General features: G+C 47.5%; 120 protein-coding genes and 2 tRNA genes (1 of these 122 running past the window's edge). 86 read left to right on the top strand and 36 right to left on the bottom strand.

Going from position 1 to position 112,622, the window contains the following annotated elements; genetic code table 11:
• Positions 1-448 carry the 3' portion of an MOSC domain-containing protein gene (locus tag Q0882_RS00895; protein WP_299176727.1) on the top strand. Its footprint begins 185 nt before the window's first position, so only the last 448 of its 633 coding nucleotides appear in the window; its start codon lies beyond the left edge, outside the window; it ends in the stop codon at positions 446-448.
• 10 nt (positions 449-458) lie between these two features.
• Here the strand turns inward: Q0882_RS00895 and Q0882_RS00890 are convergent, their stop codons facing one another.
• Positions 459-1,379, bottom strand: a complete 921-nt coding sequence (locus Q0882_RS00890) for a LysR substrate-binding domain-containing protein (protein WP_299176725.1) — start codon at positions 1,377-1,379, stop codon at positions 459-461.
• Positions 1,380-1,596: 217 nt separating this feature from the next.
• Between Q0882_RS00890 and Q0882_RS00885 the strand changes: the two genes are divergently transcribed.
• From Q0882_RS00885 to Q0882_RS00850, 8 genes are all read left to right on the top strand, one after another.
• On the top strand, positions 1,597-2,070 hold the full coding sequence (locus Q0882_RS00885; RefSeq protein ID WP_299176723.1) for a TRAP transporter small permease: 474 nt from the start codon (positions 1,597-1,599) through the stop codon (positions 2,068-2,070).
• Positions 2,067-3,365: a TRAP transporter large permease gene (locus Q0882_RS00880; protein WP_299176720.1), complete on the top strand. Its 1,299-nt coding sequence runs from the start codon at positions 2,067-2,069 to the stop codon at positions 3,363-3,365. Before Q0882_RS00885 ends, Q0882_RS00880 begins: the two co-directional genes overlap by 4 nt.
• A gap of 74 nt (positions 3,366-3,439) precedes the next feature.
• The gene (gene dctP / locus Q0882_RS00875) at positions 3,440-4,444 is read left to right on the top strand and encodes a TRAP transporter substrate-binding protein DctP (RefSeq protein WP_299176717.1); all 1,005 of its coding nucleotides are present in this window, start codon (positions 3,440-3,442) and stop codon (positions 4,442-4,444) included.
• Positions 4,445-4,602: 158 nt separating this feature from the next.
• Positions 4,603-4,998, top strand: coding sequence for a (2Fe-2S)-binding protein (locus Q0882_RS00870; RefSeq protein WP_299176715.1), 396 nt, complete (start codon positions 4,603-4,605; stop codon positions 4,996-4,998).
• On the top strand, positions 4,988-6,397 hold the full coding sequence (locus Q0882_RS00865) for an FAD/NAD(P)-binding oxidoreductase (RefSeq protein ID WP_299176712.1): 1,410 nt from the start codon (positions 4,988-4,990) through the stop codon (positions 6,395-6,397). Before Q0882_RS00870 ends, Q0882_RS00865 begins: the two co-directional genes overlap by 11 nt.
• Positions 6,394-7,509: an FAD-binding oxidoreductase gene (locus Q0882_RS00860; protein WP_299176708.1), complete on the top strand. Its 1,116-nt coding sequence runs from the start codon at positions 6,394-6,396 to the stop codon at positions 7,507-7,509. Before Q0882_RS00865 ends, Q0882_RS00860 begins: the two co-directional genes overlap by 4 nt.
• A 29-nt stretch (positions 7,510-7,538) precedes the next feature.
• Positions 7,539-7,886, top strand: coding sequence for a RidA family protein (locus tag Q0882_RS00855; RefSeq protein WP_299176706.1), 348 nt, complete (start codon positions 7,539-7,541; stop codon positions 7,884-7,886).
• A gap of 139 nt (positions 7,887-8,025) precedes the next feature.
• Positions 8,026-8,676: a Yip1 family protein gene (locus Q0882_RS00850; protein ID WP_299176704.1), complete on the top strand. Its 651-nt coding sequence runs from the start codon at positions 8,026-8,028 to the stop codon at positions 8,674-8,676.
• Position 8,677: 1 nt separating this feature from the next.
• Here the strand turns inward: Q0882_RS00850 and Q0882_RS00845 are convergent, their stop codons facing one another.
• Entirely contained in the window at positions 8,678-8,926 is a 249-nt protein-coding gene (locus Q0882_RS00845; protein WP_299176702.1) for a DUF2164 domain-containing protein, read from the bottom strand.
• A gap of 12 nt (positions 8,927-8,938) precedes the next feature.
• Positions 8,939-9,553 (bottom strand): YceI family protein, encoded by a 615-nt coding sequence (locus Q0882_RS00840; protein WP_299176701.1) that lies wholly within the window; start codon positions 9,551-9,553, stop codon positions 8,939-8,941.
• Positions 9,554-9,578: 25 nt separating this feature from the next.
• On the opposite strand from Q0882_RS00840, the gene Q0882_RS00835 reads away from it, so the two are divergent.
• Positions 9,579-10,121, top strand: a complete 543-nt coding sequence (locus Q0882_RS00835) for a hypothetical protein (protein ID WP_299176699.1) — start codon at positions 9,579-9,581, stop codon at positions 10,119-10,121.
• A gap of 109 nt (positions 10,122-10,230) precedes the next feature.
• On the opposite strand, the gene Q0882_RS00830 is transcribed toward Q0882_RS00835, so the two are convergent.
• The 4 genes from Q0882_RS00830 to Q0882_RS00815 form a co-directional block, all read right to left on the bottom strand.
• On the bottom strand, positions 10,231-10,581 hold the full coding sequence (locus Q0882_RS00830) for a hypothetical protein (protein ID WP_299176697.1): 351 nt from the start codon (positions 10,579-10,581) through the stop codon (positions 10,231-10,233).
• Positions 10,582-10,723: 142 nt separating this feature from the next.
• Positions 10,724-11,029, bottom strand: a complete 306-nt coding sequence (locus Q0882_RS00825) for a hypothetical protein (protein WP_299176696.1) — start codon at positions 11,027-11,029, stop codon at positions 10,724-10,726.
• Between the two features lie 145 nt (positions 11,030-11,174).
• Complete coding sequence (locus Q0882_RS00820) at positions 11,175-11,504, bottom strand: DUF2956 domain-containing protein (protein ID WP_299176694.1); 330 nt, start codon at positions 11,502-11,504, stop codon at positions 11,175-11,177.
• 126 nt (positions 11,505-11,630) lie between these two features.
• Positions 11,631-12,764 carry a GNAT family N-acetyltransferase gene (locus Q0882_RS00815; RefSeq protein WP_299176691.1) on the bottom strand — a complete coding sequence of 378 codons (1,134 nt, stop codon included), beginning with the start codon at positions 12,762-12,764 and terminating at the stop codon, positions 11,631-11,633.
• Between the two features lie 98 nt (positions 12,765-12,862).
• On the opposite strand from Q0882_RS00815, the gene Q0882_RS00810 reads away from it, so the two are divergent.
• The 18 genes from Q0882_RS00810 to nadA all read left to right on the top strand — a co-directional run bounded on the left by Q0882_RS00810 (position 12,863) and on the right by nadA (position 27,504).
• Positions 12,863-13,324, top strand: a complete 462-nt coding sequence (locus tag Q0882_RS00810) for an HIT domain-containing protein (protein WP_299176689.1) — start codon at positions 12,863-12,865, stop codon at positions 13,322-13,324.
• Positions 13,325-13,481: 157 nt separating this feature from the next.
• Entirely contained in the window at positions 13,482-13,715 is a 234-nt protein-coding gene (locus tag Q0882_RS00805; RefSeq protein ID WP_299176686.1) for a zinc ribbon domain-containing protein, read from the top strand.
• A gap of 82 nt (positions 13,716-13,797) precedes the next feature.
• Positions 13,798-15,561: an aspartate--tRNA ligase gene (gene aspS / locus Q0882_RS00800; protein WP_299176683.1), complete on the top strand. Its 1,764-nt coding sequence runs from the start codon at positions 13,798-13,800 to the stop codon at positions 15,559-15,561.
• A gap of 93 nt (positions 15,562-15,654) precedes the next feature.
• On the top strand, positions 15,655-16,395 hold the full coding sequence (locus tag Q0882_RS00795) for a YebC/PmpR family DNA-binding transcriptional regulator (protein ID WP_299176679.1): 741 nt from the start codon (positions 15,655-15,657) through the stop codon (positions 16,393-16,395).
• A 192-nt stretch (positions 16,396-16,587) separates the two neighbouring features.
• Positions 16,588-17,106 carry a crossover junction endodeoxyribonuclease RuvC gene (gene ruvC, locus Q0882_RS00790; protein WP_299176676.1) on the top strand — a complete coding sequence of 173 codons (519 nt, stop codon included), beginning with the start codon at positions 16,588-16,590 and terminating at the stop codon, positions 17,104-17,106.
• Between the two features lie 7 nt (positions 17,107-17,113).
• The gene (locus tag Q0882_RS00785; RefSeq protein ID WP_299176672.1) at positions 17,114-17,782 is read left to right on the top strand and encodes a trimeric intracellular cation channel family protein; all 669 of its coding nucleotides are present in this window, start codon (positions 17,114-17,116) and stop codon (positions 17,780-17,782) included.
• Positions 17,779-18,411, top strand: a complete 633-nt coding sequence (ruvA, locus tag Q0882_RS00780) for a Holliday junction branch migration protein RuvA (protein ID WP_299176669.1) — start codon at positions 17,779-17,781, stop codon at positions 18,409-18,411. The genes Q0882_RS00785 and ruvA overlap by 4 nt, the downstream gene beginning before the upstream one ends.
• Positions 18,412-18,421: 10 nt before the next feature.
• A complete protein-coding gene (ruvB, locus tag Q0882_RS00775) occupies positions 18,422-19,432 on the top strand; it encodes a Holliday junction branch migration DNA helicase RuvB (protein ID WP_299176666.1) in 1,011 nt (336 codons plus the stop codon).
• 139 nt (positions 19,433-19,571) lie between these two features.
• Complete coding sequence (locus tag Q0882_RS00770; protein ID WP_299176663.1) at positions 19,572-19,946, top strand: TraR/DksA family transcriptional regulator; 375 nt, start codon at positions 19,572-19,574, stop codon at positions 19,944-19,946.
• A 210-nt stretch (positions 19,947-20,156) separates the two neighbouring features.
• A complete protein-coding gene (gene tolQ / locus Q0882_RS00765) occupies positions 20,157-20,837 on the top strand; it encodes a protein TolQ (RefSeq protein WP_299176661.1) in 681 nt (226 codons plus the stop codon).
• 15 nt (positions 20,838-20,852) lie between these two features.
• Positions 20,853-21,269, top strand: a complete 417-nt coding sequence (tolR, locus tag Q0882_RS00760) for a protein TolR (protein ID WP_299176659.1) — start codon at positions 20,853-20,855, stop codon at positions 21,267-21,269.
• A gap of 9 nt (positions 21,270-21,278) precedes the next feature.
• Positions 21,279-22,190: a cell envelope integrity protein TolA gene (gene tolA, locus Q0882_RS00755; protein ID WP_299176656.1), complete on the top strand. Its 912-nt coding sequence runs from the start codon at positions 21,279-21,281 to the stop codon at positions 22,188-22,190.
• Between the two features lie 55 nt (positions 22,191-22,245).
• Positions 22,246-23,547, top strand: coding sequence for a Tol-Pal system beta propeller repeat protein TolB (tolB, locus tag Q0882_RS00750; RefSeq protein WP_299177410.1), 1,302 nt, complete (start codon positions 22,246-22,248; stop codon positions 23,545-23,547).
• 96 nt (positions 23,548-23,643) lie between these two features.
• On the top strand, positions 23,644-24,159 hold the full coding sequence (gene pal, locus Q0882_RS00745; protein WP_299176653.1) for a peptidoglycan-associated lipoprotein Pal: 516 nt from the start codon (positions 23,644-23,646) through the stop codon (positions 24,157-24,159).
• 3 nt (positions 24,160-24,162) lie between these two features.
• The gene (ybgF, locus tag Q0882_RS00740; RefSeq protein ID WP_299176649.1) at positions 24,163-24,948 is read left to right on the top strand and encodes a tol-pal system protein YbgF; all 786 of its coding nucleotides are present in this window, start codon (positions 24,163-24,165) and stop codon (positions 24,946-24,948) included.
• A 20-nt stretch (positions 24,949-24,968) separates the two neighbouring features.
• Positions 24,969-25,652: a 7-cyano-7-deazaguanine synthase QueC gene (gene queC, locus Q0882_RS00735; RefSeq protein ID WP_299176646.1), complete on the top strand. Its 684-nt coding sequence runs from the start codon at positions 24,969-24,971 to the stop codon at positions 25,650-25,652.
• Positions 25,653-25,701: 49 nt separating this feature from the next.
• Positions 25,702-25,777, top strand: a tRNA-Lys gene (locus Q0882_RS00730).
• A gap of 674 nt (positions 25,778-26,451) precedes the next feature.
• A complete protein-coding gene (gene nadA / locus Q0882_RS00725) occupies positions 26,452-27,504 on the top strand; it encodes a quinolinate synthase NadA (RefSeq protein WP_299176643.1) in 1,053 nt (350 codons plus the stop codon).
• A 45-nt stretch (positions 27,505-27,549) separates the two neighbouring features.
• Here the strand turns inward: nadA and Q0882_RS00720 are convergent, their stop codons facing one another.
• Complete coding sequence (locus Q0882_RS00720; RefSeq protein WP_299176640.1) at positions 27,550-28,986, bottom strand: M48 family metalloprotease; 1,437 nt, start codon at positions 28,984-28,986, stop codon at positions 27,550-27,552.
• A gap of 99 nt (positions 28,987-29,085) precedes the next feature.
• On the opposite strand from Q0882_RS00720, the gene Q0882_RS00715 reads away from it, so the two are divergent.
• Together Q0882_RS00715 and Q0882_RS00710 are read left to right on the top strand one after the other, a co-directional pair.
• Positions 29,086-29,322, top strand: coding sequence for a sulfurtransferase TusA family protein (locus tag Q0882_RS00715; protein WP_299176637.1), 237 nt, complete (start codon positions 29,086-29,088; stop codon positions 29,320-29,322).
• Between the two features lie 12 nt (positions 29,323-29,334).
• The gene (locus Q0882_RS00710; protein ID WP_299176634.1) at positions 29,335-30,411 is read left to right on the top strand and encodes an AI-2E family transporter; all 1,077 of its coding nucleotides are present in this window, start codon (positions 29,335-29,337) and stop codon (positions 30,409-30,411) included.
• A gap of 14 nt (positions 30,412-30,425) precedes the next feature.
• Here the strand turns inward: Q0882_RS00710 and Q0882_RS00705 are convergent, their stop codons facing one another.
• Positions 30,426-30,893 carry a peroxiredoxin gene (locus Q0882_RS00705; RefSeq protein WP_299176631.1) on the bottom strand — a complete coding sequence of 156 codons (468 nt, stop codon included), beginning with the start codon at positions 30,891-30,893 and terminating at the stop codon, positions 30,426-30,428.
• Positions 30,894-31,193: 300 nt separating this feature from the next.
• On the opposite strand from Q0882_RS00705, the gene dapA reads away from it, so the two are divergent.
• Genes dapA through Q0882_RS00690 form a run of 3 tightly spaced genes read left to right on the top strand, consistent with a single transcriptional unit; the run spans position 31,194 to position 34,476 of the window.
• Positions 31,194-32,069 carry a 4-hydroxy-tetrahydrodipicolinate synthase gene (gene dapA / locus Q0882_RS00700; protein ID WP_299176628.1) on the top strand — a complete coding sequence of 292 codons (876 nt, stop codon included), beginning with the start codon at positions 31,194-31,196 and terminating at the stop codon, positions 32,067-32,069.
• Between the two features lie 12 nt (positions 32,070-32,081).
• Positions 32,082-33,467, top strand: coding sequence for an outer membrane protein assembly factor BamC (gene bamC / locus Q0882_RS00695; RefSeq protein ID WP_299176627.1), 1,386 nt, complete (start codon positions 32,082-32,084; stop codon positions 33,465-33,467).
• Between the two features lie 58 nt (positions 33,468-33,525).
• Positions 33,526-34,476 carry a D-2-hydroxyacid dehydrogenase gene (locus tag Q0882_RS00690; protein ID WP_299176625.1) on the top strand — a complete coding sequence of 317 codons (951 nt, stop codon included), beginning with the start codon at positions 33,526-33,528 and terminating at the stop codon, positions 34,474-34,476.
• Between the two features lie 12 nt (positions 34,477-34,488).
• On the opposite strand, the gene Q0882_RS00685 is transcribed toward Q0882_RS00690, so the two are convergent.
• The 3 genes from Q0882_RS00685 to cobS form a co-directional block, all read right to left on the bottom strand.
• Positions 34,489-35,145 (bottom strand): pseudouridine synthase, encoded by a 657-nt coding sequence (locus tag Q0882_RS00685; RefSeq protein WP_299176623.1) that lies wholly within the window; start codon positions 35,143-35,145, stop codon positions 34,489-34,491.
• Positions 35,111-36,463 carry a 23S rRNA (uracil(1939)-C(5))-methyltransferase RlmD gene (gene rlmD / locus Q0882_RS00680; protein WP_299176620.1) on the bottom strand — a complete coding sequence of 451 codons (1,353 nt, stop codon included), beginning with the start codon at positions 36,461-36,463 and terminating at the stop codon, positions 35,111-35,113. The genes Q0882_RS00685 and rlmD overlap by 35 nt, the downstream gene beginning before the upstream one ends.
• Before the next feature lie 70 nt (positions 36,464-36,533).
• On the bottom strand, positions 36,534-37,304 hold the full coding sequence (gene cobS / locus Q0882_RS00675; RefSeq protein WP_299176618.1) for an adenosylcobinamide-GDP ribazoletransferase: 771 nt from the start codon (positions 37,302-37,304) through the stop codon (positions 36,534-36,536).
• 74 nt (positions 37,305-37,378) lie between these two features.
• Between cobS and Q0882_RS00670 the strand changes: the two genes are divergently transcribed.
• Positions 37,379-38,380, top strand: a complete 1,002-nt coding sequence (locus tag Q0882_RS00670) for a glycosyl transferase family protein (protein WP_299176616.1) — start codon at positions 37,379-37,381, stop codon at positions 38,378-38,380.
• On the opposite strand, the gene Q0882_RS00665 is transcribed toward Q0882_RS00670, so the two are convergent.
• Both Q0882_RS00665 and Q0882_RS00660 read right to left on the bottom strand, forming a co-directional pair.
• Positions 38,366-39,544, bottom strand: a complete 1,179-nt coding sequence (locus Q0882_RS00665; protein ID WP_299176614.1) for a cation:proton antiporter — start codon at positions 39,542-39,544, stop codon at positions 38,366-38,368. The two genes, Q0882_RS00670 and Q0882_RS00665, sit on opposite strands and share 15 nt — an antisense overlap.
• A gap of 80 nt (positions 39,545-39,624) precedes the next feature.
• On the bottom strand, positions 39,625-40,953 hold the full coding sequence (locus Q0882_RS00660; RefSeq protein ID WP_299176611.1) for an MATE family efflux transporter: 1,329 nt from the start codon (positions 40,951-40,953) through the stop codon (positions 39,625-39,627).
• 189 nt (positions 40,954-41,142) lie between these two features.
• Here Q0882_RS00660 and nfuA point away from each other — a divergent pair, with 189 nt between their 5' ends.
• From nfuA to Q0882_RS00630, 6 genes are all read left to right on the top strand, one after another.
• Entirely contained in the window at positions 41,143-41,736 is a 594-nt protein-coding gene (gene nfuA, locus Q0882_RS00655; protein ID WP_299176609.1) for a Fe-S biogenesis protein NfuA, read from the top strand.
• Between the two features lie 240 nt (positions 41,737-41,976).
• On the top strand, positions 41,977-44,403 hold the full coding sequence (lon, locus tag Q0882_RS00650) for an endopeptidase La (RefSeq protein ID WP_299176607.1): 2,427 nt from the start codon (positions 41,977-41,979) through the stop codon (positions 44,401-44,403).
• Between the two features lie 133 nt (positions 44,404-44,536).
• On the top strand, positions 44,537-44,812 hold the full coding sequence (locus Q0882_RS00645) for an HU family DNA-binding protein (RefSeq protein WP_299176604.1): 276 nt from the start codon (positions 44,537-44,539) through the stop codon (positions 44,810-44,812).
• A gap of 105 nt (positions 44,813-44,917) precedes the next feature.
• Positions 44,918-44,994: transfer RNA gene (locus Q0882_RS00640), tRNA-Asp, on the top strand.
• Between the two features lie 148 nt (positions 44,995-45,142).
• Positions 45,143-47,026: a SurA N-terminal domain-containing protein gene (locus Q0882_RS00635; protein ID WP_299176602.1), complete on the top strand. Its 1,884-nt coding sequence runs from the start codon at positions 45,143-45,145 to the stop codon at positions 47,024-47,026.
• A gap of 113 nt (positions 47,027-47,139) precedes the next feature.
• Positions 47,140-47,607, top strand: a complete 468-nt coding sequence (locus Q0882_RS00630) for a DM13 domain-containing protein (protein ID WP_299176600.1) — start codon at positions 47,140-47,142, stop codon at positions 47,605-47,607.
• Here the strand turns inward: Q0882_RS00630 and Q0882_RS00625 are convergent.
• Positions 47,601-48,200, bottom strand: a complete 600-nt coding sequence (locus Q0882_RS00625) for a YiiX/YebB-like N1pC/P60 family cysteine hydrolase (protein WP_299176598.1) — start codon at positions 48,198-48,200, stop codon at positions 47,601-47,603. The two genes, Q0882_RS00630 and Q0882_RS00625, sit on opposite strands and share 7 nt — an antisense overlap.
• A 183-nt stretch (positions 48,201-48,383) precedes the next feature.
• Here Q0882_RS00625 and Q0882_RS00620 point away from each other — a divergent pair, with 183 nt between their 5' ends.
• The gene (locus Q0882_RS00620) at positions 48,384-49,478 is read left to right on the top strand and encodes a DUF3524 domain-containing protein (RefSeq protein WP_299176596.1); all 1,095 of its coding nucleotides are present in this window, start codon (positions 48,384-48,386) and stop codon (positions 49,476-49,478) included.
• On the opposite strand, the gene dbpA is transcribed toward Q0882_RS00620, so the two are convergent.
• Positions 49,475-50,854, bottom strand: a complete 1,380-nt coding sequence (gene dbpA, locus Q0882_RS00615) for an ATP-dependent RNA helicase DbpA (protein ID WP_299176594.1) — start codon at positions 50,852-50,854, stop codon at positions 49,475-49,477. The genes Q0882_RS00620 and dbpA overlap by 4 nt on opposite strands.
• A 116-nt stretch (positions 50,855-50,970) precedes the next feature.
• Between dbpA and Q0882_RS00610 the strand changes: the two genes are divergently transcribed.
• On the top strand, positions 50,971-52,191 hold the full coding sequence (locus tag Q0882_RS00610) for a UbiH/UbiF/VisC/COQ6 family ubiquinone biosynthesis hydroxylase (protein WP_299176592.1): 1,221 nt from the start codon (positions 50,971-50,973) through the stop codon (positions 52,189-52,191).
• A 99-nt stretch (positions 52,192-52,290) separates the two neighbouring features.
• Here Q0882_RS00610 and Q0882_RS00605 read toward each other — a convergent pair whose 3' ends face one another.
• Complete coding sequence (locus Q0882_RS00605) at positions 52,291-52,818, bottom strand: phasin family protein (protein WP_299176590.1); 528 nt, start codon at positions 52,816-52,818, stop codon at positions 52,291-52,293.
• Between the two features lie 392 nt (positions 52,819-53,210).
• On the opposite strand from Q0882_RS00605, the gene Q0882_RS00600 reads away from it, so the two are divergent.
• The 15 genes from Q0882_RS00600 (at position 53,211) to Q0882_RS00530 (ending at position 69,419) form a co-directional block, all read left to right on the top strand.
• A complete protein-coding gene (locus Q0882_RS00600) occupies positions 53,211-56,132 on the top strand; it encodes an insulinase family protein (protein WP_299176588.1) in 2,922 nt (973 codons plus the stop codon).
• A 70-nt stretch (positions 56,133-56,202) separates the two neighbouring features.
• Positions 56,203-57,066 carry a DMT family transporter gene (locus Q0882_RS00595; protein ID WP_299176585.1) on the top strand — a complete coding sequence of 288 codons (864 nt, stop codon included), beginning with the start codon at positions 56,203-56,205 and terminating at the stop codon, positions 57,064-57,066.
• A gap of 172 nt (positions 57,067-57,238) precedes the next feature.
• On the top strand, positions 57,239-57,595 hold the full coding sequence (raiA, locus tag Q0882_RS00590; RefSeq protein ID WP_299176583.1) for a ribosome-associated translation inhibitor RaiA: 357 nt from the start codon (positions 57,239-57,241) through the stop codon (positions 57,593-57,595).
• Between the two features lie 185 nt (positions 57,596-57,780).
• Positions 57,781-58,278 carry a GNAT family N-acetyltransferase gene (locus Q0882_RS00585; RefSeq protein ID WP_299176581.1) on the top strand — a complete coding sequence of 166 codons (498 nt, stop codon included), beginning with the start codon at positions 57,781-57,783 and terminating at the stop codon, positions 58,276-58,278.
• A gap of 14 nt (positions 58,279-58,292) precedes the next feature.
• Positions 58,293-58,874 (top strand): bifunctional 2-polyprenyl-6-hydroxyphenol methylase/3-demethylubiquinol 3-O-methyltransferase UbiG, encoded by a 582-nt coding sequence (locus Q0882_RS00580; protein WP_299176579.1) that lies wholly within the window; start codon positions 58,293-58,295, stop codon positions 58,872-58,874.
• Between the two features lie 234 nt (positions 58,875-59,108).
• Positions 59,109-59,792 carry a TIGR00153 family protein gene (locus Q0882_RS00575; RefSeq protein WP_299176577.1) on the top strand — a complete coding sequence of 228 codons (684 nt, stop codon included), beginning with the start codon at positions 59,109-59,111 and terminating at the stop codon, positions 59,790-59,792.
• Between the two features lie 18 nt (positions 59,793-59,810).
• Positions 59,811-61,076, top strand: a complete 1,266-nt coding sequence (locus Q0882_RS00570) for an inorganic phosphate transporter (RefSeq protein ID WP_299176575.1) — start codon at positions 59,811-59,813, stop codon at positions 61,074-61,076.
• Positions 61,077-61,240: 164 nt separating this feature from the next.
• Entirely contained in the window at positions 61,241-62,677 is a 1,437-nt protein-coding gene (locus Q0882_RS00565; protein ID WP_299176573.1) for an aspartate kinase, read from the top strand.
• 547 nt (positions 62,678-63,224) lie between these two features.
• The gene (locus Q0882_RS00560) at positions 63,225-64,217 is read left to right on the top strand and encodes an ABC transporter substrate-binding protein (protein ID WP_366915904.1); all 993 of its coding nucleotides are present in this window, start codon (positions 63,225-63,227) and stop codon (positions 64,215-64,217) included.
• 79 nt (positions 64,218-64,296) lie between these two features.
• Positions 64,297-65,196 (top strand): proline/glycine betaine ABC transporter permease, encoded by a 900-nt coding sequence (locus Q0882_RS00555; protein ID WP_299176572.1) that lies wholly within the window; start codon positions 64,297-64,299, stop codon positions 65,194-65,196.
• Entirely contained in the window at positions 65,189-66,373 is a 1,185-nt protein-coding gene (locus tag Q0882_RS00550) for a glycine betaine/L-proline ABC transporter ATP-binding protein (RefSeq protein WP_299176570.1), read from the top strand. Before Q0882_RS00555 ends, Q0882_RS00550 begins: the two co-directional genes overlap by 8 nt.
• A 142-nt stretch (positions 66,374-66,515) precedes the next feature.
• Positions 66,516-67,196, top strand: coding sequence for a 5,6-dimethylbenzimidazole synthase (gene bluB / locus Q0882_RS00545; protein WP_299176568.1), 681 nt, complete (start codon positions 66,516-66,518; stop codon positions 67,194-67,196).
• A 102-nt stretch (positions 67,197-67,298) separates the two neighbouring features.
• A complete protein-coding gene (locus tag Q0882_RS00540; RefSeq protein ID WP_299176566.1) occupies positions 67,299-68,444 on the top strand; it encodes a hypothetical protein in 1,146 nt (381 codons plus the stop codon).
• A gap of 49 nt (positions 68,445-68,493) precedes the next feature.
• Positions 68,494-68,775, top strand: a complete 282-nt coding sequence (locus Q0882_RS00535) for a peptidylprolyl isomerase (RefSeq protein WP_299176564.1) — start codon at positions 68,494-68,496, stop codon at positions 68,773-68,775.
• A gap of 227 nt (positions 68,776-69,002) precedes the next feature.
• The gene (locus tag Q0882_RS00530; protein WP_299176562.1) at positions 69,003-69,419 is read left to right on the top strand and encodes a DUF1499 domain-containing protein; all 417 of its coding nucleotides are present in this window, start codon (positions 69,003-69,005) and stop codon (positions 69,417-69,419) included.
• 109 nt (positions 69,420-69,528) lie between these two features.
• Here Q0882_RS00530 and Q0882_RS00525 read toward each other — a convergent pair whose 3' ends face one another.
• The 4 genes from Q0882_RS00525 to Q0882_RS00510 all read right to left on the bottom strand — a co-directional run bounded on the left by Q0882_RS00525 (position 69,529) and on the right by Q0882_RS00510 (position 74,226).
• Positions 69,529-71,478 carry an acetoacetate--CoA ligase gene (locus tag Q0882_RS00525; RefSeq protein WP_299176560.1) on the bottom strand — a complete coding sequence of 650 codons (1,950 nt, stop codon included), beginning with the start codon at positions 71,476-71,478 and terminating at the stop codon, positions 69,529-69,531.
• A gap of 178 nt (positions 71,479-71,656) precedes the next feature.
• Positions 71,657-72,202 carry a hydrolase gene (locus Q0882_RS00520; RefSeq protein ID WP_299176559.1) on the bottom strand — a complete coding sequence of 182 codons (546 nt, stop codon included), beginning with the start codon at positions 72,200-72,202 and terminating at the stop codon, positions 71,657-71,659.
• A gap of 15 nt (positions 72,203-72,217) precedes the next feature.
• Positions 72,218-72,847 carry a DUF2889 domain-containing protein gene (locus tag Q0882_RS00515; protein ID WP_299176557.1) on the bottom strand — a complete coding sequence of 210 codons (630 nt, stop codon included), beginning with the start codon at positions 72,845-72,847 and terminating at the stop codon, positions 72,218-72,220.
• Between the two features lie 161 nt (positions 72,848-73,008).
• On the bottom strand, positions 73,009-74,226 hold the full coding sequence (locus Q0882_RS00510; protein ID WP_299176555.1) for an EAL and HDOD domain-containing protein: 1,218 nt from the start codon (positions 74,224-74,226) through the stop codon (positions 73,009-73,011).
• 183 nt (positions 74,227-74,409) lie between these two features.
• Here Q0882_RS00510 and ylqF point away from each other — a divergent pair, with 183 nt between their 5' ends.
• The 7 genes from ylqF (at position 74,410) to Q0882_RS00475 (ending at position 79,805) form a co-directional block, all read left to right on the top strand.
• Positions 74,410-75,321, top strand: a complete 912-nt coding sequence (ylqF, locus tag Q0882_RS00505) for a ribosome biogenesis GTPase YlqF (protein WP_299176553.1) — start codon at positions 74,410-74,412, stop codon at positions 75,319-75,321.
• Positions 75,322-75,585, top strand: a complete 264-nt coding sequence (locus Q0882_RS00500; protein ID WP_299176551.1) for a hypothetical protein — start codon at positions 75,322-75,324, stop codon at positions 75,583-75,585.
• Between the two features lie 253 nt (positions 75,586-75,838).
• On the top strand, positions 75,839-76,096 hold the full coding sequence (locus Q0882_RS00495) for a CDGSH iron-sulfur domain-containing protein (RefSeq protein ID WP_299176549.1): 258 nt from the start codon (positions 75,839-75,841) through the stop codon (positions 76,094-76,096).
• A 46-nt stretch (positions 76,097-76,142) separates the two neighbouring features.
• On the top strand, positions 76,143-77,321 hold the full coding sequence (locus Q0882_RS00490; protein ID WP_299176547.1) for an NAD(P)/FAD-dependent oxidoreductase: 1,179 nt from the start codon (positions 76,143-76,145) through the stop codon (positions 77,319-77,321).
• A 312-nt stretch (positions 77,322-77,633) separates the two neighbouring features.
• Positions 77,634-78,497, top strand: a complete 864-nt coding sequence (locus tag Q0882_RS00485; RefSeq protein ID WP_299176545.1) for a class I SAM-dependent methyltransferase — start codon at positions 77,634-77,636, stop codon at positions 78,495-78,497.
• A gap of 102 nt (positions 78,498-78,599) precedes the next feature.
• The gene (locus Q0882_RS00480) at positions 78,600-78,992 is read left to right on the top strand and encodes a carboxymuconolactone decarboxylase family protein (RefSeq protein ID WP_299176542.1); all 393 of its coding nucleotides are present in this window, start codon (positions 78,600-78,602) and stop codon (positions 78,990-78,992) included.
• Between the two features lie 165 nt (positions 78,993-79,157).
• Positions 79,158-79,805, top strand: coding sequence for a DUF480 domain-containing protein (locus Q0882_RS00475; RefSeq protein WP_299176540.1), 648 nt, complete (start codon positions 79,158-79,160; stop codon positions 79,803-79,805).
• 21 nt (positions 79,806-79,826) lie between these two features.
• On the opposite strand, the gene Q0882_RS00470 is transcribed toward Q0882_RS00475, so the two are convergent.
• A complete protein-coding gene (locus tag Q0882_RS00470; protein WP_299176537.1) occupies positions 79,827-80,597 on the bottom strand; it encodes a sulfite exporter TauE/SafE family protein in 771 nt (256 codons plus the stop codon).
• 64 nt (positions 80,598-80,661) lie between these two features.
• On the bottom strand, positions 80,662-81,561 hold the full coding sequence (locus Q0882_RS00465) for an EamA family transporter (RefSeq protein ID WP_299176535.1): 900 nt from the start codon (positions 81,559-81,561) through the stop codon (positions 80,662-80,664).
• A gap of 217 nt (positions 81,562-81,778) precedes the next feature.
• Between Q0882_RS00465 and Q0882_RS00460 the strand changes: the two genes are divergently transcribed.
• Positions 81,779-82,729: an aldo/keto reductase gene (locus tag Q0882_RS00460; protein WP_299176533.1), complete on the top strand. Its 951-nt coding sequence runs from the start codon at positions 81,779-81,781 to the stop codon at positions 82,727-82,729.
• 5 nt (positions 82,730-82,734) lie between these two features.
• On the opposite strand, the gene Q0882_RS00455 is transcribed toward Q0882_RS00460, so the two are convergent.
• From Q0882_RS00455 to Q0882_RS00430, 6 genes are all read right to left on the bottom strand, one after another.
• Positions 82,735-82,959 (bottom strand): hypothetical protein, encoded by a 225-nt coding sequence (locus Q0882_RS00455; RefSeq protein WP_299176531.1) that lies wholly within the window; start codon positions 82,957-82,959, stop codon positions 82,735-82,737.
• A gap of 72 nt (positions 82,960-83,031) precedes the next feature.
• A complete protein-coding gene (locus Q0882_RS00450) occupies positions 83,032-83,448 on the bottom strand; it encodes a hypothetical protein (RefSeq protein ID WP_299176529.1) in 417 nt (138 codons plus the stop codon).
• Positions 83,449-83,467: 19 nt separating this feature from the next.
• The gene (locus tag Q0882_RS00445) at positions 83,468-83,854 is read right to left on the bottom strand and encodes a dihydrofolate reductase family protein (protein WP_299176527.1); all 387 of its coding nucleotides are present in this window, start codon (positions 83,852-83,854) and stop codon (positions 83,468-83,470) included.
• Complete coding sequence (locus Q0882_RS00440; protein WP_299176525.1) at positions 83,827-84,030, bottom strand: hypothetical protein; 204 nt, start codon at positions 84,028-84,030, stop codon at positions 83,827-83,829. The genes Q0882_RS00445 and Q0882_RS00440 overlap by 28 nt, the downstream gene beginning before the upstream one ends.
• Positions 84,031-84,061: 31 nt before the next feature.
• Positions 84,062-84,610 (bottom strand): phosphonate metabolism protein/1,5-bisphosphokinase (PRPP-forming) PhnN, encoded by a 549-nt coding sequence (gene phnN / locus Q0882_RS00435; RefSeq protein WP_299176523.1) that lies wholly within the window; start codon positions 84,608-84,610, stop codon positions 84,062-84,064.
• Between the two features lie 87 nt (positions 84,611-84,697).
• A complete protein-coding gene (locus Q0882_RS00430) occupies positions 84,698-84,925 on the bottom strand; it encodes a DUF1127 domain-containing protein (RefSeq protein WP_299176521.1) in 228 nt (75 codons plus the stop codon).
• Between the two features lie 99 nt (positions 84,926-85,024).
• Here Q0882_RS00430 and Q0882_RS00425 point away from each other — a divergent pair, with 99 nt between their 5' ends.
• Positions 85,025-85,966 (top strand): LysR substrate-binding domain-containing protein, encoded by a 942-nt coding sequence (locus Q0882_RS00425; RefSeq protein ID WP_299176519.1) that lies wholly within the window; start codon positions 85,025-85,027, stop codon positions 85,964-85,966.
• A gap of 87 nt (positions 85,967-86,053) precedes the next feature.
• Here Q0882_RS00425 and Q0882_RS00420 read toward each other — a convergent pair whose 3' ends face one another.
• A complete protein-coding gene (locus Q0882_RS00420) occupies positions 86,054-87,544 on the bottom strand; it encodes a diguanylate cyclase (protein ID WP_299176517.1) in 1,491 nt (496 codons plus the stop codon).
• A 523-nt stretch (positions 87,545-88,067) separates the two neighbouring features.
• Between Q0882_RS00420 and Q0882_RS00415 the strand changes: the two genes are divergently transcribed.
• From Q0882_RS00415 to Q0882_RS00400, 4 genes are all read left to right on the top strand, one after another.
• On the top strand, positions 88,068-91,514 hold the full coding sequence (locus Q0882_RS00415) for an ATP-binding protein (RefSeq protein WP_299176515.1): 3,447 nt from the start codon (positions 88,068-88,070) through the stop codon (positions 91,512-91,514).
• The gene (locus Q0882_RS00410) at positions 91,514-92,425 is read left to right on the top strand and encodes a response regulator transcription factor (protein WP_299176514.1); all 912 of its coding nucleotides are present in this window, start codon (positions 91,514-91,516) and stop codon (positions 92,423-92,425) included. Before Q0882_RS00415 ends, Q0882_RS00410 begins: the two co-directional genes overlap by 1 nt.
• A 150-nt stretch (positions 92,426-92,575) precedes the next feature.
• Positions 92,576-93,325, top strand: a complete 750-nt coding sequence (locus Q0882_RS00405; RefSeq protein WP_299176512.1) for an ABC transporter substrate-binding protein — start codon at positions 92,576-92,578, stop codon at positions 93,323-93,325.
• Between the two features lie 15 nt (positions 93,326-93,340).
• Positions 93,341-95,758: an EAL domain-containing protein gene (locus Q0882_RS00400; RefSeq protein WP_299176510.1), complete on the top strand. Its 2,418-nt coding sequence runs from the start codon at positions 93,341-93,343 to the stop codon at positions 95,756-95,758.
• A 17-nt stretch (positions 95,759-95,775) separates the two neighbouring features.
• Here Q0882_RS00400 and Q0882_RS00395 read toward each other — a convergent pair whose 3' ends face one another.
• Complete coding sequence (locus tag Q0882_RS00395; RefSeq protein ID WP_299176508.1) at positions 95,776-96,414, bottom strand: cytochrome b/b6 domain-containing protein; 639 nt, start codon at positions 96,412-96,414, stop codon at positions 95,776-95,778.
• 150 nt (positions 96,415-96,564) lie between these two features.
• Between Q0882_RS00395 and Q0882_RS00390 the strand changes: the two genes are divergently transcribed.
• Entirely contained in the window at positions 96,565-97,056 is a 492-nt protein-coding gene (locus Q0882_RS00390) for a DNA-binding response regulator (RefSeq protein ID WP_299176506.1), read from the top strand.
• A gap of 1 nt (position 97,057) precedes the next feature.
• Here the strand turns inward: Q0882_RS00390 and Q0882_RS00385 are convergent, their stop codons facing one another.
• Positions 97,058-98,341: an MgtC/SapB family protein gene (locus Q0882_RS00385; protein ID WP_299176504.1), complete on the bottom strand. Its 1,284-nt coding sequence runs from the start codon at positions 98,339-98,341 to the stop codon at positions 97,058-97,060.
• 116 nt (positions 98,342-98,457) lie between these two features.
• Here Q0882_RS00385 and Q0882_RS00380 point away from each other — a divergent pair, with 116 nt between their 5' ends.
• The 15 genes from Q0882_RS00380 to Q0882_RS00310 all read left to right on the top strand — a co-directional run bounded on the left by Q0882_RS00380 (position 98,458) and on the right by Q0882_RS00310 (position 110,330).
• Positions 98,458-98,793: a hypothetical protein gene (locus Q0882_RS00380; protein WP_299176501.1), complete on the top strand. Its 336-nt coding sequence runs from the start codon at positions 98,458-98,460 to the stop codon at positions 98,791-98,793.
• Between the two features lie 57 nt (positions 98,794-98,850).
• Positions 98,851-99,093, top strand: coding sequence for a hypothetical protein (locus Q0882_RS00375; RefSeq protein WP_299176499.1), 243 nt, complete (start codon positions 98,851-98,853; stop codon positions 99,091-99,093).
• 235 nt (positions 99,094-99,328) lie between these two features.
• On the top strand, positions 99,329-100,609 hold the full coding sequence (gene urtA, locus Q0882_RS00370) for an urea ABC transporter substrate-binding protein (RefSeq protein ID WP_299176497.1): 1,281 nt from the start codon (positions 99,329-99,331) through the stop codon (positions 100,607-100,609).
• Positions 100,610-100,751: 142 nt separating this feature from the next.
• Entirely contained in the window at positions 100,752-102,386 is a 1,635-nt protein-coding gene (gene urtB / locus Q0882_RS00365; RefSeq protein WP_299176495.1) for an urea ABC transporter permease subunit UrtB, read from the top strand.
• Positions 102,383-103,528 (top strand): urea ABC transporter permease subunit UrtC, encoded by a 1,146-nt coding sequence (gene urtC, locus Q0882_RS00360; protein WP_299176492.1) that lies wholly within the window; start codon positions 102,383-102,385, stop codon positions 103,526-103,528. The genes urtB and urtC overlap by 4 nt, the downstream gene beginning before the upstream one ends.
• A complete protein-coding gene (gene urtD, locus Q0882_RS00355) occupies positions 103,525-104,358 on the top strand; it encodes an urea ABC transporter ATP-binding protein UrtD (RefSeq protein ID WP_299176490.1) in 834 nt (277 codons plus the stop codon). Before urtC ends, urtD begins: the two co-directional genes overlap by 4 nt.
• Complete coding sequence (urtE, locus tag Q0882_RS00350; protein WP_299176488.1) at positions 104,355-105,050, top strand: urea ABC transporter ATP-binding subunit UrtE; 696 nt, start codon at positions 104,355-104,357, stop codon at positions 105,048-105,050. The genes urtD and urtE overlap by 4 nt, the downstream gene beginning before the upstream one ends.
• An 8-nt stretch (positions 105,051-105,058) precedes the next feature.
• On the top strand, positions 105,059-105,940 hold the full coding sequence (locus Q0882_RS00345; protein WP_299176486.1) for an urease accessory protein UreD: 882 nt from the start codon (positions 105,059-105,061) through the stop codon (positions 105,938-105,940).
• Between the two features lie 24 nt (positions 105,941-105,964).
• Positions 105,965-106,267 (top strand): urease subunit gamma, encoded by a 303-nt coding sequence (locus Q0882_RS00340; RefSeq protein WP_299176484.1) that lies wholly within the window; start codon positions 105,965-105,967, stop codon positions 106,265-106,267.
• Between the two features lie 10 nt (positions 106,268-106,277).
• Positions 106,278-106,604, top strand: coding sequence for an urease subunit beta (locus Q0882_RS00335; protein WP_299176482.1), 327 nt, complete (start codon positions 106,278-106,280; stop codon positions 106,602-106,604).
• Positions 106,601-108,307: an urease subunit alpha gene (gene ureC, locus Q0882_RS00330; RefSeq protein ID WP_299176480.1), complete on the top strand. Its 1,707-nt coding sequence runs from the start codon at positions 106,601-106,603 to the stop codon at positions 108,305-108,307. The genes Q0882_RS00335 and ureC overlap by 4 nt, the downstream gene beginning before the upstream one ends.
• A gap of 13 nt (positions 108,308-108,320) precedes the next feature.
• Positions 108,321-108,764 carry an urease accessory protein UreE gene (gene ureE / locus Q0882_RS00325; RefSeq protein WP_299176478.1) on the top strand — a complete coding sequence of 148 codons (444 nt, stop codon included), beginning with the start codon at positions 108,321-108,323 and terminating at the stop codon, positions 108,762-108,764.
• Complete coding sequence (locus Q0882_RS00320) at positions 108,745-109,431, top strand: urease accessory protein UreF (protein WP_299177404.1); 687 nt, start codon at positions 108,745-108,747, stop codon at positions 109,429-109,431. The genes ureE and Q0882_RS00320 overlap by 20 nt, the downstream gene beginning before the upstream one ends.
• 22 nt (positions 109,432-109,453) lie before the next feature.
• Positions 109,454-110,101 carry an urease accessory protein UreG gene (gene ureG, locus Q0882_RS00315; RefSeq protein ID WP_299176475.1) on the top strand — a complete coding sequence of 216 codons (648 nt, stop codon included), beginning with the start codon at positions 109,454-109,456 and terminating at the stop codon, positions 110,099-110,101.
• 19 nt (positions 110,102-110,120) lie between these two features.
• Positions 110,121-110,330, top strand: a complete 210-nt coding sequence (locus tag Q0882_RS00310; RefSeq protein ID WP_299176473.1) for a HupE/UreJ family protein — start codon at positions 110,121-110,123, stop codon at positions 110,328-110,330.
• Between the two features lie 48 nt (positions 110,331-110,378).
• On the opposite strand, the gene Q0882_RS00305 is transcribed toward Q0882_RS00310, so the two are convergent.
• The 4 genes from Q0882_RS00305 to Q0882_RS00290 form a co-directional block, all read right to left on the bottom strand.
• The gene (locus tag Q0882_RS00305) at positions 110,379-110,666 is read right to left on the bottom strand and encodes a hypothetical protein (protein ID WP_299176471.1); all 288 of its coding nucleotides are present in this window, start codon (positions 110,664-110,666) and stop codon (positions 110,379-110,381) included.
• Between the two features lie 3 nt (positions 110,667-110,669).
• Positions 110,670-110,942, bottom strand: coding sequence for a hypothetical protein (locus Q0882_RS00300; protein ID WP_299176469.1), 273 nt, complete (start codon positions 110,940-110,942; stop codon positions 110,670-110,672).
• A gap of 71 nt (positions 110,943-111,013) precedes the next feature.
• Entirely contained in the window at positions 111,014-111,562 is a 549-nt protein-coding gene (locus tag Q0882_RS00295; protein ID WP_299176467.1) for a heme NO-binding domain-containing protein, read from the bottom strand.
• Positions 111,563-111,575: 13 nt separating this feature from the next.
• Positions 111,576-112,445, bottom strand: coding sequence for an ATP-binding protein (locus Q0882_RS00290; RefSeq protein WP_299176464.1), 870 nt, complete (start codon positions 112,443-112,445; stop codon positions 111,576-111,578).
• Between the last annotated feature and the right edge of the window lie 177 nt (positions 112,446-112,622).

Raw genomic sequence — 112,622 nt, 5'->3', positions numbered from 1 at the left:
CCATCTTCCAGCGGAGAACTATGCCGTACTTAGTCAGGCGTTGCCGCACCTTGCGGATGGCTTTGTGCCGGGCAGTGCCGGAGAGAATATCAGTACACACGGTATCACTGATACGGATGCTCATATTGGCGATATTATCCGCATGGGCGAGGCGTTGATACAGATCTCACAACCGCGGCGTCCCTGCTGGAAGGTGAATCACCGCTATGGCAACGGCCATATTGCCCCTCTGCTGATGTCTCAGGGTATTACCGGCTGGTACTACCGCGTGCTGGAGGAGGGGATGATCGGTAGCGGTGACCGATATGAGTTAATCGACAGATTGGAGGGGAGTGCGAGCGTTGCTTCAATCTGGCAGATCTTCCTTGAAAAGCTGCGTTCACGAAAACCGATCGAGGCGTTTAATACGGATATTCCCGGTTTATCTGAAGAGTGGGCGTTTGAGTGAATCGGTCACCTTAAATATGAAACTGCTGATTGATCGTTAACAGATCCTCTCGCAGGAGTTCAATAAATGCAGAGGTCAATTGCGAGGCTGGTCGATGGGCGGGTTGCAGAATGGAGACTGATAGCTGGACCTCTGGAGTGAACGGCCTGAAGCATAGCTTGTGCGATTCCGGTTGATATTCGTAATAGCTGCTAGCTGTAATCGGATCGCAGATGCAGTAGCACAAACCCTCTTCAACCAGTTTGAGTGCTGGTTGAAAGTTACGCAGTTCAAACCGGGTATTGAGCTCTGCACCCACTTTTGCGAAAGCCGCCTGAGTAGATAGCAGGTTGGGATGATCCTCCTGAAGCGTGGCAAGGGGCAGACCCGATAGGTCTTCAGGGGTTATGACCGCTTTCTCTGTTAAAGGGTCATCGTGACGTAGAGCGCAGACACAGGAGAGTTCAAAGGTCTCTAGCGAGATCGCACCATTCGGTGCTGGGGTTTCTGCCAATCCTACATCATACTGTTGCGATGCGATCCACTCTTCGATAATGGCTGATGCGCGCATCATCAAAGCGACTTTTACCTTGGGTTTATCTCGCACAAAATCGGCAAGGAGTCGCGGCATCATAAATTGTGAAGAGGCTGGCATGCAGGCAATCCGCAAACGACCCTCCTGAAGGTCAGCAATCTCTTTCATAGTTTTTGTGCAGTGAGTCAGGCGCTCAAGAATCGCGTCTGCTTCTGTCAGGAAATACTGTGCCTCAGGCTTTTTGATAAGCCGCCCTCGCTGACGCTCAAACAGTTTAAGTCCCAGCTCATCCTCTAGTGTGTTAATCAAAGCGCTAACCGCAGGTTGGGTTCGATTGAGTGTGCGGGCTGCCTCTGAGATTGATCCGGTACGCATCACTTCCCGAAACGCCTGAAGCTGTTTGAAACTGAGGTTCATAGAGATCTCACAACTAATTACCGTTGACGTTACAGACAATAGGCCTGGCTCATCAAAAGCTATATTTATAGGTGATTGATTGTTAAAGAATAATTCAAGCCTATAAAGAAAGTCTATAGATGTATCAAAATAATCGTTTTGAGTTTATGGGTTTTGGTGGCCATTATTAGCGGTAAGCAAATAACAACAATATGTGTGTAAGTGAAGGAAAGTGTTCATGAACAGATTTGTCAGCATTATTCTGACAGGGCTGATCTGCCTGGTAGCACTTGGGCAGTTTGTCCAGGTTATTACCCGGTATGTCCTCGAAATTCCCGTTATGGGACTTGAGGAAAGTCTTCTCTATCCAACCATGTGGCTGTACATCCTTGGTGCTGTTAATGCATCTCGTGAGAATACGCATATCCGCGCAAATGTGTTGGAGATTTTCCTAAAAACCCCACGACAGTTTTGCGTACTGGCGATCATAGCTGAGGTAGTGAGTCTGGTCGTTGGTTGCTGGCTGACATACTGGGCCTGGAGATTCACTAAGTACTCATGGCGAGTCTGGAAAGAGAGCCCCACCCTGTATATCCCTACTTTTTATGTCGATGTGGCACTGATCATCGGTTTGGTCCTGATGATGGTCTATACCGCCTATCACCTCATTCAACATGTCCGTCAGCTGTTTGTTGAGGAGGAGCAGTCATGATTGAAGTTGCATTAATAGCCGTTGCCGTCCTGGTTATCCTGCTGACCCTTGGGGTCCCCCTACCTTACTGTTTTGGTGGTGGCCTGATGGTGATGTATTTCATGGGTGATGTTGTGATGAAAGGCAACATGCTTTGGGGGTTCCAGCAACTCGGTAACCCTGTTCTGCTCGCAATTCCGCTATTTGTGCTTGCGGGCACGATCATGAGTGTCAGTGGAATCGCCGCGAGTTTACTTCGTTTTGTTAACATTTTTGTCGGTCATCTACGCGGCGGGCTGGGTGTTGTTGCAACGATTAGCTGTGCGTTGATTGGGGCGATTTCAGGTTCAGGTTTAACGGGTGTTGCTGCCATTGGCCCCCTTTTGATTCCAGAGATGGAAAAGCAGGGATATCCACGGGAGTATGCAACAGCGCTGATCGCTAATGCCTCTCTTCTGGGGCTGTTGATTCCGCCGAGTGTCACCATGATTGTTTATGGATGGGTGACTGATACCTCTATCTTGGCCTGCTTCCTGGCTACCTTAGGCCCGGGCCTTCTGATCATGGCGAACTTCTCTGTCGTGAATGTCTGGTTGGCGCGTAAGTTCCCACTCGTTTTGGAAGACCGCCCTAAAGGTGAAGAGTTTGTTGCAGAGGTCACTCAGCGTGGTTTCAAAGCGACACCTGCTCTATTAATGCCGGTCATCATTCTTGGGGGAATCTACGGCGGCATTATGACGCCGACTGAAGCGGCTGCGGTGGCGGTGATCTATGCCATTCCGGTTGGCTTTTTGATCTACAAAGGTCTGGATTGGAAAACGTTCCTGGGAGCGGGTAAAGAAGCATCAACCTCGGTAGGCGCCATCATGCTGATGATCCTGTTCTCCATGATCCTGTCTCAGATGTTTGTGCTTGAAAGTATTCCTCAGGCGATTGTGGAGTCAATCTTTGCCATCACCGATAACAAAGTACTGCTGCTTATTTTGATCAATGTACTGCTGTTCCTGGTTGGCATGGTGGTTAACGATGTCACGGCGATCATCTTAATCGCGCCGCTCCTGCTACCTCTGATGGAAGCGATCGGTATTAGCCCGGTGCAGTTTGCCGCAATCATGGGGGTGAATACCGCAATGGGTGGAGTGACGCCACCTTATGCATCGATTCTTTATCTGGGTGCCCGAATTGGCAAAGTCAAAGTGACGAAAGTGATTCGCCCAGCAATGATTCTGATCCTGACGGGCTATCTGCCGGTTGTGTTCCTGACATCATTCTGGGATGACCTGTCGCTCTACCTGCCACGTGTATTCGGATATTGATGAGTTAACTGAAAGTCCTGTACCAGTGGGTGAAAGCACCCCGGGATAACAAAAACAAGTAAAGAGGATAGAAGATGAAACCTTCCCGCTTAAATAAAATGATGAGTACTGCACTGGTTGCTGGTGCATTAGGTTTGACCTCCGTTGCAGAAGCCGCAACGTTAAAAATTAGTCATATCCGTCCGCAGGGAGCGATCGTTGATCAAGAGTTGAAAGCGTTTGCGGGCGATGTTGAGAAGGCTACGGAAGGTGATGTGAAGGTGAAAATCTTTGCTGCGAGTGCGTTAGGTGATTACACCACCGTGCAGGAGCGAATCTCTGTGGGTGCCGTGGATATGGCGGTACAGCCTGCTGCCACAGCGGCGTCACGTCAGATGCAGATTACCTACTTCCCATACGTGGCGGCTAACTGGAAGGAAGCTAAGATTGCTTATGGTCCAGGTGGCGCTATCCATGAGGCTATGAAGGAGCTGTATGCTAAACAAGATATCACCATGCTTGCTGCTTACCCTGTTTATTTTGGGGGTGTAGCGCTGAATACCGATGCAGTTTCTCCGGGTAACCCTAATGTCGACAAAGGCATCAAAGTTCGTGTTCCTGGTATTAAAAGCTTCCAGCTGACTTCAGATTCATTGGGGTATATCAGTTCACCGATTCCATTTTCTGAAGCATTTACCGCTGTGCAGACAGGGGTTGTTGATGGTGTGATCGGCTCTGGAGCAGAGGGTTATTACGCTTCTTTCCGAGATGTGACCAAGACCTATATCCCAGTAAACACACACTTTGAAGCATGGTACATGCTGATCAACTCCGAGACTCTGGCAGATATGGACAGTGATGATCGTGATGCACTGATCAAAGCTGCCTCTGAGTTTGAAACTAAACGCTGGGCTCGCGCTGAAGCTGATCAGGCGGATTATGAGCAGAAGCTGGCAGCTTACGGTGCAACGATTGTGACGCTGACCGATGAAGAACTTGCCGCAGCGGCGAAGAAAGTTCGCGCAGAAGTATGGCCAAAAATTCTGGAAGATATCGGTGCCGAGTGGGGCCAGGGTGTCTTAAACCAGATCGCTAACTAAGCGATCTCTCTCAGGTAGCTATCGGGTGATCTCCAGCAGTACCGGATAGCTACCTGCTTTAAGTAGCCAATCTTTGTTCAAGCTAATTCATGCAGCTATTTTTATTTCTGCGTGAACAGTCTTTGGCACCGAAAAAATAGAAAGACCAGGTGTTAATTATGTTTCGTTATCTATCGCAACAGGATACGTCCGTCGTATCTCTGCAGATCAATCAGGTCGAAGTGACCGTTCCGAAGGGGAGTTCAGTGTGGTCAGCAATGGCCTATGCCGGTGAAACAACTACACGTCTGGCATCAGTCACTGAGCAGGAACGGTCAGCGTACTGTGCGATGGGAGTCTGTTTTGAATGTCTGGTTGAAATTGATGGTATGCCAAACCGTCAGGCATGTCTGACTGAAGTCCGCGCAGGTATGCAGGTTAAGCGACAGGAGATCACTCAGGAGAGTAGCCTGCCATACCTGACACCTCGATCTACGCAGATAACCTCAGACGATGTGGTACAGATTTTTGATTGCAGCGTAGTTTCTGAAGCGGAGGGTTTCCATGCGAAATAGTTACGATATCGCGATTATTGGAGCCGGACCTGCCGGTATGTCTGCCGCAATAACTGCTGTAAAAGCCGGCTCAACCGTTGTCGTTTTAGATGATAAAAAACAGGCGGGTGGGCAGATCTATCGAAATGTGTCCCACAGTCCGTTGCCAAACCCTGAAAGTTTGGGGTCGGATTATACTAAAGGCCGCTCACTGGTCGCGGAATTTGAAGCCTCGGGTGTGATAGCGCTCTGGGAATCGACCGTATGGCATGTCGGGGATAAAGGTGAAATCCTTTTTTCACAAAAGGGGGTAACCAAGAGCCTGACCGCTCGTGAAATCATTATCTCCTGTGGTGCGATGGAGCGTCCGTTTCCTGTGCCCGGGTGGCATCTGCCAGGTGTTATGTCGGCAGGTAGTGCTCAGGTCATGCTGAAAAATGATGCAATGGTGCGTGATAATGCTGTTTTTGTTGGTACTGGCCCGTTGCTCTATCTGATTGTGGCGCAGTACATCCGTTTAGGCGTTGAAGTAAAAGCGTTAGTAGATACTACACCGCTCTCCTCATATACAGGTTCAGCACCCTATTTTCCGGGGGCCCTTGCTCACGCTCGGATGCTTGTGAAGGGAATGGGTTTGCTGAATGAGATTCGTAAAGCCGGAGTTACTGTATATCGGTTTGCGGAGAATATTGCGATAGAGGGTGATACTGAAGCGAAGTCGATTAAATTCAACTGCGGCGGCAGTCAAATAAAGTTCAGTGCTGAGCATGTCTTCCTGCATCAAGGCGTAATTCCGAACCTGAATATGACCCGTTCTTTAGGGGTGGATCATCATTGGTGTGCACAGCAACTCTGTTGGAAGCCAACACTGGATATCTGGGGGGAAAGCTCGGTTGCGAGTATCGCGGTGGCCGGCGATTGCAGTGGCATTGTCGGTGCCGATGCAGCGGTGGATATGGGTCGTGTTGTCGCTTTGCAGCGGTTAGTCCGCTTAGATCTGATTACTGAAAAAATTCGTGATCAACTCGCTGCAGATGCACTAGCTCGTATAAAAAAACTGAACCGGTTTCGTAAATTTATTGATCGTCTCTATCGGCCTCAGGATCTCCATCGTATCCCGCAACAGGAGGATACTGTAGTTTGCCGCTGTGAAGAGCAAACTGTTGGTCAACTAAAAGCAGGGTTTGATGCAGGGGCTAACGGCCCTGATGAGCTTAAGGGGCTAACCCGTTGTGGAATGGGGCCCTGTCAGGGGAGGCAGTGTGGGCATACGGTTTCAGAGCTACTTGCACAATGGCGTGGTGTAACGGTTTCTGATATCGGCTATTACCGACTTCGTTCCCCTATGCGGTTACTCAACCTGTCTGAATTGAGTCAATTTACCCATGTAGCTCCTGGATACACGGAGGAGAAGTCATGAATGCGGATGTCATTATCATTGGGGGCGGAATTCAGGGGTGTGCAACAGCCTATCAACTTGCACAGGCAGGCGCTTCAGTCATTGTGTTGGAGAAAGATCGTGTCTCTCGCCATGCATCGGGTGTAAATGCTGGTGGTGTCAGAGTGCTTGGGCGTCACGTTGCAGAAGTAGCACTCAGTAAAGCCTCTATGGAACTTTGGCCTCAGTTGGATGTTGAATTGGATGCTGATACCGGTTTCCGTGCGCGCTCGCTTATCAATATAGCCGCGGATGAGAGTGATCTGGAGATACTGGCTAAGCGTGAGCAGCAGATGCATGCACTGGGTTATCTGCATGAAAAAAGACTTGATCAGCAAGAGTTGCGCGAACGACTTCCCTATGTATCTCCAAGTTGTGTGGGAGGTGTGGTTTCAGAGGAGGACGGATATGCGATTCCTTATAAATCTACATTTGCATTCAGAAATGCTGCCGAGCGCCATGGCGCAACCTTTCTGGAAGGGGTTGAGGTTGCACAGATTAGAAAAATTGGGCCGCACTGGCTGGTTGATGCCGGCTCTCAGCGTTTTGAATCACAGTATTTGGTGAATTGCTCGGGGGCATGGGCGGATCAGATCTCGGTCATGATCGGTGACAATGTGCCTTTAACTCATAGTGCGCCGATGTTGATGATTACCACTAGGATGCCTCACTTTGCGACGCCTGTTGTGGGGGCGGTGAGCCGGCCGCTTTCGTTCAAACAGTTTGAAAATGGCACAGTACTAATTGGTGGTGGTGCAAAAGGGTTTGCTGACCGGGAGAACAATAGAACTAGACTTGATTACAGTAAGTTGGCAGTAGGGGCGAAGAATGCGATCGAGTTTTTTCCGATTATGAAAACCGCTGCGGTTAACAGGATGTGGTCGGGGCTAGAGGCGTATATGCCAGATAACCTGCCTGTTATTGGTAAGAGTGTAAGCGCAGATAATGCTTTCCATGCATTTGGTTTTTCGGCGCATGGTTTTCAGATGGGACCGATCATAGGGAAAGTTATGGCTGAATTGGTACTCACGGGTGTGAGTTCATTTGATTTAAATGCGTTCAGGGTCGACCGTTTTGAGCGCAAAGTTTTGTAATCTATTTCGAATAAGTGGAGTAAGACCTGATGTCGATTGAACGTATCGGTTCAACTGATCGTATGAGCAAAATAGTAAAGCACAATGGTACGATCTATCTGTGTGGACAAACTGCTAGTGACCCTGAATGGGATATTACTGAGCAGACAGAACGTTGCCTGGTAAAGGTTGATGATCTGCTAAAGGAAGCGGGTAGTGATCGTAATAAGTTGCTGTCAGTGACGATCTATGTGCGGGATATGAAAGATTTTGCCGCGATGAATGTGGTTTGGGACGCCTGGATCTCCGATTATGAGAAACCTGCGCGGGCTTGTGTTGAGGCTCGCATGGCTCGTCCAGACCTGTTGGTTGAATTCAGTGTGGTTGCTGCTCAGTAATCTCACTTTTGCTGGTTATATCCAGTACACCAGCATCCCTTGGCCGCTCACTGAGCGGCCTTTTTTATTTGAACTACACTTTTTTGTAAAAGTGATCTTAATTTCTCAGATTGCGTATCGGCTTAAGATGGATTCTTAAGTGTTTACTCAACACGTACATAACAGAGAGGTGATGATTATGTTGCTGAGTCATGTACCGGGAATGTTCACCCACCCTGATGCAGAGTGGGAATTGATTAAAAAGGAGCACACTAACCCAGGTCGGATCTATATGGCCTATATCGGCGTTTTGGCTCTGATCGGGCCTGTGTGTGCTTATATCTCTACTACCCAGTTCGGCTGGCGGGTGGGGGATGGCGAGCTGATTAAGTTAACCAGTATGAGTGCGTTTCAGCTCAATCTGCTGACTTATGTTGCGATTTTGGTTGGGGTCTTTGGTTTAGGCTGGATGATCGACTGGATGTCCAAAACCTACGGCAGTGGGCATGATGAGTATGCTGCGAACGGCATCGCGCTGGCGGGTTACTCCTGTACGCCGCTGTTTCTGGCTGGCTTTGTCTCACTCTATCCGGTGCCATGGGTCAATATGCTGGCCTACATGGTGGCGGCCGCCTACGCAGGTTATCTGATCTACGATGGTTTGCCTCATGTACTCGGCATCGAGAAGGAGCGGGCGTTCTTTTTCTGTGGCGCGATACTCACGGTAGGGCTGGTCTATCTTGTGATTACCCGTGTAGGCACTGTGATTATCTGGAATATGGGATTCGCTCCAACGTTTATCTCGGGATAGGTTAACGCCCCGTGGGTTGTTCCATCTCGTAGAGGGCATCACCTATATCATCCAACCTGCTTGTGATCAGGGTCTGGGCATCGTTCAGGCCCTGATTGTAGTAGAAGCTACCGATCTCTTTAGAGATAAAATCAAGCAGGAATTCGCAATCAAACTGGCCGATATCAAAATCCAGTTCATCGCCGAGATAGCGCTTTAATTTCTGAACAATAAGGTCTTTCCTGTCTTTTTCGAATGCTATCTGTGCCATTACTCGCTTCCTTTACTGTTTCTGAAACTCTGCATAGATCTCCAGTGTAACCTCATCTCCGACCAGGCCGCTGTATTTATCAAGGTTAAAGTCACTGCGTTTGATCGTGCCGCTGGCTGTAAATCCAAGCGTATAGGTAAAAGTGAGCAGGTTGGTTGCTCCTCCATTAAAGTGTCCATTAAGGGAGATAGGCTGAGTGATCCCTTTCAGGGTCAGATCACCTTCGAAAATAAAGTGATTGCCAGATTGAGGGATCACCTGTGTGGTCTTAAAAGTGGCGCGAGGATATTGTTGGGTATTAAGCCACGCCTCATCCCTCAGCATCGACTCCATTTTGCTGTTGTTGGTGTCAATGCTGGCAGTATCCACCCAAGCCTCCAGCGTGGTTGCAGAGATCTGTGATGGTGAAAAGTTGAGGCTGGCATCCAGATGGTTGAATCGACCTACATAGGTGGAGAGCCCTAAGTGGTCCACCTTGAATAGTAGGTGGGTGTGGGCTGGGTCGATCCGGTACTGGCCGGGTTTAAGCTCCACTAGTTGCTGAGTTTTATCTGGCGTCACCAGTGCACTACAACTGTAAAGTAGCAGTGTGGATATTAAGAGGCTTAGCGTTCGGATATAGGCCATAATAACTCCTGCTAATGGACCGGACATGCTGTATTACAGCTTAGAGCCTGTTACCGTATTTTTTATCCTGATTGTGACGATTTTTATTGAGCCTGCGAGTCTTGTTGATATGAGTGGAAATGTACACTTTGAAAACCCCGCCAACCTGAAAGAGGCTCAAGCCCTGTTGACGTTCAAGCCCTTAAGCCTGAAACGGGGGGTGATTGGTGAGCCCAAGTCTATTGCAGTGTATGTTCGTGACTATAAAAAGAGGGAGCTGCCCAAACATGAGCGCACACTGGAGCTGTACTATGAGGGGATGGTGTTTACCCAGTCTGCTTGTGGCGAACGAGAAGCGAGGCGTAAGGCATTAGAGGTTCCCTATGGTGCCGAGCCTCAGAACAAGATTATCGGTGGTCATGAGGCCCGTGCTTACCCGTTAGGGCCAGAGCCTGCTGAAGATGACATCGACCCGAGATCGCCTGCTGTTGTTAGTTGGTACGACCGCGATCTCTTTCTGTTGCTTGCCAGCAGTGAATTGAGTGTTGATCGTTTGCTGACAATTGCTCAGTCTCTTTATAAAAAATAGGTGTTTTCTGCGTTAGTGCTTGCGTGGAGTACTCAATCGGAATCTCCATGAATTTGAGTGATGCAAAGCATATGTGAGTATCGCTGACAGTGGAAACAGGTCAGGATGGTTAGTTTATATTCGAGGTGCTTTTACTGCCGACACCGAGCTTCCAGCGGATGTTGCAGCGGTGGCAGTTTGCTATCCATTGTCTGATCGTTTTGTCATTGTAGGTTTCGCAAAGGGTGTTACATTCGGGGCAGTGTACATGCATCAGCCGATAGCGTAGGTAGCCTAATGCATAGATCGCACAACCCACCATTATCACAGCGAAAAAGGCCGACCAAACATTTAAATCATTTACACCCGCTGCAATACAGAGCCCCATAGAAAAGATCGCCCCAAGAATTGATGCGATCGCGTGTCGCGTAAATTTATGGGCGAAAGCGGTATGCTCCCGGGTGGTGTATTTATCTTCCATGTACGGCAATCACTTTTTCTCTGCGCTGCGTTAAACAGAAGGAGCCGCACTGTTGCGGCCCCCACTTCAAGATCTTAATTTGTGAATTACAATTGTCGTTTGCTTCAGGGGGGATGTCGTCAATAAATCGATAGCTAGCTAGCTAGCGATAGAACAGCTGCTCGCGTTTCACCCCTTCATCACCAAAAGTGATCAAACCGGCACCTATGATATCGCCCAGTTGCCACTGACACCATGCCATGTTTCCATCGACCATCACGTGTGTAATCACCATCTCATCTGCGATCTTTTTCAGCTCATCAATATATCCGGCCAAATCATTCTGACCGTAGATGGCGCCTTCTTTATCGAGAAGTTGATAATCTGAGGTGACATTGGCAGCGATTGTTTCTGCATCCAGGCTGCTATAACCGCTCGCATAGCCACCTAGCTTGTCTGCTGCTGACATATCTCTTCTCCATTCTTAAGTTATTGCTGGAAGTGGAACACTACCGCAATGGATTATGCGGCAGCGTATTCAGTGTAGTCGTAGGGGGCCGCGTGTGTATGAATTTGGAGACGGGTGGGTAGTTAATTGGGGCATCGTTATGGCGTCAGGGTTGGAGAAGCAGATACAGAGCGAAACCGACCCAGCTAGCAATCAATAGCCCCCAGGCTAGCCGACTCTGTTGATAGACCACTTGAGGCTCCGGGGTTGTGGTTTCACTCGGTGACGCGGATTGTCCCTGCTGTAATTTGCGCTTCTGTTTGTCCAGTGCGCGCGCCTTTTCTTTATGCCGCTTTTTGTACTCTTCTATCCCTTTTTGGATTCCTTGAGCGATCAGCTTGGTTTGCTCTTTGGTTTGTCCGGGACGTTGTGTCGCTTTCGCAACCTGCATCGCTTCAGCGACGACTGTGTCAGATACTTTATGTTTTTTTGCCATCTCGACCCCCAGGGAATTTGGTTTATTGTCTCATGATTGGGTCGGTTTTAGGCAGTATAATTTGCGTAAACTCAGGAGCGCTAGCAGGGTGTTTCAGTGGAGAGAACCGCCATAATCGCGAGGAGGTTAGAGATCTGAGCGGAATGGCAGGTAGCTGCTAAGTTCCTCTATCTGATGATCAATCGCGCTCCGCTCTTCCTCTATAAACTGTTTAATCGCGTTGTTAAAGCCCGCCTCTTTAATCCAGTGAGCAGACCAAGTCGGCACAGGTTCAAAACCTCGTTGAATCTTATGTTCCCCCTGTGCCCCTGAATCAAATCGGTCTAACTGGTGACGAATGCAGTAGTCGATCCCCTGATAGTAACAGGTCTCAAAGTGCAGACTGTCATACTCGTCGATACAGCCCCAGTATCGTCCGTAGAGTGTTTTGCTGTCTTTGAGCGATAGTGCACCCGCGACGGGCTGATCATCTCTGTAAGCCAGTACCAGAAGCAGGTTGTCAGGCATGGTCTCTCTGAGTTGTCGGAAAAAATCGATATTGAGGTAGGCTTCCCGGCCCCGCTTCAGATAGGTCATCCGGTAGAAGTCATAAAACGTTTCGATCTGATCAGAGGTGATCTGTTCACCTGAAAGGGCGATATGAGTGATCGCCTGCTCGACGATCTTCTGTCGCTCCTTTTTAACGTTTTTGCGCTTTCTTGAAGTGAAGTGGGCGAGAAAATCATCAAAATTCTGATAACCACGGTTAAACCACTGGTACTGGCACCCCTTACGAATCAGCCACTGAGGATGGTTGAACTGGTTTATCTCATGCTGAGTCGGGAACAGTATATGCCACGAATGTGCTTTCAGTTGCTGGCAAAGCTGAGGGGCGAGCTTTTGCAAGGCTTCCAGCAGGAGGGCTGGATCTTGTTTTGTCAGTAGCCTTGGACCTTCAACGGGGGAGTAGGGGATGGCGGTCACCAGCTTCGGATAATAATCCAGTCCGTATCGATGGTAGGCATCAGCCCACGCCCAATCGAATACATACTCACCGTAGGAGTGATTTTTAAGGTAGAGAGGCATCACGGCAATGGTGGTCCCATCTTCCTGAAGTTGGATATATAAGGGTTGCCATCCGGTTTTGGCGCAGACGCTCCCGGAGCTTTCCAGTGCATGAAGGAATTCATAACGACAAAACGGGTAATCCTCCTGACAGAGGCTATTCCATATGTTTGCACCTATTTCACTGATTTTATGGCTGAATTTAAGTTCCAGCATATCGCGGGTTCCGTTTTGTCTTGCTAAGCTTTAAGTGTAAATGGCCTGATTTTCGTTATTGTAGAGGCCTGTTTAGGCATACGTACAGGAGTATTGTAATGGATGAGTTGGAACTTGAATTTGAGCTTCATCCCCAGTTAGCGGCTGATTGTATCGTGTTGGGGGATTTTCCGGTGAGTCGGCTCCTCTTGTTAAATGACGCCAACTATCCGTGGTTTATCCTAGTTCCACGTCGTGCGGGTGCGACTGAGATCTATCACCTCTCTGATGAGGAGCAGTATGCGCTGATTCAGGAATCTTCGTTTCTCTCCTCTAATCTGGCTGATAGCTTTGCCGCGCGCAAAATGAATGTGGCCTCTTTGGGGAATATGGTTCCACAGCTGCATGTGCATCATATTGTACGCTATGAAACCGATAAAGCCTGGCCGGGCCCGGTTTGGGGTAAAGTCCCCGCTATCCCTTACACCGATGAGCAGATCCACGATATACGTCGCAGGGTTGAGGCCCTGATGTCGGGTGAGGTGGATTTTGTGCCTGAAAACAGCGGTATCAGCTGCTAGTTTCAGAGTGATTTTGTACGCTGCCAGACAGCGTGCATAAATATTTCATTTCTTTCGGCCTCCAGTCGCTTTGGGGGCCTGTCACCACCAGATAATTCAGGTATAATCCGCCGTTTTCTATCGACAATTCTCCCTGTGGAGAACGGGTTGTTTTCAGATGCCAATCTTTGATTTTCAGTGTAATAGCTGTGGTCACGAGTTTGAGAAGCTTGTTCTGAGAAGTGATGCACCGGCACCTGCCTGTGTTTCCTGTGCAAGCGAGGAAGTGGCCAAGCAAGTATCAGCTCCGGGATTCCGGTTGTCGGGTTCAGGCTGGTACGAAACAGATTTTAAAACCGGTAAGAAAAAAAATCTTGCGGGTGATTCCGGGTCTTCTGGCAGTGCCAGCTAGACCAGCGGTGTGTAAAGGTTATTCATTCATTTGATGGTTTGGTGAGAACCAGGCTGATTTAAGTAAACAGGAACAGTAAATTATGCGCAGTCATTATTGCGGCGATCTCAGAAAAGAGCATATCGGCGAAGACATTACTCTGACAGGTTGGGTACACCGTCGCCGTGACCACGGTGGTGTTATCTTCCTTGATGTGCGTGACCGTGAGGGTCTGGCTCAGGTTGTATTTGATCCGGATCGTGAAGAGAGCTTCGCGTTGGCAGATAGCTGCCGTAATGAATTTGTTGTTGAGATCAAAGGTACTGTGCGTAGCCGTCCGGAAGGTACTGTGAATCCGGATATGCCAACGGGTGAGATCGAAGTGCTGGGCAAAGAGCTGATCATCCTTAATAAAGCTGAAACGCCTCCGTTCCAGTTGGATGAGCACCAGAATGTTGGTGAAGATGTTCGTTTACGTCACCGTTATATCGACCTGCGTCGTCCTGAGATGCAAGATAAACTGCGTTTCCGTTCAAAAGTGACGAATGCTATTCGTAACTACCTGGATGACAACGGTTTCCTGGATATTGAAACCCCGATTCTGAACCGTGCAACGCCTGAAGGTGCGCGTGATTACCTGGTTCCAAGCCGTGTACATGATGGTCATTTCTTCGCGCTGCCGCAGTCACCTCAGCTGTTCAAACAGCTGCTGATGGTATCCGGTTTTGACCGCTACTATCAGGTTGCTAAGTGCTTCCGTGATGAAGATCTACGCGCAGATCGTCAGCCTGAATTTACTCAGATCGATATCGAAACTTCCTTTATGGATGAAGAAGGTATCATGGGTATGACAGAGAACATGATCCGTAAGCTTTTCCTTGAGCTTAAAGGTATCGACCTGGGTGATTTCCCACGCATGCCTTACTCTGAAGCGATGCAGCGTTACGGTTCCGATAAGCCTGATCTGCGTTTCCCAATGGAGCTGGTGGATGTTGCTGATCTGATGGCTGAGATCGAGTTCAAAGTATTCGCAGGCCCTGCAAAAGATCCGAAAGGTCGTGTTGCTGCGTTGAAAGTACCGGGTGGTGCTAAGCTGACACGTAAGAATATTGATGATTACACGAAGTATGTCAGCATCTATGGTGCTAAAGGTCTTGCGTGGATCAAGGTTAATGAGATCGAAAACGGTGTAAATGGCCTGCAATCTCCGATCATTAAGTTCCTGGGTGATGATGTAACCATGGCTATCATGGAGCGTCTGGGTGCTGAGAACGGTGATATCGTCTTCTTCGGTGCGGATAAGGAGAAGGTCGTATCTGAAGCACTGGGTGCTCTGCGCATCAAAGTGGGCGAAGATCTGGAGATGGCTCAGTCTGAATGGGCGCCTCTGTGGGTTGTTGATTTCCCAATGTTTGAGGAAACCGATAATGGTGGCCTGACTGCTCTGCATCATCCGTTTACAGCACCGAGCTGTTCACCGGAAGAGCTCAAGGCTAATCCGTTGACTGCGCTTTCACGTGCTTACGATATGGTACTGAACGGTTGTGAGTTGGGTGGTGGTTCTATCCGTATTCACGATCAGGAGATGCAGTCTACGGTTCTTGAGATCCTGGGTATCTCTGATGAGGAAGCGGATGATAAATTTGGCTTCCTGCTTAATGCGCTTAAATACGGTGCGCCACCACACGGTGGTCTGGCGTTTGGTCTGGATCGTCTGATCATGCTGATGACGGGTACAGATTCGATTCGCGAAGTGATCGCTTTCCCGAAAACTCAGAGTGCATCTTGTATGATGACTGAGGCTCCGGGTGAAGTGAGCGCTGCTCAGCTGCGTGAACTGAATATCAAGCTTCGTAAGACGCCTTAACCTAAAAGGTTTACGCGCAAGTAAGTTTGAAGATAAGCTGCCTACGGGCAGCTTATCTGTTTCTGGCTGCTGCAATCTATAAGGAGAGTTAACATGGCAGGTCATTCAAAATTCGCGAATATTAAACATCGTAAGGCAGCGCAGGATGCTAAACGGGGCAAAATATTTACCAAACTTATACGCGAATTGGTAGTGGCAGCGAAAGAGGGAGGGGGCAACCCTGATGATAACCCTCGTTTGCGAGCGGCCGTGGATAAAAGCCTTGGCGCTAATATGAAGCGCGATACCATAGATAAGGCGATTCTTCGTGGCTCAGGTGGAGCTGAAGGAGAGCACTACGATGAGCTGACCTATGAGGGCTATGGCTCGAATGGTGTGGCGATCATGGTTGAATGCATGACCGATAATGTGAACCGGACTGTTGCAGCTGTGAGAGCGGCTTTTAATAAATACAATGGCAATCTTGGAACCAGCGGATCAGTTGCCTATCTGTTCGAGAAAAAAGGGCAGATCACTTACGGTGAAGATGCTGATGAAGAGCAGCTTATGGATGATGCGCTTGAGGCTGGGGCTGATGATGTGGTTGCCAATGAGGATGGGTCGATCGATGTCTTCACCGACTGGCATGATTTTATCGATGTAAAGCAGGCGTTGGTCGAGTCGGGTCATGAGCCGGTGCATGCAGAGGTGGCGATGATTCCGTCAACAACAGTCGAGCTGGATGTTGATACGGCGCGTAAGGTATTGAAGCTGATTGACGCCTTGGATGATCTGGATGATTCTCAAGAGGTTTATCATAACGCCATTATTCCAGCAGACGCGATGGAAGAGTAATCGGTTTTTCTAAAGCGGAAGCCGGGGTTTTATCCTCGGCTTTTTTGTTGCTGACGAAAGATCTGCTTTTGTTAACTACAGCGCTGTTGTATGCTTGCCTGTATAAATAAACAGTATGCTGTTTTGTTAGATTTCATTTCAGCGGTCGTTTCAGTTTTTGTCTCCGTTGGTGGTTAAGGGTATTACACATCTATGCTGATATTGGGAATTGATCCGGGTTCCAGAGTAACTGGCTATGGCGTGATCAACTGCGTAGGTAATAAAAATGAGTATGTTGCCAGCGGTTGTATTCGGATCAAAGGTGATGAGTTACCAGGGCGACTGCAGCAGGTGTATTCAGGGGTCTGTGAGGTGATTGAGCACTACTGTCCTCAGGAGATGGCGATTGAGCAGGTCTTTATGGCACGTAATGCGGATTCCGCTTTAAAGTTAGGGCAGGCACGTGGCGTTGCAATTGTCGCAGGCACAAATGCGGAACTGCCAGTTTATGAATATGCTGCACGTAAAGTGAAACAATCGGTCGTGGGTAAAGGCTCCGCAGATAAGAGTCAGGTGCAGCATATGGTCGCCCATATATTAAAACTACCCGGTCTGCCTCAATCAGATGCTGCAGATGCGCTGGCGATTGCATTGTGTCATGCCCACACGCGTACAAGTTTGATTAAAACCGCCGGTAGTGTCTCAGCTCGAAATGCGAGCTGGCGTAGTTGAGAATGATATGACAGAAGCAAGTTATCAAGATTTTATCTATATGGCTGACCTGATCGGGGTGGCTGTTTTCGCTACAGCGGGTGCTCTGGCCGCTCAGGGTAAGCGTCTGGATATTTTAGGCGTGGTAGTGCTTGCGATCGTGACCTCTCTGGGTGGGGGGACGATTCGGGATATTACCTTAGATATTCATCCCGTTGTCTGGATTGCAGACACGGCATATCTCTGGACAGCCATCATCTCAGCTGTGGTAGCGTTCGTTGTCTGTCGGTACGTGCAGTATCCCAGAAGGATGTTGCTGATTCTGGATGCAGCGGGTCTGGCGCTATTTGCAGTATTAGGGGCGCAGAAATCACTGGCTATGGATCTGCCTGCGCTGATCGTTGTAATGATGGCGGTTGTCACCGGTTGTGCGGGTGGGATGATTCGAGATATTTTGACCGGTCAGATCCCTTTGATCCTCTCCAGGGATGGCGAACTATATGCGACCTGTGCTCTGGCTGGAGCGATTTTCTATATCGTCTTTGATGAGTACATGCCAGGACAGATCGTAGCGATCACCTCGATGATGATCATTTTCGTTTTACGCATGTCGGCGATGTTTGCAGATCTCAGGTTGCCTGAATTTATTGTTGCCGGGCATAAGCTGGAAAAAGTAAAAAAAGGAAAGAATAAGTGATAGGTCGACTAAAAGGTGAACTGATAGAAAAGCTTCCGCCTCAGCTGGTTATAGATGTGCAGGGAGTAGGGTACGAGGTTGAAGCGTCGATGAACACCTTCTATCAACTGCCTGAAGTTGGGTCGGGTGTGACGCTATTTACGCATTTTGTAGTCAGGGAGGATGCTCAGCTTCTATATGGGTTTTATGACCGGGAGGAGCGTTCGCTGTTTCGTACGCTGATTAAGGCGAACGGTGTTGGTCCTAAGCTTGCGATCACTATCTTATCGGGAATATCCACCGCAGAATTTGTCCGATGTGTGAATGACGGTGATACAGCGTCACTGATTAAGCTACCCGGTGTTGGCAAGAAAACTGCGGAACGTTTGATTGTCGAAATGAAAGATAAGATTAAGGCGCTTGGGCTTGAGATTTCCAGTGAGTTTCAGTTATCGGCTGCTGATGGCCCCGATATGGCCTCTTTTGAGCCGGTTAATGATGCTCGTCAGGAAGCTGAAAGTGCATTGATAGCTTTGGGGTACAAGCCGGTGCAGGCCACTAAAGTGGTTGAACAGGTGTTCAAGTCTCTGGGTAGTGCGGCAACGAGTGAAGAGCTTATTCGCCACTCATTGAAATCGATGGTCGGATAAAGGCTGGATTATGATTGAAGCAGATCGTTTTATTTCTCCGTTAAGTAATCCTGTAGAGGAAGCGCAGGATCGGGCGATCCGCCCTAAAAGCCTGGAAGACTATGTTGGTCAGCCGGTGGTGCGCGAACAGATGGAGATCTTCATTCAGGCCGCGAAGATGCGTAATGAAGCGTTAGATCATACGTTGATCTTTGGTCCGCCGGGCCTTGGGAAAACAACGCTAGCGAATATTATTGCAAATGAGATGGGATCTGAGATTAAAACAACGTCAGGACCCGTGCTTGAAAAAGCGGGTGATCTGGCGGCTTTGTTGACGAACCTCGAACCTAATGATGTTCTGTTTATTGATGAGATTCATCGCTTAAGCCCAAATGTTGAAGAGGTGCTCTATCCGGCGATGGAGGATTACCAGTTGGATATTATGATCGGTGAAGGTCCTGCGGCCCGCTCGATCAAGCTTGAGCTTCCCCCTTTTACTCTTGTCGGAGCAACGACCCGGGCGGGCCTGTTAACATCACCGCTACGTGATCGTTTCGGGATCGTCCAGCGCCTTGAATTTTATAATGTCGATGATCTGACCAGTATTGTTTCACGTTCAGCGGGTTTGTCTGGAACGCAGATCGATGATCATGGTGCTCGAGAGGTGGCTAAGCGCTCCAGAGGTACTCCGCGTATCGCAAATCGTCTGCTGAGACGGGCGCGTGACTACGCTGAGGTTAAAGGGGATGGTTTGATCGATAATGATATCGCGGACAAAGCACTGAATATGCTGAATGTTGATCATCACGGCTTTGATCATCTGGATCGGCGGATGTTACTGACACTGATTGAAAAGTTTGCGGGAGGTCCGGTCGGAGTAGAGAGTCTGGCGGCAGCAATTAGTGAAGAGCGGGATACGATTGAGGATGTACTCGAACCCTATCTTATCCAGCAGGGGTTTATTATGAGGACGCCACGAGGACGGGTCGTGACTGATCATGCTTACCGTCATTTCGGCATAGCTAAGCCTGGAGCTGAGTAGAAAGGCGACTCAGATCAATAAACCTTTTAGAAAGCAGGTTTTTTTTCACTGAGTGACCGCGATCAACGTGAAATAGGAGGCTGACCGTCTAAGATGCCTGTTATCTAAGATAACAAATAAAAAAAGAACGGGTAATGCCATGACGGTTAGTCTAAATCTCTCTGAAATATCTGCTATTAAGGCAGAGCTGCTTACATTGTTAGACCAGTTGCGTACTGAAGCGAATAATGAGTTTCAGCATCAGATTGAACCCCAGTCTCAGGGGGTGCATGATTCGGCTGAAGAAGCTGAGGCTGTTGTCGATCTGATGATTAATGTTGAAACATTGTCTCGGCATGATGAGGAGATCGCGGAGTGCGTTACTGCTCTGAAACGGATTGAGACAGGTGATTTTGGTTTTTGTACAGACTGTTCAGAAGAGATCGAGCTGAGTCGACTAAAAGCCTGCCCGACTGCGTCTCGCTGTATTCGTTGCCAGTCAGCTCATGAGGCGGTTTTACAAAAATCTGCTTAGCTTCAACGCCCTGAAACTCTTCTAGATAGCCTCCTATCATGCCCTGATAAGACCAGCCCTTGTGGCTGGTTTTTCACTTGTATTAATCACCGTGACTGTTATTGTTGTGCCTTTATTTCTGGTTTCTGAAAAAGCGTGAACTTTTACGTCTTTGACAGGTCAGAGTTCGGATTATTTACGCTTGGCTTACGATCTTTAGAGGAAGGAACTGTGGTCGAAAAAATGTCGATCTGGAGTCTGGTTGCAAATGCTAGTTTAGTCGTGCAACTGGTTATGCTTATGTTATTACTCGCATCGGTACTTTCCTGGATTATGATCTTCCAGCGTCAGGCTGTTTTGTCGAAGGCGAGACGCTCTCTGCGGAGCTTCGAAGATCGGTTCTGGTCAGGTGTGGACCTGGGTCAGCTATTCCGTGAGATTAATCATGAGCCTAATTCGGATTGTGGTGCTGAAAATATCTTTCGTGCTGGAATCAAAGAATATACTCGTCTGACACAACAGAGTGGCTTTGATCCTGATTCCGTTATGGACGGTGTTGAGCGCAGTATGAGAGTCGCTCTTGCCCGTGAAGAGGATAAACTAGAACGCCACCTCCCTTTCCTTGCAACAGTGGGTTCAACCAGTCCTTATATTGGCCTGTTTGGAACGGTCTGGGGGATTATGAACTCCTTCAGGGGTTTAGCCAATGTGCATCAGGCTACCCTGGCTTCGGTAGCTCCGGGCATTTCAGAGGCCCTGATTGCTACAGCGATAGGCTTATTTGCAGCCATTCCTGCCGTTATTGCTTATAACCGTTATTCCGCTCAGGTGGAGTACCTGCTGGGTAACTATGAGACCTTCGCGGATGAATTTTCATCGATTTTGCATCGCCGTATGCATGCCTCTCACTAATGTTGGGTGTGACCTGTGATTAGAAGGCATAAGAAAAAACGTAAGCTCAATGCAGATATCAATGTTGTTCCGTATATCGATGTCATGATGGTGCTATTGGTGATTTTTATGATCACCGCTCCGATGTTGACTCAAGGGGTGAATGTTGAGCTACCTAAAGCCTCTGCCGAACCTGTAGATGATAGTGATAATGAGCCGGTAATTGTGACAGTGGACGCAGAGGGGCGGTATTACATCGATGTGGGTGGCGACCCTAAAGTTCCTGTTGAGGCTGAGGTTGTTGAGGAGCGTGTTGCAAAAATTTTGGCCAGTAATCCAAGGAAAATGCTATTGGTCAGAGGTGATCGTAATGTTGATTATGACAAGGTCGTGCAGCTGATGGTTTTATTGCAGCAGGCGGGTGCACCTAGTGTCGGCCTGGTGACTGAGTAGGAATCGGTTTTGCGCGTAGGTAGTTACCTCTTACCCACTATTCTGGCTATAGCTCTGCACGCGGTTGTCGTCGGACTGTTGGCGCAGAGTTGGTTTGATCACAAAGATTCAGACCGTAAAGTGCCGCGTCATGTTCAGGCGCAGATTGTTGATCTGACAACACATAAAGCCCAGAAAGTGAAGGCCGCTGAGGCTAAAGCCAGAAACAAGGCCGAGCAGATACGAAAAGCTGAAGCTGAAAAAAATCGTAAAGAGAATCAGCGTAAACAGGAAGTTGCCAAGAAAAAGGCGGCTGAGAAAAAACGTCAGCAAGAGGTGGCCAGAAAGAAAGCGGCTGCCGAGAAAAAGCGCAAAGCTGAAGTAGCCAAGAAGAAAGCTGCGGAGAAAAAACGTCAGCAAGAGGTGGCCAGAAAGAAAGCAGCGGCCGAGAAAAAGCGCAAAGCTGAAGTAGCCAGGAAGAAAGCTGCGGAGAAAAAACGTCAGCAAGAGATCGCCAGAAAGAAAGCAGCTGATGCCAAAGCTAAAGCGGCTAAGGAAGCAGCAGCTCAGGCGTCTGCTAATGCAGCTTTACAACAAGCTCTGGCTGAAGAAGAGGCTGCGATTGCAGCAGAGGAACAAAGGGCAGCGGCAGCGAGTTATGAAGCATATATTGTAGATATGATTACGCGTAACTGGCGACGTTCTCCCTCTGCAAGAAACGGTATGGTGGTAGAGGTTACGATCCACCTTTTGCCTTCAGGAAGGGTGAATGATCGTTACGTTTCAAAATCCAGTGGCGACGCACGGTTCGATAATGATGCATTACGTGCGATTGATCGTGTACAGGTGTTTGAAAAACTACGCAATATGGATTCGGTTGTTTTTGATCGTTATTTCCGGAAACGTATTTTGAGATTCCGACCTGAAGATTTACGAAATTAGTGCCAGCTGGTTTGCTGCATGAGTATAAAAGTAAAGGGAGATCATTTTGAAACAGATGGTGAGTAGATTTTTAGCATTTAGTGCCTTGTTTCTGACCCTGTCGGTTCAGGCTGATAATGGTGATCTGGCTATTGAAATAACCCAGGGGATTGATGAGCCAACCCCCGTCGCGGTCGTTCCCTTTTCCTGGAATGGAAGTGCAGCGCTCAGAGAGGATATTGCGCAGATCGTTTCCAATGACCTGGGTCGGACCGGGTTGTTTTCAATGATGGATCGTCGAAATATGCTCAGTTTTCCCTCCTCCAGAGAGCAGCTGTTCTTCCGTGACTGGCGGGTAAGTAAAACTGAGTTTGTAGTAATTGGTCGTCAGTTGCCCGCTGAAAATGGACAGATCAAGGTCGAGTTTGAGCTATATGATGTGTTGAAGGAGCAGCAGTTGCTGGCTGAACGTGTCTCTGGCTCTCTGAATAATTTGCGGGATATCGCTCACTATATTTCAGATATGGTGTATGAAAAACTGACTGGTATTCGGGGTGCTTTCTCAACGCGGATTGTCTATGTGACGGCGCAGCAGTTCGGTGAGGGTAAGGTAAGATACCGGCTCAAAATGGCAGATTCTGATGGTGCGCGACCAGTAACTATTAGGGAGCAGAGTGAGCCTTTGATGTCGCCTGCCTGGTCTAAAGATGCTTCAAAGCTGGCATATGTGTCCTTTGAAAGTGGTAAGCCAGCAATCTATATCCAGTATTTAGCAACTGGAAAGCGGGAAAAAATTCAGTCTTTCAGAGGTCTGAATGGTGCTCCTGCCTGGTCACCTGATGGTCATAGACTGGCGCTGGTACTGTCAAAAGATGGAAACCCGGAAGTCTATATACTGGATCTCCGTTCACGAAATCTGGCACGTATCACTCATCATTATGGAATTGATACGGAGCCTTCCTGGTCACCGGATGGCCAGTCGTTGATCTTTACATCTGATCGGGGTGGTTTGCCACAGATCTACCGCATCCATCTGCCGACTCGCCAGTTAGAGCGCCTCACCTATGAGGGGAATTATAACTCTCGTGGTCGATTGACGCAGGATGGTCGCTTCCTGGCGATGGTACATCGTGGTATTGATAACGTATTTCATATTGCAGTGCAGGATCTTAAATCAGGACGAGTCGATGTACTGACCGATACTTATCTTGATGAATCTCCAACTATTGCACCAAATGGCAGTTTAATTCTTTATGCTACTCAAAAAGGGGTTAAAGGGGTGCTCGGTGGAGTGTCTCTGGATGGCAATGTACGCTTTATTTTGCCTTCTGCCAGTGGAGATGTCAGGGAGCCTGCTTGGAGTCCCTACTTGCAATAAATGTTTATAGACATTAACTTATGTTCAGACTTGGACATGGCGGCTTTTAATAATATTTTGCTTGCTGGGAAAACCAGCAAATTACAGGAGTGATCAATGCGAGCTTCCAACGTAACTAAAGCAGTTGCACTGGCTTTATCCGTAGCATGGGTGGCAGGTTGTAGTACATCTGGTACATCCAGCAGCACGGGTTCAACTGACGGTACTGACTCAGGTACAACTCAGGGTGTGGGCCAGGGGTCTGGTTTAAGTGGCTCTTCTATGACAGATGTGGCAAATCTACAGACTGTTTTCTATTTCGATTTTGACAAATCTGTAGTTAAAGCCGCAGGTTTTTCTGATCTGGAAAAGCATGCTACTTATCTGGCTGCTAACCCTTCTGCGCAAGTTGTTCTGGAAGGCCATGCTGATGAGCGTGGTACTCGTGAATATAACATCGCACTGGGTGAGCGCCGTGCCAAAGCGGTTTCTCGCTTCATGCAGGTTAATGGCGCATCGGCTTCTCAGATCGAAACCGTTAGCTTTGGTGAAGAGAAACCAGCAATTCTGGGTCACAGCGAAGCCAGCTGGAGCCAGAACCGACGTGTAGAACTGAAGTACGTAACTCGTTAATTTATGACTTCAGCAAATGCATTAGTTGCATCGGCATTAGCGCTGTTCATCAGCGCTAATGTTGCTGCTGAAGAGGTCCCGGTGATCGAGCTCGGGGCTGGTTCTAGTTCAAACCGATATCAAGTGGCTGCGCCTGCTGGATCAGTTACGGGTAGCACTGAGTTGATGCTGATTGTTCAGCAGCTTCAGGATGAGGTGCGATCCCTTCGTGGTCAGTTAGAACAGCAGGGCTATCGACTTAAACAGATGGAGCAGCAGCAGCTGGATCGCTACAGGGATCTGGATCGCCGTCTCTCATCTGTACAGCAAGGCGGGGTGGTTGCACCGGCAGGCTCTTCGTTATCCGCTTCCTCTAGTACCTCTAATCCGGCTGCTGTCAGCTCCAATCAAGCCTCTTTAGTGCAAGCTGATGCAACTCCAAGTGATGCTAAAGCCTACAAAGAAGCCTTTGGGCTGGTTCGCGAGCGGAATTTCCCAAAAGCGATCGAGGCTTTTACCGCCTTTGTAAAAGACTATCCTCAGAGCGCAAGGCTTGTAAATGCGCACTATTGGCTGGGTGAGATCTATCTGGCCGAACAGAAGCCCGAGTTAGCGCGCGAATCTTTCGTAAAGGTTGTGACCCAATTTCCAGATCACCGTAAGGCTCCGGATGCTGCCTATAAGTTAGGTATCGTCTACGATCAGTTAGGGGATCGTACGAAATCTTTGGAATACCTCGATCTCGTAATCAATAAATATCCGGATTCTTCCGCGGTTCGTCTTGCGAAAGAGTTCAAACGTCTGCAATAAGTTAATACCTGGTAATAGTGATGAATAAAAGTGCTGCTAATAAAGCAGTTGTTTTGCTGTCTGGTGGTTTAGATTCTGCAACAGCACTGGCAATCGCATCTGATGCGGGTTATGAGTGTTACGTTCTCAGTTTTGATTATGGTCAACGGTCACTGACCGAATTAAATGCGGCAAAAAAAATTGCAGTTCAGCAAAATGCCAAGGAGCACAGGGTCATCAGATTACATCTTGAGGACTTTGGTGGCTCAGCGTTAACGGATCACAGTATTGAAGTACCGGAGGAAGAGACTGAGGAGATTCCGGTAACCTATGTGCCCGCAAGAAATACGGTGTTTATGTCGCTTGCGTTAGGGTGGGCTGAGGTACTGGAAGCTGACGCGATTTTTATCGGAGTGAATGCTGTCGATTATTCGGGGTATCCGGATTGTCGTCCTGAGTATATCGCTGCTTTCGAGACTATGGCGAATCTAGCCACAAAACGAGGTGTTTGTGGGGATCCGATCAAGATCGAAACGCCGCTGATTGACCTGACAAAAGAGCAGATTATTCAGAAGGGCACGGCGCTGGGTGTCGATTACAGGCTCACAGTATCCTGCTATCAGGCAGATGATAATGGTCGTGCTTGTGGTGTGTGCGATAGCTGTCGTCTCCGGGCAAAAGGCTTTGAGGATGCGGGCCTAAAAGATCCTACTCGCTATCAATAAATTTGCTTGCATTACCATCGGGGGTGCGTAGAATACGCGCTCTCAGTGAGGGTCGTTAGCTCAGTCGGTAGAGCAGTTGGCTTTTAACCAATTGGTCATAGGTTCGAATCCTATACGACCCACCACTTAAAGAATCCAGCCATTGAGCTGGTTTTTTTATGCCTGAACGATACTGATACTGCGTTGAGTATAGGATGAGAACCGTCCCCGAAGGGAGGTTCGATTCGAAGGGCGCAGCCCGCAGAAAACAGTGGAGCCTGCGACACTGGCCCAAAGGGCACAGTAATCCTATACGACCCACCACTTAAAGAATCCAGCCATTGAGCTGGTTTTTTTATGCCTGAACGATACTGCGCTGAGTATAGGATGAGAACCGTCCCCGAAGGGAGGTTCGATTCGAAGGGCGCAGCCCGCAGAAAACAGTGGAGCCTGCGACACTGGCCCAAAGGGCATAGTAATCCTATATGACCCACCACTTAAAGAATCCAGCCATTGAGCTGGTTTTTTTATGCCTGAACGATACTGCGTTGAGTATAGGATGAGAGTCGTCCATGGTTCATTTCTCAGCAGTCTATTATCGCTAGTGGTCATCAGTGTGTTGCTGTATTCGGATATACATTTGTCTTTTATGCCCGTTTCAGGATATAGGCCTGCCTGATAATGTGGCCCGTTACGTTTTCTCCTGCTGTGGTATAATATGCAACCTCTTCCATTTGACAGTGTTTCGGATGGTAGCGCGGCCTAAGCAATCGGTGAGTAGGTCCGCTCCCCACGCGAGAATTATGAGTAATAACATCACATGTTGAGCAAACAGGATATTTCGGATCGCATCCTAATACAGGAGCATTTTGCAAAAGAACATCTGCCGCTGGATATGACTATCGAGCAGGCTCAGGATTATAAGCAGCGTATCAAACAGTTGCTGATTGAGAAGGATGCATGCCTGGTTGCGCATTACTATACCGATCCGATTCTTCAGCAGTTGGCTGATGAGACCGGCGGATGTGTTTCTGACTCTCTGGAGATGGCTCGTTTTGGTAATGCTCATTCCGCCAGTACTCTCGTAGTTGCAGGCGTGAAATTCATGGGTGAAACTGCAAAAATTCTGACGCCGGAGAAGCAGGTGATTATGCCTACCATTGAGGCGACATGCTCCTTGGATATCGGTTGCCCCATTGACGAATTTTCCGCTTTCTGTGACCAGCACCCGGATCATGAAGTCGTTGTTTATGCGAATACCTCCGCTGCAGTTAAGGCCAGAGCTGATTGGGTTGTAACTTCCAGTATCGCGCTGCAGGTGGTTGAGCACCTTGCTGATCAGGGTAAAAAGATTATCTGGGCACCTGATAAACATCTGGGAACTTATGTTCAGCGTCAGACCGGTATTGAGATGTTGATGTGGGATGGTTCCTGCATCGTACATGAAGAGTTTAAGGCGAAAGGGATCCTGGATCTTAAAAACGTCTATCCAGATGCCGCCGTTCTGGTTCATCCAGAGTCGCCAGATTCAGTTGTTGAGATCGCGGATGCGGTGGGTTCAACCACTCAGATTATCAATGCAGCAAGAGATCTGCCGAATGAGCAGTTCATTGTGGCTACTGATAAGGCGATCTTCTACAAGATGCAGCAGGCGGCACCAGGTAAACAGTTTATTGAGGCGCCTACCGGGGGTTCTGGAGCTACATGCCGTAGCTGTGCACACTGTCCCTGGATGGCCATGAATGGCCTTGAAAGTGTTTTACATGCGCTTGAAACGGGCCGGGATGAGATTCACGTTGATGAGAAGCTGGTTGTTGATGCTCGCCGGCCTCTGCAGAGGATGTTGGATTTTTCAGCCAATCTGAATAAGTAATAACGTGTTCAAATGCAGCCCACTCCGGTGGGCTTTTTTGTATCTTTAATAATCTAGCTTTAATGACTCACGGATCTGGAGGGCATCTTCTTTACGCTGTTCAAGCCTAGCTTTTTCACTGGATGTAAGCGTTTTCTCCCTTAAGGCAAAATCAAGCTGCCTTAATGCTTTGTCGATATTCGCAGTTAAAAGAAAATATTCAATACGAGCTTCATGAACACCGACGATATTCCCCTCAAGGCCGTATGACTCCGCAAGTAGATACCAGGCACGACTATCGTTCGGATTATGCTCAATCAGCTGTCTATAAACACGCGAGGCTTGTCTCGGTTGGTTATTACGGAGCAGGGCATCAGCATAGAGGTAGCTGACTGCATGGCTGCCTGGGTAGAGCCGCACCAGCTTTTCAAGCTGTGTAACTGCTTTCTTATACTTCTCTTTGGCTAGCTCTAACTCGGCCTGCAGCAGGCGCCCAGGCAGAGAGCTTCTGAAGGCTGGGCTAAATGAGTTAATGTTCTGCGCAGCCAAAGCGTAGCTCTTCGCTTTAATAGCCGTAATAGCTATCGCATATCGTATAGAGTCGTTATCACCCAACTTTTGGGTTTCTTGATATTTTTTCAGAAGTTGTGGAAGGTCTTTTGAATAGTTTGCCTGGATACGGGCCTTTACTAGGTTGAATTCGATTGAATTCAAACGGGGAGTTTTTCCCTGAATGCTTTCAGCCCGATTTAATGCATCGGATATGCGTGATTGGGTGACAGGGTGGGTCAGAAGAAACTCAGGAGGAACCCGGCTGAAACGTGCCTGTTTTTGTAGTTCCGTAAACATATTCGCCATAGCTATGGGAGGATAGCCGGAACTAGTGAGTGTCTGCATCCCGATATAATCCGCTTCACGCTCATTTTGTCGACTGAATGCCAATTTATTCGCAGCAGATGCAGCCATAGAGGATTGAAGGCCTACAATTCCAGCTTCCGGATCTGCAGCGGCTAGCAGGATACTTCCCAGAATCGTAGCCAGATGAAATGGGCGGTTTCTTTGTTGCTCCTCTAACTGCGCTGCAAAATGTCGTTGGCTTAAATGTGCTAATTCGTGAGCAAGTACGGAAGCGAGCTGTGCTTCATTCTTAGCGGTTAACAGGAGCCCTGTATGGACGCCTATTACTCCCCCCGGAACAGCAAAAGCATTAACGCTTGGATTATCCAGTACCAATATCTCCAGACGTCTGTCTGTAAGTTGGCTGTGAGTCACCAGACTCCATGTGAGGTCTTCTATGTACTGACTAACAAATGCATCTTCATAGATACGTGCACTCCCTCTTAGCATTCGCACCCAGGCTCTTCCCAACTGATATTCTTTCTGCAGTGAGAGGACGCTATAACCACTACCTCCGATACTGGGTAGCTGCGATTCCGACTTACTGGATAGAGAGTAGAGGGTTAGTAAGCATGCAATGAAACAGGATATTACTGGCTTATACATATTTGGTATCCGAAAAAGCCCGTGCTAATACAAACAATTATGTTATATAGTGCTGAACTTGATTGATAACGACAACATAAATTACGTTAAGAAAAGTTAATGTCTGAATTCCCTTTTGATGAAGTTCTGGATGCCACTGGTTTAAATTGCCCTTTGCCATTGCTAAAAGCGAAACAGGCACTTAATAAGCTTACAACAGGGAAAGTGTTAAAAGTTATAGCGACAGATAGTGGATCAATTAGAGATTTCAAAGCTTTTACTGATCAGTCTGACCACGAACTGCTGCAATCGTTCACTGATAAAGAGCCATACACGTACTTTATTAAACGAGGTTAAATAGTCGTTCAAATGCGTAAGATATTTTCGAAGTGGATAGAGCGATATTTTTCTGACGAGGAAGCGCTGCTTCTATTCGTCCTGTTGGGCGTTGCTCTGCTAGTTATACTGACCTTGGGGCAGGCTCTTGCGCCAGTTTTCGCAGGTATAATCCTGGCCTTTTTGATGCAGGGGGGGGTCAATAGACTCAGGCAGCTCAAAGTGCCGCACCTGCTATCAGTCGTTCTGGTCTTTGTGGGTTTTGTTGGCGCATTGGCAGCTCTTTTGCTGATCGTAATGCCCTTGGCGTGGAAGCAGGCGGCGACACTGTTTAATGAGTTACCCCGGATTCTCTCTGAGATTCAGGCAGTGCTGCTACTGTTGCCGGAGCGCTACCCCGAATTTATCTCTGAGGCGCGAATTCTGGAGCTAATCAATCTTGCGGCGGCTGAACTGTCGCAGATGGGACAGTGGGTTTTAACGTTCTCCCTCAACTCAATTACTAGCATTATCGCCCTGCTTATCTATCTGGTGTTGGTGCCTATCCTTGTTTTCTTCTTTTTGAAAGATGGTGCTTCTTTAACCCATTGGTGGGTGTCATTCCTGCCCGAAAAAAGGGAGATGATGACAAAAGTCTGGACTGAGATGGATGATCAGATCGCTAACTATATCCGTGGCAAGGTGATTGAGATCGTCGTGGTGGGTGCGGTTACCTATGTAACGTTTATCTTTCTGGGTATTAACTACGCTGCGCTGCTTGGGATTTTGGTGGGACTGTCGGTTTTGATCCCTTACATAGGGGCTGCGCTGGTAACTCTGCCTGTCGCATTGATCGCCTTTTTTCAGTGGGGTTGGAGCGGTGAGTTCATGTACCTGATGATTGCGTATGGCATTATTCAGGCGCTTGACGGTAATGTGTTGGTGCCATTGCTCTTTTCTGAAGCGGTTAACCTCCACCCTGTTGCAATTATTGTGGCTGTTTTAGTTTTTGGGGGGTTATGGGGGTTTTGGGGAGTGTTCTTTGCGATCCCTCTGGCAACACTGTTCAAAGCGATTGTTAGCGCCTGGCCAAAGGTGCAACAGGTTACGGCAGAAGAGGGCGGTGCTTAACACCGCCTTTATAGTTAAAGGGCCTGAGCTGCTGTAAGCACCTCATCCACGTGGCCTTTAACCTTAACGCCTCTCCATTCCTGTTTGAGAACGCCTTCGCTATCAATCAGGAAGGTGGAGCGTTCGATCCCCATATACTCACGACCGTAGTTCTTTTTAAGTTTGATCACATCAAACAACTTACAAAGTTCCTCTTCAGGGTCGCTGATCAGCTCAAAAGGAAAGGATTGTTTCGTTTTAAAGTTTTCATGCGCACGTAAGCTGTCTCTGGAAACGCCATATATGACTGTGTTAGCGTCCTGAAACTGATCAATGCTGTCGCGGAAGTTCTGTCCCTCCGTCGTACATCCTGGTGTGCTGTCCTTTGGATAGAAATAGATAACAACATTCTTTCCCCTCAGTTCTTCAAGGGAAACCGTGTGTTCACTTGTGGCCTGCGCGGTAAAAGAGGGTACCGTTTGATTGATAGAAACGCTGCTCATAGTAATTCCTTAGTGATGATGGCTACTCAACAAAGTGCAAAATCGTATAGAATAACGACCCTAAATACGATACCAGATCTGATTTAGATTTTAAGTGAGTCGGTATTATCGAAATAAAGCAGATTGATCGGTCTGTATGAATCCATTGCTGGTGCTGATATACAGTTATAGTTTTCAGCAAAAAAACAGTGATTTCATATAGCTAGAGCGGTATTAGACAAGTTTTAAGGTTGTAATAAGTGATAGGGCAGAGTAGTTTTGTCCTTTGCTCAACCTGATATATATCTCATGGAGAATAAAATGATTACTGGCAGCATTGTTGCTCTCGTTACCCCTATGCATTCTAACGGTGAAGTCGATTGGGAAAATCTCGACAAACTGGTCGATATGCATCTGGCGAAGGGCACTGATTCTATCGTCGCTGTGGGCACCACCGGTGAATCCGCAACTCTTAACTGCGATGAGCACTGCCAGGTTATCAAACGTGTTGTGGAGCGTGTTGCTGGACGTATTCCAGTTATCGCCGGTACTGGTGCGAATTCGACATCAGAAGCGATTGAATTAACGGCTGAAGCTAAAAAAGTAGGTGCTGATGCCTGCCTGTTGGTTACTCCTTATTACAACAAGCCTACCCAGGAAGGTTTGTATCAGCATTTCAAAGCAATTGCTGAAGCGGTGGATATTCCACAGGTTCTTTATAACGTTCCGGGTCGAACTGCTTGTGATATGCAGACTGAGACTGTGGTTCGTCTGACTGCACTGCCTAATATTGTCGGAATAAAAGAGGCAACGGGTGATGTACCCAGAGGATTGGATCTGATTGCAAAAGTACCGGCAGATTTTGCGGTTTATTCGGGTGATGACGCAACGGCTGTTGAGCTGATGATCGGTGGTGGTAAAGGCAATATTTCTGTGACTGCCAATGTTGCGCCAGCTGAAATGTCTGAGTTGTGTGACCTTGCTATGTCCGGTAAAGCGGATGAGGCACGAGCATTGAATAATCGAATGATGCCACTGCATGAGAAACTGTTTGTTGAGGCCAATCCGATCCCTGTTAAATGGGCGATGGCTGAAATGGGTCTTATGGGATTAGGTATTCGTCTTCCATTAACGGTATTGGCTGATGAATGTCACGATGTAGTTCGTGATGCAATGCGTAGCTGTGAAATTATCTAAGCGATTCTAGAAATGAAAAAAATTGTATCTGTAACAGTTGTAACAGGCACGCTGATTTCCGGCTGCAGTGTCATTGAAGATAACCCAATCTATGGGGAGCAAGGTATTGTTCGTGACCGTAGCCAGGACTATGAGTTGGCAGAACAGGGTAAGCGCCTGGAAATTCCGACTCACCTGGATGCTAAGCGCACTGAAGATACATTGAAAGTACCTGAAATTAGTCAGGTTGCTACCGCACGGACTGGTGATTTTATCGTGCCGAGACCCGAGTTCTTTTACGCAGAAGCGGGTAGCGAATCAGTTAGTTTAAAGCGTGAAGCGGGTGAAAAGCTGATCGTTGTGGATGAAGGTATCACCAGCGTTTGGGTAAAACTTCAGGAGTTTTGGCAGTTTAATGGTATTGATATTGCCAAATCTGATCCGCGTCAGGGGCAGATGGAAACTCAGTGGATCTACCACGAAGCGAAAGAGTTTAGTTTTATAGATACTTGGGTTAAGCGCCTGACATTCCAGGATATCCCCGGACCAACTAAGGACAAGCTTAAGGTTAGCCTCAAGCCGGTTGTCGGCGAAGACGGCCGTACTGCGATATCTATGCAGCATGTTCGCTTTGCTGCAGATGATGATGTAGCTGCTATTGATTGGAGTGAAAGCTCTCGTGATGTTAGTTATAAATCAGACATGATGTTTGAGATGCTTCGCTATCTGGGTAAATCTTCGGGTGAGCGGAGTGCACAGACTCTGATGGCCTTCAAAGAGAAGCGTCGCGTAGGCAACCAGCTGGGGCGTGATTCCCGTGGTAATCCTGTATTAAAGCTTGATGCAGATATCGAAACCGCCTGGAACGAAGTAAGTCGTGCCTTGGATAAGGCGGATATGGATGTGGGAACACGTAACCCAGATACCGGCTATTTCTATATGACCTACACTACCTCGACACCTTTTGAGAATGTTGAAGAGATGGGTTTCTTTGAATGGCTGCACTCTGATCGTGGTGAAATTACATTAGATACCAGTTCTATCTCGGCAGCTTTGGGGTTGGGGGATGAAGATCCTAATGGCATTAAGTACACCTCTGGAAAAACGGCTGCTTACCTTCAGGGGGTCAAAGAGGGGGATGTTAAGGATTCCCTGATCGATCCAGAAGATGAGGGTAACAAGCAGGGCTATAAGATCTGGTTTGCGGGCAAAGCGATCTACGTCTTCGGGGAAGGTGATTCCGGTGTCTACAACCAGTCAACAGGTAAGTTTGAGCATACCGGCCAGTATCAGCTGAAGATGATCAGAACACGTAATGGTATTTTCCTGAGTGTGTTGACCGCGGATGGTGTTTCAGCACCTGCGATTGTAGCTGAGGAGATTCTCTGGGAGGTTAAAGAGAACCTTCCAAGAGGTTAACCATACTGCTTTTAATCAAGGGCCTTTTTAGGCCCTTTTTCTTTTTTTGGGATCGATTATGCGTGCCGTAATTCTTGATTTGAAAGGTCTGGAAACACTGGATCTTTCACCGATTGAACATGTTGTTTCTGAACTTGTTTGTTATGAGTTGACCTCAGAAGATGATGTGGCTGACCGCATCCGTGGGTTTGATATCGTTATTACGAATAAGACAGCGCTTTCTGAAGATGTCATTCTTAATGCGGACCGGTTGCAGTACATCTGTGTGCTCGCAACAGGGACCAATGTTGTCGATAAGGACGCTGCCCTTAAACGGGGAGTACCGGTCTCGAACTGTGTGGCCTATGGCGTTGATTCAGTTGTTCAGCATGTCTGGTCACTGATCCTCGCTCTTCATACGAACCTGTTGGGTTATGTACAAGATGTAAGGCAGGGTGAGTGGCAGCGCTCTGATCAGTTTTGTTTTTTTAATCATCCGATAGCAGAGCTTAAAGGTCGTACACTAGGTATTGTTGGTTATGGTAATTTGGGTCGAGGCGTTGCCCGAATTGCCGAGGCTTTTGGCATGGATGTGATCGTTTCGCAGCGAATTGGGAGTGAAGGGGTACCTCAAAAAGGTCGAGTGACATTTGAGCAGTTAATTCAGCAGGCCGATGTAATTTCACTCCACTGCCCGCTTACTGAGAAAACTGAGAACTTATTTGACCGTGATGTTTTTAAGCATATGAAGAGCAGTGCTTTTCTCATTAATGCGGCCCGTGGTGGGATCGTCAATGAGCCCGCCTTAGTAGAAGCGTTGACCGATGGGGAGATCGCTGCTGCTGCGACAGACGTGCTCACAACCGAACCGCCTAAAGAGGGAAATGTTCTTATCGATGCATCACTCCCCAATCTTCTGATTACACCTCATATCGCGTGGGGGAGCGTAGAAGCGCGTACCCGAGTGATTGCTCAGACCGCAGAAAATATTTCGGCGTTCTGTCATGGAGAAACGGTTCGTACGGTTTGATAATATTCCAGATCAGAATGGGCTGCTTGCCTTAAACGTCATTATCTCTCCTGTTTTTGGGTGGGGGAGTGATAAGGTTTCGGCGTGAAGCAGTAGTCGTGGTGAGAGTGAGACAATTTTCTCTGGCGCGTAAAAGCGATCACCAACGATCGGGTGACCCATCGCTTGCATGTGAACTCGAAGTTGGTGTGACCGTCCCGTTACTGGTGTTAGCGCAACACGCGTTCCATGCGTGTCCTGACCGATGACTTCCCAGTGGGTCAGTGCAGATTTGCCCTGTTCAAAGTCAACGATCTGCAGTGGCCGGTTCTCCCAATCGCAACGTAGAGGGAGCTCTATGCTTCCTTTGGTATTATCTGGGGTGCCGCTAATAATCGCCTGATAACGTTTCTCAGTCAGCCGCTCCTGAAAGCTTCTGCTCAAAGAGCGTTGGTCCTCAAGTGTGAGTGCCAGCACAATCAGCCCTGAGGTTGCATAATCCAATCGGTGAACAATGCGTGCGGTGGGAAATTGCTGTTGAACGCGACGCCACAAACAGTCTTGCTTCTCTTCTCCCCGTCCGGGGACAGATAACATATCGTAGGGTTTATTGGCGATCACAAGGTTGTCATCGCTGTAGACAATCTCAATCATATTAGGCTTTTCTGAATAGGATGAGCGATTCAACATGTGATGTCTGTGGAAACATGTCCATCACACAAAAGCGTTCAGCGGTGTATCCCTGCCGGATAAGTTCTGCGCCATCACGCGCCAGCGCGGCGGGGTTGCAGGAAACGTAAAGGATATATTCCGCTTTATGCTGTTCCAGTTGTTGGATGATCTCTAATGCGCCCGTTCTCGGAGGGTCAAGAAGGATCTTGTTAAACCCCTGTTTATACCAGGGCATTGCTGTGAGGTCTTTGCTCAGGTCAGCACGATAGAAACTACAGTTAGGCAACTGATTAAGCTCTGCATTCTCTCTGGAACGTTCAACCATATCTTCAACGCCTTCAACACCGACAACGGAGGCCGCGGTGGTAGCGATCGGCAGGGTGAAATTGCCGATGCCACTGAAAAGGTCAAGCACGCGATCGGATTCTGTCAGTTCGAGCCACTCGATAGCGCGATCAATCATCTGCTGGTTTACACTGGCGTTAACCTGTATGAAGTCACCAGGCTGGAACCGGATCTGCGTCCCAGACGTTTGATGGGTATAGCCTAGTGTAGCTTCCTCTTCGAACGCCTCTGAGTGATCGCCAAAATCCAGGTAGAGTTTAAAACCCAGATTAGTTGCCAGGGTGTTGAGTTGTTCGCACAGCTCTTTCGAAGGTTGTTTCTTAACTCTTAGTGTCATCGCGCCCTCATGATCACCTAAGCTAAGTTCGGCATGGGTGATCTCTTTGAAGGACTCTGCAGATTCTAGAAGCGGTGGTAAGCCCTTAAGAACTTTGTTGAGAGGTTCGGCAAGTACGGGGCAGTCTGTGATTGATGTTAGTTTATTGCTGCCGCGCCGGCGAAAACCAACAATGGGGCTGCCATCACGTTTGAGTTGGTTAATACCGAGACGGCAGCTGCGTCGATACTGCCAACTAGGGCTGGTTATTGCTCTTTCGATCGTTTTAGGTGAAAACTTACCTAATCTGGATAGCTGATCTAGTACCAGTTTTTCCTTTGTTGTGATCTGTACATTGTGATCATAGTGTTGGAGGTCACACCCTCCACACTGATCATAATGTTTGCATTTAGGGTCTGTTCTGTCTGGAGAAGCTTTTATCACTTCTATGCAGGTGGCTTCATCAAAACGCCTGTGTTTTGTCTCGACCTGATACTTTACTTGCTCATCAGGTAGGGCTCCGGCGACGAAAATGGTTTTGCCTTCGTGCTTCGCAATACCACGTCCTTCATGGCTCATCCCTTCGATGTTTAGTAGTTCTGGATACTCGAAAGATTTATTGGACCTGCTTTTTGACTTGATAGGGCGAGCGAAGAGGCTTTTGCTTTTTTTCATAACGGGCTACCGGAGGAATTAGGGCGCAATATTATCAGAAAGCGGACTTTTAAGTGTAGTTGAGCGCGTGTTAATGAATGAGAGGAGTAAACAGTGGTAAGCAGATCCAGAGGTAGAGGGTGACTTCAGTTAGTTGCTGGCTGCAACCCAGGCAGTCCCCAGTATAGCCTCCAATCCGTTTCTTAAAATAATGACTAAGCCACAGATTGAGAAGGAAGCAGGGTAATAGAACGCTTATGAAACTGATTGGCAGTAATAAAAGACAAAAGATCCCTGGAATGCTCGCAATCATAAGGTCTGAGGTATTAAATCGACTGATTATCTCAGCTGATTTACTCTGTTCCTGTCGTCCTGCATAAATGTTCTGCGAGACAATCCAAAGAGGAAATATCCTGCTGATAACTTGAGCGGTGATCAGAATGCTGACTGTATCTTCAATTGAAGACAGGGACTGGTACTTCAGTGCGAATACTGCAATTAGGCTCAGGGTGCCATAGGTTCCAATGCGTGAGTCCTTCATGATTTTGAGGACCTGCGACTTATCCCACCCCCCACCAAAACCATCACAACAATCCGCTAAGCCATCTTCATGAAGCGCACCGGTAATCAATATGCAGGTTACCATCGCTAAGATAATGGCAATTTCGTGAGTAAACAGGAATGAGCAAAGAATATAGGCCGTCGCTGATAGTAGGCCGACGATAAGGCCGACCCAGGGTAGATACTTTAGTGAATTTGCCTGATTCTCTACAGAGAATTCAACCCACTCAGGTACCTTAATGCGTGTGAAATAGGCTAACGCATTTAAAAAAAGATGTAGCTGATGAGGGTGTGATTTCATTAAACTTGATATCCGATGATGATAAGCCGTTACTCTATTGATTCCTTAAGCTAAGGACAAGGTTAATTCTACCCATGATTGAAGAGCATAAATTCGCCCCTTTTGTACGTATTCTGGGGAAAGGAAAGAATGGTACCCGTTCATTAAGTCGAGCAGAGGCTGAGGAAGCGATGGGTATGATCCTGGATGGGCAGGTGCGACCCGAGCAGTTAGGCGCTTTTCTGATGCTGTTGCGTGTTAAAGAGGAAGCACCCGAGGAGCTGGCAGGCTTTGCTGATGCAGTGAAAAGCCGGTATGCAGTGGGGAGAGAGATCCATGTAGATCTTGACTGGTCAACCTATGCTGGCAAAAAACGACGTCATACCTGGTTTCTGTTAGTAGCATTCTGCCTGGCAAGCCATGGTTATCGAATATTTATGCATGGTTCTAAAGGCCATACTCCGGGGCGGATCTATGTAGAGGATATGTTGTCGCTATTCAGTCTGACACCTTGTGATTCCTGGGCACGGGTTGAAACGGAGCTTGAACGGATAAATTTTGCTTATATGTCGGTTGATAGTTTTTGCCCGCCATTGGGTGACATTATTCAGCTTAGGCCTGTACTTGGGCTCAGATCACCTGTGCATACGCTCTGTCGAATGCTCAATCCTGCTCAGGCGCCTGCAAGTATAGATGGAGTATTCCATCCACCCTATGGCCCGATGCATCAGAAAGCAGCTCAGTTGCTCGGTATTCAACGTAACCTGACAATGAAAGGGGACGGAGGGGAGGCAGAGATAAGACCAGATGCTGAATGCTTGCTTCAATGGGTGGAGGGAGAGGTCTTGAACGAATATGAATGGCAGCGTGTTGTTGAAAAACGCTTTGTAAAAGAGGAACAGTTGGATCCACAGGTGCTGGTGCAAGTGTGGAGGGGTGAGTCAACGCATGAATATGGTGTACAGGCTATTATCTCAACGATGGCGGTAGTGCTCAGACTGTTGGGAGAGGAGGGCGATCCAAAAGGGCTGCTTAATAAAGCTCGCCAGCTATGGGATCGCCGTAATATTGATTGGTGCGGATCAATCTCGTCTTAGTTTGTCTGAAACGGCTATAGGCGATGGGAAGTTGAAGATCACTACATAGCTTGAAAGAAGGAAGGTTAGGATGGCAGTGGCTTGAATGACATGTGAGGCCTCTTCACCGATCATTAAAGCACTTGTGGCGATATAGGCTATCAGGAGTGAAAACTCACTGATCTGCCCTAATCGAAATCCAACCTCCCATCCAAGAGATGGTGATTCACTGATTCGACTGAGTAAAAAGCGGAACACAACAGGTTTCACGATCAGCACAAGCAGCGCAAGGATTACCGCTGGAACAGCGATCTCTCCTACCAGTCCCAGATTGAAACTGGCCCCAATAGAGAAGAAAAACAGAATCAGGAAAAAGTCTCGCAGAGGCTTGAGGCTGGTTGCGATATATTGCGCTATCGGGCTGGTCGCGATCGATACGCCAGCGACGAAAGCACCTATTTCAGCAGAGAGACCCGACAGGTTAGCAATTTCAGCTAAGCCCAGACACCAGCCAATGGCTAAGAGAAAAATGTACTCATGGAACCGGTCAAATTTTTGAATCAGTTTCAGTAATACATACTTCACAAATACAAATGCGCCCAGAATGATGATGGGAAGTGCTGCAACAGTTTTTGCAAATTGCGCCATCGCATCACTACTGCTACCTTCACCTGTTCCGCTGTAAAGAAACAGCAGAACCATAATGGCGATAATATCCTGTAACAGAAGAAGTCCTACGACCAGCTCCCCAGTATGGCGGTGGTGCAGCACTGTAGTGGGAAGCAGTTTTATGCCGATGATGGTACTGGAGAACATAACGGCTATACCGATGATCATGTTCTCAGTTTGGGTGTAACCGAATGCCAGCCCGACAAAGTAGCCCAATGCAAAAAAGATTAACGAACTACCTATTGCCACCAAAGTGGCTTTTTTCAGCATATGCAGCAGATGGGACGGTTGCATATCCAGTCCGAGCAGAAACAGCAAAAAGATAATACCTATATGTGAGATCTCAGAGAGTAGTTGTGTGTCTGAAACCATCGTCATGCCATAGGGGCCTAACAGGGCGCCCAGAGCAATGTATGCGACTAGGAGGGGTTGACGAGTGTACAAAGCTAGTGAGGCAACAATAGCTGCACCGGTGAAGATCAAGAAGAATGAAAAAACCAGTGACTGATCAGCCATTTATATATCCCTGCAAGTGTTTAAACCAATATACCAATATCTCTGATTGAGATTCAATTCCAGTGGTTATCTAAAGAATCTTAAACTTTAATTTTCTGCCAGTGTTGTTGTGACCAGATTCGGACAAAAATTACAGAAGAGAGTGATCTGTGAATAACCTGAACGATCCAAATTCCCAGTAAGCCAAAGCCGAGAACGGGTCCAAATAACCAGGCTAAAGGCAGGAAGAATGCCCATTGGCCAATTGTTGAAATCATTAAAACTGTTTTATTGGCGCCCACCCCTAACAGTGATTGGGTCAGCACGATCGCAGCTGCGTCCAGAGAGATCGCTAATGCAGTTAACTGAAGGGGTAGAGAGGCTTGTTCTATCAAGCTGGTTGATTGCAGAAATATACTTAGGATTATTTCAGGGAATAGCCAGAGTGGTAGGCTGAGAAATAGCATAACCCCCATGGCTGTTTTAACCACATCCCAGCCCCATCGTTTGGCCTCTTGCAGGCTACCTTCTCCGAGGGCATGGCTGACGAGTGATGTTGAGGCTACGCCAAGACCGACGGCTGGCAAGATTAAAAAAAGTGACAGGTTTATCAGTACATGAGCTATCGCTTGTTCATCTGTGCCGAGTTGTCCGATGATCCAGATAAGAATACAGATCGCCAGGGAGAGGAATAGCTGTTGCAGGGAGTGTGGCAGCGCGAGTCTGATTACGCGGCGTAGGGCATAAGGCCGGGTTAAATTGAACTGCAGTAATCCCTCAGTCTTAGCATCTCTGTAGACCAGAATTGCATTGAGTATGGCGCCGGAATAAAGCGCGATGGCGCTACCGAGTCCTGCTCCGGGAGCTCCTAAGCGAGGTAGCCCAAATTCACCAAAGATCAGACAATAACTGACAATGACATTCAGAAGGTGTGTGAAGAGGAGAACTTTAAAATAAATGACCGGGCGTTTTGTTCCATTCCACCAACCTCTGAATGATAAGTTCAGGCCCACGGCAAGCATTGCGATGGTACGGTAATCGAAATAGGACGCAGCAATATCTTGTACAGCAGAATTATCAGACATGGTGCTGACAATGCTTTCTGAATAGCTGATAAATAAAACACTCAGTGGCAATGCGATTAGAAAAGAAAGGAGAACGCCCCAGTTAACAGGGGTAGCCGCATATTTTAAATCACCCGCCCCGCGATGGCGGGCTACCAGAGTCTGTACAGCAGAGGAAATTCCCAGAATAAGACTGATGACGACAAAATTGGCGTAGCTTCCAATTCCAACGCCCGCTAGTGAGGCCTCACCTAGTTGACCAACAAGGGCTGCATCGATCAGATTCAATACGCTTTGAGATAGCATCCCCGCAATAATCGGCAGGCCGATTGCCAGAATGGTTTTTTGACGGCTGAGTACAGGCATATTAGCTACGACAAAAAGCGAGATTCTAGCAGAAAATATGACCCTGTGTGGGGATTTGAGAGGGTTGTCAGGTTGACGCGCTTCTTAAAAACTAAGTTTGTTGTTTAATAGTTGATCAATTTACTCGGGATTATTTTGAGTGTATCCTATTAGCAAGATTATTTTGAGCTATTTATTACAGGGCAAAGTATGAACATTACCGTCACTGAAACGGCAGAAGAATATTTAGTTGAACTCCTGTCAAAGCAGGATGTTGAAGGCATGGCTGTACGCATGTTTGTTACTCAGCCTGGTACGTCTTATGCTGAAACTTGCCTGGCGTACTGTCGACCAGATGAAGTGATCGAAGATGATGAGATTCTGGAGCTACCGACGCTTCGTTTTTACATTGAAAACACGAGTGTCCCATATCTCGAAGAGGCATTGGTCGATTTTGCAAAAGACCGTATGGGTGGGCAGCTCACCATTAAAGCACCAAATGCAAAAGTGCCTAAGGTATCAGCTGATAGTCCGGTGGAAGAACAGATAAACTACATTCTCTATTCTGAAGTCAATCCAGGTCTTGCATCACATGGCGGTGAGGTTAAGTTGATGGAAGTGGTTGAAGAGGAGAATGGGCATATTGCGGTGTTGCAATTTGGTGGTGGCTGTCAGGGTTGTAGTGCTGTTGATATGACGCTTAAAGATGGTGTTGAAGCAACGTTGGTTGAGCGAATTGAGTCAGTGATTGGTGTAAGAGATATCACCGACCATAGTGTGACCGATCAGGCCTATTACAAGTAGCCTTATGCTTACCTGTACAAGAAAGGGGAATGTTATTTCCCCTTTTTTAATTGTCTGAGGAAATAGATACTGCTATAAGCTTAAAGACTCCCGCAAAAAGAATAGTAACTCCCATACGAAAGCATTTTTTTGTTTCATATCGGTTGCATTTGGGGATATGGCCCCCATGTAACCAGAATCGTGTATTTTTTGAATTTCTCCGCAGTGCATCGCGGACCGGTTTGATGAGGCTTTTGCATCATGACGCAACATGAAGACACTCAAACTCAACTGCTTGAGTTACCCGTATTACCTCTGAGGGATGTTGTGGTGTATCCACATATGGTAATCCCTCTATTTGTAGGTAGAGAAAAGTCTATCGACGCTCTTGAAGCAGCCATGTCAGGTGAAAAAGAGATTCTCCTGGTCGCTCAGAAGAATGCATCAGATGATGAGCCAACGGCTGAAGATCTGTTCAATGTAGGCACTGTTGCGAGCGTTCTACAGATGCTCAAGCTTCCAGATGGGACAGTGAAAGTACTGGTAGAGGGTGATTATCGAGCTACCATTGAAAGTCTGAAAGTGGAGGAGGGCTTCTTTACCGCTCAGGCCTCCCAGCTTCAGATCGAAGAGTTGAACGAAGCGGAGGAAGAACTCTACAAGCGAACTGTGCTTGAGCAGTTTGAACGCTTTGTGCAGGTGAATAAAAAGATCCCTTCTGAAGTGTTGTCATCCCTTCAGAATATTGATGAAGTTGGCCGTCTGGCTGATACGATTGCTGCGCATATGTCTCTTAAGCTCGAAGAGAAGCAGCAGATTCTTGAGATGTTATGCAACAAAGAACGTCTTGAACATCTGATGGCTCTGATGGAGTCTGAAATTGATCTGGTTGAAGTGGAGAAGCGTATCCGCGGCCGGGTTAAGAAACAGATGGAAAAGAGTCAGCGTGAGTATTATCTGAATGAACAGATGAAAGCGATCCAGAAAGAGTTGGGGGATATGGATGAATCCGGCACCAACGATATGGATGAGCTTAAGAAGCGTATCGCTGAAGCTAAAATGCCTCAGGAAGCATTTGATAAAACCATGAGTGAGTACAACAAGCTGAAAATGATGTCACCGATGTCAGCTGAAGCAACCGTTGTGCGTGGCTATATTGACTGGATGCTTCAGATACCTTGGGCTAAGCGTTCAAAAGTACGACATGATATGAAGCGAGCGGAAAAAATCTTAAATCAGGATCATTATGGTCTTGAAGAGGTGAAAGATCGCATTCTCGAATATCTTGCAGTACAGAAGCGTGTAAAAAAATTGAAGGGTCCTATCCTGTGCCTTGTGGGTCCTCCTGGTGTTGGTAAAACTTCTCTGGGGCGGTCTGTGGCACGTGCGACGAACCGTGAGTACGTGAGAATGGCCCTTGGCGGGGTTCGTGATGAGGCGGAGATCCGTGGTCATAGACGTACATACATCGGATCTATGCCAGGTAAGCTTTTACAGAAAATGGCAAAAGTTGGTGTGCGTAACCCATTGTTCCTGCTCGATGAAATTGACAAGATGGGAATGGATCAGCGCGGTGATCCTGCTTCAGCCCTGCTTGAGGTGCTTGATCCTGAGCAGAACAACAGCTTTAACGACCATTATCTCGAGGTCGATTATGACCTTTCTGACGTTATGTTTGTCTGTACATCGAATTCGATGAATATACCCGGGCCTCTGCTGGATCGTATGGAGATTATCCGGATTCCGGGGTATACCGAAGATGAAAAGTTGAATATCGCTCGTAACTACCTTGTTGATAAACAGTTTAAAAATAATGGCTTGAAAACAGGCGAAGTCGAGATTGCAGATAGTGCGATTACTGGCTTGATTCGTTATTATACCCGTGAGGCCGGTGTTCGTGGCCTTGAGCGTGAGATTGCGAAGATCTGCCGAAAGGTCGTGAAAGAGCTAGCTCTAGCGGATGCTGCGGATAAGCCTGTTGTAATCGATGCAGATCAGCTGGAAAAATACAGTGGAGTCCGTAAACACAACTTCGGAATCGCTGAAGAGCAGGATCAGATCGGTCTTGTAACTGGCTTGGCCTGGACTCAGGTTGGCGGGGATATCCTAAGTATTGAGACTGCGGTAGTTCCAGGTAAGGGGCGTCAAGTGACAACCGGTAGCCTGGGCGATGTGATGAAAGAGTCGATTCAGGCTGCCCTGACGGTTGTCCGAAATCGTGCAGATTCTCTTGGTGTTCCACGTGACTTTCACGAGAAGCAGGATATTCATATTCACGTTCCTGAAGGGGCTACACCGAAAGATGGTCCAAGTGCAGGCATAGGAATGTGTACTGCTTTAGTCTCAGTGTTAACCGAGATTCCGGTGCGTGCAGATGTTGCAATGACGGGTGAAATCACACTTCGAGGCCAGGTATTACCGATCGGTGGTTTGAAGGAAAAGCTGTTAGCAGCACACCGTGGTGGAATTAAAACCGTCATCATTCCAAAAGAGAATGAGCGCGATTTAAAAGAAATTCCGGATAATATTAAGGCAGATCTCGATATAAAAGCGGTTAAGTGGATTGATGAGGTGCTTGAGATTGCGCTGAAATATCAACCCAAACCAATTGACAAAGATGAAAAAGAAGTGGTGTCTTCTAAGGATAAATCAGGAAATACTGAGCCTGAGCAAATAAAGCCACATTAGTATTCATCAGGGGTAGAAAGGTGGTTAAGTTATCTTGACACTCCTTTCTACCCCTTGGTATAAATGCCTGACCATCTTGCTGGGCATGGATAACGGAACAACTAAAAATAACGATCTATTAAAGGGGAACAACGTGAATAAGTCTGAACTGATCGACGCTATCGCAGCTTCAGCCGACATTCCAAAAGCAGCCGCGGGTCGCGCGCTTGATGCTACACTGGAAGCGGTAACTGGTGCACTACAGAGTGGAGATTCTGTTGCACTTGTAGGTTTCGGTACATTTTCTGTAAAAGAGCGTGCAGCTCGTACAGGTCGAAACCCGCAGACTGGCAAGCCAATTGAGATTGCTGCTGCTACTCTGCCAACTTTCAAGCCTGGTAAGGCTCTGAAAGACGCAGTTAATAAGTAAGATCTGATCGCGTCACGATCTTACTTTTGGGAGTGGTAGTTCTGTCAGGAACTACCCGACCTTCTCTTCTGTGAAGCTGAAGGTCGCGGGTTCAAATCCCGTTAAGGAGCGGTAGTTCAGTTGGTTAGAATACCTGCCTGTCACGCAGGGGGTCGCGGGTTCGAGTCCCGTCCGTTCCGCCAACTATAAGAGAATCTATTCGATATTCTCATTTATAGATGACCAGCCAGAACCTAAGGTTGGTCAGGCAAAAAATTCTAGAAAGGCGCTTTCTTGATGGAATGCGCTTTTTTTATGTGTCAAAGAATTGCCAGGGGTTTAGAAGGCATAATGTTACAGTCCATTCGTGATAACTCTCAGGGGATCGTTGCCAAGATTATTGTTGGCTTGATTGCCGTGACCTTTGCGCTATTTGGTGTCGAGTCACTCGTAAGTTTAACATCAGGTAGTAATGCTCCAGCTACAGTTAACGGTGTTGAAATCAGTCAGCAGGAGCTCTATCAGGGCGTGCAGCTACAGCGTCGTCAGATGCTGTCTCAGATGGGTGAAAATGCTGACCCTGCGCTACTTGATGAAAACCTGATCAGCAATATGGTGCTGGAAGGGTTGATTGAACAGTCGGTGCTTGTTCAGTCAGCTGAAAATCAGGAATTAACCTTTTCTGATGCAATGGTTGATCAGCTCATTCTCTCTTCTGCAGAGTTTCAGCAGGATGGAAAATTTGATCGTGCAACTTTTGAAGCTGTTCTTCGTAATGCCGGTCTTACTCCACTCAGCTATCGCAGCTTGATTCGTAAGGAAAAAGTTACAGAGCAGGAAAGAATCGCCTATTTGCTTTCGGCCTTTACACTGCCGTCTGAAATCAAAGAGATTGCTCAGTTAGATGGCCAGACCAGGGATATCAGATATTTCTCATTGTCGGCTGAGCCGGTACGCGCATCAATTGTCGTATCAGAAGATCAGATTGCTGAGTACTATGAGAGCAATCAGAGCCGCTTTATGACTGAAGAGCAGGTGGCGATAGAATATCTATTACTGGATAGAGATGTACTTGCTGAAAAGCTAGAAGTGACAGACGAAGAAATTGAGTCTGCATATCAACAGCTGGTAGATACTTTCCAGGCGGATGAACAGCGTCATGCAGCACATATTCTGATCGATATTTCTGAAGATCAGAACGATGCGGCGGCCTTCGCTAAAATCGAGAAGATAGCGGAACGGGTTGTTTCCGGCGAATCATTTGAAGAGCTGGCTAGGACTGAGTCTGCTGATCCTGCCTCTGCTGAGTTAGGTGGTGATCTCGGTGTTAATGAAAAAGGCGTATTTTCTCCTGAGTTTGAAGAAGCGCTTTATGCCTTGGAAAAAGGCGAAGTTTCTGCACCTGTTAGAACCGAATTTGGTTATCACCTGATCAAATTGTTAGACGTTGTCGAAACTGAAGTGCCTACGTTTGAGCAAGCTCAAATGGGATTGCGTAAGGATATTTTGAGTCAGAAATCTGAAGAGGAATATGTAGGCGCGCTTGAGCGTCTTGCGGATATTTCATTTTCTTCCGGTGATCTGGTGGAGCCTGCAGAAGCACTTGATTTGACCATCCAAAAGGCTGGTCCCTTCTCGCGTAGCGGCAATGAAGATGATATTACATCCAATCCTAAAGTGTTGGCTGTAGCCTTCGATCCTGAGCTTGTTAAGGAAGGATTGAACAGTACGCCGGTTGAACTGGACTCTGGTCGCTCAGTCGTATTAAGAGTTTCTGAGCATAAGCTGCCACGTGAGAAAACTTTCGATGAGGTAGCTGAACAGATTACTCAGCTGCTGATTGATCAGAATGTAGAGGCTGAACTTAACTTGCAGGCTGAAAAGGTTATCTCTCAGCTTAAGCAGGGTGAGGCGTTAGAGTCTCTGGTACCGTCTGATTCAATCAGTGTGGAGCAGGGTATTACCCGTAGCCAGGAAAATTTACCTCAAGCGCTACGTTTAGCTGTATTCAAGATGCCTAAACCTGTTGAAGGCTCCTCAAGTTACAGTGCTGTTGATATGTTAGATGGTAGTAAAGTGATTGTTGCACTGGATGCTGTAGAGACTCAGGAGGTCCAGCTTCAGGGTGATGAACTACGGTTTATGGGTATGATGCTCAGCAACCGTAAAGGCCAGCAGGACTACCAAGATCATGTTAATCGTCTAAAAGAGAAAGCTGAAATAGAAAAGCTTTGAGCTTATGTCTTAAAAAAACCACCTTCGGGTGGTTTTTTTTGTTCTAATGATCTGAGATGACAGGTGTGGTTTTGAGCTAGTCTTCTAAGGTTAATGTAAAAAGAGGAAAGGTGATGAAGTGGCTATTGTTACTGCTAACACATGCAGGTGTGGGGTTTGCTGGGTTTGCTTTAGGTATCTATCTCCTTCCAATACTGATCGCTCAAGCTCCTCCAACAGACTCTGAAATGAGCATGGCTAGTGCTAATTCACTCTTCACTTCAAAGTTTACACGGGAACTAGAGGGGAGTGATTTTCTGCACTGGGGAGAGGGCGTGATCTCATTGAAAGCCGATAAGATCGTTTTCCAAGGAGAGCTGGCTCCAGGGCCCGATTATAAACTCTACCTTTCTCCCAAGTATGTCGAAACCGAGGAGGCTTTTCTTAGAATTAAACCTCAGATGGTTCTTGTTGGTGATATTAAGTCATTTAATGGTTTTTTATTAGACGTTCCTAACCACATTGATATATCAGCCTATAGCAATGTGGTTGTTTGGTGTGAAACCTTTTCTGAGTTTATTACGGCAGCACAGTATCAATAGTGTCCAACTGCATCAACAGACGAGAAAACGGTTTCCAGTTGTTCGTCACAGAGCTGACTGGCAGGGGTAATGGTGATTCTTTTCCAGGGAATCACACCAAAATACCAGCACCGCCAAAAATTAAGACTGGCTTGTGGATTTTCTTCTACCAGTTCTCTGAGGGTTTGCAGTTTGCCAAGCTCAATACCCAGTGCTTCTTTAAATGTTAGATACACAAATTTTGAGCAAAATTGTCTCTCAGACTCAAACTTAAATCCGAGATGGTAAAATCGCCCCATCCGATTATTAGCAACCTTTTTTAGCTTGGTGATCTGTGCCGGTGTTAATCGTTGTTTCAGACGTGAAATACTGACTTGGTTGTTGGTTGTGCGATTAAAGAAATCGCGTAGTGGGGTGCGACGAACTCGAGGTACGGCGCTCTCCAAAACTACCCATTCATTATTATCTTTTACTATAAAACCGACATGCGAGCTCCAACTGCCAGTTCCTTGAGCTACCTGCCTGTAGAGGAAGCTGTTGATCGAGATAAAAATGATATCTCCCTCTTCGATCAGGGGTAGAAATTGGTTATACGTAATATTCTCAGTGGACATAGCTGACTCCTTACTTTTAATAAGGGCAGTGTCGTTGTTGTGAACAAAGTGATCTATTCGGCTGTGCTAAGTATTACAGAATAATACTATGAGACCTTATTTGTTCGACTCGTTAAAATAGGACGAGTTCTGATGAGCTGCCAGAACTAGATAAAATAGCTGCTGTGAAGAGTAGGTTAATTAATGAGAATTTTACTACTTTCAGCTTATGATGCTGAAAGTCATGTCTATTGGCGTAAGAGCCTGGTTGAGCACCTGCCTGAGCATGAGTGGACAGTGTTATCGCTTCCTGGGCGGTATTTTAGCTGGCGAATGAGGGGTAACAGCCTTAGCTGGGCTTTTTCCAACAGGGAGGTGCTGGAGCAGCCATATGATCTTATAGTGGCAACCTCTATGACAGATCTCTCTGCGTTAAAAGGGTTTGTCCCCTCTTTGGCTTGTACGCCAACACTTGTTTATTTCCATGAGAATCAGTTTGCATACCCTCAGTCTGGTAAAGAATTCAAAAGTGTGGAGCCCTGCATATTGAATCTCTATACCGCTTTGGCAGCAGACTACTGTCTGTTTAACAGTGAGTATAATCGTAGAACCTTACTTGACGGCGCCACACGACTATTAAAAAAATTACCTGATCATGTTCCAGATGGATTGATTGATAAAATTCGCATGCAGTCACAGGTCTTGCCGGTACCACTCAAAACGGACAGTTTTCTTGATCGCTCAACTATTTCTGTGGACGGTAACCGCTTAAATATTGTCTGGAACCATCGTTGGGAGTTTGATAAGAATCCGCAACTCCTATTAGATGCTATCACCCAATTAAAAGAGCTGACTGATCAGTTCCGGGTGCATGTGGTTGGTCAGCAATTTAGACAGATTCCAGAAGCATTTATCAAATTAAAAACGCTATTGGGCAATCATTGTGGGGAGTGGGGGTACATGGAGAGCAGAGCTGCGTATCAGAAATTGTTACATAGCTCAGATGTTGTACTGTCAACGGCGTTGCATGATTATCAGGGGATTGCTGTTCTGGAGGGGGCTGCAGCAGGTGCGTATCCAATCGTGCCAGATCGCCTGGCTTACCAGGAGCTGTTTCCTGTCGAGTGCCGCTACACCGGCGAGCCTGAGTCAAAGATACTTGCAAATAAACTTTATGATCTGACCCTGGTGAAACAGCAGCAGGGGGAGCTGCCTTCAGTGGATGTGCAGCACCTGAGCTGGGCTGCACTGGCCGATCAGTATCGTGACGTAATCATGCAGGTGGCTAAGCCCGCTTAAGAAAGTCTTCGAACTTTGAACTTCCGCCCCTTAATCTTGCCTTTATTGAGGCGATCTTCAGCTTTTCTGGCTGAACTTCTTTCGACGGCAACATAGGTGACAAAATCATAAACGTTGATTTTTCCAACCTGGTTACCGGGAATACCGGCATCTCCGGTTAATGCGCCGAGAATGTCACCTGGGCGGACTTTATTCTTCTTACCGCCTCCGATGGATAGCGTTACCATTGGAGGAGGTGGTGCTTCAATCGCTGGTAGCGTTCCGGGTAGATCTGTATTCTCAAATTCTGTTTCAAAATTGCGTTCAATTGCCGTGACTTTGTAGGCTTCAGATGGCTGGTATAGATTAAGCGCAAGACCCTGTTTCCCCGCGCGGCCAGTTCGTCCAATGCGGTGGGTATGGACCTCTGCATCGCGTGTAAGATCATAATTGATCACACAGGGTAGCTCTTCAATATCAAGCCCCCTGGCCGCTACATCGGTAGCAATCAGGAAGGCGCAGCTTCGATTGGCAAACTGCACCAGAATTTGATCACGATCTCTCTGGTCAAGGTCTCCATGGATCGCTTTTGCACTGTAACCCAGTGAACGAAGATACTGTTGTACATCATTGCATGTCTGCTTCATGTTACAAAAAATGACAGCAAACTCGGGTTGGTAATGCTGTAGTACTTTACCTAATCCCTGAAGCTTCTCTTCTTTATCAAACTCAAAAAAGTGTTGCTCAATCTGATTTTGGGAGTGGGTTGCTTCAACCTCCACAGTCACAGGTGCGTTTAGGATATCAGCGCTGAGAGCGGCAATTGTTTTAGGGTAGGTAGCTGAGAAGAGCAGAGTTTGTCTCTTGCTTGGCGTATGGCTGATGATATGTTTGATATCATCTGAAAACCCCATATCCAGCATTCTGTCCGCCTCATCAAGGACTACAGTGTGTACCTGATCAAGCTTGAGTGTGTTCTTGCGCAGGTGATCTTTAATTCGTCCTGGTGTGCCTACGACTACGTGGGCTCCATGCTCCAGTGAACCGATCTGTGGTCCTATGGGCTGGCCACCACAGATAGTGAGAATCTTTAGATTGTCAGTGAATCGCGCAAGCTTTCTTAGTTCTGTTGCGACCTGTGATGCCAGTTCGCGGGTCGGACATAAAACAAGAGATTGGGTTGCGAAATTACGGCTACGTAACTTGAGAAGCAGCCCAATTCCAAATGCGGCGGTTTTACCGCTGCCCGTCTTAGCTTTAGCGATGAGGTCTCTGCCTGCCAGCACTTCAGGTAACGCTTGCTGCTGGATTGCTGTCATCTCTTTATAACCAAGTCGATCCAGGTTTGTCAGTAGAGGCTGAGGTAATGGCAGGGTACTAAAGCTGAAATCAGTCACGGTGGGCTCATTGGATAGATAGAAAGAGAGGGATTATACCGGATCTTTGCAAGGTAATCGGGCTGTTTTTTTCGTATACTCCAACACATCTTATTGCAGTGATCTGGTTGGGAAGAATGAAGACACGTTACGATGTTGTGATTGTCGGGGGAGGCATGGTCGGGGCCACCATTGCTTGTGCACTCGGGGATAGCCCTCTCTCTGTTGCGGTTCTGGAAAACGTCTACCCCACTGAATTCGAAACAACCCAGCCAAATGATCTTCGTGTATCGGCGATCAGTTTAGCCTCGGAGAATATCTTGCGCATGGTAGGGGCCTGGGAGGGGATTCTGTCACGGCGTAGCTGCCGATATCGTCGTATGAAGGTGTGGGAGACGAGTGAGGAGAATGCTGCTACAGAGTTTGTCTCTGATCATATCGGGCATGAATATCTAGGGCATATTGTAGAAAATCGTGTGATTCAGTTGTCACTTTTGGAGCGCATAAAAACGTTTGAGAATATTGATCTTATCTGTCCAGCCGGGGTACAGGAGATCGATTATGCACCCGGTAGTAGTCTGATACGATTGAGCAATGATCGTGAAATTGTAGCTAAATTGATGATTGCTGCAGACGGTGGTGAGTCGAAAGTCAGGCAAGCTGCAGGTATCGGTGTTACGAAATGGGACTACGAGCAGGCAGCGCTCGTGGCATCAGTAACGACCGCATATCCCCAACAGGATATTACCTGGCAGCAGTTTACTCCGACAGGGCCATTGGCTTTTTTGCCGCTTTCCGGAGCTCATGCCTCACTGGTATGGTACAACACGCCTGATAATGTCAGGAGATTGATGGGTCTTGATTCTGACCAGTTTATGCAGGAGCTACAAACTGCTTTTCCTCCAGCATTAGGGAAGATAGATCAGCTATTAGAGCGCGGTTTTTTCCCTTTGCGTCGTCAACATGCGCATCAATATGTTTTGGAGGGTGTGGCTCTGGCCGGTGATTCTGCGCACATGATTCATCCTTTAGCTGGGCAGGGGGTGAATATTGGCCTGCTTGATGCTGCTGCATTAGCTGAGGTTATTATGAGCGCTGCGCGCTTAGGTGAAGATATAACAGAGACACAATTGCTCAAGGAGTATGAGAAGCAGAGGCGTCAGCATAATTTACTGATGATGCAGACTATGGATACTTTTTATCGTGTTTTCAGTAATAAGAGTATGCCCCTGAAGCTGCTGAGGAATATTGGATTAGGCGTTGCCGGTCGTGTTGCACCTGCGAAAAATCGGGTGATGGAGTTTGCGATGGGCTTAGAGGGGCCGCTTCCGGCTTTGGCGCGGTTGGAAAATATTTAAGGGATAAAAAAAGCCGGTCTGGGAGACCGGCAAAGGATAAAGGCTGAATTAACCAGCCAGAGTAGAGAAGTGGGGTCGTAACGTGACCCCCAACGAGAATTATTTAGCAGCGTCTGTTTCAGTCGTTGCTTTTGCTGCAGGCTTACGCTTAGCCGGAGCTTTTTTGGCCGGAGCTTTTTTAGCGGGTGCAGGAGCAGCTTCTGCTTTAGGTGCTGCTTCTTTAGCAGGTACAGCATTGGCAACTGCAGCCGAGGTTGCTTCAGCAGCTTCTGATAAAAACTTATTAAAATCAGTCATGTATGGGATTTCGCTGATCTCTGATAGGCTTTTTTCTACGATTTCAGAGATCTCTTCTTTCGCAGTAGTCAAAGCTGCTAGCTCTTTTTCAGCTGTTTCAGTCATCTTGGTTTCGAGCGACTTAAAGAACTGAACCTGAAGATCAACCGCTTCTTTTGGTTCTTTTACTTCAGACAGGGCTTTCAGCTGAGCAACACTAGAGTCTACGAAGTCTGTTACATATTCAGACTGCAGAGAGAACAGAGTTTCCAGTGCTTTTTTGTTCACTTCAGCTACATCGATCGCTGGTTGCATTTTTTCCTGAACATCTTTCATCAGATCATCGTACATTATCAATCCCTCTGAGAATCTTAAAAAATTGTTTTGTGCGTTGCAGCATTTGGTCTCAATATAGTGGTTAATAAATAACCTGTCAAATATTTTTTTGTGCAATGCACAATGGTGTTTCCCTGGAAATTGAACAGGTTTTAATTGCTTGAAATACAATGAGTTGGAATCAGCAACAAGATTCTCCTGCGTGATTAGGGCTAATTTTTACCATCTTTATCCTGTTGAACCTTTTTTAAAACCGGATATAGAGATAAATGCTCTGTATCTACAACCGGCATTGTTCATCTAGTGAAATTCTCATTACAATTCCTTTAATGCACGAACTCACGCCATTGCATGGTTTAATGGATAAGTTCATTTGATGCTCGTTTGTAACAGGAACTGATAATTTCATGACACATAAGCAACCATCCCTAGCGGCTCATTCTTCATTTGATTTTGTACGCAGTGAAAAAATCGAGTCTTTAGGTATAGACGTTTCTGAATATACCCATAAGAAAACTGGGCTGGCTCATTATCATATCGCCGCTGACCATACTGAGAACGTATTTCTGGTTGGGCTGCGGACTGTCCCGGAGGATTCTAAGGGGGTTGCACATATTCTTGAGCATACCGCTTTGTGTGGTAGTGAACGCTTCCCTGTCAGGGATCCGTTTTTCATGATGACACGACGCTCTCTCAATACCTTCATGAATGCGATGACCAGCAGTGACTGGACCTCCTATCCATTTGCCAGCCAGAACCGAAAAGATTTTTTCAATCTTTTGGATGTGTATCTGGATGCGGTATTTTTCAGTCGGCTGGACCCTTTGGATTTTGAACAGGAGGGGCATCGTATTGAATTCGCTGAACCTGAAAATCCTGATTCTGATCTCGAATATAAGGGGGTTGTTTACAATGAGATGAAAGGTGCGATGAGCTCACCTGTTTCTCGTTTGTGGCAATCGGTTACTAAATACCTGTTTCCTACAACGACTTACCATCACAACAGTGGGGGTGAACCTGAATCCATCCCAGATCTTAGTTACGACGAGCTGATTGAGTTCTATAAAACGCATTACCATCCAAGTAACGCTGTCATTATGACCTTTGGTGATATCTCTGTTTCTGAGCTTCAGGAATTTTTCGAAGAGAAAGCGCTCTCTCGTTTTGAGAAATTAGGTACAACGATCGATATCCTGGATGAAAAGCGTTATCACTCACCTATTCGGGTTGAGGAGGGATATGATCTCGACCAGGAGGAACTTGATGGAAAAACGCATCATGTTCTTGCCTGGTTATTGGGACACTCCAACGATCTTGAAGCGCAATTGAAAGCGCATTTAATGTCACGGGTACTGTTAGATAATAGTGCTTCGCCGCTACGCCACGCCCTTGAATCAACCGCACTGGGTAGCGCGCCATCACCCCTCTGTGGATTGGAAGATTCTAACCGTGAGATGAGCTTCATGTGTGGTATTGAGGGAAGTGAGCCTGAATCTGCTGCGGCTTTTGAAACGCTTGTATTGGATGTGCTGAAAGATGTCGCTGAGAATGGTGTTCCACAATCAATGCTTGAGGCTCAGTTACATCAGTTAGAGCTTCAGCAGAGGGAAGTGAATGGGGACGGTTACCCTTATGGACTCAGTTTGATCATGTCTTCATTGGGTGCTGCCGTCAACCATGGCGATCCCATCGCACTACTCAATCTGGATCCTGTGCTGGATCAGCTACGTGAAGAGATTAAACAGCCCGATTTTGTTCAGAAAATGGTGAAAGAGCTTCTGGATAATCCCCATCGTGTTCGCCTGACACTGCGACCTGACAATCAGCTTGCCCAGCACCGTGATGCCGCTGAAAAAGCTAAGTTGGAGGCTATTAAAGAGGGTCTGAGTGCGTCAGAAAAGCAGCAGATCATTCAGCGTGCAGCTGAACTGGAAGCGCGCCAAAATCAGGAAGATGATGAATCAATCCTGCCAAAGGTAACATTGGAGGATGTGCCTGATGAGATGAGTGTACCGGAAGCGACTGAGGTTAACTCTACGCTACCGCTTACCCGTTATGATCGAGGTACGAATGGTCTCATCTATCAGCAAATTGTTGTTAACTTGCCTTCATTAAGTGATGAGGAAAAGTGCCTGCTTCCTCTTTACAGTCATCTCCTGACAGAACTTGGGTGTTCCGACAGAAGCTATCAGGAAAACCAGCAATATCAGACTGAGGTTACAGGCGGGATTCATGCGTTTGCCTCGATACGCGGGATGCCATCTGATGAGCAGGATGTAAAAGGTTTCTTTACACTCTCTGGTAAGGCGCTCGTTAGTAAACAGAAAGAGCTAATGGATCTGTTAAAAGAGACCCTGGAGCGGGCTAGGTTTGATGAAATAGGGCGCATCCGGGAGGTGGTGGCTCAGCTACGGACGCGTAAAGAGCAGAGTATTACCGGGAGTGGTCACTCTCTAGCCATGATGGCTGCAAGTTCAAGAATGAGCCCAGCCGCAGCGCTCGCTCAGGCAACAAAGGGACTGGAGTCAATCAGATTTTTTAAACAGTTGGATGATCAACTTAATGATGAATCTGAACTACAGTCTCTCTCGGATCGCTTGCAGCAGATTCATAGGAAAATCAGCGCTTCGGCTAAACAGTTTTTGGTGGTGGCTGAAGAGGAGTATCAGCAGGGGATACAGCAGCATCTTGAGCAGCTATGGTCTGGTCAGGTGAGTGAGTCCCAAAGTGAATTTGAGCTTGCTTCTGTGCGAGATCGGGTGCAGCAAGCCTGGGTTACCAGTACACAGGTTAATTTCTGCGCCAAGGCATTTCCAACGGTTACGGTGGAGCATCCAGATGCAGCACCGCTAACCATTTTAGGTGATTTCCTGAGAAATGGATTCCTGCATAGGGCAATACGTGAACGTGGTGGTGCCTATGGTTCAGGCGCAGGACAAGATTCTGGTGATGCAGTATTCCGATTCTTCTCTTATCGTGACCCAAGGTTAGCTGAGACGCTGGAAGATTTTGACGCTTCAGTAACCTGGTTACTTGAGAATGAGCATGAGGAGCAAAAGCTCGAAGAGGCAATCTTAGGGGTTATCAGCTCAATTGATAAACCCGGTTCTCCAGCAGGTGAAGCAAAACAGGCTTACCATAGCACGCTCTTTGGACGAACGGCTGAGCAGCGTAAGCAGTTCCGCTCTCGTATTCTTCAGGTTACGATTGAGGACCTGAAGCGAGTAGCGGCAACCTATCTACAACAGGGCGGAGCGAGTGAGGCTGTTGTCACAAGTAAAGAGCAGGCGAGCGCGTTAAGTGATAGCTATGAAGTGATAGACGTTTAAATCATCTCATCACTGATACTGAGCCTCTGGGTGGTTTAACTCAGGGGCTCTTTTGTATAAGGCTATAAACATGGCAAAATCTGCTCTCTATCAGGGCGCGATACTTATCTTGCTATCAGAGCTGTTTCTGGTTTTATCAGGCATGGTTGTGAAGCAGTTAACCGGTGAGCTTCCAACTGAGATTATTGTATTTGCGCGCAATTTTTTTGCATTAATCATGCTGTTGCCCTGGTTATTACGTCATGGATGGGTCGCTATCCAAACAGAGTATATTGGATTTCATATTTTGCGGGCGTCTGTCGGTGTGACGGCGATGATGTGTCTCTATTATTCATGGGGACATCTGCCATTGGCGGAAGCGGCGTTGTTAAAACAGACCTCTCCCTTTTTTATTCCCCTGCTTGCTTTTCTGTGGCTGGGGGAGAAAGTATCAATGATGACAAAATTGGCTGTGATAGTCGGTTTCTCGGGTGTTTTTCTCGTTCTTAATCCCGGTGGGGAGCAAATAAACTTTGCGGTCTTTATCGCCTTGAGTGGAGCGATGCTGGGTGCGCTGGCTAAAGTGATTATCCGCAGAATGAGCGCAACTGAACCTGCTCAGCGTGTAGTCTTCTATTTTGCATTGATTAGTAGTGTCCTCGCAGCTATACCTGCTCTTTTAAGTTGGCAGACGCCAACAGCTTCGCAACTACTGTGGCTGATTCTCATGGCGGCCACTTCTACCGCAGCGCAGTTACTTCTGAGCCGTGGCTACTCATTGGCCCCCGCTGGGCAGCTTGGGGTTTACACCTATGCGTCAGTGATATTTGCTGCTTTGTTTGGCTGGTGGCTCTGGGATGAGGTGCTCGGTGTTAACAGCTGGTTGGGGATTATTCTGATTATGGGCGCGGGTTTTTTGTCTCTATCTACAAAAAGGGAAGTACAGAAAGCTTAACCTTTGTTTGAGAACTGACCAGTCAGTATTCTGCAATATCAATTTTTCCTCAGTGAATGCAAAAAGTACTTGTAATCATGTCTCAGAATGGTACTACTGTAGGTGTGAGGGGCACTTTAAAAGAATTTATTACAAGGTGCTCTAACAGCAATAAGGCATTAAGGATTTGCACATGAATATTAAAATCACTAACCGCAATGCTAAAGTTTCTGACAGTGTAAAAGAGAAGGTTGAAGCCTGGTTGAACAATAGCCAGGAGCGTTACGAAGTTATTACTAGTGCCCATGTCATTATTGAAAAAAATGACCGAGAGGACATCGCTGAAGCAACTGTTCACATAGCAGGTAAAGATATCTTTGCAAAAGCATCTGCAGATAATCTGTACGCTGCGTTGGATGGGTTATCAGATAAAATTGATCGTCAGTTGGATAAGATTCACCAGAAACAGGTAAGTAAAAAAGGTTCTCAGAAACCTGCTGCCAACGTTGAACCAGAGGTTGAGCCTGAAGAGGCCTATGACCTGGCTTGATAAGACCCTATCCTGCTAATAATGCCCGGTATCTACCGGGCATTATTGTTTTCAAAGAACGCTTTTCTGATTAGGTTCCATCTAACTCTCTTACTAGAAAATTTTTACAGTGGTGCTTAGCTGATAGTTTCAGCCATAATCGAAAGTTTTAAATAAGGCCGCCTTTGTTTGGGGGAGTAGGGTGAATGACAGCTTCAATAAATATCCGCATTGCGAAGAAGAGGGATTTAGCCTCAATTCAGCATCTGTGGGCGCAGCTTAAGAAAGAGCTTCCTGGTCATCACTTTCAGCCTTTCGGCGCGCCAGTTGATTGTCAGCAACAGCAGCAGTTAACTGAGGTTTTAGATCATTGCTATCAGCGAGATGATGCGGTGATATATGTAGCAGAAGCAGAGCAGTTAATAGGTACTCTGGCTGCGATAGAAAACTACCAAACCGGCTATGAAAAGCCGGAAAGTGCGGTCCTGTTTAACCTTTGGGTTGATCCGCTGTTTCGCCGCAACGGTGTGGCAACTTTACTCTATCAGCATGCAAGAGCGTGGTTGGAAGAGCGGGATATACAATCCGTTCAGGCTGGCTGGCATCCGGGTAATACCGCATCAGACCAATTTTGGCGACAACTTGGATTCAGGTCCTATGAGGTGATTGGGGCTGTTGCGTTAAACTCAATGCCTCTTAAATAGATTACGGTACTGGAATGTCTAAAGCAGAGCAAAAGTGGGATCAGCGATACCGCAACAAACTTCAGAAGTCGGATCAATCAACTAAACCGCACCCCCCTGATTTTCTGATTCGGCACTGGAGTGCACTGAGTAAATCCAGAGTATTGGATCTGGGGGCGGGGGATGGTGCTGTTAGCCTTTTTCTTGCAGAAAAGGGGTTCTCGATCTGTGCAGTCGATATCTCTACAGTAGGATTAGAGATCCTTCAATCTAATATTGCACCCATGCCTGTTACTTTTGATTCGGTGGTGATGGACCTTGAAGCAGAGAGTGCTGACCTTTCAGTGTTAGGCAGTTTTGATGCCATTGTTATCTCACGCTATAAGCCGGTTAATACTCTTTGGCCTCAACTGGTATCAGCTCTGAAGCCCGAGGGTACTTTGATGATTACGACGTTCAATCATCGTCATCATGATCGTACAGGCTTCCCTTTACGTTTCTGTCTTCAGCCTAATGAATATATTGAGAAATTTCCTGAACTACAGTTGATACAGAGTGAGATCGATCAGCTGGACATGGCGATGGACTCTTATCTGTTTAAAAAATTAACACCTTAATAAAAAGTCTGTATATACAAAGTATTGCATTGGCACGACAACGAATATTCCAGGTATATCGCCTGTTGGTGCAAGATCAAATATTTCAGATTTTTTACGGAAAAATGACCATTTTGTAACAAATCTGTAATTACTCCACGTAATAAATCGGTCATAATTCGCCCGCCTGAACAATTCAGAAACCTACAGCGTTTCTGGTTCATTACTGATCCTAAATATTTCAAGGTGCGTTGTATGGTTGCAACCAATAACCCATTTCTGCAGATGTTTGCACGTTCCCCGTTCAAACCTATGCAGGAGCACATTGCTAAAGCGCAGGAATGTGCTGTTGAATTAATCCCTTTCTTTGATGCTGTGATCGCTGGTAACTGGCAGGAAGCTGCAAACGTCCAAGCGAAGATCGCTATTCTGGAAGGTGAAGCTGATGCAATGAAGAAAGAGATTCGACAAAATCTGCCGAAAAGTATTTTCTTGCCAGTGCCTCGTACCGATCTGCTTGAAGTAGTCCGCATGCAAGACAAAATTGCTAACCGCGCTAAAGATATTGCCGGTTTAATGCTGGGGCGCCAGATGAGCGTACCTGAGTCTATGCAGCCGGATATGAAAGAGTATGTACGTGTTGCACTTACAACTTCAGAACAGGCACTAACTGCACTGAAAGAGCTGGATGAGCTCGTTAACAGTGGTTTTGGTGGTCATGAGATCGATGTGATCGAAAAAATGCTGGATCAGTTAGATACCCTAGAGCACTCCACGGATGAACATGAACGTGCTATTCGCGCAAAACTGTTTGGTATCGAAAAAGAGTTGCCACCTGTAGATGTTATGTTCCTCTACCAGGTGATCGCTCTGATTGGAGATCTTGCAGACCGCGCTCAACAGGTTGGTAGCCGTCTTCAGCTACTTGTTGCTCGTTAATTCATTCGGTAAAGAACAATGGAAATAATTGCTCAGTACGGCGAAATCATCGTCATTCTTGCCTGTGTATTTGGCTTCTTTATGGCTTGGGGTGTTGGTGCAAATGATGTAGCCAATGCGATGGGAACCTCTGTAGGTTCTAAAGCTCTGACTCTGAAGCAGGCGATCATGATCGCTATCATTTTTGAGTTTCTAGGGGCTTATCTCGCGGGTGGTGCGGTAACTTCTACCATCCGTAAAGGGATTATCGACCCTGGCTTGTTGGCCGGGACACCGGAATTACTGGTGTTTGGTATGATGGCTGCGTTACTGGCTGCCGGTATCTGGTTACTTATTGCGACTCATTTTGGCTGGCCTGTCTCCACGACTCACTCCATAGTGGGGGCCATCGTTGGTTTTGCTGCGGTTGGGATCTCAGTTGATGCGGTTAACTGGGGTAAGGTCTCCAAGATTGTAGCAAGTTGGGTCGTTTCACCTGTTACAGCCGGATTTATCGCGTTCTTCCTTTTCCGAAGTGTTCAAAAACTTGTGTTGGACACTGACCGACCTTTCGAGAATGCTAAACGTTATATCCCGGGCTATATCTTTCTGGTTGGTTTTATCATCGCGATGGTAACCTTCACGAAAGGGCTTAAGCACGTTGGTCTCGATATGAGCTGGGGGCAGAGCGCACTTGCATCAATCGCTATTGGCGTTGTGATTATGCTGATAGGTGTTCAGATGCTTAAGAAGATTCAGCCCTCTCCAGAGGCAGATCGTGAGCATCACTTCACCAGTGTTGAAAAACTGTTTGGTATTTTGATGATGTTTACGGCGTGTGCAATGGCGTTTGCTCACGGATCTAACGATGTAGCAAATGCTGTAGGGCCGTTGGCGGCTATTGTGGGCGTTGTAAGTGCAGGTGGTGAAGTCGCACAGAAAACTGCGATGCCTGCATGGATTTTGCTGCTTGGCGGTGGCGGTATCGTTGCTGGCCTGGTGATGTATGGACACAAGGTAATTGCAACAGTCGGTACCAATATCACTGAGCTGACACCAAGCCGCGGCTTTGCTGCAACACTGGCTGCAGCAGCTACAGTGGTGGTGGCATCTGGTACAGGTTTGCCAATCTCAACGACACACACGCTTGTTGGTGCTGTTTTGGGCGTGGGTATTGCGCGAGGCATGGCAGCGCTTAACCTGCGCATTGTTGGTACGATATTCGTCTCGTGGGTTGTAACACTGCCTGCGGGTGCGGGCCTTGCGATTATGTTCTTCTTTATGTTTAAAGGTATATTCAGCTAGCTGGACCCTTTTTAAGTCAAAAAGCCCTGTATTTTCACGAATGCAGGGCTTTTTTCTGCTTAAAATAAATAAATGGTCACAAATTCATCATGTTCGTGTAAAATTTGTGCCCAATTTTTTACTCTGGACCTCCAGAGGCTAATTCAGTTTGAACCGGAACGAAGATGCATACAGTTGAGAAAATCGGCGGCACATCCATGAGCCGCTTTGAGGAGTTGATGAGCACCATCCTGGTGGGGAAACGTACGTCACCAGAGGAACTGTATAACCGAATTTTTGTTGTGTCTGCTTATGGTGGCATTACCAACTATCTGCTTGAGCATAAGAAAACAGGTGAGCCAGGTGTTTATGCTCGCTTTGCAAATGCAGAAACAGAAGAGGCCTGGGTGGAAGAGCTGAACAAGGTTCAGGCTCGTATGGAAGAGATTAATGCAGAGCTCTTTGTTGATGCTGAATTTGAACGAAATGCGGCTGACAGCTTTGTGATTGAGCGTCTTAACGATGTGCGTGATTGTATGAAGAGCCTGCATCACTTGTGTACATATGGCCATTTCCAATTGGAAGAGCATCTGATGAAGGTGCGTGAGATGCTGGCATCTATTGGTGAAGCGCATAGTGCGTATAACTCTGTGCTAGCCCTACGCAAAGCCGGTATCAATGCGCGATTCGTAGATCTGACCGGTTGGCATCTGGATCAGCCGTTGCCGTTCGAAGAGATGGTGCAGCAGCAGTTTGCGGGTGTAGAAATAGATAAAGAGATGGTCATCGCGACCGGGTATACACATTGTGAAGAGGGTTTGATGAAGACCTTTGATCGTGGGTACAGCGAGATGACCTTCAGTATGATTGCTACCGTTACTGGTGCAGCTGAAGCGATTATTCATAAAGAGTATCACCTGAGCTCCGCAGATCCTATGCTGGTGGGTACAGATAATGTCGTTACTATTGGAGCTACCAACTATGACGTTGCGGATCAGCTTTCAAATCTGGGTATGGAAGCGATCCATCCAAAAGCGGCTAAAGGCTTACGCCGTAACGGTGTGAAGCTGCGTGTCAAGAATGCGTTCGAACCTGATCATGAAGGTACTGTGATCAGTCAGGATTATCACAGCGGTACACCGCGGGTTGAGATTATTGCAGGTCGTAAAGATGTATTCGGTATCGAAATTTTCGATCAGGAGATGCTAGGAGATGCTGAATACGACATTGAGATCTCAAAACTGCTCTCTCAGCTTAAATTGTACGTTATCAATAAAGATGCAGATGCAAATAGTATTACCTACTATGTCGGCGGATCTCGCAAGATGGTTAATCGTGCAGCGCGTTTGATGGAGGAGATGTACCCTGAGGGTCAGATCAGACTCCACAACCTTGCAATCGTATCGGCAATTGGTTCGCATATGAAAGTTAAGGGCATCCTGGCACGTACCGTGACGGCACTGGCGGCTGCTGATATTAATGTCATGGCGCTGCACCAGTCTATCCGTCAGGTAGAGATGCAGTGTGTAGTCTCTGAAGATGATTATGAAAAAGCTGTGATCGCACTGCATGCTGCGTTGATTGAGCAGGGTGGCGATCAGGGTATCGACTCTGCTGCCTGAGGTGGCTGCTGTTATCTGAGGAAAAACCCGCGTATGCGGGTTTTTTTTTGAAGCCAATAAGTTTAATTAAAGTAACAAACTCGTCTGAGTACAAAGGATGAGACCGCTCTTGATTTGATGCAACGGAATAGTTGTTTTTGACAGCATAGGCTCAGATTTTCTAACTAAGCTTTTAATTGAAAAAATCTTGTAAGCGGTTAATTTTACTTAGCATTGCTAATGATTTAATATGCTAAGTAACTTTCGTATCTGGGCGCCAAGTTTTGTTTTTTATACAACTTGAATTACCTGCAAAGCCGGCAAGAAAAGAGGCGCTTTCACGCGCCAGATATTGGCCCGGCCCCTAATTTCCCCCCTATAGTATTCTCTGCTAAGCAATGCTGAAAATTATTTTGTATTGCTAAGTTTTTTCGCCGTTACATGCTGCGGCAATATATTAACAACCTTAATTCACTCCTATCATATATTGTATTTAGAGCTGTTAAAAAGGCTTGGGCATTTGCTCTAACCGAGATAGGAAATAACAAATACAAATAAGGAAACCTCCATGAGAAAGGTACAACTGGCGATTCTTCCTCTTATGTTTGCCGGCTCAGTTGCGATGGCTGCTGAAGATTGCGGTAAGGTGACGATTGCTGATATGAACTGGAGCTCCGCAACGCTAATGGCAAATGTGGATCGCTTTATTCTGGAGCATGGGTTTGGCTGTGAGGCTGAACTGGTACCTGGTGATACGATGCCAACGGGTGCCTCAATGATTGAGAAAAGTGAGCCGGATGTTGCGCCAGAGATGTGGAGTAACTCCCTGAAGGATGCACTGGATAAAGGTGTTGCAGAGAAACGCCTTCGTTATGCTGGACATTCTCTATCGGATGGTGGTGAAGAGGGGTTCTGGGTTCCGGCCTATATGGTGAAGAAGGATCCTAGTCTGGCAACGATTGAGGGTGTCAGAAAGAGTGCAAAACTATTTGAGCACCCTGAAGATCCAGAAGTAGGTGCTTTCTATGGCTGCCCGGCAGGTTGGAACTGTCAGATCAGTGCAGGCAACTTGTTTAAAGCTCTTAAGCTTGAAGAAGCTGGATTTGAAATGATTGACCCGGGTTCAGGCGCAGGTCTTTCCGGTTCTATTGCTAAGGCTTACGAGCGTCAGGAACCATGGTTCGGTTATTACTGGGCTCCAACTTCGGTACTGGGCAAGTATGAGATGGTTAAAGTCGACTTTGGAGTGGGTGTTGATATTGCTCACCACCTCGAATGTATCACCAAAGAGGATTGCCTTGAGCCTAAGCCAAATATGTATCCACCTTCACCGGTACAAACGGTAACAACTGAAGCTTTTGCTGCAAAAAGCCCGGCCGCTTATGAGTATTTCGCTAATCGCTCATTCACTAATAAACAGATGAACGCGCTCCTTGCCTGGATGGAAGACAATCAGGCTGATGGTGAAGTAGCGATGGAGTATTTCCTTGCAGAGCATGAAGCGATCTGGACGCAATGGCTAACTCCGGAAGTTGCAGAGAAAGTAAAAGCTGCGCTGTAAGGGATAAAAAATTGGGCAGGCTAACAATAGCTTGCCCGGCATCCAAAGCAATAATCTGGTAGATATTTAGAGGTTTATAATGGCAGAGTCCAGCTGGCTGACAGAGTTTCCGCAGCTAGAGAGAGCAGATTTACGGGATATTCGTAAATCTCTCGATGCAGGTTACAGGGAGTTTTCCAGAGAATATGGTGAGTTAATCGAGTCTTTCTTTGATCCGTTGCTGACCTTTCTTGTGTGGTTTGAGAAGTTACTACTAGCAACGCCATGGTGGCTCGTTATTGCGGTGATTGCTGGCCTGGCATACTTTGCCAGCCGCTCCTGGAAGCTCGGTCTGGGGGTTGTTATTTCATTTATGCTGATTGGTTATTTTGGCATGTGGGATAACACCATGAGGACGATGAGTATCATTCTGGTCTGTACATTGATGGCTATAGCCCTTGGCGTACCTATTGGGATCGGTATGGCGCGGTCTGACCGGACTCAGTCACTGGTTACGCCGATACTTGACGTGATGCAGACCATGCCTGCCTTTGTTTATCTGATACCTGTTGTGATGTTGCTGGGGATTGGCAAAATCCCAGGTGTGATTGCCGTGATTATTTATGCGATTCCTCCGGTAATCCGGTTAACCAATCTGGGGATCAGATTGGTTGATAAAGATGTTATGGAAGCGGCTACTGCCTATGGGGCAAGTCCTCTTCAACGTCTGATGGGAGTTCAATTGCCGTTGGCGATGCCGACCATTATGGCGGGAATAAACCAGACCATCATGATGTCACTTTCGATGGTGGTTATTGCTTCGATGATAGGTGTAAAAGGGCTTGGGCAACCGGTTCTAAAATCTATCACCAATCAATATTTTACCTTAGGTTTGCTCAATGGATTGGCCATTGTAGCGTTGGCAATTATTTTTGATCGTGTCTCTCAAGCCTATGCTAAACGAGCTCAGGAGCATATGAAGGGGCTTGAAAATGGCTGATGTACTTATTGAGATAGAAAACCTGTATAAGCTTTTTGGTCGATCTCCGGCCAAGTATATGCCCTTGGTTCATGCTGGGAAAAGTAAAGATGAGATCCTGGCTGAAACCGGTCATACCCTGGGTCTTAAAGATATAAATCTGCAGATCAAGCGTGGTGAAATTTTTGTCATCATGGGGTTGTCGGGTTCTGGAAAATCAACCTTAATCCGACATTTTAACCGCCTGATAGATCCGACAGAGGGTGTTATTCGAGTTGAAGGTTCCGATGTGATGCAGTTCGATAAGAAGGAACTGCAGCACTTCCGGCGTCATAAAATGTCGATGGTCTTTCAGCGGTTTGGGTTGTTACCCCATAAAAGCGTTATTGATAACGTGGCTTATGGGCTTCAGATTCAGAAAGTCTCGTCTAATGAGGCTAAAGCAAAAGCCAAAGAGTGGCTGGAAACGGTTGGGCTGTCAGGCTACGAAGACCAATATCCTTCTCAGCTTTCAGGTGGGCAGCAGCAGCGTGTAGGTTTGGCGAGAGCATTGTGCACTGATGCTGAAATTTTGCTAATGGATGAGGCCTTTTCAGCCTTGGATCCGCTGATCCGCTCAGAGATGCAGGATCAGCTGATTAAACTGCAGGAAACGCTTCATAAAACAATCGTGTTCATCACCCATGATCTGGATGAAGCACTACGGTTGGGGGATCGTATCGCGATTCTCAAAGATGGCGAGATCGTACAGCAGGGAGAGCCTGAAGATATACTGCTTAACCCTGCTACTGAATATGTAGAGGCCTTTGTCAGGGATGTGAACCGTGCTCGTGCCTTGACGGTCGAAACGGTGATGAAGGACCCGGCATGTCGAATCACTGCAGAAACCATCGAAGAAGCGTTGAAGCAGATGAAAGGCTTTAAGCAGGATTACGGTTATGTGGTCAATGCTGATGGCTATCAGGGTGTTGTAACAGAGGAGGCGCTTAAGGAGGCTTATGCCGATGATAAAACAGCCGATCTGACTGAAGATATCATGGAGGAGGTAGATCCTCTTGAAGAGGGAGCTGTTTTGGAATCTGTCATTCCTTGCACTCTTGAAGCAGATTTCCCTCTGCCGGTTGTCGATGACGCGGGTAATCTGACCGGACGTTTATCACGTGGCACATTGTCAGATGTACTGGGTGAGCGCGCTTAATCCCAGCTTCAAAATGGCAGGCTACCTTATCTTTCGGGAAAGTTACCTGCCGTTTTTCGCTCAGCCTAAAAACCTGCAAGAGAGGTTGTTGTGCTTGCTTAGCAGAAGGTAGACTAGCCTGCTCACTGTTCAGGTTTTGTTTATGGATACCTCAAGTTCTACTACTCCCCAGCTTGATATTGATGATCAGACTCGCGAGAGTTTTTACAAAGTGTTGTATGGTCGTCGTGATGTTCGTGGTCAGTTCCTACCTGATGAGCTGCCTGATGATGTTCTGATCAATATACTCCATGCTGCGCATCATGCTCCCTCCGTAGGGCTTTCTCAGCCCTGGAATTTCATCCTTATCCGAAGTGAAGAAAAGCGTAAGCAGATCTTCAGTGCCTTCGAAGAAGCTAACACTGAAGCGGCTGAGATGTTTTCCGATGAACGTAAACTGAGATACCAAAAACTTAAACTACAGGGAATTCTGGATTCTCCTCTCAATGTCTGTATCACCTGTGATCGGGAGAGGGGAGGGCCTGTGGTTCTGGGTAAAACGCATCAACCTGAGATGGACCTCTATAGTACGGTCTGTGCAGTACAAAACTTCTGGTTAGCTGCGCGTTCGGAGAATATTGGGGTGGGCTGGGTATCAATCATTGATCGGGATAAACTGGCCTCACTGCTCAAACTGCCAGATCACGTTGTACCAATCGCTTATCTGTGTGTTGGTTATGTACGTGAATTTCTTAAAAAACCGGAATTAGAGCTGGCACAGTGGGAGAAGCGGGCAGAATTGGATGATCTTATCTATACAGATCAGTGGGGTCTGTCTGATTGATGATTTTTCATATTTAAACGGCCGCTCAAAAAATGACCTATAGTGATTATATCGTCGGCTAATTATCGTTAATGACTACAGGTCAACCGCAGGGAGGTCGATATGCGATTCCTCCTCGTTTTTTCTGTCGCTGTTTTATGCCTCGCCCTGTATCCACCATCAACCGGTGCAGTAGAGGTTAAATATTCTCAGGATCAATACTTATCTCTTGTAGAGAAGGTGGTTGACCAGAGCGTTCGGCCTTTTATTTCGCGACTTCCCATAAAGCAACAACAAGCGCTTGAGGATGTTGTTGTTTCGGTCGAGAGGCAATTTAGCCCTAATGCTATGGCGCTCTCTATCGATGAAACCACCCCCAAAGTGCTTATCAGTCATACTTTCCTTCAGGGAGTAGAGGCCTATATCGAGGCGTATCTATTATCTGTAGCACTTAATAACCCCATCCTCATCGAACAATATTTTAGTGAGTATTTCTGGAGCCATCACCCTAGTTCACAGGGTATAGAGCCGTATCTGCCAAGTAAACGCTGGCATGTTTCAGGTGATGAACAGCTATTTTTGGCACAAAAGAGCACGCTATTTGAAGCGGTTGTACTTGATATTCTCCTGCATGAGTTGGGGCATCATGTTAAGAATGCGTTTTATCATCATCGGGCAAACCAATATATGATTGAGGCGAGCGAAAAACTTGCGGACAGTTGGGCAGATCATATCAAGCAGGTCTTTTTAAATAGAAGTGAATCGATCGGACGATTAATCGTGATCGGGTATATTTTTGAGCAGGATCGTTGGGCAACGCTGTCTGACGATCATTTCTATCCGCGAATCTTGCCTTGGGTTTCGTCGCAACTCCCCGCCCTGTGTGAAGATGCTGAATTCTTGAGTGATAAAAAGTTTTGTCGCAGGCTGGATCAGGATATAGAGGATTACTACTCATCCAGAATTGAGACTGCTTATTTAGAGCGCCTTCAGAGGGGGGATCTCTTTGCAAATTTCCCTCTGGGGCAGATTGAACTTGCTAAGAGTAACTTTGTAGATGCATGTAGCTATTTTAATGAAAGCTTTATCTATGGGCAGGTTGCTCGTGCTGCAATCTATGTGGGTTGGTGCTACCAGAAGGGGTATTTGGAGCCCTCTCCGCCAGATGTGCAGGTACTGGCGATGTTGCATGCCAGAGGAGACGGCTCCTATGGCTTGCCCAGACAAAATAAAATTTCGGACCGGATGCTGTTAAGCACTGGACCTTAACTATCAGGCCCGTTAGGGTGTGATCTCATTTTATAAGAGGAGTTATCTGATGGCACGTGCAACGGCCCGACATATTCTGGTAGATACTGAAGCTCAGTGTATTCAGCTTAAAACAGATATTGAAAATGGTTTGGATTTTGCTGAGGCTGCGAAGCAACATTCTAGTTGTCCATCGGGCGGTCAGGGAGGCGATCTTGGCTCCTTCGGGCGGGGTCAGATGGTACCGGAATTTGATAAGGCTGTGTTTACAGGTGAAGTAGGGGTGGTTCAGGGGCCTATCCAGACTCAGTTTGGCTACCACTTGTTGGAAGTGACTAGTCGAGAAGACTAAGCCTGGTTTTGTAAATTTGAAAGGGCGTATGATGCGAGTCATACGCCCTTTTTTGTTTGAATCTCGAGCTGTGAAGTTTCAGTTCAGCTTTCCTATGTTACTTTCTGCATCACTCCATTGTCAGATAAACAGCTCAATGAAATATTGAATTTACTGGGATGATAAAGATTAAAGTGGAATATCTAATTGTTATAGTTCCTTGCGCACTGTTTTTGATGCTTATCTTTATGGCTGTGCTATCAAAAGAGGGGCGTGCGGTAGGGTTGGTTAATGGTCGACTGGCGAGTTGTCCTGATCGTCCCAACTGTATCTGTTCGGAATACCCAGAGGATCAGAAACACTACCTGGAACCTTTATCTATACCGGCGGATAGCTACTCAGCCGATCAGATTGTCTCAATCGTTGTTGCTGCGATTTTAGAGGCGGGGGGGAAGGTTCAGATTGAGTCCAGAGTCTATATCTCTGCAGTATTTGAAAGCCGGTTCCTGGGCTTTGCTGATGACTTTGAGGTGCGGGTCGATTGGGACGAGCATCGTCTCTATTTCCGCTCTGCGTCTAGGGTCGGGTATTCAGATTTTGGGATTAACAGAGCGCGAGCTGAGGGGATCTCAGAACTGATCGGAAGTCGGTTTGTTGCCTATTGAACAGATATGCAGCTATGTCTGTTAATATTTAAAGCCCGCTGCAAGATTTTTTTCAGCTGTTTGGCGTGCCAAGCCTGCAGAGTGAATCACTGCAGACTTGGCCAGTCTATCAGCCCTGCAGTTCTGGCAGGTTCTCAAATAGTGATAGCGCCTCAGGGTTAGCCAAAGCATCTTTGTTGGTAACGGACTCGCCCAAAACTACCTTCCTGACCGCTAGTTCAACGATCTTACCACTGATAGTTCGAGGGATATCTGCCACTTGAATGATGACAGAGGGAACATGGCGAGGCGTTGTATTTGCGCGGATCGTCTGTTTTATCTCTGTCTTAAGAGATTCATCCAGCGTGAACCCCTCTTTTAAAACAACAAACAGTACGACTCGGGTATCATCTTTCCATGGCTGACCGATACAGATCGATTCCTGAACCTGAGAGACTTTCTCTACCTGTCGATAGATCTCGGCGGTGCCAATTCGAACGCCACCTGGATTCAGGACTGCATCGGAACGACCATGGATGATAACGCCTTCGTGAGCAGTAAGTTCACCATAATCACCATGTGCCCAGATATTATCGAACTGTGCAAAGTAAGCGCTCTGATACTTTTCGCCGTTGGCATCATCCCAGAAGTAGATGGGCATTGATGGGAAGGGGGTGCGGCAAATCAACTCGCCTTTCTGCTCTCTGATCTCTTCGCCCTGATCATTGTAGATCGCTACATCCATCCCGAGGCCTCTGCATTGCAACTCACCGGTATGAACCGGCAGGATCGGGTTACCTAATGCAAAACAGGAGAGAATATCGGTACCACCCGAGATAGATGCCAGCAACAGGTCCTCTTTAATATCACGGTAGACATATTCAAAGCTTTCATGTGCCAGAGGTGATCCGGTAGAGAGAACTGCGCGTAAAGGCTCTAGCTTATGGCTTTCACGGGGTTTGGTGCCCGCTTTTTCCAGTGCTGCGATATATTTGGCGCTAGTCCCGAATACGCTGACTTTTTCCTCTTCGGCGATATCCCACAGCACTTTCGGAGATGGGGCAAAAGGGGAGCCATCAAACAGCAGCACGGTGCATCCGCATGCGAGGCCACTAACCAGCCAGTTCCACATCATCCAGCCGCAAGTGGTGTAATAGAACAGACAATCATCACGTTGAATATCTGTGTGCAGTTGGTGCTCTTTCAGGTGTTGAATCAGTGTTCCACCGACGCTGTGAACGATGCATTTAGGGGTGCCTGTTGTGCCTGATGAATACATGACATACAGAGGTGCATCAAATGAAACCGGTGTAAACGAGACTTCTTTAGCATCGGGATCGATAAACTCTTCCAGCCAGCATGCTTTGCTTATCTCAGAGATGTCCGCATCATTCCCCAGATAGGGAACAAAGACGATCTGCTCAGTGGACTCTAATCGTTCGGCAATCTGAGTGACTTTTTCAACACAGTCGACGGTTTTACCGTTGTAGAGGTAAGCCGGAATTGTGAACAGAACCTTCGGTTTAACCTGTCCGAAACGGTCCATTACCCCCTGAATACCAAAATCAGGTGAGCATGAGGTCCAGATAGCACCCATTGAGGTGGTCGCTAACATTGCGATCAAGGTATCGGCAAGATTGGGCATAAAGCCAGCGACAACATCACCTTGAGTAACGCCGCGCTGCTTTAACCCCGCTGCAAACTGAGCAACTCTGGTATATAACTCTGAGTAGCTTAGTTCAACGCGGTGATCGGTTTCATTGCGGAACACGATGGCTGTTCGCTCATCGCGGTATTTCAACAAATTCTCGGCAAAATTCAGTTTTGCTTCCGGGAACCATTGTGCGCCCGGCATCTTGTTGGCATTGAGAAGGTAGGGTCCGCTTCCTTTCTGGCCGATGACACCGCACTGATCCCAGATCTCATTCCAGAAGGTTTCAGGATTGTTGACTGACCATTGATGAAGGGCTGAGTAGGAGTCCAGTTTCTGCTTATGCTGTTGATTGACGCGCTGCATAAACTGATGGATCTGACTCTGTTCAATTTGTTGTTGTGATGGGCTCCACAGCGGATTGCTCATAATCGTTACCATTCTAATTATTATTGAAAAGTTTACGTATTACATCTACCTATCATTCGAACTGAGATGATAAACAATAAGGGTATTCCTGTACAGGGTAGTTTACGTAAACGGAAACTTTAGGGCAAGCTCATTGAGCGGAAGATCCACCGGCTTTGCGGTGGATCTCGAAGGGAAATTAACGGATATAGTTCTGGCTGATGTCGCGGAATGTATCAGTACCGGCTTTTTGCAGCCATTCAAAGGCAACCATTTCACGACTGACAATGTAGATACCGCACTGACGCATACGTTCAAGCGCCAGTTCTTTGTCTTTAGGATTGCGTGATGAGACGCAATCTTCGACCACATATACTTCACGTGCTTGCTGTTTAAGCTGAATCACTGTCTGGAGGACACAGACATGTGCTTCCATTCCGATAACGACGACCTGATTGGGCCGAAGGGCGTTGATTTTTTCATTACATGCCGGTTCGGACATACAGGAAAAGTGAACCTTTTCCATCACACCTTCAGTAGGTACAACTTCCGCAATTGTGGGGATGGTATGACCCAGCCCTTTAGGATATTGCTCACTGGTAAGGACGGGAACATTGAGTTTATTTGCAATCTCAATCAACCAGCGAGAGTTGCTGACCAGGGCTTCATGTTCATGAATAGCAGGTACAAGATTGCCCTGAATATCTACCACCAACAGGCATGATTTATTTGGATGGAGTAGCATAACAATAATCCTTCTCTATGCGGGTTCATGCTCATTGCAACACTTCGTATGTTCCAGAGCTTGTGCTGAGAGATGAGTATCTAAGCTCTCATCCTCTTCATAGTGTAAAGGCCAGAGCGTTTTCACTATAGGTCCATTAGAAGCAAGAGAGTGGCAGGTGTCCAGCATTGGAGGTTTCACATCACCATCCTGCCAGTAATTTGCCTGCTCCTCACGTTCCTGATGTGTTGATTGGAATGCTGCCGTTGCCAGTGGCCCCAGTAGTTCAAGCAGGTGAGTGCAGCCCAGTCGACCAGAAAACAGCTCTTTAGTCTGTTTTGTGAATCCCGGTTTGATCTGTAGTCCAATCAGCTGCTTGTAGGCTTCAGTGATCGATTTACATGCCGTAAAAGGTGTGTAATCCATGGAAGTTACAGCATCAAGAATATTCAATGAGAGATCCACGGTGATACGGATCGACATGCCATGAAGAGGTTCACCGGCAGTAATCTGTCCGCTATCCCGGTCATGGTTTTTCATGTTGAAGGTCTTGGTATCGATCAGATAGGCTTCGATATCCCATAATCCATCATCGCGTTTAAACCCTTCGCATATAACACGGCGGGTATGCTTTAACGTTCTGCTGGTTGGTGTAGGTAGTGGCATAGAATCTATTCATTGTCTGGGCAGGTCTTATGCCTGCCTTGAAAATAGGAAAGCGCTATTTTAAAGATATTCCCAAATATTAAACAGTCTAAAATATGTGCGCAGTATCTAATAAAAAAGGGCAGCCTAAGCCGCCCCTTATCCAATCTTTGCTGATACGCCTACTCGTACATCGCCTGCATCGATTCCTGAGTCCACTCCAGGCTGCTGCGATATGCTGAATCATAGAGATTTCCATCGAGATCGGAGGGGAGTAAATCCCAGTCACCGTTCTCATAATTGACAACATTTCTCAGAACTTCGCCAATCGGGCCCTGACCCATGCTTACTGCATTTTTAATATCATCACCAAGGGGAACCTGTTCCAGCATTGTATCTCGTTCGATATCCAGCAAAGCATGTAGGCCAGACATCATGCCTGCCATGAAATAGCTGCCGTAGTTGCTGAGTTTCTTCTCCTGTGCAATCTGTTCGCACATACGTCCGCGAATCAGCAAACTGCGAGAAAGCTCCTCTGGTTTTTCCTGGCTGGAGGACATCGCGATAAGCGTGGCCCACTTCTTAACCTGCTCAAGTCCGAGAAGAACAATCGCCTCGGCAACGGATTCCACCTGACGGACAAGGCTGTAACCCGCAGAGTTAACGATGCGGAGAAGTTTGTATGTCAGAGCAGGATCACGGATGATCATCTCTTCCAGTTTTTCAGGGGTTGCTTTTGGGTTCTGTAACTCTTGAATCAACTGCATCAGTGCAACCTGGCTGCCCTGAATCTTTTTGCCCTTAATGACTTTAGGCTTACTCAGGAAGTGCCCCTGGAACAACTTAAAGCCGAGATCGACACACTCTTCCAGCTTCTGGTGGTTTTCGATCTTTTCCGCCAGCAGGGTCACTTTATGTTTCCGTAGAGCGGCAACCTGCTCTTTAAGCTCTTCAGAGGTGTGCTCAAGCACATCAACTTTGACAATCTGACAGAGATCGAGCAAACCCGAGAACTTAGAGTCATAAACAAAATCATCCAGCGCAATACGGTAACCCTGCTTATGCAGTTTCTCTACAGCGCTGACAACTTCTTCATCCGGTTCTATATCTTCAAGAATTTCCAGAACAATATGTTTCTTAGGAACTTCCGGAAGCCTCTGCTCTACGAGAATATCGCGTGTCAGATTGATAAATGCCGGGACCTGTTTTAACTGGCCAGCATCGGAGATACTTGTGTATGCATTCAGCAATACTTCACTGGTTGCTTCCGAATTAGAAAACAGCGCATGCCCCTGTGCATCTTCCGTGCGATATAACAGCTCATATGCAACCACTTTTTGGTTACGGTCGAAGATAGGCTGCCGAGCCATCAGAATTTGTGAGTTATCTGATTGATCCATGATTGAATACAGTGTCCTTGTACAGGTGAAGAAGCAGAACATCGCCAAGTCTACCATCAACTGGCTATTGAAAAAGGGCCTGTGTCCATTTTTTTAATGATCATTTAATTTGGCTTTACTTCTTCAGCAATGCTTTCTGCCTTGCAGTATAATAGTGCACTTTTATCTGTTCAGGGCTTACCAATGAGTATTAACTGGTTTCCGGGCCATATGCACAAAGCGCGGAAAGAGATTGCAAAAGTAATGGATGAGGTGGATGTCATCATCGAGGTTCTGGACGCCCGTCTGCCACAATCCAGTGAGAATCCGCTGGTGGATTCACTTCGCAAAGGAAAGCCAACACTTAAGTTACTGAATAAGAGTGATCTGGCAGATGATCAACGTACCTCTGAATGGTTAGAATATTTTAACGGCCTGCCAGAAACTCGTGCTGTCGCTCTGGATCATACTCAGAAAAAGCAGATCAATCGTATCGCTGAACTGTGTAAACAGATGATGCCCTCCCGCTTCGAGGCGGGTAGACCAGTACGTGCCATGATCATGGGGATTCCTAATGTAGGTAAGTCAACATTGATCAATGCGCTGTTGGGGCGGAAGATCGCAAAGGTTGGAAATGAGCCAGCCGTTACAAAAAGTCAGCAACGTTTTACCACCCGAAATGGTATGGCCTTGTCGGATACTCCGGGAATCCTATGGCCAAAAATTGAAGATATCGATTCAGGCTATCGTCTTGCCGCCAGTGGAGCGATTAAAGATACCGCGATTGAGCATGAGGATGTTGCGATATTTGCCGCTGGATTTATGAAGTCAGATTATCCTGATCGTTTAATTGAACGCTTTAAAATCAAAGAGGTGCCCGATACATCTGAAGCAGTTTTAGATGAAATAGGACGTCGGAGGGGATGCTTACGTCCGGGTGGGATTGTTGATCGGAATAAAGCATCGACTCTGTTATTAAATGAGATCAGATCCGGAAAATTAGGTAAAATAAGTTTTGAAACTGTTGAGGAATGGGATGAAAAACGCCGCATTGCTGAGCAGGAACGTTTAGCAGCTGAGGCTGCCGCTGCAGAAGAAAGCGAAGGTAAAGAGTAAATGTCACGATTAAAGAAAAGTCGTAAAGCCAAAGGTTTTATTGATGATAGCGGTCCAAGTCGTAAAGAGCGCCTGGCTGATCCTGAAAGCTACGATAGTCGTCGTCGTAAATCACAGGAAAAAAAGAAAAAGAAGCCATCCGTTTATGAAAAGCTTCGTCAGCAGGAGATAAACACATCAGGCAATGAGACGGCAGCAGAGCGGAAAACACGTCTTGCTGAAAAGATAAAAAAGCTTAATCAGGACAAGAAAGAGCAGGATTAAGCGAAAGGTATATCTGATAAGCCGAGCCCTTAACGGGGTTCGGCTTTTTTGTCATCGGTTGAAACCCCTGACACTCGGCATGACTAAAATTCATATCGCCCCCATATTCTCTGTAATCGATGACCCTATCTGGGATTGATCTCCTCGTAGGGGGGGGGCTGACTTAGATAAGATCTATCCCGAAATTTGTACTATCGCAAAAGCTCTTCTACGGTTAGTGAAAAGTGGAACCTTCAGCAGAGGAGTGTATTCCATGTCTCATTCACCCGTTCACCGGGCTGGTGATGCGCCGGTTAAAGTTGAGTTGAAAGCAGGGCAAACCTACGCATGGTGTGCATGTGGGCGCTCCGCCAGCCAGCCATTTTGCGATGGGTCTCATCAGGGAACTGGACTAGATCCTATTGTTTTTGAAGCCGAGGAAAACAGCGAAGTCTGGCTCTGCATGTGTAAGCAAACAGGTAATCCCCCCTTATGCGATGGCAGCCATAAAAACTGCGCTGAATCCAAATAGGCATGTGGTAAGATAGCGCGCTTTCCAAATGGCTGGAGCGCATTAAGTGGAACAGTTTGACGTCGTAATTGTCGGAGCGGGTGCTTCCGGTCTGATGTGTGCTGCAACGGCTGGCTACCGCGGCCGTTCAGTTCTGGTAATAGAGCATACCGCCAAAATTGGGCGAAAGATCCTGATGTCGGGTGGAGGGCGCTGTAACTTCACCAATCTGCATAACTCCCCAGCCAATTTTCTATCTGAAAACCCCCATTTCTGTAAATCCGCACTGAGCAGTTACCGGGTTCAGGATTTTATCGATCTGGTTGACCGCCATGGTGTTGAGTATCACGAAAAAACCTTAGGTCAGCTGTTTTGTAATGAAAGCAGTAAAGAGATTCTGCGTGTCCTGTTAACCGAATCAGAATGGGCAGGAAACGAGATCCGTACTGAAACATCCCTGGAGAAGGTCGAGCCACAAGCATCTGGTTATCTATTAAAAACCAGTAGCGGTGATATTCAGGCGGAATCTGTTGTCATTGCTACGGGCGGTCTTTCCATTCCTAATGGTGGTGCGACCAGCTTTGCCTATGATGTAGCAGCGCAATATGGTTTGCAGGTGTTACCTCGTTCAGCTGCGTTGGTGCCTTTTACCCTGCAGCCAAAAGATAAAGAGCTTTTAAAAGAGCTATCGGGTGTTTCACATCGAGTTAAAGCGACTATTGGTATGCACAACTTCGTTGAAAGCATGCTCTTTACCCATCGTGGACTGAGCGGCCCTGCGATTCTACAGATCTCCTCCTACTGGCAGCCGGGCGGCGAGGTTGAGATAGACCTGTTCCCAGAATTTGCTCTGCTGAGCTGGTTGAAAGAGCAACGTGAAGCACGTCCTAAAGCCGAGATCACCACTATCATGGCGCAGCAGATGAGTAAACGTATGGCGCAGATCCTCTGCCAGATGTTTGGCTTTAGCGGCATTATGGGCAACCAGTCCAACAAAGATCTGGAAGCGATTAATAAAGCCTTCCGTGAGTGGAGGGTTAAACCCTCAGGTACTGAAGGTTATCGAACGGCGGAAGTCACCATCGGTGGAATTGATACCAACGAGATCAATCAGAAAACTATGGAAGCCAAAAAAGCACCGGGTTTGTACTTTATCGGTGAATGCCTGGATGTTACCGGCCACCTGGGTGGGCATAACTTCCAATGGGCCTGGGCATCAGGTTTTGCGGCGGGCAAAGCTGTTTAACCCTGATTATCTGCCTACTCAGTACAGCATCACACGTGAGCCACATAGAATATGTGGCGTTACGCTTCTCACACGATCTGCCCGTGGTATTACTCCTACCGGAACACTCCAATTTTCCCTGCTGTTAGCATGTTGATATCTATGGTGTTCTTCGCAGATTGTCCGATCTGTCTCATCTACTTCTTCTAACGATGATGACGGCTTTCGTGGGTGAGGATCTTGTTGCTGCCAGTTTGACTAGACTTAGTGATATATCGAAATCTGATGAAGGGCTGAATGGCCTGCTTGTGGAACTTCTCCAGGAGGTGAAGCATGAGTAATGATATTGTGATTGAAGCGTGGAATACCGTACTTTTTGAGAAATTCTCACGCTTCAAATACCTTTTTATCGAAGGTTATGCATCAATCAGTGAAGAGGCATTAAAACGGCATCGCCCTCCGGAAGGTTCGAAGGTACTTGATGTGGGATGTGGTTTTGGTGATTGTACTTTAGAACTCGCTCGCTTTCTTGGGGAGCAGGGTGTAGCAACCGGCGTGGATTGTGCCAGCAACTTTATCGATGAATGTGAGTGCAGTGCCAAAGATAAAGGCATAGGCAACGCGCATTTTTTCGTCGCCGACGTTGAAGTGGATGATCTCAGGGGGCCTTATGATGAGGCTTTTGCTCGTTTTGGGACAATGTTTTTCAATATGCCTGGTTTAGCGATGAAAAATATTCGCTCAGCTCTGAAGCCCGGTGGGAAATTTACGCAGGTGGTTTGGCGTAAACGTGAAGCCAATCCATGGTTACATGATGCTGAGTGTTGTGTGAAAGAGATTGTCCCTGTTATCTCACATGATGATACAGACGCGGTGCACTGTGGTCCCGGTCCCTTTTCGATGGCGGGGCCTGATATGGTAAGCGATATGCTGCAGGCCACGGGGTTTGAGAAAGTCCAATTTGAACGCTTTGATACAGACATATGTATTGGCCGAAACATGGAAGAGGCGGTACAGTTTGCCCTTGAGATAGGTCCAGCAGGTGAGATTATTCGTCTGGCGGGCGAGGAGGGAGAGCGGTTGAAGGGTGAGGTTCAGGTTGCACTGGAAGCTGTGATCGGTCAATTTGAAAAAGAGGATGGCTCTTTCTGGGCACCTTCGAGTGCATGGTTTATCACTGCTTATAATCCATACTAACCATGCACCAGCTGAGAGTTCTGCTTATCAGCTAACATCCTGAGTATTTTTACCGCTCTGGCCTTATTGTATGAGTCAGATAATTTGGATAAGGGTCTGTAGATGTCACGAGATGATTATGAAAATGGTTTGAGAGTACGTACCGAGGTTATGGGGGATAAGTTTGTTCAGGCGGCTATCGATAACACCACTGAAACTACTCAGGAACTGCAGGACTGGATCAATGAACATGCATGGGGGAGTACCTGGCAGCGTCAGGGATTGCCTCGCAGTACACGCTCTCTGGTCACTATCGCGATGCTGGCTGCTCTGAAAGCGCCAACCGAGTTAAAGGGGCATATCCGTGGTGCACTGAATAACGGTTGTACACCCGATGAGATCAAAGAGGTATTGTTGCATTCGATCGTTTATTGCGGTGCGCCAGCAGCTCAGGAAGCATTTCGTGCGGCTAAAGAGGTGCTGGAGGAGTATCAACACAATTCAGAATCCCGCTGACTCTAATTGACCTGTGCTATAGATCATTTGATGTGCCTCGCAGATCTTTCTGGTGATCTGATGTCATTTTTGAGCCTGACCCAGTCAGATCTGCGGAAACCTCTTTCGCTTTTATCGAGCTATGATATGTTTGATGCATAGTCTGTTGTCTATAAGGAAAATACCGTGGATATGGATCTGAGTTTGCACCAAACCCGCGTGATAGGCTGTTTGATCGAAAAAGAGATCACCACGCCTGATCAGTACCCTCTCTCCCTGAATGCCCTGACACTTGCCTGTAATCAAAAAAGTAATCGTGAGCCAGTTATGGCACTGAGTGATATCGATGTTCAATCGGTGTTAGATGAGTTACGCGATAAAAGGTTGATCCGTGAAGAGTCGGGTTTTGGAAGCCGGGTGGTGAAGTTTAAACACCGTTTTTGTAATACCGAGTTCAGTGATCTGCAGCTCTCGCAACAAGAGCTCGGAATTATCTGCACGTTGTTCCTCCGTGGACCACAAACCCCTGGAGAACTGCGTAGTCGAACTAACAGGTTGTGCAGCTTTAGTGATGTCCATGAGGTTGAAGCGGTTCTGACTAAGCTGTCACAGCGGGAGGGTGTACCTCTGGTTGTTCGTTTACCGCGAGAGCCGGGTAAGCGGGAATCCCGTTATGCGCATCAATTTAGCGGTGAGATTGATCTCGCTGCCGCTCAGGAACCTATTGAGCAGCGGCCAGCGACCAGTTCAAGCGGCGAGCTGGAATCAAGGGTGGCTGTGCTCGAGGCAGAGGTGGCAGTGCTGAAACAGCAGTTGGCTGAGTTGCTTGAATAAAGGCCAGCGGCTGATACTGAGCTAGCCGTAAATGGAATAGAAAAAGTAGGCGGTGATACAGCAGCTGGCGACACTAACAAAGTGTTTGACCAGATGCTGTGGCAGCTTGCGAGAATAGTGAGCTGCAAAATAGCCGCCTGCGAGAGTGCCGGTCAGCACGATAGTACCGGAGTACCAATCAATAGCTCCCTCCATCACAAAAACCGCAATGGCGATCAGCGACACGCAAGATGAGACCAGCAGTTTGATGCCATTCATCGTGTTGATATCCCTATAGCCTGCCAGTGCCAGATAGCTGAGGGTAATGATACCCAGCCCCGCATTAAAGAACCCCCCATAGATACATACACAGAGAAGTAGTAGCAGAAGGAGAATGGCTCCGGCTTGCCCCGCACGCTTATGACCGGATGCAATTTCTTTTAGCTGCTGGTTCAGCTGACTTCCAAAGATAAACAGAACCGATGCAAACAGCAGCAACCAGGGCACGGCTTCCATAAAAAGTGCTTCTGGGGTTTGTAGAAGGAGCCAGGCCCCGATCGTTCCACCGATTAAACTCAGTAACGTGAGTTTTGTCAGATTTTCCCGATCTTTGAGAATATCTTTTCTGAAGGCGTAAGCACCGCTCATGTAGCCTGCGCATGCTGAGAAGGTGTTGGTTGCGTTGGCGATAATGGGAGGGATACCCACAAAAAGCAGTGCGGGAAACGTGATGAAGCTTCCGCCCCCGGCGATCGAATTTAGCATCCCGCCAAAAAAACCAGCAACAAACAGAATGATCAGCTCAGATAACATAACAACGACTTAGTAAAAATATTAGGAAACCATCCCGTAGAGGGGGGGGCAGCTGTGTTGATCTTCAGGTGTACGAACCATCGCCCAACGAGAAGAGGACAATAGCACACATCATCAGAATTGCCGCGATTATCCGCTGAACAAGTACCCGGGTTTTAGGGATTGGATCAGCAAAGCTCATCCCTATCAGTGCGAGGATGATTGCAAGCAGTATTGAGATCAAGCCCCGGCTGGATTGCACAATACCTCCGAAAACAACACCGATCTCGGAAAAACAGGCAAACAGGAAGAACATCGCAATCAGCCAGCTCAGTGCTGCCGGAGTGCTGGCGATGAGCTGAGAATAACTCTTAATCCGTGGCCAGAAGAGTAAGCATATTGAGCCACATAGCAGGTAGCAGAGGCTGGCGCTCAGTATTGCTGCCTGGGTAAGGGGCAGAGCAGAAAAATACTGCATCAATTTCAACACAGAGAGGTCTGAGATTGCATACCCACAGCACGCAGCGATCACCCAGAGTAATGCAGGTCCACTAATCGTGCCGCCGCTGGCACTCAACCAGATGGCACCAATGACACAAAGAAGCACCGCTCCCCACTGGAGCGCATGATAGCTCTCTCCAAAATATAGGGCGCCAATTAGCGCGAGAACAATGATTTTAAGCCCTAATAGCGGACTCACACGGGAAGCCGCCGAGTGATGAATCGCCTGATAAAGAGAGTATTGCCCGAACATATAGGAGCATGCTGCACTAATCAGAGGGAGCACGTATGAATTCAGTTGTGTGGCATGCGGGTGCCACACCATAGGCAGTATCAGTAGTGATACAAAGCCAATCACAATATGAACCAGAATGAGATGCTTGGCCGCACTGGTTTGGTAGCGCTTAATAAAAAAAGCGGAGAGCAGGTAGGAGACAGCTTGCATAAGTGCAGCGCCCACGCCAAAGGCGATACCAGCTAACATGCGTGTTGACCAACCGGTGAAAAGTGTTGTTTATGATGAAGGGGGGCGGCACTGATGGCGAACATTGAGTGATATTAATCCCGAGAGTGGAGGGCAATTATATCAGCTTACTTATCAGCTGTGATTTTTCTATAGATGCCGCTTTCAAAAAACCTCCGCTTTACGTATAAAAATTACCTTTCCGTCTACAAACGGCCTTAGCTGAAGGATAGTACCGATGAAAACACTGACCTTTTCCCGACATGACCGTATGCCTGTCATTGGACTGGGAACCTGGAAATCTAAACCGGGGGAGGTGTATGACGCAGTGATCAGCGCGCTTGAGTTGGGTTATCGTCATATCGATTGTGCTGCCGTGTATGGTAATGAGGCCGAGATTGGTCAGGCTCTCAGGCAGTGTATGAATACGGGTATTGTGAAACGTGAGGAGCTTTGGATCACCTCTAAGCTCTGGTGCGACAGTTTTGCACCAGAAGATGTGACACCGGCTTTTGAGAAAACTCTCTTAGATCTGCAGCTGGATTATCTTGATCTATACCTGCTGCACTGGCCAATCCCGCTTAAGCGAGGGCAGGGTATGAGAACTGCGGCTGATTTTGTCGATCCCAAAAAACAGCCGATCATTGAGACCTGGCGCGCTTTGGAAGCTTTGGTAGGACAGGGGCAGGTCAGGCATATCGGCGTCAGTAACTTTACGGTAAAAAAATTGGGGGCTTTAATGGCTCAGGCAGATATCGGGCCCGAACTGAATCAGGTTGAGCTACATCCCTATCTGCAGCAACCAACGTTAAGAGCCTTCTGTCGGGAAAACGATATCCATCTTACAGCCTACTCTCCGTTAGGATCAGGTGATAGGCCCAGAGCATTGAAAATGGAAGGGGAGCCTCAGCTTCTACAGGACCCTGTTGTACTTGAATTAGCTAAGCAGCTTAATGCTACACCGGCTCAGGTACTACTCAGCTGGGCGATTCATCTGGGTATCAGTTGTATACCGAAATCGGTCACTGAGGCGCGTCTAAAAGAGAATCTTGCAGCTGAATCGGTCGTTCTGAGTGCTGAAATGCTCCAGAAGCTGGAGCAGTTAGATCTGGCAAGGCGTTATATCAGCGGTGAGTTCTGGCTGGTGGAGGATGGGTACTACACGCTGGCGGATATCTGGGATGATTGAATTATTTAACAGCAAGCCCGGGCGATGGTCAGAGTTTCAGGGTGGTTAGGGCATTGCGTGATATGGGCGCTGCCTGCATCGCCAAACATATAGGGAAGGTTATCCTCAGAGTCGATCTGAAACAGAAGATCCATTTCGCACAATAGATCGGATTTCTGATCTGATAGCTCCATGCCATTTATTTCAAATTCCTCCCAGTTCGGGTAGTCAGCCGCCTGATCCCTGCTCATAATGCAGAGCTCTGCAAAGGGGGCGGGTAGCGGTGATGCAACTTGACCCGTATTTAATCTTCAGAGAGGTAATCAACCCAGCATTGTATGAAGCAGATAGCCGATAAGCAGAGGCAGTATCATTGCTGTTGTGATGATTATGATGCTCATGACCTGTATTAGATTCCCTAAGCGAACTGCTGAATCTCCTCTCTTAATCGGAGTATCTTTAATCACCGGTTGTCCAGATAGAGGGAAGCGAGCCTGTTTTACGACTTCACGACCCATTCGGTAAAAGTAGAATGAGGCAGCAAGAACAGGCAGTGCGGCAATAAAGGTGATCAATGGGATGTAAACGGGATGATCGATAAGTTTTGTCGTGAGTGTTTCGGTCCATGCCTTAACCTTGGCTCCATTAGCTAAGAGGGTCAAACAGAGCAAGATCAGTCCCGCCACCAATAATAGCGCTAATTTACGGCTTTTCGGGTCTGCTTTTTGTATATCAGGCATGGCCGTTTGCTAAGCTGGTTTATGTGTAGTTAACACGGTAACTGAATTGAACAAAGTCATTTTCAAACCGAGTGACTTTGCTCTCTTCTAAAGCGATGGTCGTCTCTAGTTCACCAAAAAGAGGGATGCCGGCGCCAAGTAGAACAGGAGCCTGGGTGATCGTAATCTGATTGATCAGTTTAAGGTTGAGAAATGAAGTGATGGTCGAGCCGCCATCAACATAGAGATGCTTATAACCCGATTGTTTTAGCTGTGCTATCAGTTGTGTAATCGTGCCCGAATAAAGCTCAACTTTGTCTTTCAGGTTTACAGGCGCTGTCGTTAAGGTGTGGCTTATTACGATGATCGGTATATCACCATAAGGCCACTGTTCCGGTGTCAGCTGCATGGAGGAGATCTTCTCCATACATTTGCGGCCATTACTATGCAATCCACCGTTTTGATGAACTGGTTAAAGCCCATATCCTGATGATCACCCAGATCAGCACTCTGATCTCCTGCCGAGTAAAGCCAGTCGACATCGCCTTCGGGGGTCGCTATAAACCCATCAGCGCTGGTCGCAATAAAAACAGAACAATGCATCTTTGATTCCTTAGACCTAATTAGGATCCGCTCAGTGTTGTTTAATTATACGTAGCAGCGCCTGAACGCCATCTTCAAGTGAGCTGCTGTTATCGATAAAGAGTGTTTGAGGTGGCATGGCATGAAGCAGGGTGTGATGTCGAGTGAGACGTTTTTCGATCTCTGCTTCATTCTCACGTCCACGCTGAACCAATCGTTGACGCAGGAGGTTCTCATCCACATTCACCATAACAGGTACCAACTGCTGATATTGCTCAGAGGCTCTATTCAGGTATTCCCTTGAGCCATTAATAATGACGTTATGATTGGCAGCCAACCAGCTGTTGATCTCACTGCTGATGCCGTAGAGGTGCCCATGAGAGGCCCAGTGGAGCGCAAATAATCCCGATTTTAGCCTCATTCTAAATTCAGTTTCAGTGAGATGAATATGGTTCTCACCGCCTGCTCCTGCCGACCGGGTGATGAATCGATGCGCGATCAGTGTTCGGTCCTCAGGATGTAAAAGGCTACGGCACCCCTGCAGTAATGAATCCTTGCCAGAGCCAGAGGCGCCCATCAGATAAAACAACTTTCCACTCATCAGGTCCCTTCCTGCAAACGATCTGGATTAATGAGGGTTATATCAGATTTTTAATTGAATCTGCAGCTCTCTCTGATCTTTGGTGATTTACCGTCTCCAGAAGGGCTTATTAGCCTCTGACAGGGCCTCACTTCGGGAGATGCCAATATCTTTTAGTTGTGAGTGGTCAAGCTGCTTCAGCTGTCGGCGACCAGTATAGTTCTGTCTCCAGCGGCTGATTAAAGCCCAAAACCGTTGTAGTGTGATAATGCTATTATGAGAAGGAGTTCTTAACTGAGGTTTGTCTTGCTTTTCGAGTGCTTGTGAGTAATTCATCGTAATTGTCTCGTTTTGTGTGCATTTAGATAGATTTTCAGGGGTTTTTAGCTATAGTGACAAACGAGTAATTTTTAGAAATGGTTAAGGAATGCTTAAGTGAATGTGGATCGATTACCGCCATTAAAGGCGCTGCGGGTGTTCCAACTGGCGGCTGAATGCGGCAGTTTTAAAGAGGCTTCAGAAAAACTCTATGTTACGCAAGCCGCGGTTAGTCAGCAGATACGTTTGCTCGAAGAGTACTTTGCAGTACCGTTATTTATTCGGCTTAATCGTGAAGTGCAGCTAACCCCTGAGGCGATCCGGTTGCTTCCCTTTATCCAGCAGGCTTTCTCGTTAATTGAGGAGGGGAGTCGTGCGTTGGGAGAGGACCCGGAACCCGATCAACTTAAGATAACCACCATCGCTTCGTTTGCTGCACGATGGTTGATCCCGAGATTAGCCGCGTTTCAACAGCTGCACCCCGAGATCAAAAGCTTTGTATCGACAACGCTCGAGCGACATGATTTTTCTGATGACAGTCAGGATCTGGCGATACGATTCACACGGGCAGGTCTGTCGGGGCTTGAAGAGAGACTTATCGCCGATGACTATATTGTGCCGCTGTGTCACCCGCAGCTAAAACAGCAGTTGGAGCAACGAGAGCTGAACTTGTCGGATCTGCCACTGCTGATCGATGACTCCGATGACCTGAAGATCGTGAATAGGGCATTTATCCAACGCTTTAGTGGTGAATCCAATGTCACACTGAAAATGCAGGATGCCTACATCCTGATCGATGCCGCTCTGAATGGGCAGGGAGTTGCGGCGGTACGTTTTAGTCTTGCTTATGAGCACATCAGAAGAGGGCAGCTGGTGTGCCCATTGAATGTCTATTGGGATTCGCCTTTCAGTTACTACCTAGTGGCACCGTCAGCGCACTTCAATCGCCCGAAAGTGGCTTTATTCAGAGATTGGATTATTGATGCGGCATCGGTGATTGAGACTGAATGGCAGCAGCTTATGGCGCGAGAGCCATTCAGCAATCAAGGGGTTAACTGAATCAGATCGAATCTACTTAGGGCGGCCATTGTATCCAGTGAACCCGCTTTTGATACATTGGGAGGCAGCTGGTCGCTATGTTGCGGACTACAGTGTCGGGGATCTGGTTGAGTCAGTCAGAACGGCCTGAACCTGATTTCTTCCTTTCCCTTTTGATAAATACAGGGCTTGGTCAGCTCTTGTGATCATCTGTTCAGCACTGTCATCTGGCAGATAAATTGTAATACCAAAGCTGGCAGTTTGAGATTCAGCTGTTGGGAAAGTGTGCTGCTCGATTAAGGCTCTGAGCTTTTCAGCCATTGAAGTAAGTTCACTGTGGCCGATTTGGGGAGAGATGATCAAAAACTCTTCACCACCCCATCTTCCAACAATATCTACAGAGCGTGTATTCGCTTGTAAAATATGAGCGATCTCTATCAGGACACTATCCCCTACGGGGTGACCATATTCATCATTAACTTTTTTGAAATGATCGACATCGGCCATGATTACTCCGAAGGGAGTCCCATATCGAGAGGCGCGATTTAGTTCTTGGTCAAGAACCTTGTTCAGCTTCTCTCTGTTGTATAGATGTGTCAGGGGATCTGTAATCGATAGCTGTGAAAGAATTCTATTGGCTGCTTCAAGCTCCCTGTCTTTCTTTTCAAGTTCAGCTAGCGCTGCTTCAGCTCTACCTCGGGCTACTTTTAATGTGTAACTCCAGTACAAAACAATACCTAAGAGGGCTGTCATTGAGAGGACGATTTTTATTAAAAAAGGCCAATTGATAGATTTTTCCGGTAAAGAAAACCATTGATTCCGAATCTCAAGCAGCTGCTCCTCTTTTATGAGACTTAATCCCTTATTGATGATGCTCTGTAGTTCAGGTTGGTCTTTTCTGATCAAAATGTGAATATTTTCTGGTTTTCCAACAGCAAAAGCGACTTCTATATAGTCCTCTAACCCCGTTTTCTTGGCTATATAGGGGGTTGTTTCATCAAGAATGCAAAGATCAGCATGGCCTGAAGCAACCGCGCTAATAATTTCATGTATATGATCGAAGTAAACGATATCTACGTTGTTCGTTATAGCGTTAAGAACTCCTTCAAACAGAACATTGCCCCTTTGCATGGCGACCTTCTTGCCTTCGATATCTGAACTGTCTGTAATCTCTTCAGGATTCCCTTTTTTGACGACTATAAGGCTGGTTGTGGAAAAATAAGGGAATGACGGAACAAAATGGGCAGCACGCTCTTCATTAAAAATAGCGGTTAATAAGCCATCAACTTCTCTGCGTTTGGCCCTCTCTTGTATCTCTTTCCATGTACCCATTTCGAAGTCGATCTCTAAGCCTGTATGTTTAGAGATCAATCTTGCGATCTGGATATCATAGCCACTGTAGGTGCCATCCAGGTTCTTTATAACAAAGGGTTCAAAAGACTCTCCAACACCTAAAACAACTCTAGGGTTAGCGGCTAAGAAAGCCTGTTCTCGTTCAGTCAGGAGGGGAGCAGCATGAACATTACATCCCCAAATTACCATAATCAGTAAACAGAGCTGATTTAAGATATCAGGAAAGTTGGAATCATTATTGTGCATAGATAAACGTTCTTATAAACCACGATTAAAGCGAACAGAGATACTTAAGAAATAGATAATTTTAAGCAAACTAACACCAAAAAGATGACTTAACCATGTTTCAGGTATTCAGGCCATGATCAATACGCAGAGTTTTCCTGATTGAGCATAGATCGCTGGGCTATGTAGAGGAAACCTACTGGCTGCACACATTGACTGGAAGTATTCAGAGCAGGAATGATTCGTTAAACCAGCTAAATTAAACTGGAACGCTATCGCATTATCTTTTTCAATATGGCCTGATCGCCAGAATATCCCCGTTTACTCTCCTAACATTCCTTTTCGACTAGTGATGCCATGTTTGGCATGAACGATGCACTGAATTCTGTCAGCGGAAAGAGTTGAAGCGCTTTATCGGTGCATTTACGTAACACAGGGGCTGTAGCCAATATGTTGGAAATACATGTGGGCGGGCTCTCTCTTTGTGCGCTTTTATGGTGCTTTGTGCATCTCTTTGGTGCAAATGGATGGAGGTCGGGTCTTAATGAGTGCATCTCAACGAATTCTGAAAGAGCGCCGTCATTACAATCGATGGGTGGCTAATCAGACGCTTGAGGATTACGCCCTCAGGTTCACTGCTGTGAGTGGGCGTCATATGAGCATCGCCAAAGTGGGTGCGACAGCCCTGGGTGCAGCTTCTTTTCTTGCACTGGAAGGGTTAGCGGCAGCGGTGACATTAAGTTATGGGTTCACCAACACCCTCTGGGCGATGATTGCGGTCTGTGTGGTGTTGTTTATCACCGGTTTCCCAATCGCCTATTACTGCGCACGCTATGGTCTGGATATTGACCTGCTGACTCGTGGTGCCGGGTTTGGGTATTTAGGTTCAACGCTAACCTCGCTGATCTACGCCACTTTTACCTTTATATTTTTCGCTATTGAAGCTGCTATTCTTGCCTCTGCGCTCCATGCTCTACTGGGCATCCCCCTCTTTATCGGATATATCATCTGCGCGGTTGCAGTGATTCCTATCGTGACCCACGGAATTACCGCGATCAGTCGTTTTCAGGTAGGCACACAGTTTATCTGGTTGCTGCTTCAAGGTGCTGCACTGGCTGTTGTGTTGATCTATGAGTATGACCATCTTCAGGGGTGGATGGAGTTTACGGCGCCAGAGTACCCGGTAGGGAGTGGATTTGATCTGGCACTCTTTGGAGCAGCAGTTTCCGTACTGATCGCATTGGTAGCGCAGATTGGTGAGCAGGCTGATTACCTACGTTTTATGCCACCTAAAACACGGGAAAACCGGAAACAGTGGTGGTTCTGGCTGGTACTCTCAGGGCCGGGGTGGGTCTGGGTTGGTTTTATTAAGATGTTGTTGGGCTCCTTTCTTGCCTATCTGGCATTTACTCAACTGGTACCCTTTGACCAGGCTGTTGATCCTACCTATATGTATCAGCAGGTGTTTTTGACGTTGACACAATCTCCTGCGTTCGCGCTTATACTGGCTGCTGTGATGGTGATCCTCTGTCAGATGAAGATCAACGTGACTAATGCATATGCGGGTTCAATCGCCTGGTCGAATTTCTTTTCACGTTTAACCCACAGTCATCCCGGGCGTGTTGTGTGGCTGATCTTCAATGTCTCAATTGCCCTGTTGCTGATGGAGCTAGGTATCTATCAGGCGCTTGAAGCGATTCTGGGGAGTTTTGCGATTCTGGCATTGGCATGGCTGGGTTCATTATCTGCCGATCTCCTGATCAATAAGCCGCTGGGGTTAAGTCCAAAGGATATTGAGTTTAAACGTGCGCATCTCTATGACATCAACCCGGTCGGGGTTGGTTCAATGGCGATCTCAACGCTGGTCGGTGTTCTGAGTTATTTAGGTGTGTTTGGCGAAGGGGCACATCATCTATGTCATTTTCTGACACTGCTGAGCTGCTTTATCAGTGTGCCACTGATCGCCTGGATAACAGGGGGGCGTTACTACATTGCGCGTAGCTCAGGTTGTATGGCGCAGTTCAGTGATGGGAGAGGGCATATTCATCCCGCAGGCCAAAGTCTGATCAAGTGTGGTGTCTGTGAAAACAGTTTTGAACAGGAGGATATGAGTTATTGTCCTGCCTACCAGCAGCCTATCTGCTCACTCTGTTGCTCTCTCGATGTGCGTTGTCTGGACAGTTGTAAGCCCAAAACCGGTGTGTCTGATCGGATTCTAAGAAATTTATACCGTTATCTTCCCGTTTATACTGTACGTATGCTCTACTCCCGGCTTGGACGCTTTATTGGATTGGTAGTCAGCGTAAATCTTCTGATAGGGGCCTTGCTGCTTCTCATCTTCAATCAGATGAAACCGATCAATGAGGCGGAAGTTGCTCTGCTGACAGATACGTTCATTGCGCTATCAATTGTGCTTTTTATCGCATCAGGGGTGATTGTCTGGTTGTTCCTGCTGGCCCATGAAAGCAGGATAACCGCGCAGCGAGAGTCTAACCGACAAAGCCTCAAGTTGACCCGGGAGATTGATGCGCATGAGCAGACCGACCGTGAGCTTCAGGAGGCAAAGGAGTTTGCTGAACGGGCTAACGAAGCGAAAAGCCGTTATCTCACCGGTATTAGCCATGAGTTAAGGACTCCTCTGCAATCAATTCTCGGGTATGCGCAGCTCTTATCAGAGCGGGAGGCGATTGCCGATGAGCATAAGCGTGGCCTTAAAATTATTCATCGCAGTGGTCAGTACCTGACGGATCTGATTGAGGGGTTACTGGATATCTCAAAAATTGAAGCAGGCAGATTGGAGCTGTTTCGAAGTCAGGTCCAACTACCCGAACTGGTGGAACAGCTCTCTTTAATGTTCAGTATGCAGGCGGAGCAGAAACAGCTGAATTTGAACTGCAAAGTGTATGATCCACTCCCCGATATTGTGATGACAGATGAAAAACGGTTGCGACAGATCCTAATCAATCTTCTGTCTAATGCTGTTAAATATACCCCGCAAGGGCAGATAGACTTCGAGATGCGGTACCGTAATCAGGTTGCTGAATTTATTATCAGGGATACCGGACCGGGAATCGATGAACTGAATCTTAAGCGTATTTTTGATCCCTTTGAGCGTGTACGCAATCAGGACACAGCCAGTTTGCCTGGGACTGGGTTGGGATTGACCATCGTGAAACTCCTCACTGAGATTATGGGAGGGGACCTTCAGGTTAAGAGCGTGCCAGGGAAAGGTTCAGAGTTCCGAGTGAGTTTACTGCTTCCCTGGGTGGATCAGCCTGCTGCGGATGACCCCCGAGCTAAGCAGCCTGCTGGTTATGAGGGGTATCAGAGAACTCTCTGTCTTGTTGATGATGATCCGGTGCTAAGAGGACTGCTCGCCGATCTGTTAACCCCTTTGGGCTTCAAAACGGTTGAGGCACACAGTGGAGAAAGTTGTCTTCAACTGGTTAACCAGATCCGCCCTGATCTCTTTATTCTTGATATTTCCATGCCCGGAATGAGTGGTCTGGAACTGGCACATCAGTTGAAAGAACAGGGCTTTTCACAGCCGATCCTTATGCTCTCAGCTAATGTGGAAGATGACAGTCAGCAGAGTATCTATCGACAGGATTATGATGACTATCTGGTGAAACCGGTGAGCAATCAGTATCTGCTTGAACGGATCGCTCATCATCTTGAACTGGAGTGGGTCTATGGTCATCACACCGACTCTCAGCCACTTTCTGAAGGCGAATATGAGACAGATATTTCGGAGCTGACAGGTAGTGATCTTCAGTTTCAGTCCCCGGAAGGGCTCTCAATTCCTCGTCATAACCTGATCCTTGAATTAAAGGCATACGCCGAGATGGGCTATCAGAAAGGGGTCGTTGAAAGTCTGAGAAAGATTGAGTGTGAAGATCTGATCTGTAGTGACACGCAGCGTTATTTACAGCATCTCTGTGCAGGGTTTCAGTTTGAAAAATTAGCAGCAACCATTGAGGAAAGGATCTGATGAAGGCGGTGGTAAGCAACGACATTGTGCTGGTGGTGGATGATTCTCCGGATGCACTAAGTCTGATCAACGATGCACTGGAAGGGGCGGGGATGGATGTACTTGTCGCTTTAGAGGGGAAGCAGGCTTTGACGATCGCTAACCGTATCCGTCCGGATATCATTCTGTTAGATGCGATTATGCCCAATATGGATGGCTTTGAAACCTGTAGGGCCTTGAAAGCAGATCCTGCACTGGCAACTATACCGGTAATTTTCATGACCGGGCTGACTGATACCTCTGATCTGGTTCGCGGACTAGAGGTTGGTGGGGTCGATTATCTGACTAAACCGATTAATCCGAGTGAGTTACTCGCACGTATGAAGGTTCACCTGAATAATGCGCGCCAGGCAGTTAGTGTACAGTCGGCACTCGATAGCAGTGGACAGTACCTGATGACGCTCAACCAGCAAGGAGAGCTGATCTGGGGAACTCCCCAGGTATATGCCCTGTTAGCCAAAGCGGGGGCTGACGAGCGCTGGCGTGAGAAATTTCTACCTGAACAGCTTAGTCAGTGGGTTGTTTTACATGAACAGGCAGATGGGAAGCCACTAAAACTTCTTCATCTGGCCTATCCACTTGAGCTGGAGATGGTCACTTTTCACGCTAATGGAGAGTTTTTGGTCAGACTAGTTGATGGGAATAGGTTGCAGGGTGCTGAGCTATTGCGCGATAAACTTGCAGTGACAGAACGGGAATCAGAGGTACTCCATTGGGTGGCTAATGGCAAAACAAACCGTGAGATCGCTGAGATTCTTGAGATGAGCCCTCGTACTGTTAACAAGCACCTGGAACAGATATTCCCAAAGCTCGGCGTTGAAAACAGAACTGCGGCTGCAGGGATTGCTATTCGTGCCTTGGCAGAACAATAGTTGTAACAAGTTTGATCTGTATACTTGTTCAGCAGGGGGCTTCAGAGGAAGATCATATAGCCATTTTATTTGTATGGTTAATTTGATTGTCATTATTTTATGCTATGCCTAATGTGTGGGTGATTATTGATAGCTTTTAGGGAGAGGGTTGTGAAGATTAATCGATCACTTGTAAGTCTGATCATCAGTTTCCTGTTAAGCAGCAGCCTCTATGCTGACGACTCAATCCGTCTAGTAACACTCTATGCTATCGATTATCGTCCCTATATGATCGTCCGTTCTGATACCGAGATAACCGGGATCGATGTTGATGTCACCAAAGCTGCATTTGCGGCTGTGAATGTTGATGCAGTGATTAAAACTGCACCTTGGAAGCGTATCTTGAAGAGCTTAAAGCATGGCCGTATTGCTGGAACGCTATCTTGCTCTAAACGACCGGGGCGGGATGAGTTTATTCTTTTCAGTGAGCAACTGAGTTCTGCCACACAGGTTGCTGTTATGGCAAAACAGACATCTTCAAAAGCATTGATCCGTATCTCAGATATGCACCAATACAGTGTTACGGCTGTTGAAGGCTGGGGAATTCAGAAGCAGCTTGAACGTTTGGATATTGCGCACACACAGGTTCCATCAATTGAAGCGGGCATTAATGCAGTTTTGCATAGGGATATCGATCTGTTTTATAACGGTGAACTGACAACCCGTTATATTGCACGTCAAAATGGTCAGTCGCTCAATCTCAAATATATCCATTTTTCAGATCAGGAGAGTACACCGTTTTATCTCTGTTTGAGTAAACGTTTCTCTGGTTCTGATAAATTGGCCGATCTGTTTAACCAGGGGTTGAGAAAAATTAAGGAAAGTGGCGAATTTACTGAGATATATAACCGATATCTATAGAGAAAGGGTTCAGGGATGGTTTTTGAGTTCAGACATAAGATCGCATTCAAACAGGCTAAATCAGTCCTGTTGATCTCTGTACTGTTAGGGTTGGTCTTTACGGTCTGGCAGTTGCATCAAGATCTGGAACAGGAGCGCCTCAATAGTGCCTCGGATATTCAGCGCGTCATTCAACTCCACCAGGAATCAGCTTCTCGTTCAATTTATAACCTTGATCTACTGCAAGCAAAGGAAACAACAGATTCCCTGATCTCTCATCCGGCTATATACATGGCTCGACTTGAAGATGATTTTGGAGATCAGCTGGCAAGTAGTATCCGTAACCGCTCAGATGAGAGAGAGTGGTTGACTCAGATAGGCTTGTATCTCTTCGAAATAGAGCCTGAGATCAAAATGGAGTTGCAGGTTGGAGCAGAGAGTAGCCGACCCGCTATATTATCCGTTGAACTGGATCGTCCCTTTATCGTTAGCGAATTTGTGCAACGTGCTGTGAGAAGTTTGGTAATTGGTATCGTTCGGGATGTTGCGCTTGCGTTCATACTGCTGTGGCTATTTTATCGTTATCTCTCCCGACCTATTGTGCATATTTCTGAGTGGATCAATTCTCTACGTTCTGAGAAGAAAACGGGAGATATCCCCTATCTGGAGCGGGATGAGATTGGTGATCTTGTCAGAAGCTTTGACAGCTTGTGGCAGGAAAAGCAGGCAATGACTGAGCAGCTAAATAGCAGTATCCGTGAATTGACCCGAAGTGAACATTTTTCCCGTACGCTTATGGAGAATGCCGGTGATGCGATGTTTCTCTGTAGTGATGATACCTCCATCGTCATGGCTAATCGCCAGGCCTGTGAATCTTTGGGAGTGGGTAGTCAGCAGATCGTAGGTACTCGTCTTTCAGACTATAGCCAATCCTATTCCCACGATGAATTAAGTCAGTTGTTTGATTCTCTGTCAGAAAAGAGGGTCACGACCTTTGAAGATATTCAACGTGCTGAAGCTGATAGTTTTCCGATAGAAGCGCGTGGAATTAAGGTTTTTCTTGAAGAGCAGAGTTACCTGCTGATTCTGGCCAGAGATATCACTGCACGAAAAGCGGCAGAAGAGCAGATCTATGAACTTGCCTACTTTGATACCCTGACCGGCTTGGCTAACCGACGATTGTTCATCGATCGCCTTACCTCTTCTGTTGACCTTCACCGCGCCAAAAAGAACAGTGGAGCGGTGCTGTATCTGGATCTTGATCGGTTTAAAACTATTAATGACTCATTAGGGCATCCGATTGGGGATCAGCTCTTGCGGCAGATCGCCAGACGGTTGCAGGACCAGCTTCCCGCCGAGGCGACCTGCGGGCGTCTGGGAGGTGATGAATTTGTTGTACTTCTACCAGAGGTTGGCAGTAACGATGTTGCAGCAGCTGAATATGCGGCTCATCTCGCGGAGACTCTAGTGAGTCTGATGGCTATTCCGTTTGAGGTAGATAATAATTCCTTGTACTGCACCGCCAGCATCGGTATCTCGGTGTTCCCAGAGGTGAACGAGAATGCGGCTGACATATTAAGACAGGCCGATACGGCGCTTTACAGAGCCAAGGCGCTGGGACGTAATGGCTACCAGTTCTTTGACACTGAGATGCAGTCATCGGCTCAGCTACGTATGGAACTGGAAAAAGGGCTCCATCAGGCTTATGAGAATGAGGAGTTTGAGCTTTGGTATCAGCCTCAGGTGGATGAACACGATAACATTATCGGTTTAGAAGCACTTATCCGCTGGCGCCACCCAGAGAAGGGCATTATCGCACCCGGGGAGTTCATCTCTGTAGCAGAGGAGAGTGGTCAGATCATAGAGATTGGCAACTGGGTACTTGAGCAATCGATCCAACAGCTCTCTATATGGCTGCAACAACCGCTTCCTAAATCTTTCCATCGTCTGGCAATCAATATCAGCCCGTTACAGTTTATGCAGGTTGATTTTGTTGAGCGGGTTAACAATCTATTGGATAAATACGCGCTTCCGGGGCATATGGTTGAGTTGGAAATTACCGAAAATATGCTGCTTAACAATTTCGAAGTTGCTTGCAATAAGATGAAGCTGCTCAAGCAGAAGGGGGTCTCATTTGCGATCGATGATTTTGGTACCGGTTACTCCTCTCTGAAATATCTGCGCCACCTTCCTCTGGATATCCTGAAAATAGATCGCTCGTTTGTGACCGATCTACATCCGCACTCAGAGTTGGCTGCCATCGTAGAGGTTATCATTGCAACCGCAGACCGGCTTGCACTGGTGGTGATTGCAGAGGGGGTTGAAACCGAGAAGGAGAAAGAGACACTCCTGGCACTGGGATGCCACTGCTTCCAGGGCTATCTCTACTCCAAACCGATTCCCGCAGCCCAGATCACAGCGCTGTTAGGGCAGCCTGAGAAGAGTACCTACTGACCTGCTTAAACCCCGTTTTACTCCTCTGTTGAAGGCGATTTATAGCCATTGATCATCGCTTTTACCAACGATTCATCATGCACTCTACTTGATATGATCACTCCGGCAATGTGGAGGATTATAAGAAACAGCATAAGGTTGGCAGAGGCTTCATGAATATCTTCCCAAAAATCCTCTTCATGATCATCGTGGTCCCTTTCCTTGAAGTCCCATTCATCATCGCCATATGCAGAGCTGATAATCGATAGAGATTGTTCAGATACCGATGCAAACGGCCCAAGCCCCTCTTCAACGGCATAGAGTTTTAGTCCACTAAAGGTAATTGTCGTTAATGTCAGAAGCATCGTCAGTACCATCACTCCGCCGAGCGGGTTATGGCCGAGATAGTGTTTCGGCTTTCCACCAAATAGCGACTTGGTGTAGTTAAGGATTGACCGGGGGGAGTAGATAAATTGGTGAAATTTTGCATAGCGGCTGCCGATCAATCCCCATATTATTCTAAGCGAGATTAAACCGGTGATAATATATCCTGCATTGACATGCACCCACTCAATCTCATCACCGCTGATATAGCAGAGCATAAAAAGTAAAACGAGTGACCAGTGGAACAATCGGACAAATTTGTCCCATACATAGATGCGGTTATCGGTATCCATCTCAGTGTTTCCTTAAGCTTAAAAAGTAAAAAGGTGTGATCGGGTCAATCATCCGGAAATAGACGGTATATTCATCAGACATCTGTACCTTTCTGATCTTAGGACATATGTACTATTCATATAAATCAAGGAGTTATTTTTATTTTTAGTGTGAGTCGTGAGAAACTGATTGTTGCGTTTCTATCATTGGTTGTTGTGGCCAGCGGGGCCGATCTGCTGACGGATCTATCTCAGGGTGCCAGCCGAATCCACCTGATTCAGGAAACGATCCTTCTGAGTTTTGCCTTCACCATTCTTATCTGGTTATTCGTAGAAAACGTGCATAAGAAGCGTGAGATCGCAAACCTCAAGGCGGAACTGGAATCTGTCCAGACGCTGCCAACCCCACAAAGTGCTGAGTTAGTGACGGCGAGAAAACAGCTAGGTGAAGCGATCAATACCCAGTTTACTGAGTGGAAACTGAGCCAGAGTGAACGTGATGTCGGACTGCTGCTGATAAAAGGTTTTAGTTTGAAAGAGATCGCCCTGTTGCGCGGAACTGCTGAGAAAACAATCCGTCAGCAAGCCTCCTCCATCTACCAGAAATCAGGACTGGCAGGACGACATGTTCTGGCGGCTTGGTTTATTGAAGATCTGCTCTGATTCAGAGAAGGGGGGAACCGAAGGTCATCAGAAGGGCTCCGGCAATAACTGAGCCCAGCATTGGAAATGCGACCTTTCGTGATAGGTTTTTATGGCCGATAAAGATCGTCATCGACATCTTAACCAGACTGTTAACGGATGCAGCGATGACAATCCCCAGTGCTGCTGTATTCAGGCTGAGATACTCAGGGCTTTGGCGGCCCAGAGTCAGTGTGATCGGGTCAACATCAGAGAGACCAGATAGCGCCGACAGGACCAGTGTGCCGGTATCGCCAAACCAGTTGGATAGTGCCTGTGACAGCAGCATGATAATCATTAGTAGAAAACCAAAGACAAATGCTGAACTCAATGCCAGTGGATTATGGTTCTTCTCAATATTATGGGGAGCACCATCCTGGTGCTGACGCCAGAACCAGAGGGCCGGTAGGTAGAACCCAGCCATCATCAATAGCATTACAGGCCAAAGCATCATCGCGAGCGGTTGATTGAGCACCATCAGTACCAGAATGATTCGCGGGAACATCGTGCCACAGCTCACCAGAATTCCGCTGGCCAGAAGGTGACTCAGTGCGGGTGAATTTTTAGACAGGTGAGAAAACTGCAGGGTGAGTGCTGTCGATGAACTGAGCCCTGCAAAGATAGAGGTGAACAGAATACCTCGGCGGGCGCCCCCAATGCGGATCGCAAAATAGCCAAGAAAAGAGATGCTGGCGATCAGAACCACCATCCACCAGATCTCATATGGATTGATCGCGTTCCAGGGCCCATAACCTTCATCTGGGAGTAGGGGAAGTAGTACCACTGAGATCAGAAGGAGGCGTAGGCCAGCGTCTAGTTCATACTCGCGTAAACGCTGCAGAGCGCCATGCAGTTCTGGTTTGCTGTCTAGAATCAGTGCGGTGATCACAGCAGCCGAGACCGCTATCACAGGGTCTCCGATCACAGCGAGGCACCCCAACACATAGGTTATCAGCAGGCCGATAATGCCGGTGATGCTGACATCATGATTACTGCGCTGGCTACGGATAAAGGCGACGGCCATGATGATTATCAGGGCAAGCATGCCAAACCCGATCAGCCAGGGAGTAAGATGCTGCGCCAGTGCAGCGGTCAATCCGCCAAAGAAACCAACCAGTGAAAAGGTACGGATCCCGGCAACACGGCTACCCTCCGCGCTGTGTCGTTGCGACCAGCCACGTTGAATTCCGATAATCATCCCGATCATCAGGGCTATGACAAGATGCCAGAACAGATTGTTTTCAAAGGTAAATAAACTACTATCCATCTGTTAATAGTGAGAGATATTCCTCTATTTCGCCAGTACAGAGATCATGATCTGTGGTTGCTTTCTTATGTTTCTGTGTAACTATATCTGCACAAAACAGATCAAGAGTGTGTATTTTGCTAAGTGAACAATTAGAAAAGCTTTGGGAGATGGCCTCCGATGCCCATGCCGCTATTCAGCGTGATTTTGAGGAGATCGATCCGATCATCGGTGTTAGCCAGAATATGAGAAAGCAGGGGATACCTGCTGATGCGATGACCGTTGATTGTCTACGAAGCCGGAAGCGGATCATTATTATCCTGCATGATCAGCAACCTGATCTGGTCAATTATCAGTTCTCTTTTATGGATAAAGACCCGGAGGGTGCTTTTCAAACTATCGCTTTCAGTGAGATCAACACGCAGTTGCTCTATGACTGGATTGCCGGCTACTTCTCCAAAAACAGTAGCTAGTCGTTTGCACAACCGAGTGTCCGCATGTGAGCGGATAAGAACCGGGAGGGTTGAGGATTGAAGAAGTGGCAAGCTGGTCTTCTCACCCTGTTCGGGGCGCTGATGACCACTGTGGGCGGCACCTTTATCGGACTCTATATTTGGAGTGCAGTGATCTCCCGTATAGGTGAGCCCGATCAATCACTGCTCTTTTGGTACCTCCCCATACTGTTTCTGGGCATAGTTGTCGGAGTTGCTGGTTTGTCTCTCGCATATGTTGGGATTAAGCGTATAAAAGCGATCCGAAAAGATGGTTCCTGAACATCGATCATACTGCCGGAAAATACTGCCAGGTGAACGGGTTATGTTCGATAAGCCTTAAACCTATTTGGAGTTTTTAACCCCTCTATACGTCAAATGACGTACCTTACTGCGTCAATCACCGAATACCTGCTTTCAGCTGTTTCCAATACCCTTATTGCAATGCACAACGGATCGCCATGCGGCATCTGAGATGCACGGCGATGAACGTTTAAATTAAAGGGAAGGGCACACAATGAAACTGAAAACCTTAGCAGCAGGTATCGCACTTTCGATGGGCGCATCGGTGATGAGCTTTAATGCAGTGGCAGCAGATGACACGATTAAGGTCGGTGTACTGCACTCACTTTCCGGCACCATGGCTATCTCTGAAACGACGTTGAAAGACACTGTTCTGATGATGATCGAGGAGCAGAACAAGAAGGGCGGTCTGCTGGGTAAGAAACTGGAACCGGTTGTTGTGGATCCGGCTTCAAACTGGCCGTTGTTTGCTGAGAAAACTCGTGAGCTGATCACCAAAGAGGGTGTGGATGTAATCTTCGGCTGCTGGACTTCGGTGTCTCGTAAATCAGTTCTGCCGGTCATCGAAGAGCTGAACGGTCTGATGTTCTACCCGGTTCAGTATGAGGGTGAGGAGTCCTCTAAAAACGTATTCTACACCGGTGCTGCGCCAAACCAGCAGGCGGTTCCTGCGGTTGACTACCTGATGAATGAACTGGGTGTTGAGCGTTGGGTACTGGCGGGTACGGACTATGTTTATCCGCGCACCACCAACAAAATTCTGGAAGCCTATCTGAAGTCTAAAGGGGTTGCTGCTGAAGATATCATGGTCAACTACACGCCGTTTGGTCACTCTGACTGGCAGTCGATCGTATCGGATGTGAAGAAGTTTGGTAGTGCGGGTAAGAAAACTGCAGTGGTATCTACGATCAATGGTGACGCGAATGTTCCTTTCTATAAAGAACTGGGTAATCAGGGTGTCTCCTCTGAAGATATCCCGGTGGTTGCCTTCTCTGTGGGTGAAGAGGAACTCTCCGGTATCGATACGAAACCGCTGGTAGGCCATCTTGCTGCATGGAACTACTTCCAGAGTGTTGATAATGATGCCAACGAAGCGTTCATCGAGAAGTGGAAAGCGTACACAAGCGAAGAGCGTGTGACTAACGACCCGATGGAAGCCACCTATATCGGCTTCAACATGTGGGCTAACGCGGTTAAGCAGGCGGGTACTACCGAAGTCGATGCTGTTGAACAGGCGATGATTGGACAAACCACACCAAACCTGACCGGTGGTATGGCGATGATGAATAAGAACCATCATCTGAGTAAGCCCGTACTGATTGGTGAGATTCAGGATGATGGCCAGTTCGAAGTCGTATGGGAGACAGAGAACATCGTTATGGGTGATGCCTGGTCCGACTACCTGCCGGGCTCCAAGGATCTGGTGGCTGACTGGACCGCTCCGATCAAGTGCGGCAATTACAACACTAAAACTAAAGAGTGTACGGGTTCCTGATCCCGTTAGAGGGAGCGTCTAATCATTGACGACTCCCTTTTTCTACACCGGTGACAGCTGACCTGTTGTCACCGTTTCATTCCTGATGAACACGCCACATAACGATAATGAACAGGCTGATCATCACTGCAGGAGAGATTACGTGAGACACCTGTTAGCCGTATTTTGCTGCTATTTTGCTGTGTTTTCTGTCTCCGTACAGGCCAACGAGCAGACAATTTCGGATTCTCAAATATCGACGGCAGTTGCGCCCAGTACCAGCATGCTGATCCAGCAACTGGTTGAGGTGAAACTGTCCAAATCTCTGCCGCTGTTAGAGCGGTTGGAAGCAGAGGGGGGAACTGAACTACTACCCCTATTTAAGACCCTGTTAGAGGGGCGCCTTTACTTTATTAAATCAACTAAACAGGTTGTGGCTGCGGATAAGACCGGTAGCGATTACCAGCTTTTTGATCTGTTCAGTGGTGAAACGCTGGGCATGATGAACAAGAAGCAGATTAAAAAGATCCGGGTGAATAACAAACTCCGGGTTTTCCTCCGTGGAGCTATTGCCCGTTTGGATCTGAAGCACCCCGATGCGGATAAACGACTTGCGGCTGTAAAAGCGCTGCTTACCAGCCTGGATAGTTCGACTTTGAACACTCTGGAAGCGATCCGTAACACCGAAAGTGATGAGCATGTACTTGCCATGATTGATCTGGCACTGGCGCTTGATCTGAGCCGGAGCCCGATTCCAGAGAAGCGTCTGGCGGCAGTAACAGTACTGGGTGACAGTCTTGAGAGTGACTCCCGTAACCGGCTCAATGTGATGGCAGAGAGCGATCCTGACACCCAAGTGAAGCAGGCGGCTGAGGTTGCCCTGAAAAAAATTAATGAAAGAATCGAGTTTTATGACTTTGTCGATCAGCTCTTTTTTGGTTTGAGCCTGGGATCGGTGTTGTTGTTAGCGGCGATCGGTCTAGCGATCACCTTTGGTGTGATGGGCGTAATCAATATGGCGCATGGCGAGATGATCATGTTGGGTGCCTACACCACCTACGTCGTGCAGTTGATGATGCCAGAGTATATCGAGTACTCCCTCTGGGTGGCGATTCCAGCTGCATTTGTGGTATCCGGACTGTTTGGCATCCTGATTGAGCGTGGCGTGATTCGCCACCTGCATGGGCGCCCGCTGGAAACTCTGCTGGCTACCTTCGGCATCAGCCTCATTTTGCAGCAGTTAGTGCGTACGGTGTTCTCCCCACTGAACCGACAGGTTGAATCACCGTTATGGATGAGTGGCTCGCTGGAGATCAATCCGGTTTTGAGTCTTACATTTAACCGCCTCTATATTCTGGCCTTTGCGCTACTGGTGTTCGGGCTATTGTTACTGATCCTGCGTAAAACCTCGCTGGGCTTGAACGTGCGTGCTGTATCGCAGAACCGCAGCATGGCGAAAGCGATGGGGATCCGTACTGACTGGGTTGATGCGATGACCTTTGGCCTGGGTTCCGGTATCGCCGGTATCGCCGGGGTTGCGCTGAGCCAGCTTACAAACGTAGGGCCTAATCTGGGACAGTCCTACATCATCGATTCCTTTATGGTTGTGGTATTTGGTGGCGTTGGAAACCTCTGGGGCACTTTAGTTGCAGCGTTTTCACTGGGTGTGGCGAACAAGTTTCTTGAGCCGGTTACCGGTGCTGTACTGGCCAGTATTCTGGTGCTGGTGTTCATCATCCTGTTCATACAGAAAAAGCCTAAGGGTCTGTTCCCGCAGAAAGGGAGGGCTGCAGAATGAATCAGTTAATGCGTTTTACCCGTTTACACGGTGATAGCAAAGTAGCGCCATTTGTGGCGGTTCTGGTGATTCTGACTGCACTGGCATCACTGGGCAACCTGCTGATGCCGCAGGATTCGATCTTCTATGTCAGTACTTACACGATTACTTTGCTGGGTAAGTATCTCTGCTATGCGATGTTGGCTCTGGCGGTGGATGTGATCTGGGGGTACTGCGGCATTCTCAGTCTTGGCCACGGCGCGTTTTTTGCGTTGGGTGGTTATGCCATGGGGATGTACCTGATGCGTCAGATCGGTGATCGAGGTGTTTATGGAAACCCTGAACTACCGGACTTTATGGTGTTCCTTAACTGGTCAGAGCTGCCCTGGTTCTGGTACGGCTTCGATCAATTTTGGTTTGCCATGCTGATGGTACTGCTGGTACCCGGTCTGCTGGCCTTTATCTTCGGGTGGTTGGCGTTCCGATCACGTGTCACCGGTGTGTATCTGTCGATTATGACGCAGGCACTGACCTATGCCTTGCTGCTGGCGTTCTTCCGTAACGAGATGGGCTTTGGGGGAAACAACGGGCTCACAGACTTTAAAGATATCCTCGGCTTTGATCTGCAGTCAGACAAGACCCGAGTGGCTCTGTTTGGGATGACGGCACTGTTGCTGGGACTGACCTTTATCACCAGCCATAAAATTCTGAAATCGAGAATGGGCAAAGTTATTGTAGCGATTCGTGATGGTGAGAGCCGTGCTCGTTTTATGGGCTATCGCACGGAGCGCTATAAAGTTTGGTTGTTTGTTTATTCAGCGATGATCGCAGGGATTGCCGGAGCGCTCTATGTACCACAAGTGGGGATCATCAATCCGGGTGAATTTTCACCGCTTAACTCGATAGAGATTGTGATCTGGGTCGCTGTTGGTGGTCGTGGAACATTGATTGGCGCGATTATCGGTGCGCTGCTGGTGAACTACGCAAAAACTAAATTCACCGCGATTATGCCAGATGGCTGGTTGTTCGCACTGGGCGCGATGTTTGTGCTGGTCACCCTCTATCTGCCACAGGGCCTGATGGGGTTGTTACAGAAGATCAGAGGTGACAAGGAAACAGCGAAGCCGGTAGAAACGACGCAGGCTCAGGAGGCCAAAGCATGAACGCTCTCACAGATGTACGCGAAGTGATGCGCCGTGATCGGGTCTGGTCTTTCCTTCAGGAGGATCAGAAAGAGGTTGATGTCTCTCACGATGTGATTCTCTACGTTGAGGGCCTGAACCTCAGCTTTGATGGTTTTAAGGCATTGAATGATCTCAATCTCTACGTCAATGATGGTGAGCTGCGCTGTCTGATCGGAGCAAACGGTGCCGGTAAAACGACGTTGATGGATGTTATCACCGGCAAGACTGCACCGGACACTGGCACGGTGTATTTCGGACAGACCCTGAATCTGTTGCAGCATGATGAGGCAGATATCGCCAATTTGGGTATCGGTCGTAAGTTCCAGAAACCGACTGTATTTGAAGCACATACGGTGTTCGACAATCTCGAACTCTCATTGAAACAGCAAAAGGGTGTGATTCCGACACTGTTTGCGCGATTAACCCCGTCTGAAATCGATCGGATCGATGAGGTTCTGGGCATTATTGGCCTGAAAGAGCACCGTTTTATGTTGGCAGGTGCACTCTCCCATGGGCAGAAGCAGTGGCTGGAGATCGGCATGTTACTGATGGCTGAACCCCGCTTGCTACTGGTGGATGAGCCGGTAGCCGGGATGACCGCTCAGGAGACTGAACGCACAGCTGAGCTTCTGACATCGTTGGCAGGGGAGCACACGGTGATTGTGGTTGAGCATGATATGGAGTTCGTCCGCAGTATCGCCCGCACAGTGACAGTACTGCATCAGGGATCGGTACTGGCAGAGGGGACAATGGACCAGGTGCAGAATAACCCTGATGTGATCGAAGTTTATCTGGGGGAAGCACCATGATTGAGATCTCTAAAGTAAATCAGCGTTACGGTGGCACGCAGATCCTCTGGGATCTGGATCTGGAGATAAAGCCGGGTTCCTGCACCTGCATCATGGGTCGAAATGGCGTGGGTAAAACCACACTGCTGAAGTGTCTGATGGGACTGTTACCGATTCAGAACGGTGAGATCCTGCTGGAGGGGGAACCGCTGCATAGTAAGCCCGCTGAATATCGTGCACCCGCGGGTATCGGTTATGTGCCTCAGGGTCGAGATATCTTCCCGATGCTGACCGTCGAAGAGAACCTGCGTATCGGTTTGCCTATCCGCAAGGACAAAGCTAAAGAGATCCCCGAGAAGATCTTTGAGCTGTTCCCGGTACTGAAAGAGATGCTTCACCGCCGTGGCGGGGATCTGTCGGGTGGTCAGCAACAGCAGTTGGCGATCGGCCGTGCTTTGGTAATTGAACCTAAGGTGCTGATTCTGGATGAACCCAATGAGGGGATTCAACCTAACATTGTTCAGCAGATCGGCGATGTGATCCTAAAACTCAACGAGGAAGAGGGCCTCACGGTCATTCTTGTTGAGCAGAAGCTGGGGTTTGCCCGACGTGTGGGTAAAGAGTTCCGACTCATGGAGAAGGGGCGCGTGGTTGCGAGTGATCAGATGGCAAATCTCAGTGAAGATCTGATTAAGCAGTATCTGGCGGTATAGGAGGGGAGATGAACGCGATCACTCCGGTTAAGGTGACCCCAATTGATACTGCCAGCAGATGGCAGGCTGAGCTAAATCTGGGCCTGGTGAACACGGCGCGTGGCACTGTGTTGCGCCGTTGTCGCCATAAAGGTCCGCTCTATGTGCAAAAGCCGTTTTACCCCGAGGGGCGTGAACTGGCGCATCTCTACCTGCTCCATCCACCGGGAGGGATGGTTTCGGGGGATGATCTGAAAATCAATGTGGAAACTGCATCGCATGCGCAGGCTCTGGTCACCACGCCGGGCGCGGGTCGGGTATACCGTGCTCGCCCCGATCGTTCACTGCAGAAACAGCAGATAAAGCTGAAGGTGGGCGCTCACAGTTCTCTGGAATGGTTGCCGTTAGAGAACATCATTTTTCCTGATGCCTGCACTGAACTCTCGATCGACATTGAACTGGAAGAGGCCGCATCGGTGATCTTCTGGGAGATCACCTGCTTAGGGCTTCAAGCCAGCAATGAGCCGTTTGACCGCGGACAGGTTGATCAGCGCTTGCAGCTTTATCGACAGGAGCGCTTGAAGCTTCGTGAAGTTCTGCGGTTACAACCCGAATCAAACAGATTAATGCAGAGCCGGGCAGGGCTGAATGGCTGCTCTGTGAACGGTTTAATGGTTGCAGGTCCGTTTCTGCCTGATAGTGATACTGAAGAGCTGATGGAGCAGCTGCGTGCATGTTGTGATGACGCTGCAGAGTTGGCAGGGATCAGCCTTAACGATGAATTTATACAGGTGCGTTATCTGGGGAACTGCTCAGAAGCCGCGCGCCTTCTGTTTACCCGCTGCTGGAAACTGATCCGGCCAAAACTACTCGGCCGTGATGGCTGCGAACCCAGAATTTGGGCGACCTGAATCTGAGGGCGTAAAGGAATCATTATGGAACTGTTACCAAGAGAGAAAGATAAGCTACTGGTGTTTACCGCCGCGCTTCTGGCCGAACGGCGCCTCAACCGGGGTCTGACACTGAACTATCCGGAAGCGATGGCCTATATCACCATGGAGATCATTGAGGGCGCTCGTGACGGTAAAACCGTGGCAGAACTTATGAGCTTTGGAAAAGAGCTGCTGAGTGCTGATCAGGTGATGGCGGGGGTGCCTGAACTGATTCACGAAGTTCAGGTTGAAGCAACATTCCCGGACGGGACCAAGTTGGTCACCGTACATAACCCGATTAGCTGAGGTGGCCAGAATGATTCCAGGAGAGGTACAGGCTGCTGACGGCAGTATTGAACTAAATCCAGGTCGCAAGACAGTGCGGCTGCGAGTTGAAAACCAAGGTGACCGCCCAGTTCAGGTGGGGTCCCATTATCACTTTTATGAGGTTAATCCCGCGCTGAATTTTGATCGTGAGATGACTCGGGGGTACCGGTTAAATATCGCATCCGGCACCGCTGTGCGCTTCGAGCCGGGGCAGGGGCGTGAGGTAGAGTTGGTAGAATTTGCCGGTTCAAAAACTATCTATGGGTTTCGTGGTGAGGTGATGGGGCCACTGAAAGACAATGGAGGTTCGCAATGAGTCAGATAGATCGCACGAGCTATGCACAGATGTTTGGACCGACTGTTGGTGACCGTGTGCGTTTAGGGGATACCGAGCTATGGATTGAGGTTGAAAAGGATCATACAACCTACGGAGATGAGGTTAAGTTTGGTGGCGGTAAAGTGATCCGCGATGGGATGGGGCAGAGCCAGTGCACCAATGAGATCGCAATGGATCTGGTGATTACCAACGCACTGATTCTGGACCACTGGGGCATTGTCAAAGCCGATGTAGGAGTTAAAGCGGGGCGAATTGACCGGATCGGAAAAGCGGGAAACCCGGATGTGCAGGATAACGTGGATATTGTTATCGGACCGGGCACCGAGATCATTGCAGGTGAAGGCTCCATCCTGACCGCCGGTGGTATCGATGCACATATTCACTTTATCTGTCCGCAGCAGATTGAAGAAGCACTGATGTCTGGTGTGACCACGATGATCGGTGGGGGCACAGGCCCAGCAACCGGAACCAATGCGACCACCTGTACACCAGGCCCGTGGTATATGGGGAAGATGCTACAGGCGACCGATGATATGCCGATGAACCTTGGGTTTCTTGGTAAAGGCAATGCCAGCCTGCCGGATGCTTTGGAGGAGCAGCTCAATGCCGGAGCTTGTGGCCTGAAACTGCATGAGGATTGGGGAACAACCCCGGCTTCTATCGATAACTGCCTGAGTGTTGCTGAGAGATTCGACGTGCAGGTGGCGATCCATACTGACACGTTGAATGAGTCCGGCTTTGTCGATGATACCATCGGTGCTTTCAAAGACCGTGTCATCCACACCTACCATACAGAGGGGGCTGGTGGTGGGCATGCGCCGGATATTATCCGTGCCTGTGCTTACCCAAATGTGATGCCCTCTTCAACCAATCCAACCCGCCCCTATACGAACAATACCGTGGATGAGCATCTGGATATGCTGATGGTTTGTCATCATCTGGACAGTAATATCCCGGAGGATGTGGCCTTCGCAGATTCGCGTATTCGCAAAGAGACCATCGCTGCGGAAGATATCTTTCATGATCGTGGTGCGTTTAGCATGATCTCATCTGATTCACAGGCGATGGGGCGTGTGGGTGAGGTGGTAACCCGTACCTGGCAGACTGCGCATAAGATGAAGGTGCAGTTTGGTCTCTTAGATGAAGACAAAGCATGCGGCGCTGACAACTTTCGCGCCAAACGTTATATCGCAAAATACACTATCAACCCGGCGATTACCCATGGGGTATCCCATGAGGTTGGTTCAATAGAGGCGGGAAAACTGGCAGATCTTGTGCTCTGGAAGCCTGCTTTCTTTGGGGTGAAACCGTCGATGATTATCAAAGGTGGCATGATCGCAGCGGCCCCGATGGGTGATCCGAATGCTTCCATCCCCACACCACAGCCGGTGCACTATCGACCGATGTTTGCTGCGTATGGATCCGCGTCTGCTCAGACCTCAGTAACTTTTGTCAGTCAGGCCGCATTGGACAATGATGTGGGGGGAGCTTTGGGCCTAAAACGTCGTCTGGTTGCCTGTAAGAATACCCGCAATATTTCCAAGTCAGACATGGTGTTGAATGACTGGATGCCCGAGATTACGGTTGATCCACAAACCTATGAGGTGCGTGCCGATGGGGAGCTGCTTACTTGCGAGCCTGCAGATAAACTGCCCTTGGCACAACTCTATACACTTTTTTAGCGGAGCGCGTGTGATGTTAGAAGTTTACGAACGTTTAGGTACTCACTGCCACGAAGAGGCTGACAGTGTTGTCGTGCTGGATCATGAGCAGCGCGATCGCGGCCGTTTACGTCTGACCAGTGAGACCGGTGAAGAGGTCAGAGTCTTTTTGGATCGGGGTAAGCCTTTATTGGTGGGTGAATATCTGAAAACCAGCTGCGGCCGTCTGGTAAAGGTGGAGGGGGCTGAGGAAATGGTTGCTCACGCTTCTTGTGCAGACTGGCATACCTTTGCACGAGCTTGTTACCACTTGGGCAATCGTCACACCAAGATCGAGGTGGGCGAACGCTGGTTACGCATTAAACCTGATCATGTGCTGGAGGAGATGCTTGTCCAGCTCGGACTGGTTGTCAGCCATGAAACTGCAGTGTTTGTCCCTGAATCCGGAGCTTATAGCCATGGACATCATCACCACTGAAGCTAGCCTCATCCGGTTATTACAGCTGAGTAGCGTTAGCTTGCCGGTGGGAGGTTACTCCTTCTCTCAGGGAATGGAATACGCCATTGATTGTGGTTGGTTACGCAGACAGGAGCAGGTTTATGACTGGCTGGAGATGCAGTTATTGCACTCTGTTGCTCAGGTTGATCTGCCGCTGCTACAGCTGCTGATGGAAGCGGCAGAGAGGCAGGATCAGAAAGAAATTTACCGGTTGAATGATCTGGCACTGGCGTGTCGTGAAACTAAGGAGCTGCGCCTAACGGATACCGCAATGGGGGAGGCGTTAGTACGGCTATTGAACAGCCTGGAGGTTCCTCAGCCTTTTGCGCATGGGCCGCGCGCTGAAGATGTCAGTTTTGTCTCCCTGTTTGCGATTGCCGCTGTTTATTGGGGGATAAGTACCAAAACAGCCAAGCTAGGTTTCAGTTGGGCCTGGCTTGAGAATCAGGTAGCTGCTGCGACTAAGTTAGTCCCCTTGGGGCAGACCCAGTCACAAATTTTATTAGGTCAGCTGCAGCCTGTGATCAGTGAGGCGATTAAAGCAGCAGATCAAGTTGAAGAAGATCAGATAGGTGCAGGCTTACCGGCGTTAGCGATCGCCAGTGCATTGCATGAACAACAGTATTCACGACTGTTCCGTTCCTGAGCGGGATAGCAGGAGGTAAGAGATGAGTAAACCAAAACAGACTTTACGAGTTGGTGTCGGTGGTCCGGTTGGGTCGGGAAAAACCGCGTTGCTACGCTCATTATGTGCAGCGATGCGACATCACTATGATCTGGCTGTGGTGACCAATGACATCTACACCCAGGAAGATGCAAAGTTCCTGACCCGTCATGAGGTACTGGATGCGGATCGGATTATCGGTGTGGAGACCGGGGGGTGTCCGCATACGGCCATCCGCGAAGATGCGTCGATGAATCTGGCTGCGATTGACCAGTTGATTGATCGTCATGGGCAGTTGGATCTGGTATTTGTCGAAAGTGGTGGGGACAATCTGAGTGCGACATTCAGCCCGGAACTTTCTGATCTGACAATCTATGTGATTGATGTTTCAGCCGGAGACAAAATTCCCCGTAAAGGGGGCCCGGGCATCACTAAATCTGATCTGTTGATTATTAACAAAACGGATCTTGCACCGTTGGTCGGGGCCTCGCTGGATGTGATGGATCATGATGCGAAAAAGATGCGGGGCGAGCGTCCATTTGTATTCTCAAATCTGAAGCAGGCAAAGGGACTTGATGATATTATCCAGTTCATCATCACAGAGGGGATGCTGGAAGAGCGGTCGTTACCGCCCGCAAAGGCTGTGGTGTGATTAATTGAAGGGTATAAAAATGTTGAAATCTATTGTGACAAAATTATCAGTGCTGTTGAGCACTATGGCTGTCGTTCTGCCTGCAATGGCACATGATGGTTCTGAGCAGGCGAGTGTGATGAGTGGTTTGGTGCACTTTTTAACCGAACCGGATCATCTCTTGGTGATGTTTGCGGTGGCAGGTGGACTGATCTATCTGATCCGAAAGCACTCTGCTAAGCGGTTTTAATGATAGCTCGCCCAAATTGTGATGATTTGGGCGAACTTTCTTTCTGCTTTATTGATCGTATCGGGTTAAAGATCCGATCATCTTCAATGTAATGGCTAAAATAGTTGCAAGGATCGCAGCCTCATCCTGAGCACTTGCGCTTAACAGGTTGGGGACGATGGCTAAAAAAACGGCTGAAACGCCGAGAATGCCATAGATCACGGCCGCACGGGTGGTTGAGTTTCGCTTGCACAACCGGCACTTAGCTGGATAGACCGTACTTGCCAGCAATTTATCTAACAGACCGATCCCTCGTTTACCGCAATGTGGACATCTACAGATCACCAAATCCAGCATGGGCTATCTCCGGAAGAGATTGATGTATCTCAGGACTTCGCTTGAGAGGCGCCAGAGAAATTTCCAGATCGCTCCCAATATTTCGATGGCGCTGTCCGGTTTGAACAGTCCGTACCCAAAAAAAAGTGCGCCGAGACAGAATGAGGTGAACTTAAAAACGACCAGAGGTATATCTAACGCGGGTGTTAGAAACCACCAGGCTATCACCCCTGTTAGCACTCCAAGAGAGCCTACGAAGAGAGCGATGGCAATTTTTTCAAGCAGTGGATTCATCATCAATGCCTTAAGAAGGTGTTAAAAGTTTGTCACCTGGTTCAGTACCCGGTTATTCACCTCAATGCGGAGTTTTAGTGTGTGGCAAAAGTTAGTTTATAAGTACAGGTAGTAAAGTCGCCACTGTGATCAAATTCCTTAATATATTCGATCTTGGTTGAGTAATACTCTTCAACACTCGCAAGGACGCCATCGACAAGGTCGAACATCCCTCTGGCGGAGCTATAGATCATATCAAGGCTATCTGGGCCTGTATCTGTGCAATAAAAACGGGGTGGTTGGGCATCAGGTATGACTTTCTTTAGCTCAACTGTATGAATATGATCCAGCGCCAATAACAGGTCTTTAGGGTTATCGTGGTTTAAAGCCTCAGGTGGAGCGATTTTTACCAGATGGGGAAATACCCATTTACCAAAGGCAAAGTGCGCATCTTTAGGTGTCAAACCCAACCTTTCAACCGTTTTTTCAACCAGTTCATTCAGATCTTCATCGGGATAGGTGCCTGGACGAACGAAGGGTTCCTGAGTGATGAAGTTGCAGCTATCGAGGATCTCTTCGTAAACCATCTCATCTGAAACTTCGATGATAAACTTCTCTAACAGATTAAAAATATGGCCTTTCATCGCTCACTCCAATTTATTCTTTAATAGCGCACTGTATGGAAAAGTAGAAGATTGAACCCTGGGGTGTATTCGGTTTAACCGCTACGTGACTGTTCATAATACCCAACAGCTCCTTCACTAAGGACAGGCCCAAGCCGATGCCGCCATGTTCCCTTGTAGATGATGCATCCTGTTGTTTGAATCTATCAACCAGCTCTTCAATGACCGGGTTGGCAATACCGATACCTGTATCTGCTACTTCAAATGTTAGTTCGATCAGGTCCGCTGCAACTGTTTTTCCCCGGACAGACAGATGAACATAACCCGCTGTAGTAAATTTAAAGGCGTTATCAATTAAGGGCTGTAACGCTTTTTTTACCAGATCTGCATCAAAATATAACAGTGATGGTAGGTCACCCTGCACTGAAACATCAGTATGGATAGCTGTACTTTCATTAACTGACAGTAGGGTATTCAGTTCTGTTTGAAAGTGGGAGAGGCTGACAGCAGTTGGTACTGCTTTGATCTGTCCAGAACTAAGTTCGGAATAATACAGGATTGCACTCACCATCTTTAACAAGCTGGCACTACAATCCTTCAACATGCTCAGGTATTTTTGTTCCTGCCCACTGACGATGGTCATCGATAATAGCTCTGCCATCCCCATAATGCCGTTAAGTGGGGTTCTGAGTTCATGGCTCATAGTCTGCAGGAACTGGTCCTTTACCTTTAAGGACTTCTCCAGCTCAACGTTGCTATTATGAAGGGCTTCTTTAACTTCGAGTAGTTGCTGATTAGCAACATAGGCTTCTCTAAGCCGATCCTCAGCAATATCCTCAGCGGCTTCACGACTGCGTTTTTCTCTATCAAGTCTTCTTTTCAGCAGGTCGATTTCATTCATCATCGTCAATGCTTAATGCCGCGTTTAAAGGTGATTCTCAGCACTGTGGTTTATTGGCCATTGTTGCTGAAGCCATTCTGATTCTGCTGCCATCATTAAAACATATTTCCTACTGCATAGGAGTTGTTATCAATTATTTCATGCAACTTATTGTTTTTGAATGGCTAGCGTACGGTTTCA

Source organism: uncultured Neptuniibacter sp. (assembly GCF_947498015.1).
In the GTDB taxonomy this organism is placed as follows: domain Bacteria; phylum Pseudomonadota; class Gammaproteobacteria; order Pseudomonadales; family Balneatricaceae; genus Neptuniibacter.
The sequence above is the reverse complement of the archived record's forward strand: the minus strand, read 5'-3'. Positions and strand labels throughout refer to the sequence as shown.

Excerpts from the sequence above, each read along its gene's own strand:
- Q0882_RS00890 (WP_299176725.1), bottom strand. The coding sequence starts at position 1,379 with ATGAACCTCAGTTTCAAACAGCTTCAGGCGTTTCGGGAAGTGATGCGT.
- Q0882_RS00885 (WP_299176723.1), top strand. The coding sequence starts at position 1,597 with ATGAACAGATTTGTCAGCATTATTCTGACAGGGCTGATCTGCCTGGTA.
- Q0882_RS00880 (WP_299176720.1), top strand. The coding sequence starts at position 2,067 with ATGATTGAAGTTGCATTAATAGCCGTTGCCGTCCTGGTTATCCTGCTG.
- dctP (WP_299176717.1), top strand. The coding sequence starts at position 3,440 with ATGAAACCTTCCCGCTTAAATAAAATGATGAGTACTGCACTGGTTGCT.
- Q0882_RS00870 (WP_299176715.1), top strand. The coding sequence starts at position 4,603 with ATGTTTCGTTATCTATCGCAACAGGATACGTCCGTCGTATCTCTGCAG.
- Q0882_RS00865 (WP_299176712.1), top strand. The coding sequence starts at position 4,988 with ATGCGAAATAGTTACGATATCGCGATTATTGGAGCCGGACCTGCCGGT.
- Q0882_RS00860 (WP_299176708.1), top strand. The coding sequence starts at position 6,394 with ATGAATGCGGATGTCATTATCATTGGGGGCGGAATTCAGGGGTGTGCA.
- Q0882_RS00855 (WP_299176706.1), top strand. The coding sequence starts at position 7,539 with ATGTCGATTGAACGTATCGGTTCAACTGATCGTATGAGCAAAATAGTA.
- Q0882_RS00845 (WP_299176702.1), bottom strand. The coding sequence starts at position 8,926 with ATGGCACAGATAGCATTCGAAAAAGACAGGAAAGACCTTATTGTTCAG.
- Q0882_RS00840 (WP_299176701.1), bottom strand. The coding sequence starts at position 9,553 with ATGGCCTATATCCGAACGCTAAGCCTCTTAATATCCACACTGCTACTT.
- Q0882_RS00835 (WP_299176699.1), top strand. The coding sequence starts at position 9,579 with ATGCTGTATTACAGCTTAGAGCCTGTTACCGTATTTTTTATCCTGATT.
- Q0882_RS00830 (WP_299176697.1), bottom strand. The coding sequence starts at position 10,581 with ATGGAAGATAAATACACCACCCGGGAGCATACCGCTTTCGCCCATAAA.
- Q0882_RS00825 (WP_299176696.1), bottom strand. The coding sequence starts at position 11,029 with ATGTCAGCAGCAGACAAGCTAGGTGGCTATGCGAGCGGTTATAGCAGC.
- Q0882_RS00820 (WP_299176694.1), bottom strand. The coding sequence starts at position 11,504 with ATGGCAAAAAAACATAAAGTATCTGACACAGTCGTCGCTGAAGCGATG.
- Q0882_RS00815 (WP_299176691.1), bottom strand. The coding sequence starts at position 12,764 with ATGCTGGAACTTAAATTCAGCCATAAAATCAGTGAAATAGGTGCAAAC.
- Q0882_RS00810 (WP_299176689.1), top strand. The coding sequence starts at position 12,863 with ATGGATGAGTTGGAACTTGAATTTGAGCTTCATCCCCAGTTAGCGGCT.
- Q0882_RS00805 (WP_299176686.1), top strand. The coding sequence starts at position 13,482 with ATGCCAATCTTTGATTTTCAGTGTAATAGCTGTGGTCACGAGTTTGAG.
- aspS (WP_299176683.1), top strand. The coding sequence starts at position 13,798 with ATGCGCAGTCATTATTGCGGCGATCTCAGAAAAGAGCATATCGGCGAA.
- Q0882_RS00795 (WP_299176679.1), top strand. The coding sequence starts at position 15,655 with ATGGCAGGTCATTCAAAATTCGCGAATATTAAACATCGTAAGGCAGCG.
- ruvC (WP_299176676.1), top strand. The coding sequence starts at position 16,588 with ATGCTGATATTGGGAATTGATCCGGGTTCCAGAGTAACTGGCTATGGC.
- Q0882_RS00785 (WP_299176672.1), top strand. The coding sequence starts at position 17,114 with ATGACAGAAGCAAGTTATCAAGATTTTATCTATATGGCTGACCTGATC.
- ruvB (WP_299176666.1), top strand. The coding sequence starts at position 18,422 with ATGATTGAAGCAGATCGTTTTATTTCTCCGTTAAGTAATCCTGTAGAG.
- Q0882_RS00770 (WP_299176663.1), top strand. The coding sequence starts at position 19,572 with ATGACGGTTAGTCTAAATCTCTCTGAAATATCTGCTATTAAGGCAGAG.
- tolB (WP_299177410.1), top strand. The coding sequence starts at position 22,246 with ATGGTGAGTAGATTTTTAGCATTTAGTGCCTTGTTTCTGACCCTGTCG.
- pal (WP_299176653.1), top strand. The coding sequence starts at position 23,644 with ATGCGAGCTTCCAACGTAACTAAAGCAGTTGCACTGGCTTTATCCGTA.
- ybgF (WP_299176649.1), top strand. The coding sequence starts at position 24,163 with ATGACTTCAGCAAATGCATTAGTTGCATCGGCATTAGCGCTGTTCATC.
- queC (WP_299176646.1), top strand. The coding sequence starts at position 24,969 with ATGAATAAAAGTGCTGCTAATAAAGCAGTTGTTTTGCTGTCTGGTGGT.
- nadA (WP_299176643.1), top strand. The coding sequence starts at position 26,452 with ATGTTGAGCAAACAGGATATTTCGGATCGCATCCTAATACAGGAGCAT.
- Q0882_RS00720 (WP_299176640.1), bottom strand. The coding sequence starts at position 28,986 with ATGTATAAGCCAGTAATATCCTGTTTCATTGCATGCTTACTAACCCTC.
- Q0882_RS00715 (WP_299176637.1), top strand. The coding sequence starts at position 29,086 with ATGTCTGAATTCCCTTTTGATGAAGTTCTGGATGCCACTGGTTTAAAT.
- Q0882_RS00710 (WP_299176634.1), top strand. The coding sequence starts at position 29,335 with ATGCGTAAGATATTTTCGAAGTGGATAGAGCGATATTTTTCTGACGAG.
- Q0882_RS00705 (WP_299176631.1), bottom strand. The coding sequence starts at position 30,893 with ATGAGCAGCGTTTCTATCAATCAAACGGTACCCTCTTTTACCGCGCAG.
- dapA (WP_299176628.1), top strand. The coding sequence starts at position 31,194 with ATGATTACTGGCAGCATTGTTGCTCTCGTTACCCCTATGCATTCTAAC.
- bamC (WP_299176627.1), top strand. The coding sequence starts at position 32,082 with ATGAAAAAAATTGTATCTGTAACAGTTGTAACAGGCACGCTGATTTCC.
- Q0882_RS00690 (WP_299176625.1), top strand. The coding sequence starts at position 33,526 with ATGCGTGCCGTAATTCTTGATTTGAAAGGTCTGGAAACACTGGATCTT.
- Q0882_RS00685 (WP_299176623.1), bottom strand. The coding sequence starts at position 35,145 with ATGTTGAATCGCTCATCCTATTCAGAAAAGCCTAATATGATTGAGATT.
- rlmD (WP_299176620.1), bottom strand. The coding sequence starts at position 36,463 with ATGAAAAAAAGCAAAAGCCTCTTCGCTCGCCCTATCAAGTCAAAAAGC.
- cobS (WP_299176618.1), bottom strand. The coding sequence starts at position 37,304 with ATGAAATCACACCCTCATCAGCTACATCTTTTTTTAAATGCGTTAGCC.
- Q0882_RS00670 (WP_299176616.1), top strand. The coding sequence starts at position 37,379 with ATGATTGAAGAGCATAAATTCGCCCCTTTTGTACGTATTCTGGGGAAA.
- Q0882_RS00665 (WP_299176614.1), bottom strand. The coding sequence starts at position 39,544 with ATGGCTGATCAGTCACTGGTTTTTTCATTCTTCTTGATCTTCACCGGT.
- Q0882_RS00660 (WP_299176611.1), bottom strand. The coding sequence starts at position 40,953 with ATGCCTGTACTCAGCCGTCAAAAAACCATTCTGGCAATCGGCCTGCCG.
- nfuA (WP_299176609.1), top strand. The coding sequence starts at position 41,143 with ATGAACATTACCGTCACTGAAACGGCAGAAGAATATTTAGTTGAACTC.
- lon (WP_299176607.1), top strand. The coding sequence starts at position 41,977 with ATGACGCAACATGAAGACACTCAAACTCAACTGCTTGAGTTACCCGTA.
- Q0882_RS00635 (WP_299176602.1), top strand. The coding sequence starts at position 45,143 with ATGTTACAGTCCATTCGTGATAACTCTCAGGGGATCGTTGCCAAGATT.
- Q0882_RS00630 (WP_299176600.1), top strand. The coding sequence starts at position 47,140 with ATGAAGTGGCTATTGTTACTGCTAACACATGCAGGTGTGGGGTTTGCT.
- Q0882_RS00625 (WP_299176598.1), bottom strand. The coding sequence starts at position 48,200 with ATGTCCACTGAGAATATTACGTATAACCAATTTCTACCCCTGATCGAA.
- Q0882_RS00620 (WP_299176596.1), top strand. The coding sequence starts at position 48,384 with ATGAGAATTTTACTACTTTCAGCTTATGATGCTGAAAGTCATGTCTAT.
- Q0882_RS00610 (WP_299176592.1), top strand. The coding sequence starts at position 50,971 with ATGAAGACACGTTACGATGTTGTGATTGTCGGGGGAGGCATGGTCGGG.
- Q0882_RS00605 (WP_299176590.1), bottom strand. The coding sequence starts at position 52,818 with ATGTACGATGATCTGATGAAAGATGTTCAGGAAAAAATGCAACCAGCG.
- Q0882_RS00600 (WP_299176588.1), top strand. The coding sequence starts at position 53,211 with ATGACACATAAGCAACCATCCCTAGCGGCTCATTCTTCATTTGATTTT.
- Q0882_RS00595 (WP_299176585.1), top strand. The coding sequence starts at position 56,203 with ATGGCAAAATCTGCTCTCTATCAGGGCGCGATACTTATCTTGCTATCA.
- raiA (WP_299176583.1), top strand. The coding sequence starts at position 57,239 with ATGAATATTAAAATCACTAACCGCAATGCTAAAGTTTCTGACAGTGTA.
- Q0882_RS00585 (WP_299176581.1), top strand. The coding sequence starts at position 57,781 with ATGACAGCTTCAATAAATATCCGCATTGCGAAGAAGAGGGATTTAGCC.
- Q0882_RS00580 (WP_299176579.1), top strand. The coding sequence starts at position 58,293 with ATGTCTAAAGCAGAGCAAAAGTGGGATCAGCGATACCGCAACAAACTT.
- Q0882_RS00575 (WP_299176577.1), top strand. The coding sequence starts at position 59,109 with ATGGTTGCAACCAATAACCCATTTCTGCAGATGTTTGCACGTTCCCCG.
- Q0882_RS00570 (WP_299176575.1), top strand. The coding sequence starts at position 59,811 with ATGGAAATAATTGCTCAGTACGGCGAAATCATCGTCATTCTTGCCTGT.
- Q0882_RS00565 (WP_299176573.1), top strand. The coding sequence starts at position 61,241 with ATGCATACAGTTGAGAAAATCGGCGGCACATCCATGAGCCGCTTTGAG.
- Q0882_RS00560 (WP_366915904.1), top strand. The coding sequence starts at position 63,225 with ATGAGAAAGGTACAACTGGCGATTCTTCCTCTTATGTTTGCCGGCTCA.
- Q0882_RS00555 (WP_299176572.1), top strand. The coding sequence starts at position 64,297 with ATGGCAGAGTCCAGCTGGCTGACAGAGTTTCCGCAGCTAGAGAGAGCA.
- Q0882_RS00550 (WP_299176570.1), top strand. The coding sequence starts at position 65,189 with ATGGCTGATGTACTTATTGAGATAGAAAACCTGTATAAGCTTTTTGGT.
- bluB (WP_299176568.1), top strand. The coding sequence starts at position 66,516 with ATGGATACCTCAAGTTCTACTACTCCCCAGCTTGATATTGATGATCAG.
- Q0882_RS00540 (WP_299176566.1), top strand. The coding sequence starts at position 67,299 with ATGCGATTCCTCCTCGTTTTTTCTGTCGCTGTTTTATGCCTCGCCCTG.
- Q0882_RS00535 (WP_299176564.1), top strand. The coding sequence starts at position 68,494 with ATGGCACGTGCAACGGCCCGACATATTCTGGTAGATACTGAAGCTCAG.
- Q0882_RS00530 (WP_299176562.1), top strand. The coding sequence starts at position 69,003 with ATGGCTGTGCTATCAAAAGAGGGGCGTGCGGTAGGGTTGGTTAATGGT.
- Q0882_RS00525 (WP_299176560.1), bottom strand. The coding sequence starts at position 71,478 with ATGAGCAATCCGCTGTGGAGCCCATCACAACAACAAATTGAACAGAGT.
- Q0882_RS00520 (WP_299176559.1), bottom strand. The coding sequence starts at position 72,202 with ATGCTACTCCATCCAAATAAATCATGCCTGTTGGTGGTAGATATTCAG.
- Q0882_RS00515 (WP_299176557.1), bottom strand. The coding sequence starts at position 72,847 with ATGCCACTACCTACACCAACCAGCAGAACGTTAAAGCATACCCGCCGT.
- Q0882_RS00510 (WP_299176555.1), bottom strand. The coding sequence starts at position 74,226 with ATGGATCAATCAGATAACTCACAAATTCTGATGGCTCGGCAGCCTATC.
- ylqF (WP_299176553.1), top strand. The coding sequence starts at position 74,410 with ATGAGTATTAACTGGTTTCCGGGCCATATGCACAAAGCGCGGAAAGAG.
- Q0882_RS00500 (WP_299176551.1), top strand. The coding sequence starts at position 75,322 with ATGTCACGATTAAAGAAAAGTCGTAAAGCCAAAGGTTTTATTGATGAT.
- Q0882_RS00495 (WP_299176549.1), top strand. The coding sequence starts at position 75,839 with ATGTCTCATTCACCCGTTCACCGGGCTGGTGATGCGCCGGTTAAAGTT.
- Q0882_RS00485 (WP_299176545.1), top strand. The coding sequence starts at position 77,634 with ATGAGTAATGATATTGTGATTGAAGCGTGGAATACCGTACTTTTTGAG.
- Q0882_RS00480 (WP_299176542.1), top strand. The coding sequence starts at position 78,600 with ATGTCACGAGATGATTATGAAAATGGTTTGAGAGTACGTACCGAGGTT.
- Q0882_RS00470 (WP_299176537.1), bottom strand. The coding sequence starts at position 80,597 with ATGTTATCTGAGCTGATCATTCTGTTTGTTGCTGGTTTTTTTGGCGGG.
- Q0882_RS00465 (WP_299176535.1), bottom strand. The coding sequence starts at position 81,561 with ATGTTAGCTGGTATCGCCTTTGGCGTGGGCGCTGCACTTATGCAAGCT.
- Q0882_RS00460 (WP_299176533.1), top strand. The coding sequence starts at position 81,779 with ATGAAAACACTGACCTTTTCCCGACATGACCGTATGCCTGTCATTGGA.
- Q0882_RS00455 (WP_299176531.1), bottom strand. The coding sequence starts at position 82,959 with ATGAGCAGGGATCAGGCGGCTGACTACCCGAACTGGGAGGAATTTGAA.
- Q0882_RS00450 (WP_299176529.1), bottom strand. The coding sequence starts at position 83,448 with ATGCCTGATATACAAAAAGCAGACCCGAAAAGCCGTAAATTAGCGCTA.
- Q0882_RS00445 (WP_299176527.1), bottom strand. The coding sequence starts at position 83,854 with ATGGAGAAGATCTCCTCCATGCAGCTGACACCGGAACAGTGGCCTTAT.
- Q0882_RS00440 (WP_299176525.1), bottom strand. The coding sequence starts at position 84,030 with ATGCATTGTTCTGTTTTTATTGCGACCAGCGCTGATGGGTTTATAGCG.
- phnN (WP_299176523.1), bottom strand. The coding sequence starts at position 84,610 with ATGAGTGGAAAGTTGTTTTATCTGATGGGCGCCTCTGGCTCTGGCAAG.
- Q0882_RS00430 (WP_299176521.1), bottom strand. The coding sequence starts at position 84,925 with ATGAATTACTCACAAGCACTCGAAAAGCAAGACAAACCTCAGTTAAGA.
- Q0882_RS00420 (WP_299176517.1), bottom strand. The coding sequence starts at position 87,544 with ATGCACAATAATGATTCCAACTTTCCTGATATCTTAAATCAGCTCTGT.
- Q0882_RS00415 (WP_299176515.1), top strand. The coding sequence starts at position 88,068 with ATGAGTGCATCTCAACGAATTCTGAAAGAGCGCCGTCATTACAATCGA.
- Q0882_RS00410 (WP_299176514.1), top strand. The coding sequence starts at position 91,514 with ATGAAGGCGGTGGTAAGCAACGACATTGTGCTGGTGGTGGATGATTCT.
- Q0882_RS00400 (WP_299176510.1), top strand. The coding sequence starts at position 93,341 with ATGGTTTTTGAGTTCAGACATAAGATCGCATTCAAACAGGCTAAATCA.
- Q0882_RS00395 (WP_299176508.1), bottom strand. The coding sequence starts at position 96,414 with ATGGATACCGATAACCGCATCTATGTATGGGACAAATTTGTCCGATTG.
- Q0882_RS00385 (WP_299176504.1), bottom strand. The coding sequence starts at position 98,341 with ATGGATAGTAGTTTATTTACCTTTGAAAACAATCTGTTCTGGCATCTT.
- urtA (WP_299176497.1), top strand. The coding sequence starts at position 99,329 with ATGAAACTGAAAACCTTAGCAGCAGGTATCGCACTTTCGATGGGCGCA.
- urtC (WP_299176492.1), top strand. The coding sequence starts at position 102,383 with ATGAATCAGTTAATGCGTTTTACCCGTTTACACGGTGATAGCAAAGTA.
- urtD (WP_299176490.1), top strand. The coding sequence starts at position 103,525 with ATGAACGCTCTCACAGATGTACGCGAAGTGATGCGCCGTGATCGGGTC.
- urtE (WP_299176488.1), top strand. The coding sequence starts at position 104,355 with ATGATTGAGATCTCTAAAGTAAATCAGCGTTACGGTGGCACGCAGATC.
- Q0882_RS00345 (WP_299176486.1), top strand. The coding sequence starts at position 105,059 with ATGAACGCGATCACTCCGGTTAAGGTGACCCCAATTGATACTGCCAGC.
- Q0882_RS00340 (WP_299176484.1), top strand. The coding sequence starts at position 105,965 with ATGGAACTGTTACCAAGAGAGAAAGATAAGCTACTGGTGTTTACCGCC.
- Q0882_RS00335 (WP_299176482.1), top strand. The coding sequence starts at position 106,278 with ATGATTCCAGGAGAGGTACAGGCTGCTGACGGCAGTATTGAACTAAAT.
- ureC (WP_299176480.1), top strand. The coding sequence starts at position 106,601 with ATGAGTCAGATAGATCGCACGAGCTATGCACAGATGTTTGGACCGACT.
- ureE (WP_299176478.1), top strand. The coding sequence starts at position 108,321 with ATGTTAGAAGTTTACGAACGTTTAGGTACTCACTGCCACGAAGAGGCT.
- Q0882_RS00320 (WP_299177404.1), top strand. The coding sequence starts at position 108,745 with ATGGACATCATCACCACTGAAGCTAGCCTCATCCGGTTATTACAGCTG.
- ureG (WP_299176475.1), top strand. The coding sequence starts at position 109,454 with ATGAGTAAACCAAAACAGACTTTACGAGTTGGTGTCGGTGGTCCGGTT.
- Q0882_RS00310 (WP_299176473.1), top strand. The coding sequence starts at position 110,121 with ATGTTGAAATCTATTGTGACAAAATTATCAGTGCTGTTGAGCACTATG.
- Q0882_RS00305 (WP_299176471.1), bottom strand. The coding sequence starts at position 110,666 with ATGCTGGATTTGGTGATCTGTAGATGTCCACATTGCGGTAAACGAGGG.
- Q0882_RS00300 (WP_299176469.1), bottom strand. The coding sequence starts at position 110,942 with ATGATGAATCCACTGCTTGAAAAAATTGCCATCGCTCTCTTCGTAGGC.
- Q0882_RS00295 (WP_299176467.1), bottom strand. The coding sequence starts at position 111,562 with ATGAAAGGCCATATTTTTAATCTGTTAGAGAAGTTTATCATCGAAGTT.
- Q0882_RS00290 (WP_299176464.1), bottom strand. The coding sequence starts at position 112,445 with ATGATGAATGAAATCGACCTGCTGAAAAGAAGACTTGATAGAGAAAAA.